The sequence below is a fragment of the Campylobacter concisus genome (assembly GCF_902460415.1).
Taxonomy (GTDB): Bacteria; Campylobacterota; Campylobacteria; order Campylobacterales; family Campylobacteraceae; genus Campylobacter_A; species Campylobacter_A concisus_Y.
Map to the genome: position 1 here is coordinate 688873 of NZ_CABPTY010000001.1, position 115343 is coordinate 804215.

116 protein-coding genes, 4 tRNA genes, 3 rRNA genes and 1 pseudogene (1 of these 124 running past the window's edge) are annotated in these 115343 nt (G+C 38.6%); 57 read left to right on the top strand and 67 right to left on the bottom strand.

The features are described from left to right. The 3 genes from FZ940_RS03320 to FZ940_RS03330 form a co-directional block, all read left to right on the top strand. On the top strand, positions 1 to 571 hold a 571-nt coding region (locus FZ940_RS03320; RefSeq protein WP_222861993.1), incomplete at its 5' end, for a hypothetical protein. Between the two features lie 11 nt (positions 572 to 582). Next, positions 583 to 1251, top strand: a complete 669-nt coding sequence (locus tag FZ940_RS03325) for an amino acid ABC transporter permease (protein WP_021089366.1) — start codon at positions 583 to 585, stop codon at positions 1249 to 1251. Further along, positions 1251 to 1988 (top strand): amino acid ABC transporter ATP-binding protein, encoded by a 738-nt coding sequence (locus FZ940_RS03330; protein WP_148821469.1) that lies wholly within the window; start codon positions 1251 to 1253, stop codon positions 1986 to 1988. Before FZ940_RS03325 ends, FZ940_RS03330 begins: the two co-directional genes overlap by 1 nt. A gap of 33 nt (positions 1989 to 2021) precedes the next feature. Here FZ940_RS03330 and fldA read toward each other — a convergent pair whose 3' ends face one another. The 4 genes from fldA to FZ940_RS03350 all read right to left on the bottom strand — a co-directional run bounded on the left by fldA (position 2022) and on the right by FZ940_RS03350 (position 4850). Further along, positions 2022 to 2513, bottom strand: a complete 492-nt coding sequence (fldA, locus tag FZ940_RS03335) for a flavodoxin FldA (RefSeq protein WP_103583123.1) — start codon at positions 2511 to 2513, stop codon at positions 2022 to 2024. Between the two features lie 11 nt (positions 2514 to 2524). Further along, on the bottom strand, positions 2525 to 3238 hold the full coding sequence (locus FZ940_RS03340; protein ID WP_148821470.1) for a UDP-N-acetylmuramate--alanine ligase: 714 nt from the start codon (positions 3236 to 3238) through the stop codon (positions 2525 to 2527). A gap of 3 nt (positions 3239 to 3241) precedes the next feature. Then, positions 3242 to 3553 (bottom strand): DUF2325 domain-containing protein, encoded by a 312-nt coding sequence (locus tag FZ940_RS03345; protein WP_002939277.1) that lies wholly within the window; start codon positions 3551 to 3553, stop codon positions 3242 to 3244. A gap of 133 nt (positions 3554 to 3686) precedes the next feature. Beyond that, positions 3687 to 4850, bottom strand: a complete 1164-nt coding sequence (locus FZ940_RS03350; RefSeq protein WP_148821471.1) for a sugar transporter — start codon at positions 4848 to 4850, stop codon at positions 3687 to 3689. Between the two features lie 169 nt (positions 4851 to 5019). Between FZ940_RS03350 and nifJ the strand changes: the two genes are divergently transcribed. Together nifJ and FZ940_RS03360 are read left to right on the top strand one after the other, a co-directional pair. After that, positions 5020 to 8622, top strand: coding sequence for a pyruvate:ferredoxin (flavodoxin) oxidoreductase (nifJ, locus tag FZ940_RS03355; RefSeq protein ID WP_148821472.1), 3603 nt, complete (start codon positions 5020 to 5022; stop codon positions 8620 to 8622). A gap of 133 nt (positions 8623 to 8755) precedes the next feature. Beyond that, positions 8756 to 9262, top strand: coding sequence for a DNA-deoxyinosine glycosylase (locus tag FZ940_RS03360; RefSeq protein WP_107793277.1), 507 nt, complete (start codon positions 8756 to 8758; stop codon positions 9260 to 9262). Positions 9263 to 9408: 146 nt separating this feature from the next. Here the strand turns inward: FZ940_RS03360 and FZ940_RS03365 are convergent, their stop codons facing one another. Genes FZ940_RS03365 through FZ940_RS03375 form a run of 3 tightly spaced genes read right to left on the bottom strand, consistent with a single transcriptional unit; the run spans position 9409 to position 11830 of the window. Beyond that, positions 9409 to 9879, bottom strand: coding sequence for a hypothetical protein (locus tag FZ940_RS03365; RefSeq protein WP_107793276.1), 471 nt, complete (start codon positions 9877 to 9879; stop codon positions 9409 to 9411). Continuing rightward, positions 9861 to 11678 carry a pentapeptide repeat-containing protein gene (locus FZ940_RS03370; protein WP_148821473.1) on the bottom strand — a complete coding sequence of 606 codons (1818 nt, stop codon included), beginning with the start codon at positions 11676 to 11678 and terminating at the stop codon, positions 9861 to 9863. Before FZ940_RS03370 ends, FZ940_RS03365 begins: the two co-directional genes overlap by 19 nt. Then, positions 11630 to 11830, bottom strand: coding sequence for a hypothetical protein (locus tag FZ940_RS03375; RefSeq protein WP_107793273.1), 201 nt, complete (start codon positions 11828 to 11830; stop codon positions 11630 to 11632). The genes FZ940_RS03370 and FZ940_RS03375 overlap by 49 nt, the downstream gene beginning before the upstream one ends. Before the next feature lie 178 nt (positions 11831 to 12008). On the opposite strand from FZ940_RS03375, the gene FZ940_RS03380 reads away from it, so the two are divergent. From FZ940_RS03380 to FZ940_RS03390, 3 genes and pseudogenes are all read left to right on the top strand, one after another. Continuing rightward, a complete protein-coding gene (locus FZ940_RS03380; RefSeq protein WP_148821474.1) occupies positions 12009 to 13154 on the top strand; it encodes a toxin-antitoxin system YwqK family antitoxin in 1146 nt (381 codons plus the stop codon). A gap of 242 nt (positions 13155 to 13396) precedes the next feature. Further along, entirely contained in the window at positions 13397 to 13678 is a 282-nt protein-coding gene (locus tag FZ940_RS03385; protein WP_148821475.1) for a hypothetical protein, read from the top strand. A 358-nt stretch (positions 13679 to 14036) separates the two neighbouring features. Beyond that, positions 14037 to 14722 (top strand): annotated as a pseudogene (locus FZ940_RS03390) (aspartate/glutamate racemase family protein). A gap of 58 nt (positions 14723 to 14780) precedes the next feature. Here the strand turns inward: FZ940_RS03390 and FZ940_RS03395 are convergent. Beyond that, entirely contained in the window at positions 14781 to 15206 is a 426-nt protein-coding gene (locus FZ940_RS03395) for an HAD family hydrolase (protein ID WP_148821476.1), read from the bottom strand. Positions 15207 to 15513: 307 nt separating this feature from the next. Here FZ940_RS03395 and FZ940_RS03400 point away from each other — a divergent pair, with 307 nt between their 5' ends. Then, complete coding sequence (locus tag FZ940_RS03400; protein ID WP_148821477.1) at positions 15514 to 16281, top strand: M3 family metallopeptidase; 768 nt, start codon at positions 15514 to 15516, stop codon at positions 16279 to 16281. A 9-nt stretch (positions 16282 to 16290) separates the two neighbouring features. Here FZ940_RS03400 and FZ940_RS03405 read toward each other — a convergent pair whose 3' ends face one another. From FZ940_RS03405 to FZ940_RS03445, 9 genes are all read right to left on the bottom strand, one after another. Next, complete coding sequence (locus tag FZ940_RS03405; RefSeq protein ID WP_087584192.1) at positions 16291 to 16713, bottom strand: Sua5 YciO YrdC YwlC family protein; 423 nt, start codon at positions 16711 to 16713, stop codon at positions 16291 to 16293. After that, positions 16710 to 17597 carry a DMT family transporter gene (locus tag FZ940_RS03410; RefSeq protein WP_148821478.1) on the bottom strand — a complete coding sequence of 296 codons (888 nt, stop codon included), beginning with the start codon at positions 17595 to 17597 and terminating at the stop codon, positions 16710 to 16712. Before FZ940_RS03410 ends, FZ940_RS03405 begins: the two co-directional genes overlap by 4 nt. 5 nt (positions 17598 to 17602) lie before the next feature. Beyond that, on the bottom strand, positions 17603 to 18280 hold the full coding sequence (locus tag FZ940_RS03415; protein WP_148821479.1) for a DUF799 domain-containing protein: 678 nt from the start codon (positions 18278 to 18280) through the stop codon (positions 17603 to 17605). Continuing rightward, positions 18270 to 18674 carry a DUF4810 domain-containing protein gene (locus FZ940_RS03420; protein ID WP_148821480.1) on the bottom strand — a complete coding sequence of 135 codons (405 nt, stop codon included), beginning with the start codon at positions 18672 to 18674 and terminating at the stop codon, positions 18270 to 18272. The genes FZ940_RS03415 and FZ940_RS03420 overlap by 11 nt, the downstream gene beginning before the upstream one ends. Beyond that, positions 18659 to 19327: a CsgG/HfaB family protein gene (locus FZ940_RS03425; RefSeq protein ID WP_103629290.1), complete on the bottom strand. Its 669-nt coding sequence runs from the start codon at positions 19325 to 19327 to the stop codon at positions 18659 to 18661. The genes FZ940_RS03420 and FZ940_RS03425 overlap by 16 nt, the downstream gene beginning before the upstream one ends. Before the next feature lie 47 nt (positions 19328 to 19374). Then, on the bottom strand, positions 19375 to 20733 hold the full coding sequence (locus tag FZ940_RS03430) for an MATE family efflux transporter (protein WP_148821481.1): 1359 nt from the start codon (positions 20731 to 20733) through the stop codon (positions 19375 to 19377). A gap of 78 nt (positions 20734 to 20811) precedes the next feature. Beyond that, positions 20812 to 22143, bottom strand: coding sequence for an acetyl-CoA carboxylase biotin carboxylase subunit (locus FZ940_RS03435; protein WP_148821482.1), 1332 nt, complete (start codon positions 22141 to 22143; stop codon positions 20812 to 20814). Next, the gene (accB, locus tag FZ940_RS03440; protein ID WP_148821483.1) at positions 22143 to 22589 is read right to left on the bottom strand and encodes an acetyl-CoA carboxylase biotin carboxyl carrier protein; all 447 of its coding nucleotides are present in this window, start codon (positions 22587 to 22589) and stop codon (positions 22143 to 22145) included. The genes FZ940_RS03435 and accB overlap by 1 nt, the downstream gene beginning before the upstream one ends. Positions 22590 to 22698: 109 nt before the next feature. After that, complete coding sequence (locus FZ940_RS03445) at positions 22699 to 23541, bottom strand: DUF3737 family protein (protein WP_148821484.1); 843 nt, start codon at positions 23539 to 23541, stop codon at positions 22699 to 22701. Positions 23542 to 23664: 123 nt separating this feature from the next. Here FZ940_RS03445 and dcd point away from each other — a divergent pair, with 123 nt between their 5' ends. From dcd to FZ940_RS03505, 12 genes are all read left to right on the top strand, one after another. Continuing rightward, a complete protein-coding gene (gene dcd, locus FZ940_RS03450; RefSeq protein WP_021091674.1) occupies positions 23665 to 24225 on the top strand; it encodes a dCTP deaminase in 561 nt (186 codons plus the stop codon). Positions 24226 to 24416: 191 nt separating this feature from the next. Continuing rightward, entirely contained in the window at positions 24417 to 26387 is a 1971-nt protein-coding gene (locus FZ940_RS03455; RefSeq protein WP_148821485.1) for a motility associated factor glycosyltransferase family protein, read from the top strand. A 3-nt stretch (positions 26388 to 26390) separates the two neighbouring features. After that, positions 26391 to 27578 carry a UDP-N-acetylglucosamine 4,6-dehydratase gene (locus FZ940_RS03460; protein WP_148821486.1) on the top strand — a complete coding sequence of 396 codons (1188 nt, stop codon included), beginning with the start codon at positions 26391 to 26393 and terminating at the stop codon, positions 27576 to 27578. Beyond that, complete coding sequence (locus FZ940_RS03465) at positions 27565 to 28716, top strand: LegC family aminotransferase (RefSeq protein ID WP_148821487.1); 1152 nt, start codon at positions 27565 to 27567, stop codon at positions 28714 to 28716. The genes FZ940_RS03460 and FZ940_RS03465 overlap by 14 nt, the downstream gene beginning before the upstream one ends. Beyond that, positions 28713 to 29390 carry an acetyltransferase gene (locus FZ940_RS03470; protein WP_222861994.1) on the top strand — a complete coding sequence of 226 codons (678 nt, stop codon included), beginning with the start codon at positions 28713 to 28715 and terminating at the stop codon, positions 29388 to 29390. The genes FZ940_RS03465 and FZ940_RS03470 overlap by 4 nt, the downstream gene beginning before the upstream one ends. Further along, the gene (locus tag FZ940_RS03475; RefSeq protein WP_222861995.1) at positions 29391 to 29825 is read left to right on the top strand and encodes a MaoC family dehydratase; all 435 of its coding nucleotides are present in this window, start codon (positions 29391 to 29393) and stop codon (positions 29823 to 29825) included. Next, on the top strand, positions 29826 to 30824 hold the full coding sequence (gene neuB, locus FZ940_RS03480) for an N-acetylneuraminate synthase (RefSeq protein WP_148821488.1): 999 nt from the start codon (positions 29826 to 29828) through the stop codon (positions 30822 to 30824). Continuing rightward, positions 30821 to 31981, top strand: coding sequence for a UDP-N-acetylglucosamine 2-epimerase (gene neuC / locus FZ940_RS03485; RefSeq protein WP_148821489.1), 1161 nt, complete (start codon positions 30821 to 30823; stop codon positions 31979 to 31981). The genes neuB and neuC overlap by 4 nt, the downstream gene beginning before the upstream one ends. Beyond that, the gene (locus tag FZ940_RS03490) at positions 31978 to 33024 is read left to right on the top strand and encodes a nucleotidyltransferase family protein (RefSeq protein ID WP_148821490.1); all 1047 of its coding nucleotides are present in this window, start codon (positions 31978 to 31980) and stop codon (positions 33022 to 33024) included. The genes neuC and FZ940_RS03490 overlap by 4 nt, the downstream gene beginning before the upstream one ends. A 13-nt stretch (positions 33025 to 33037) precedes the next feature. Next, positions 33038 to 33940 carry a Gfo/Idh/MocA family protein gene (locus tag FZ940_RS03495; protein ID WP_148821491.1) on the top strand — a complete coding sequence of 301 codons (903 nt, stop codon included), beginning with the start codon at positions 33038 to 33040 and terminating at the stop codon, positions 33938 to 33940. Then, a complete protein-coding gene (locus tag FZ940_RS03500) occupies positions 33933 to 34640 on the top strand; it encodes an acylneuraminate cytidylyltransferase family protein (RefSeq protein WP_107793255.1) in 708 nt (235 codons plus the stop codon). Before FZ940_RS03495 ends, FZ940_RS03500 begins: the two co-directional genes overlap by 8 nt. Next, positions 34627 to 35397, top strand: a complete 771-nt coding sequence (locus FZ940_RS03505; protein ID WP_107793254.1) for an oxidoreductase — start codon at positions 34627 to 34629, stop codon at positions 35395 to 35397. The genes FZ940_RS03500 and FZ940_RS03505 overlap by 14 nt, the downstream gene beginning before the upstream one ends. 213 nt (positions 35398 to 35610) lie before the next feature. On the opposite strand, the gene FZ940_RS03510 is transcribed toward FZ940_RS03505, so the two are convergent. After that, entirely contained in the window at positions 35611 to 37119 is a 1509-nt protein-coding gene (locus tag FZ940_RS03510) for a flagellin B (protein WP_107793253.1), read from the bottom strand. A 185-nt stretch (positions 37120 to 37304) separates the two neighbouring features. On the opposite strand from FZ940_RS03510, the gene topA reads away from it, so the two are divergent. The 3 genes from topA to crcB all read left to right on the top strand — a co-directional run bounded on the left by topA (position 37305) and on the right by crcB (position 41291). After that, a complete protein-coding gene (gene topA / locus FZ940_RS03515; protein ID WP_262367596.1) occupies positions 37305 to 39422 on the top strand; it encodes a type I DNA topoisomerase in 2118 nt (705 codons plus the stop codon). Between the two features lie 676 nt (positions 39423 to 40098). Next, a complete protein-coding gene (locus FZ940_RS03520) occupies positions 40099 to 40938 on the top strand; it encodes a biotin synthase (protein WP_148821493.1) in 840 nt (279 codons plus the stop codon). Continuing rightward, entirely contained in the window at positions 40938 to 41291 is a 354-nt protein-coding gene (crcB, locus tag FZ940_RS03525; RefSeq protein WP_148821494.1) for a fluoride efflux transporter CrcB, read from the top strand. Before FZ940_RS03520 ends, crcB begins: the two co-directional genes overlap by 1 nt. Positions 41292 to 41672: 381 nt before the next feature. On the opposite strand, the gene FZ940_RS03530 is transcribed toward crcB, so the two are convergent. Beyond that, entirely contained in the window at positions 41673 to 42155 is a 483-nt protein-coding gene (locus tag FZ940_RS03530) for a hypothetical protein (RefSeq protein WP_148821495.1), read from the bottom strand. A 117-nt stretch (positions 42156 to 42272) separates the two neighbouring features. Between FZ940_RS03530 and FZ940_RS03535 the strand changes: the two genes are divergently transcribed. Genes FZ940_RS03535 through FZ940_RS03545 form a run of 3 tightly spaced genes read left to right on the top strand, consistent with a single transcriptional unit; the run spans position 42273 to position 45519 of the window. Beyond that, a complete protein-coding gene (locus tag FZ940_RS03535) occupies positions 42273 to 43436 on the top strand; it encodes a cation:proton antiporter (RefSeq protein ID WP_107770581.1) in 1164 nt (387 codons plus the stop codon). Positions 43437 to 43438: 2 nt separating this feature from the next. Beyond that, positions 43439 to 44716: a citrate synthase gene (locus FZ940_RS03540; RefSeq protein WP_148821496.1), complete on the top strand. Its 1278-nt coding sequence runs from the start codon at positions 43439 to 43441 to the stop codon at positions 44714 to 44716. Beyond that, positions 44713 to 45519, top strand: coding sequence for a 3'(2'),5'-bisphosphate nucleotidase CysQ family protein (locus tag FZ940_RS03545; protein ID WP_148821497.1), 807 nt, complete (start codon positions 44713 to 44715; stop codon positions 45517 to 45519). Before FZ940_RS03540 ends, FZ940_RS03545 begins: the two co-directional genes overlap by 4 nt. 3 nt (positions 45520 to 45522) lie before the next feature. On the opposite strand, the gene FZ940_RS03550 is transcribed toward FZ940_RS03545, so the two are convergent. The 7 genes from FZ940_RS03550 to FZ940_RS03580 are packed head-to-tail and all read right to left on the bottom strand — an operon-like array spanning position 45523 to position 51092. Then, a complete protein-coding gene (locus FZ940_RS03550) occupies positions 45523 to 47079 on the bottom strand; it encodes a class I SAM-dependent methyltransferase (protein ID WP_148821498.1) in 1557 nt (518 codons plus the stop codon). Positions 47080 to 47087: 8 nt separating this feature from the next. Continuing rightward, a complete protein-coding gene (locus tag FZ940_RS03555; protein WP_148821499.1) occupies positions 47088 to 47585 on the bottom strand; it encodes a redoxin family protein in 498 nt (165 codons plus the stop codon). 48 nt (positions 47586 to 47633) lie between these two features. Further along, positions 47634 to 48311, bottom strand: coding sequence for a molybdate ABC transporter permease subunit (modB, locus tag FZ940_RS03560; RefSeq protein ID WP_084109623.1), 678 nt, complete (start codon positions 48309 to 48311; stop codon positions 47634 to 47636). Further along, complete coding sequence (locus FZ940_RS03565; protein WP_087579253.1) at positions 48308 to 49165, bottom strand: sulfate/molybdate ABC transporter ATP-binding protein; 858 nt, start codon at positions 49163 to 49165, stop codon at positions 48308 to 48310. The genes modB and FZ940_RS03565 overlap by 4 nt, the downstream gene beginning before the upstream one ends. Continuing rightward, on the bottom strand, positions 49162 to 49557 hold the full coding sequence (locus FZ940_RS03570; protein ID WP_148821500.1) for a TOBE domain-containing protein: 396 nt from the start codon (positions 49555 to 49557) through the stop codon (positions 49162 to 49164). Before FZ940_RS03570 ends, FZ940_RS03565 begins: the two co-directional genes overlap by 4 nt. Then, a complete protein-coding gene (modA, locus tag FZ940_RS03575) occupies positions 49554 to 50309 on the bottom strand; it encodes a molybdate ABC transporter substrate-binding protein (protein ID WP_148821501.1) in 756 nt (251 codons plus the stop codon). The genes FZ940_RS03570 and modA (FZ940_RS03575) overlap by 4 nt, the downstream gene beginning before the upstream one ends. Further along, positions 50310 to 51092 (bottom strand): TOBE domain-containing protein, encoded by a 783-nt coding sequence (locus FZ940_RS03580; protein ID WP_021091753.1) that lies wholly within the window; start codon positions 51090 to 51092, stop codon positions 50310 to 50312. A gap of 165 nt (positions 51093 to 51257) precedes the next feature. On the opposite strand from FZ940_RS03580, the gene FZ940_RS03585 reads away from it, so the two are divergent. From FZ940_RS03585 to FZ940_RS03595, 3 genes are read left to right on the top strand one after another with little or no spacing between them, the layout of a single operon-like run. Further along, on the top strand, positions 51258 to 51968 hold the full coding sequence (locus FZ940_RS03585) for an MlaA family lipoprotein (protein WP_148821502.1): 711 nt from the start codon (positions 51258 to 51260) through the stop codon (positions 51966 to 51968). Positions 51969 to 51970: 2 nt separating this feature from the next. After that, entirely contained in the window at positions 51971 to 52573 is a 603-nt protein-coding gene (locus FZ940_RS03590; protein ID WP_103559843.1) for a Tgt2/MlaC family protein, read from the top strand. Continuing rightward, positions 52573 to 55023, top strand: coding sequence for an efflux RND transporter permease subunit (locus FZ940_RS03595; protein ID WP_148821503.1), 2451 nt, complete (start codon positions 52573 to 52575; stop codon positions 55021 to 55023). Before FZ940_RS03590 ends, FZ940_RS03595 begins: the two co-directional genes overlap by 1 nt. Positions 55024 to 55025: 2 nt before the next feature. Here FZ940_RS03595 and FZ940_RS03600 read toward each other — a convergent pair whose 3' ends face one another. Continuing rightward, on the bottom strand, positions 55026 to 55601 hold the full coding sequence (locus FZ940_RS03600; RefSeq protein WP_087580773.1) for a BON domain-containing protein: 576 nt from the start codon (positions 55599 to 55601) through the stop codon (positions 55026 to 55028). A gap of 75 nt (positions 55602 to 55676) precedes the next feature. Between FZ940_RS03600 and FZ940_RS03605 the strand changes: the two genes are divergently transcribed. Then, positions 55677 to 55774, top strand: a tRNA-Sec gene (locus FZ940_RS03605). Between the two features lie 8 nt (positions 55775 to 55782). Here FZ940_RS03605 and FZ940_RS03610 read toward each other — a convergent pair. Continuing rightward, entirely contained in the window at positions 55783 to 56442 is a 660-nt protein-coding gene (locus FZ940_RS03610; RefSeq protein ID WP_148821504.1) for a molybdate ABC transporter permease subunit, read from the bottom strand. Between the two features lie 8 nt (positions 56443 to 56450). Next, positions 56451 to 57149 carry a molybdate ABC transporter substrate-binding protein gene (modA, locus tag FZ940_RS03615; protein ID WP_148821505.1) on the bottom strand — a complete coding sequence of 233 codons (699 nt, stop codon included), beginning with the start codon at positions 57147 to 57149 and terminating at the stop codon, positions 56451 to 56453. Positions 57150 to 57273: 124 nt separating this feature from the next. On the opposite strand from modA (FZ940_RS03615), the gene FZ940_RS03620 reads away from it, so the two are divergent. The 11 genes from FZ940_RS03620 (at position 57274) to FZ940_RS03670 (ending at position 66048) form a co-directional block, all read left to right on the top strand. Beyond that, positions 57274 to 58362, top strand: a complete 1089-nt coding sequence (locus FZ940_RS03620) for a nicotinate phosphoribosyltransferase (protein ID WP_148821506.1) — start codon at positions 57274 to 57276, stop codon at positions 58360 to 58362. 8 nt (positions 58363 to 58370) lie between these two features. Beyond that, positions 58371 to 58868, top strand: a complete 498-nt coding sequence (locus tag FZ940_RS03625) for a chemotaxis protein (RefSeq protein ID WP_148821507.1) — start codon at positions 58371 to 58373, stop codon at positions 58866 to 58868. Positions 58869 to 58980: 112 nt separating this feature from the next. Next, on the top strand, positions 58981 to 59796 hold the full coding sequence (locus FZ940_RS03630) for a menaquinone biosynthesis family protein (protein ID WP_410368983.1): 816 nt from the start codon (positions 58981 to 58983) through the stop codon (positions 59794 to 59796). Next, a complete protein-coding gene (fliQ, locus tag FZ940_RS03635; protein WP_223154231.1) occupies positions 59793 to 60062 on the top strand; it encodes a flagellar biosynthesis protein FliQ in 270 nt (89 codons plus the stop codon). Before FZ940_RS03630 ends, fliQ begins: the two co-directional genes overlap by 4 nt. Further along, a complete protein-coding gene (locus FZ940_RS03640; protein ID WP_148821509.1) occupies positions 60059 to 60856 on the top strand; it encodes a UDP-N-acetylmuramate dehydrogenase in 798 nt (265 codons plus the stop codon). Before fliQ ends, FZ940_RS03640 begins: the two co-directional genes overlap by 4 nt. Before the next feature lie 8 nt (positions 60857 to 60864). Continuing rightward, positions 60865 to 61353 (top strand): addiction module antitoxin, encoded by a 489-nt coding sequence (locus tag FZ940_RS03645; RefSeq protein ID WP_148821510.1) that lies wholly within the window; start codon positions 60865 to 60867, stop codon positions 61351 to 61353. 62 nt (positions 61354 to 61415) lie between these two features. Beyond that, on the top strand, positions 61416 to 62513 hold the full coding sequence (recA, locus tag FZ940_RS03650; RefSeq protein WP_002940852.1) for a recombinase RecA: 1098 nt from the start codon (positions 61416 to 61418) through the stop codon (positions 62511 to 62513). Beyond that, positions 62513 to 63763 carry a phosphopyruvate hydratase gene (gene eno, locus FZ940_RS03655; protein WP_103565812.1) on the top strand — a complete coding sequence of 417 codons (1251 nt, stop codon included), beginning with the start codon at positions 62513 to 62515 and terminating at the stop codon, positions 63761 to 63763. Before recA ends, eno begins: the two co-directional genes overlap by 1 nt. A 104-nt stretch (positions 63764 to 63867) precedes the next feature. Further along, entirely contained in the window at positions 63868 to 64050 is a 183-nt protein-coding gene (locus FZ940_RS09730; RefSeq protein ID WP_180378667.1) for a hypothetical protein, read from the top strand. A gap of 5 nt (positions 64051 to 64055) precedes the next feature. Further along, positions 64056 to 64916 (top strand): AMIN domain-containing protein, encoded by an 861-nt coding sequence (locus FZ940_RS03665; RefSeq protein WP_148821511.1) that lies wholly within the window; start codon positions 64056 to 64058, stop codon positions 64914 to 64916. A gap of 76 nt (positions 64917 to 64992) precedes the next feature. Further along, positions 64993 to 66048, top strand: a complete 1056-nt coding sequence (locus FZ940_RS03670; protein WP_148821512.1) for a tyrosine-type recombinase/integrase — start codon at positions 64993 to 64995, stop codon at positions 66046 to 66048. 325 nt (positions 66049 to 66373) lie between these two features. Here FZ940_RS03670 and FZ940_RS03675 read toward each other — a convergent pair whose 3' ends face one another. The 5 genes from FZ940_RS03675 to FZ940_RS03695 all read right to left on the bottom strand — a co-directional run bounded on the left by FZ940_RS03675 (position 66374) and on the right by FZ940_RS03695 (position 71191). Continuing rightward, positions 66374 to 67507 carry a glycerate kinase family protein gene (locus FZ940_RS03675; RefSeq protein ID WP_148821513.1) on the bottom strand — a complete coding sequence of 378 codons (1134 nt, stop codon included), beginning with the start codon at positions 67505 to 67507 and terminating at the stop codon, positions 66374 to 66376. After that, positions 67504 to 68898 carry a GntP family permease gene (locus FZ940_RS03680; RefSeq protein ID WP_148821514.1) on the bottom strand — a complete coding sequence of 465 codons (1395 nt, stop codon included), beginning with the start codon at positions 68896 to 68898 and terminating at the stop codon, positions 67504 to 67506. The genes FZ940_RS03675 and FZ940_RS03680 overlap by 4 nt, the downstream gene beginning before the upstream one ends. Positions 68899 to 69064: 166 nt before the next feature. Next, positions 69065 to 70033, bottom strand: coding sequence for a phospholipase A (locus FZ940_RS03685; RefSeq protein WP_262367588.1), 969 nt, complete (start codon positions 70031 to 70033; stop codon positions 69065 to 69067). Next, positions 70023 to 70598 (bottom strand): molybdenum cofactor guanylyltransferase, encoded by a 576-nt coding sequence (locus tag FZ940_RS03690; protein WP_148821515.1) that lies wholly within the window; start codon positions 70596 to 70598, stop codon positions 70023 to 70025. Before FZ940_RS03690 ends, FZ940_RS03685 begins: the two co-directional genes overlap by 11 nt. 104 nt (positions 70599 to 70702) lie before the next feature. After that, on the bottom strand, positions 70703 to 71191 hold the full coding sequence (locus FZ940_RS03695) for a DUF7832 domain-containing protein (RefSeq protein WP_087586026.1): 489 nt from the start codon (positions 71189 to 71191) through the stop codon (positions 70703 to 70705). Positions 71192 to 71318: 127 nt separating this feature from the next. Between FZ940_RS03695 and FZ940_RS03700 the strand changes: the two genes are divergently transcribed. Next, positions 71319 to 71576, top strand: a complete 258-nt coding sequence (locus tag FZ940_RS03700; RefSeq protein WP_021091682.1) for a SemiSWEET family transporter — start codon at positions 71319 to 71321, stop codon at positions 71574 to 71576. 307 nt (positions 71577 to 71883) lie between these two features. Here the strand turns inward: FZ940_RS03700 and leuC are convergent, their stop codons facing one another. Next, positions 71884 to 73149 (bottom strand): 3-isopropylmalate dehydratase large subunit, encoded by a 1266-nt coding sequence (gene leuC, locus FZ940_RS03705; RefSeq protein WP_148821516.1) that lies wholly within the window; start codon positions 73147 to 73149, stop codon positions 71884 to 71886. Positions 73150 to 73233: 84 nt separating this feature from the next. Further along, on the bottom strand, positions 73234 to 75345 hold the full coding sequence (locus FZ940_RS03710; protein ID WP_148821517.1) for a TonB-dependent siderophore receptor: 2112 nt from the start codon (positions 75343 to 75345) through the stop codon (positions 73234 to 73236). A 234-nt stretch (positions 75346 to 75579) separates the two neighbouring features. Between FZ940_RS03710 and FZ940_RS03715 the strand changes: the two genes are divergently transcribed. The 3 genes from FZ940_RS03715 to FZ940_RS03725 are packed head-to-tail and all read left to right on the top strand — an operon-like array spanning position 75580 to position 77516. Further along, positions 75580 to 76902 carry an NFACT RNA binding domain-containing protein gene (locus tag FZ940_RS03715; RefSeq protein WP_148821518.1) on the top strand — a complete coding sequence of 441 codons (1323 nt, stop codon included), beginning with the start codon at positions 75580 to 75582 and terminating at the stop codon, positions 76900 to 76902. Positions 76903 to 76905: 3 nt separating this feature from the next. Then, positions 76906 to 77250: a hypothetical protein gene (locus tag FZ940_RS03720; RefSeq protein ID WP_148821519.1), complete on the top strand. Its 345-nt coding sequence runs from the start codon at positions 76906 to 76908 to the stop codon at positions 77248 to 77250. After that, on the top strand, positions 77250 to 77516 hold the full coding sequence (locus tag FZ940_RS03725) for an Rrf2 family transcriptional regulator (RefSeq protein WP_222861996.1): 267 nt from the start codon (positions 77250 to 77252) through the stop codon (positions 77514 to 77516). Before FZ940_RS03720 ends, FZ940_RS03725 begins: the two co-directional genes overlap by 1 nt. A 145-nt stretch (positions 77517 to 77661) precedes the next feature. On the opposite strand, the gene FZ940_RS09795 is transcribed toward FZ940_RS03725, so the two are convergent. The 7 genes from FZ940_RS09795 to FZ940_RS03760 all read right to left on the bottom strand — a co-directional run bounded on the left by FZ940_RS09795 (position 77662) and on the right by FZ940_RS03760 (position 84391). Next, positions 77662 to 78096 carry a ComEA family DNA-binding protein gene (locus FZ940_RS09795; RefSeq protein ID WP_148821520.1) on the bottom strand — a complete coding sequence of 145 codons (435 nt, stop codon included), beginning with the start codon at positions 78094 to 78096 and terminating at the stop codon, positions 77662 to 77664. Between the two features lie 222 nt (positions 78097 to 78318). After that, positions 78319 to 78437: ribosomal RNA gene (gene rrf / locus FZ940_RS03735) — 5S ribosomal RNA — on the bottom strand. Between the two features lie 133 nt (positions 78438 to 78570). Next, positions 78571 to 81474, bottom strand: a 23S ribosomal RNA gene (locus tag FZ940_RS03740). 326 nt (positions 81475 to 81800) lie between these two features. Next, positions 81801 to 81876, bottom strand: a tRNA-Ala gene (locus FZ940_RS03745). Between the two features lie 12 nt (positions 81877 to 81888). Next, positions 81889 to 81965: transfer RNA gene (locus tag FZ940_RS03750), tRNA-Ile, on the bottom strand. Positions 81966 to 82059: 94 nt separating this feature from the next. After that, positions 82060 to 83570 (bottom strand): 16S ribosomal RNA (locus FZ940_RS03755). Together the 16S, 23S and 5S rRNA genes with 2 tRNA genes alongside form the textbook arrangement of a ribosomal RNA operon. Positions 83571 to 84016: 446 nt before the next feature. Next, entirely contained in the window at positions 84017 to 84391 is a 375-nt protein-coding gene (locus FZ940_RS03760; protein ID WP_148821521.1) for a RidA family protein, read from the bottom strand. A gap of 96 nt (positions 84392 to 84487) precedes the next feature. On the opposite strand from FZ940_RS03760, the gene cheQ reads away from it, so the two are divergent. Further along, positions 84488 to 84961: a cheVAW transcriptional regulator CheQ gene (cheQ, locus tag FZ940_RS03765; RefSeq protein WP_148821522.1), complete on the top strand. Its 474-nt coding sequence runs from the start codon at positions 84488 to 84490 to the stop codon at positions 84959 to 84961. 32 nt (positions 84962 to 84993) lie between these two features. Here cheQ and FZ940_RS03770 read toward each other — a convergent pair whose 3' ends face one another. The 3 genes from FZ940_RS03770 to FZ940_RS03780 all read right to left on the bottom strand — a co-directional run bounded on the left by FZ940_RS03770 (position 84994) and on the right by FZ940_RS03780 (position 87961). Beyond that, positions 84994 to 85554: a Fe-S-containing hydro-lyase gene (locus FZ940_RS03770; RefSeq protein ID WP_054197241.1), complete on the bottom strand. Its 561-nt coding sequence runs from the start codon at positions 85552 to 85554 to the stop codon at positions 84994 to 84996. A gap of 9 nt (positions 85555 to 85563) precedes the next feature. Next, positions 85564 to 86409: a fumarate hydratase gene (locus FZ940_RS03775; RefSeq protein ID WP_054197242.1), complete on the bottom strand. Its 846-nt coding sequence runs from the start codon at positions 86407 to 86409 to the stop codon at positions 85564 to 85566. Positions 86410 to 86650: 241 nt separating this feature from the next. Continuing rightward, positions 86651 to 87961: a hemolysin family protein gene (locus FZ940_RS03780; protein ID WP_230854001.1), complete on the bottom strand. Its 1311-nt coding sequence runs from the start codon at positions 87959 to 87961 to the stop codon at positions 86651 to 86653. Between the two features lie 201 nt (positions 87962 to 88162). Between FZ940_RS03780 and FZ940_RS03785 the strand changes: the two genes are divergently transcribed. Then, positions 88163 to 89476, top strand: a complete 1314-nt coding sequence (locus FZ940_RS03785) for a sodium-dependent transporter (protein WP_148821523.1) — start codon at positions 88163 to 88165, stop codon at positions 89474 to 89476. 44 nt (positions 89477 to 89520) lie between these two features. Here FZ940_RS03785 and FZ940_RS03790 read toward each other — a convergent pair whose 3' ends face one another. Further along, a complete protein-coding gene (locus FZ940_RS03790; protein WP_054197245.1) occupies positions 89521 to 89967 on the bottom strand; it encodes a DUF411 domain-containing protein in 447 nt (148 codons plus the stop codon). A gap of 108 nt (positions 89968 to 90075) precedes the next feature. Here FZ940_RS03790 and FZ940_RS03795 point away from each other — a divergent pair, with 108 nt between their 5' ends. From FZ940_RS03795 to FZ940_RS03810, 4 genes are all read left to right on the top strand, one after another. Continuing rightward, a complete protein-coding gene (locus FZ940_RS03795; RefSeq protein ID WP_148821524.1) occupies positions 90076 to 91044 on the top strand; it encodes a putative transporter in 969 nt (322 codons plus the stop codon). A 320-nt stretch (positions 91045 to 91364) separates the two neighbouring features. Then, a complete protein-coding gene (locus FZ940_RS03800; protein ID WP_148821525.1) occupies positions 91365 to 92168 on the top strand; it encodes a M48 family metallopeptidase in 804 nt (267 codons plus the stop codon). A gap of 132 nt (positions 92169 to 92300) precedes the next feature. Next, complete coding sequence (locus FZ940_RS03805; RefSeq protein WP_485353756.1) at positions 92301 to 92633, top strand: GNAT family N-acetyltransferase; 333 nt, start codon at positions 92301 to 92303, stop codon at positions 92631 to 92633. Positions 92634 to 92676: 43 nt separating this feature from the next. Continuing rightward, positions 92677 to 92764, top strand: a tRNA-Ser gene (locus tag FZ940_RS03810). 177 nt (positions 92765 to 92941) lie between these two features. Here the strand turns inward: FZ940_RS03810 and FZ940_RS03815 are convergent. Next, positions 92942 to 93118 carry a hypothetical protein gene (locus FZ940_RS03815; protein ID WP_234411981.1) on the bottom strand — a complete coding sequence of 59 codons (177 nt, stop codon included), beginning with the start codon at positions 93116 to 93118 and terminating at the stop codon, positions 92942 to 92944. On the opposite strand from FZ940_RS03815, the gene FZ940_RS03820 reads away from it, so the two are divergent. After that, complete coding sequence (locus FZ940_RS03820) at positions 93093 to 93386, top strand: hypothetical protein (protein WP_148821526.1); 294 nt, start codon at positions 93093 to 93095, stop codon at positions 93384 to 93386. The genes FZ940_RS03815 and FZ940_RS03820 overlap by 26 nt on opposite strands. Continuing rightward, positions 93386 to 93598: a molybdopterin biosynthesis protein MoeB gene (locus FZ940_RS03825; RefSeq protein WP_187422129.1), complete on the top strand. Its 213-nt coding sequence runs from the start codon at positions 93386 to 93388 to the stop codon at positions 93596 to 93598. Before FZ940_RS03820 ends, FZ940_RS03825 begins: the two co-directional genes overlap by 1 nt. 7 nt (positions 93599 to 93605) lie before the next feature. On the opposite strand, the gene FZ940_RS03830 is transcribed toward FZ940_RS03825, so the two are convergent. From FZ940_RS03830 to FZ940_RS03895, 14 genes are all read right to left on the bottom strand, one after another. Beyond that, the gene (locus FZ940_RS03830; protein ID WP_148821528.1) at positions 93606 to 94139 is read right to left on the bottom strand and encodes a chemotaxis protein; all 534 of its coding nucleotides are present in this window, start codon (positions 94137 to 94139) and stop codon (positions 93606 to 93608) included. A 95-nt stretch (positions 94140 to 94234) separates the two neighbouring features. After that, complete coding sequence (locus FZ940_RS03835) at positions 94235 to 96349, bottom strand: TonB-dependent siderophore receptor (protein WP_148821529.1); 2115 nt, start codon at positions 96347 to 96349, stop codon at positions 94235 to 94237. After that, positions 96330 to 97298, bottom strand: a complete 969-nt coding sequence (locus FZ940_RS03840; protein ID WP_262367589.1) for a PepSY-associated TM helix domain-containing protein — start codon at positions 97296 to 97298, stop codon at positions 96330 to 96332. Before FZ940_RS03840 ends, FZ940_RS03835 begins: the two co-directional genes overlap by 20 nt. A gap of 286 nt (positions 97299 to 97584) precedes the next feature. Then, a complete protein-coding gene (locus tag FZ940_RS03845) occupies positions 97585 to 97992 on the bottom strand; it encodes a tetratricopeptide repeat protein (protein WP_148821531.1) in 408 nt (135 codons plus the stop codon). A gap of 135 nt (positions 97993 to 98127) precedes the next feature. Then, complete coding sequence (locus tag FZ940_RS03850; RefSeq protein ID WP_148821532.1) at positions 98128 to 98955, bottom strand: ABC transporter permease; 828 nt, start codon at positions 98953 to 98955, stop codon at positions 98128 to 98130. Continuing rightward, positions 98948 to 99601: an ABC transporter ATP-binding protein gene (locus tag FZ940_RS03855; RefSeq protein WP_148821533.1), complete on the bottom strand. Its 654-nt coding sequence runs from the start codon at positions 99599 to 99601 to the stop codon at positions 98948 to 98950. Before FZ940_RS03855 ends, FZ940_RS03850 begins: the two co-directional genes overlap by 8 nt. Before the next feature lie 9 nt (positions 99602 to 99610). Beyond that, positions 99611 to 100510 (bottom strand): NapH/MauN family ferredoxin-type protein, encoded by a 900-nt coding sequence (locus tag FZ940_RS03860; protein WP_084109870.1) that lies wholly within the window; start codon positions 100508 to 100510, stop codon positions 99611 to 99613. A gap of 2 nt (positions 100511 to 100512) precedes the next feature. Further along, positions 100513 to 100974 (bottom strand): c-type cytochrome, encoded by a 462-nt coding sequence (locus tag FZ940_RS03865; protein WP_148821534.1) that lies wholly within the window; start codon positions 100972 to 100974, stop codon positions 100513 to 100515. Then, positions 100974 to 101522 carry a c-type cytochrome gene (locus FZ940_RS03870; RefSeq protein WP_054197254.1) on the bottom strand — a complete coding sequence of 183 codons (549 nt, stop codon included), beginning with the start codon at positions 101520 to 101522 and terminating at the stop codon, positions 100974 to 100976. Before FZ940_RS03870 ends, FZ940_RS03865 begins: the two co-directional genes overlap by 1 nt. Beyond that, on the bottom strand, positions 101519 to 102196 hold the full coding sequence (locus FZ940_RS03875) for a 4Fe-4S dicluster domain-containing protein (RefSeq protein ID WP_054197255.1): 678 nt from the start codon (positions 102194 to 102196) through the stop codon (positions 101519 to 101521). The genes FZ940_RS03870 and FZ940_RS03875 overlap by 4 nt, the downstream gene beginning before the upstream one ends. Continuing rightward, positions 102189 to 103445 (bottom strand): nitrous oxide reductase family maturation protein NosD, encoded by a 1257-nt coding sequence (locus FZ940_RS03880; RefSeq protein WP_148821535.1) that lies wholly within the window; start codon positions 103443 to 103445, stop codon positions 102189 to 102191. Before FZ940_RS03880 ends, FZ940_RS03875 begins: the two co-directional genes overlap by 8 nt. Further along, on the bottom strand, positions 103438 to 104193 hold the full coding sequence (locus tag FZ940_RS03885) for a cytochrome C (RefSeq protein ID WP_072595072.1): 756 nt from the start codon (positions 104191 to 104193) through the stop codon (positions 103438 to 103440). The genes FZ940_RS03880 and FZ940_RS03885 overlap by 8 nt, the downstream gene beginning before the upstream one ends. 85 nt (positions 104194 to 104278) lie before the next feature. Further along, complete coding sequence (gene nosZ, locus FZ940_RS03890; protein ID WP_148821536.1) at positions 104279 to 106867, bottom strand: Sec-dependent nitrous-oxide reductase; 2589 nt, start codon at positions 106865 to 106867, stop codon at positions 104279 to 104281. Positions 106868 to 106879: 12 nt separating this feature from the next. Continuing rightward, positions 106880 to 107698 (bottom strand): ATP-dependent protease, encoded by an 819-nt coding sequence (locus FZ940_RS03895; RefSeq protein WP_148821537.1) that lies wholly within the window; start codon positions 107696 to 107698, stop codon positions 106880 to 106882. Between the two features lie 416 nt (positions 107699 to 108114). On the opposite strand from FZ940_RS03895, the gene moaC reads away from it, so the two are divergent. From moaC to FZ940_RS03910, 3 genes are read left to right on the top strand one after another with little or no spacing between them, the layout of a single operon-like run. Continuing rightward, a complete protein-coding gene (gene moaC, locus FZ940_RS03900) occupies positions 108115 to 108591 on the top strand; it encodes a cyclic pyranopterin monophosphate synthase MoaC (RefSeq protein ID WP_180382178.1) in 477 nt (158 codons plus the stop codon). Further along, positions 108566 to 108832: an HP0495 family protein gene (locus FZ940_RS03905; protein WP_021091143.1), complete on the top strand. Its 267-nt coding sequence runs from the start codon at positions 108566 to 108568 to the stop codon at positions 108830 to 108832. The genes moaC and FZ940_RS03905 overlap by 26 nt, the downstream gene beginning before the upstream one ends. Positions 108833 to 108842: 10 nt before the next feature. Beyond that, the gene (locus FZ940_RS03910) at positions 108843 to 110081 is read left to right on the top strand and encodes a hypothetical protein (protein WP_148821538.1); all 1239 of its coding nucleotides are present in this window, start codon (positions 108843 to 108845) and stop codon (positions 110079 to 110081) included. A gap of 109 nt (positions 110082 to 110190) precedes the next feature. Here FZ940_RS03910 and FZ940_RS03915 read toward each other — a convergent pair whose 3' ends face one another. From FZ940_RS03915 to FZ940_RS03935, 5 genes are all read right to left on the bottom strand, one after another. Beyond that, positions 110191 to 110985 carry an undecaprenyl-diphosphate phosphatase gene (locus FZ940_RS03915; RefSeq protein WP_148821539.1) on the bottom strand — a complete coding sequence of 265 codons (795 nt, stop codon included), beginning with the start codon at positions 110983 to 110985 and terminating at the stop codon, positions 110191 to 110193. A 57-nt stretch (positions 110986 to 111042) separates the two neighbouring features. Further along, on the bottom strand, positions 111043 to 112953 hold the full coding sequence (gene tkt, locus FZ940_RS03920; protein ID WP_148821540.1) for a transketolase: 1911 nt from the start codon (positions 112951 to 112953) through the stop codon (positions 111043 to 111045). Between the two features lie 134 nt (positions 112954 to 113087). Continuing rightward, complete coding sequence (locus tag FZ940_RS03925) at positions 113088 to 113987, bottom strand: polyprenyl synthetase family protein (protein ID WP_148821541.1); 900 nt, start codon at positions 113985 to 113987, stop codon at positions 113088 to 113090. Further along, entirely contained in the window at positions 113984 to 115093 is a 1110-nt protein-coding gene (locus FZ940_RS03930) for a DUF7488 domain-containing protein (RefSeq protein WP_148821542.1), read from the bottom strand. Before FZ940_RS03930 ends, FZ940_RS03925 begins: the two co-directional genes overlap by 4 nt. Next, a protein-coding gene (locus FZ940_RS03935) for a YbaB/EbfC family nucleoid-associated protein (protein ID WP_002941513.1) crosses the window boundary here: on the bottom strand, positions 115090 to 115343 show its 3' portion. 61 nt of this gene lie beyond the right edge of the window; 254 of the gene's 315 nt are visible here — the last part of the coding sequence; the start codon falls outside the window, past its right edge; its stop codon occupies positions 115090 to 115092. Before FZ940_RS03935 ends, FZ940_RS03930 begins: the two co-directional genes overlap by 4 nt.

Consider the following 115343-nt stretch of genomic DNA (forward strand, 5'->3'; position numbering starts at 1 on the left):
TATCCCTATACAGTTTCAAATGCAATACCTTTGGTTTTATTTATCTAAACAAATAAATTTAATACTCGAGTTTTACAATGATAATATCTTAAAGGATAGCTCGATATCAAAAATATCAGAATATAGCGATAAAATTGATGCAATAATAAATAAAATCGAAAATCTAAATATCTTCAACCACAAATTTAAACTTTCTATTGAAGCTGATAGTAAAATTTATCATGCGATAGAAGAAAAATGGAATATAGAAAATATGATCAAAACTTCAAACGAGTATGTAGTCTATTTTAAAGATTATCTAGCAAGAATTTATACTAAAAAAAGCTCTAAAATGGAGCAAAGACAAAATAAAATACTTTTATTTATAACTTTATTTCAGTTCATTGCACTTCTAAGTGTCTGGAATGACTATCTAAACTTATTAAGTGTTGAGTTTTTACAAAAAGCGAAAGGCATATTACCACTATTTGGTTCAGAGAGCAATTTAGAAACTTTCAACATATATCTACCAATTATATTTTTCATAATAATTTTATGTATGTTTTTTTATATATTTAAAAATAAGGAATAGTTAAGGCAAAAATGGAAAATTTAGATAGAGTGATCGAGCTTGTTTCAAGCTCGACGCTACCGATGATCATCGCACTTTTAAAAGTGACGATCCCGCTTACATTGCTCTCGTTTTCGCTAGGGCTTGTCATCGCCATTATCACAGCAGTGGCAAGGCTTTCAAATATAAAAATTTTAAAATTTATATTTGCCACCTACGTTTGGATATTTCGCGGTACGCCGCTTCTTGTGCAGCTTTTTATCGTATTTTACGGACTTCCTAGCATCGGCGTCACGCTTGATACTTGGAGTGCGGCGACTATCGCATTTAGTCTAAATGTGGGCGCTTATGCCTCTGAATCCGTAAGAGCTGCCATTCTTTCTGTGCCAAAAGGTCAGTGGGAGGCTGCAACATCGCTTGGCATGACGCACTATCAAATTTTAAAACGTATCATCGCACCTCAAGCAGTGAGGATCTCACTCCCTCCGCTTTCTAACACATTTATAGGCCTTGTTAAAGACACTTCACTAGCAGCTTCTATAACGATGGTTGATATGTTTATGGTCGCTCAAAGGATCGCAGCAAGAACCTTTGAGCCACTCATCCTCTACATCCTAGCAGCACTTATCTACCTAGTGGTTTGCACACTCCTAACCTATCTTCAATCAAGGCTTGAAAAAGCTGTCTCAAGGTATGTCTAATGGCTATAAATTTTAAAAATATAAGCAAATCTTACGGCGATCATTTGGTGCTAGATAACATAAACACAAGCTTCAAAGAAGGACAAACGACCGTGATCGTTGGCTCATCTGGTTGTGGCAAATCAACGCTTCTTAGATGCATAAATTTACTTGAGATCCCACAAAGTGGCATTTTAGAGGTAGATGATAGAGCCGTAAATTTTAAAGAGAAGCTTAGCTCAAAAGAGCTTTTAGAAATTCGCAAAAAAACAGGCATGGTCTTTCAAAACTTTAACCTCTTCCCGCACCTAACAGCACTTCAAAATGTCACCGAAGCTCCAATCTACGTTCAAAAAAAAGATAAAAACGAAGCGGTAAAAGAAGCAAAAGAGCTTTTAGCTAAAGTGGGGCTTAGCCACAAAGAAGATACCTATCCAAACAGGCTATCTGGCGGTCAAGCACAGCGTGTAGCCATCGCTAGAGCCCTGGCTGTAAATCCATACTTTTTACTGCTTGATGAGCCTACAAGCGCGCTTGATCCAGAGCTTGAAGCCGAAGTTTTAAAGGTCATCTTATCTCTTGCAAAAGAGAAAAAGTCTATGATCATCGTCACTCATAATATGAATTTTGCTAGAAAGATAGCTGATAGAATTTTGTTTTTAGATAAAGGCATGATCGCATTTGATGGCTTGGTAGATGAGTTTTTTAATAGCCAAAACGAAAGAATAAAAAGCTTCATCTCGGCTATGGATATATGAAAATTTTAGCTAGAAAATCTAGCTAAAATTACATTAAGCAAAATGAGGCTTTATCTGCTCTATCCAAGCTGAAATTCTACCCTCAGTTTTATCACTTTGGTTATCAGCATCAAGCGCTAGGCCTACAAATTTTCCATTTCTTACAGCATCAGAGCCATCAAATGTATAGCCATCAGTGCTAACCTCACCAACTACCTTTGCGCCAGCTTTTACGACCTCATCATAAAGCTTTGCCATGCCGTTACAGTATTCATCAGAGTAGCTCTCGCTATCACCCATGCCAAAAACAGCGACTGTTTTTCCGCTTAGATTTAACGCTTTAAAGTCAAACGCGTCCCAGTCATCTTGAAGATCACCACTACCCCAGGTTGATGTACCAAGGATGAGCTTATCAAAGCTATTTATCTTCGCTGCGTCTACATCAGCAACGTTTAAAAGCTCATTTTCAAGGCCCAAACCCTCACTTATAAGCTTTGCTGCATCTTCGGTATTTCCCATGCTGCTTCCATAAACTATACCTATCATTTTTATCCTTTTTAAAAAATTTTACTAATAATCGTATAAGGCACAAGCTTAATCAAACCTCTCGCATAACAGTGCCTAACCTCAACGTGTCGCCTAAATTCCTCATTTCTAGGAAAAACAATATAAACCATCTCGCACTCGTGACCAAGCACACCGACAGCTCTATCTATATCGTCGTTTAAATTTCTCATATCATCAAAGCTCACTTTTTTAAAGCTTGGCATGACGCTGAGCAAATTTTTACCATCTTTTTTAACCGAAATGACACCACCATTTAGCACGACCTCTTTATCTTGATGGCGGAGGCGTATTTTATCATAAACAAATTGACAAAACATCTGTGCCGCATCGATACAAAACTCAAATTTCCCACTTACATAAAGCATTTTTATCATCTTTGCAGCTGCCATTTTTGGCTCTTTTGCTATAAATTTGATCTTTGAAAAGTCGCCTTTTAAATAAGCATTTATGATGATATTTGATGAAATACAAAAGCGATCTGCTGGCTTAAAATTTAGACATTTTTCATAAAGTAGGAAATTTACCCTAGCCTCAAAAATTTCTTTGAAATTTAGAAATTTAGCGTAAGAAAGTGGTATTTTTAGCTCACTTTCTACGCCAGAATTATAAAGTGCAATAAAAATTTTTGCATGTGAAAGCCTATCAAGCTTTGCAAAAATATTTGGAGTTATTTCGCCAATATCTGATAAAAGCCCGAATCTCATTGATTATTCTTTGCATCCAAATTCCTTATCTAGCCCAAAGACCTTGCAGTACTCGCAAAATACGCAACTAACGCTTCTTTTTGCACAAACAATTGGAATATTTCTCTTTTTTGCTTGAGTTTTAATAGTCTTCATAGTGTTGTGGTTTAAAAAGCTAGTTAGCATCACCACACACTCGGTATCTTGAGGGATTGGCTTGCGATTTACACGGTTTTCATTTCTAGCATCCCAGTGTTCTATCTTCTCAGCTCCCAAATCATGTAAAACTGCCTTGATAGGCGTTATCTCATCTGCACCGATAACTAAAACTGACATAATAAGCTCCTAAAATTTATTCATTTTCTGATTAATGATTATAAGGAAGCTTAACTAAAATTTTTCTTAGTTATGATACTTATTATCACTTATATGTAGAAATTTGTAACGTTTTACTTAGACATTTAAACATCTAAACTCTTTTAATCTTAGATACCGCAAACAAAAATATGATAAGTCCGCTTGCGGCAAAAAAACTACCGACATTACCGATATTTTGTTCGCCTAAATAAACTATCGTTTGATGCCCTATTAGCGTCCCTGCTCCGATGCCTATGTTATAAATAGCCGAAAATATCGCCATTGCAGCATCAGTTGCGTTTGAGGCTAAATTTAGCACTTTTATTTGAAAACTCATATTTACACCAGCTATGCCAAGCCCCCAAATAAAGGCCAAGACTAGCATTAAAACTTCATTTTTAGCAATAAAATTTAACAAAAGCAAGCAACATAAAATAAGCATGATAGAAATTGCTGAAAATGCATTTGGAATGAGCTTATAAAATTTAGAGAAAAGCAGGCTTGCAACTACACCAGCAACGCCAAATATAAGCAAGAATATTGTGATAAATTTTCCATCAAAGCCACTGATATCTTTTGCAAATGGCTCAATGTAACTATAGGTGCTAAAATGCGCGCTTATGATAATTGCAGTTAGTAAAAATACGACCATTAAAAGGCCATTTCTTGCAAGCTCTGGTAAGCTTTTAAGCGAGCCTGAATTCTTACTCGGCAAAAGTGGCAAAATTTTATATAGCCAAGCTCCAACACCAACAGCAAAAATTCCGATCAATCCAAAGGTCACACGCCAACCAAGTGCATCACCTAAAATTCTTCCAAGTGGCAGACCAAGTATCATCGCTAGCGATGTACCAAGAGCTAGCAATCCAAGAGCTTGCGAGCTTTTATTTATCGGTGCTAGCCTAACAGCAAGTGAAGCAGTGATAGCCCAAAAAATGGCATGGGCAATAGCTATCATCAACCGAGCAACAATTAAAATTTTAAAATTCCAAGCAAAGGCACAAAGAGTATGAGCTACAACAAATACGATAAAAACCTTTAAAAGAAGAGATCTTCGCTCTAAATTTGCAGTCAAAAGCATAAGTGGCAAAGAGAGTATAGTGACGCTCCACGCATAAATCGTAATGATAAGGCCAGTATCAGCCGTGCTCATATCAAAGTCTTTTGCAATATCACTTAAAAGTGGTACTGGAACAAACTCAGTAGTGTTAAATATAAAAGCACAAAAAGCAAGAGCTATAACCCTTAAATAGGCCACCCTATGAACACTTATCAAATTTTATCCTTAATTTTTTTCATTACGGTAATGGAATTTTGCTTAAAGTTAGTAATTTAAAAGGCAAAATTCTCAGAATTTATTAATGACATAGATTAATAGTATATTTTGGAAACTAGCTCTATAATAAAAGATTTTTAAAAATCGTAAGAAAATTTAAGGCGGAAAAATGGCTAAAATAATGAAAACTATGGACGGAAACGAGGCTGCGGCGCACGCGGCTTATGCATTTACGGAGGTTGCGGGCATCTACCCGATCACTCCTAGCTCGCCGATGGCTGATTACACCGATATGTGGGCGGCTCAGGGCAAGAAAAATTTATTCGGCATGCCGGTTAAAGTCGTCGAAATGCAAAGCGAGGGCGGAGCTGCGGGCACCGTACACGGCTCGCTGCAGGTAGGCGCTCTAACTACGACATACACGGCTTCGCAAGGGCTACTTCTAAAAATCCCAAATATGTACAAGATCGCCGGCCAGCTACTACCGGGCGTCATCCACGTGAGCGCGCGCTCTATCGCAGCTCAGGCGCTTTCTATCTTTGGCGATCATCAGGACATCTATGCCTGTCGGCAAACGGGATTTGCCATGCTAGCAAGCGGCTCAGTGCAAGAGGTCATGGATATCGCGGGCGTCGCGCATCTAGCGGCGATCAAGGGTCGCGTGCCGTTTTTGCACTTTTTCGACGGATTTCGCACGAGCCACGAGATACAAAAGATCGAGGTGCTTGACTACGCGCACTTTGATAGGCTTCTTGACCGCGAGGCGCTACAAAAATTTAGAGACGAGGCGCTAAGCCCCGAAAGTCCGAAGACTCGCGGCACGGCTCAAAACGACGACATTTATTTCCAGACGCGCGAGCTAGCCAACCGCTACTACGACGCGGTGCCTGATATCGTGGCCGAGTATCTAAAAGAAATTTCAAAAATCACTGGACGCGATTATAAACCGTTTAATTATTACGGCGATCCGCATGCTACGCGCGTCGTGGTCGCGATGGGCTCTGTCACACAAACTCTAGAAGAAGTCGTCGATCACCTGCGCGCAAAGGGCGAAAAAGCAGGCGTGCTAAAAGTGCATCTATACCGCCCGTTTAGTCTAAAATACCTCTTTGACGTGATGCCTGAGACGGTAAAAAAGATCGCCGTGCTAGACCGCACGAAAGAGCCCGGAAGCCTCGGCGAGCCGCTATATCTGGACGTCAAGGCTGCGTTTTACGGACGCAAAAATCAGCCCGTGATCGTGGGCGGCCGCTACGGCCTAAGCTCAAAGGACGTCGATCCTGCGCAAATGCTAGCCGTCTTTGAAAATCTAAATTTAGAGGGGCCCAAAAACGGCTTTACCGTCGGTATCGAGGACGATGTTACCTTCACCTCGCTAAAAGTCGGCGAGAAAATTTCGCTAAGCGACGCAAGCGTTAAAGAGTGCCTATTTTACGGCCTTGGCGCGGACGGTACCGTGGGAGCCAATAAAAACTCCATCAAAATCATCGGCGATAAAACCGAGCTTTACGCGCAGGCGTATTTTGCCTACGACAGCAAAAAATCCGGCGGCTACACGCGCTCGCATCTGCGTTTCGGTAAAAACCCGATCCGCTCGACCTATCTCGTCTCAAATCCGCACTTCGTAGCCTGCTCGGTCGCGGCGTATCTTGAAATTTACGATGTGATAGACGGTATCCGCGAGGGCGGGACGTTCCTGCTAAACTCGATCTGGGACGCCGAGCAGACGGTCGCTAAGCTGCCCAATAAAGTAAAGAAAATTTTGGCCGATAAAAGAGTAAATTTCTACATCATCAACGCCACCAAGCTAGCTCGCGAGATCGGGCTAAAAAACCGCACGAACACCATCATGCAGTCGGCGTTTTTCAAACTTGCAGACATCATCCCGTTTGCCGATGCACAAAAATACATGAAAGAGTACGCGCACAAAGCCTATGCCAAAAAGGGCGAAGCGATCGTGGAGATGAACTACAAGGCTATCGATATGGGCGCGGACGGGCTGGTTAAGGTCGCTGTCGACCCTAGCTGGGCAAATTTGACGGGTGACGCGAGCGCGGAGGAAAAATACGTCGGCGACGAATTTATAGAAAAAATCGTCAAGCCTATCAACGCCGCCAGGGGCGATAGCTTGCCCGTTTCGGCCTTTGTTGGCTTTGAAGACGGACACTTTAAATCAGGAACGACGCAATACGAAAAACGCGGCATCGGAGTAATGGTGCCAAAGTGGATCGAGGGCAACTGCATCCAGTGCAACCAGTGCGCCTTCGTCTGCCCGCACGCGGTGATCAGGCCGTTTCTCATCGACGAAAACGAGCTCGCCGCCGCGCCGCAAACGGTGCAAGATCATGTCCTAGACGCCAAAGGCAAAGAGGCAAAAGGGCTAAAATACAAAATCCAAGTTAGCCCGCTTGACTGCACGGGCTGCGAGCTGTGCGCTCAAATTTGCCCGAGCAAGGAAAAATCGCTCGTCATGGTGCCGTTAGCCGAGGAGATGGAGCGACACGAGCAGGAAAACGCCGATTATTTATTTAAAAAAGTAACCTACAAAGACGACCTGATGAGCAAAGATAGCGTCAAGGGCGTTGGCTTTGCTCAGCCGCTATTTGAGTTTCACGGCGCATGCCCCGGATGCGGCGAGACGCCTTATATCGGGCTTGTCACAAGACTATTCGGCGACCGTATGATCGTGGCAAACGCTACCGGTTGTAGCTCGATCTACGGCGGTAGCGCGCCTTCAACGCCTTATACGACGAACAAAGAGGGCAAGGGCGTAGCGTGGGCGAACTCGCTGTTTGAGGATAACGCGGAGTTTGGCATGGGTATGAACGTCGCGGTAGAGACGCTGCGCCACCGCATAGAAGACGTAATGCTACGTACCAAAGACGCCGCACCAAATGCCCTAGCCGCGCTATACTCCGACTGGATAACGCACAAAAACGACGGCGAGAAAACGACTCAAATCGCTAAAATTTTAACGCCGATTTTGGAGCAAAATTTAGACGTAGAGGGCGTGAAAGAAATTTTAGAGCTAAAAAGATATCTCGTCAAAAAATCTCAGTGGATCATCGGCGGAGACGGCTGGGCCTACGACATCGGCTTTGGCGGACTTGATCACGTGCTAGCTAGCGGAGAGAACGTAAACGTGCTGGTGCTTGACACCGAGGTCTACTCAAACACCGGCGGCCAAAGCTCAAAATCAAGTCGCGCGGGCTCTATAGCGCAGTTTACGGCCTCTGGCAAACCGATGCAGAAAAAAGATATTGGCTACATAGCGATGACCTACGGAAATATCTTCGTAGCTCAAATCAACTCAAACGCGAGCCAGGCAAACACGATAAAAGCCATCGCCGCAGCCGAAGCCTACGACGGACCTAGCCTCGTGATCGCGTATTCGCCGTGTATCGCGCACGGTATAAAAGGCGGCATGGCCTACTCCGGCGGTCAAGGCGAGCTAGCGACTAAATGCGGCTACTGGCCGACCTATGTCTACGATCCGCGCCTAATCAAAGAGGGCAAAAACCCGCTCAAAATGACCTCAAAAGAGCCTGACTGGTCGCTTTACGAGGAGTTTTTGCTAAACGAGGTTCGCTACAACTCGCTTAAGAAAACTAACCCGCAGCACGCAGACGAGCTGCTAGCTAAAAACAAGGCCGACGCGCAAAGACGCTACCGCCAGCTAAAACGCCTAAGCTTGGCTGATTTTAGCGACGAGATCGAGTCTGACGCGCCTGGGAGCGCCGAGGATGTCTCTGCCGGCAGCGTAGCCGAGTAAGGAGCAAATTTCTCTCGCCTAAATTTGACGGGCGAGAGAAAATATCTGTAAATTTGGCTGCTCGTTTGGGCGGTTAAATTTGCTTTCAAATTTGAAATTTTAAATTTAACGCGGCAAATTTAAAAGGCGCAAAATGAGCCAAACCCATCCTTTTAAACCGATTTTTGATAAAAACTCTAAAATTTTAATCCTCGGATCCTTCCCTTCCGTAGTTTCTCGTAAATTTGGCTTTTACTACGCAAATCCGCAAAATCGCTTTTGGCGGGTGCTGGCCGGGATTTTAAACGCTCCGCTGCCTACAAGCACGGATGAAAAGATAAATTTCCTGCTCGCCCGCCGCATCGCTATCTACGACGCTGCGATCTCGTGCGAGATAAAGGGCTCGAGCGATGCTAAAATGACCGCCGTCTCGCCCGCAAATTTAGAACCGATTTTTAGCGGAGCGCGCATAGTGCAGGTATTCGCAAACGGCGGCAAAGCTCACGAAATCTGCGAAAAATACCTAAAAGCTAAAATTTTAAACGCAACGGGCAAACCGCCCCTCAAACTACCCTCGACTAGCTCGGCAAACGCAAATTTTAGCTTTGAAAGGCTCGTGCGCGAGTGGACGGTCGTCGTCGAAGCGTTAAAAGACGGTTAAATTTTATCTATTTAAATTTAGCTATTTTACTTATCTGTTATCGCAAATGGCAAAATCTAAAATAAATGTACCGCCAAAATTTTAAGAAGCAAACAAAATTTTAAAAGGCTTGTTCACCTTATTGCCACTAATAGCGACATAAACCTCTAGCTAGGCACTACAGAATTTCTACGTGCAGTTTTTGTAAGAGAGTAGATGACGAGTAGCATAATAAAAACATAAAGTAAATTTGCACTTTTTTGTATTGATTGCATTGCTTCATCGTATTTTAGAGCATTTAGAACCTTTTCATACGATTTTTTAGTAGTTTCATTTAAATTTTTGTAGCTGACATTATTATCCATGGGTTCCTTTGAATATTTTATGTATTTTTTCACAAAATCAATTAAAGGAGTGCTTGTTCTACTATTATCCAATCTTTCTAAAATTATTTTTCTATTTTTAACTATAAAATTGATCTTATGTTCTGCTTTTGTATTGGTAAAATTTGCATCCAAAAGCATATCGTCCAAGCCATTATTATTGTATTTTATTATGTATTCTTCAAATTTGCTTTCAGCTATTTTTTCTGATGTAAAAATACCAATAAACGGAGTTATTAATACAGGTTTATCCAAAAAATAGCCATAAAAATTAAATATGTCATAAAACGCACAAAACTAAATCTAAATAAATAAAATGACAAAGCATATAATATCACATATAAAAGTATAAAAATAACAACATAAACAGAATAGTCAAAAGCATTAACTAAGTCTGGTGTAATGAAAATGATATATGCAAAAATTCCTATCGATACAGTTACCCACAGTATTTTATACTTCACTACAAAATACAATAAACATGCTAGTAGTCCAATTAGAAAAATAGACAGTAGCAATAACATCAATATTTTAGGACTATCAATCATTGCTTTCAACAAAAAATCATCTAAAACCCAAAAAGACAATCCATACACAGCAATACTTAGAATAGTAAAGTTTATTATCTTAAATAAATTTGTGTGATGATCACTGGTATTTCTATATAATTTTAGCGTTATCAAATCTAAAAAAAGCTCAATACGACTTTTGCTTTTGGGCTTAGCTTCTACTTCATCGACAGATTTTACTTCTTTACTATTTTCGCTATTTTTAGCCTTTGCATTTTCAAGAGTAAATTCTAATTCTAGCTCTTTGCAGTATAGTTCCAGGCGGTGAAACAAGCTTGCGTCTAGCGCATTACCTTTGTTATTTAAAGCGTGTTTCATGAGTCTAAACCCATCCCTAAAATCATTGGTTGTACTTATGCATTTTTCTATATCGTTGGCGCTTTTATCCTCAATAAACTTTTTAAGCTCATCATATGTAAAATCTGTTTTTGCATTTACAAAATTTAAAGCACCGTTAAAAATAATTGATGAGAAATTAACCGGTTTTTCGAAATTTGCGCTATAAAAGTTAGCATTATTTTCAAAATTTGTCTCACCAAAATCAACAAAATCTTTAAATAATGTATTTTTGAAATATGCATTATTTTTAAACAATATATTATTTAATTTTACGTCTTTTGTAAAAATAGCATTTCTGAAATGTGCTTTTTCTTTGAATATTGCATTTGAAAAATCAACTTTATTTTCAAAATTTGTTTCACTTATTATCGCTTTATTAAATTTAGTTCCATGGAAATGTACCTCTTTTTTAAAAACTACTTTACTTAAATTTACCACATCATTAAATTTAGCTTTTGTAAAAATCAAATTATCCTCAAAACAAGCTTCTTTGAAAAGCATTCTGCAGTTAACTATACTCCCATTAAAACTTACCTTTTGTTTAAACGTAGCCTTGGTAAAATCTATCTTTGTCCCGTTAAACTCCCTTGCGTCCAAAGCAAGTTCGCAATCAAATTCGGCACATGAAAAATATAAAACACTAAATTTTCGTATGTCCATAGTAAATTTTTGCTTGAAATGAGTGGCTTCAAATTTTACCTCTCCCAACTCATTTTTTGTATCTAATTTAAAAGATTTATTAAAGATACTACTTGCAAAGGATATATCTTGTCCAGAGTTTTGAGATATAAAATCACCGTTAAATGTACATGAATGAAAATGTGCACGACCTTCTACGTAAACTTCTTTTGCAAATTCGCATCCGCTAAACATGTTGTCTTTAGTGATATTATATAAAAATACTTCATTTTCAAATTTACAAGAGCTGATGTTAGGAAACCTGGAATTTACAATTATTACCTTCCGTTTAATCCCATTTAAATCTTCTATGGGTTTTGGATTATTTACGATATCACAAAATAAAAGAACAATATTAAATTCGTCACTTTGCAGATATTTTTCTAAATTTACATGGTTGATGGAGTCTGAATTTTGGTCTAAGTAAAAACCTTTAAAAAAGAAAAAACTTGTCCATATTGCGTGCATTTTTCAATAAGACAATCTTCACTATTTTGCCCTGACGCATACAAAGCATCTATATTACCATTGAGAATCCCAATCTCCTGAAACCTCTCAAATTCTTTTTGCTCGATTTCTTCTCTTGGCTCTTGCAAAATTTTATCTATATCTAAACCCATTTTTAAACCTCGCTATCATGCGCATGCTAAAAATTTACGTTATGCGAAATACTATCAAAAACCAACTTGTAAATTAATTATAAATAAATAAAAACAAACAACGGATTTTAGCCTCATCTTCACCTTAAATTTAATTTCAAATTTTAAAATTACCTAAATCAAACAAAGCAGGAGAACCATGAAAATCCTAAAATTTCTATTTCTTCTTCCGCTTCTAGCCATCGGTGCGCAGGCGTTGGAGCCAAAAGTCGTAATGAAGCCAGAAGCGAGCCTCAAAAACGGCCTTTACTACGTAAAAGGCAAGCTCTACGACGGCACGCTAAAGATACTTCGATACAGCGTCGAGGACCTATATGACGTAAATGCGATGGGCATGGTCTATCCGAGGCTAAAGCCGCTGCCGCCCACGCTCATACGCGAGATAGACGTGCAGGGCGGCACGGCGGTGCGATATAGAGACTATTTTGACGGCAGAGACAAACCCTCAAACGAATACCCCCTAAAAAACGGCGTCCGCGAGGGCACGGCTAAGCACTACCATGCAGATAGCGGCGCTCTGATGGGCGAGAGCGAATACAAAAATGACGTTCGCGATGGGCGCTACCGCCGCTACTACTTTGACGAGGGCGGCGCGTTAAAGCAGGAGGGCTTTTTCAAGGCGGACAAGCGAGAGGGCGTATTTATCGACTATTACGTTAGCGGAGAGGTTAGCGCGCGTAGCCCGTACGCGGGCGGGCTTCGAAACGGCGAGGACGTCGACTACTACAAAAGTGGCAAAATCCGCGGCGTGCGAACCTACAAAAATGACAAGCGAGAAGGCGCGGAGACGTGGTACTACGAAAGCGGCGCCGTGGAGGAGACGGGCGAATATAAAAATGACCGCAAAAACGGCGTTTGGAAGCGATTTTACGAAAACGGCAAAACGCGCGTAGTAGAAAATTACAAAGACGGCGAGAAGGACGGCGTCGCGCGCAAATACTACGGGGGCGGCAAGCTCAGAGGCGAATACGAGTACAAGGACGGCCGCCAAACGGGCACGGGGCTGGACTACTACGAGAGCGGGGCGCTGGCGGCGAAAGTGATGTTTAAAAACGGGCGCTATCACGGGCTATACGAGGAGTATCACGAAAACGGCAAGCTAAAAGCCAGGGTGATGTTTGAGGACGGGCTAGAGGTCGGCGAGGCGCGCCACTACTACGCAAACGGCAAACTAGAGGCCCAGGGCGAGTTTGAGCGCGGTAGGCTCATCCGCGCCAAAAAATACGACGAAGCGGGTAGGCTAATCAGCGATAAGTCTGATAAAAACGGACTGCCGAGGGAGTAAATTTGGCTAAATTCGCGGTGCTAATTCGAGCCGTTTAAATTTAGCTTTAAAGTTATGATTTTTGGCGTTTGTGCCGCTTTGGCGGGAAATCTGGCGCGCAAAGCTTAAAAAGCGGCGAAGCGATGACAAAAGGCCAAGTAAAATCTGCGAAATTTTATAAATTTTACCGCGCGAAACGGCTACGCGCAAACGGCGCTTAAATTTCACGGCGCGAGATTAAAGCGCTAAAACGTAAAGCGGCGATGTCTGCGCGGCAAGGGGCGGGGTCTAGGCGAAATTTGACGCCAAAATCGCGGATTTTTAGCGTTTGCGGGCGTAAAATAGAGGCGGTTTGGGGTGCCAAGCTAGCATTAAAAGGCGCCGAAGCGACTCTGGCAAAGCGCGCCAAAAACGTAGGCGCGAGACTTGCGGACGCGAACGGACAAAATCCGCAGGCGGTTTTTCTTGCAAAAAATAAAACTTTACCAAACCGAAAAGCCGTAAATTTAATCCGCCCGCGCGAAGTAATCAAAATGCCGCTTTAAGTCGGTAAAATTTACGCGCCAAAAAGAAATTTTACTCGTAAATTCGGATCGCAAGCGCCGAATTTAAGCTCTCTTCATTTAAGTTATCTTCAGAGCTGAGCGTTTAAATTTCCTTTGTAAATTCGGCCTCATCGGTTCGTTAAATTTAGCGCGTTTATTTCGTTAAATTTACCCTTTTACGGCACAGGCTAAAATTAGCGCTTAAATTTACGCGCTTAATTTTAGCTCGTTATTTTAGGCGATTACTGCCAAATTTAACGCGGCGAGCCAAATTTAAATTTAGAGCAAATTTAATTTAAAACCGTAAAATCGTCGAAATTTAAGGAGAAAAAATGAAAAAATCGGCCTAATCGGCGGGATGAGTTTTGAGTCTACGATAACGTACTACGAGCAAATAAATCGCAAAATAAACACGAGCGTCTAGGCGGGCTTAGCAGCGCGGAGATACTGCTAAGCAGCGTAAATTTCGAGGAGATCGAGGCCTGCCAGCGCGAAAACAGATGGGAGGACGCGGGCGAAATTTTGGCGCGGCATGCTAGGATTTTACAAGGCGGCGGGGCGGATTTTATCTTCATCTGCACAAACACGATGCACAGGTGCTTTGACGCCGTGCAAAGCGCCGTTAGCGTGCCCGTAGCGCACATCGCGGACGCCACGCTAAAAGCGCTAAAAAACGCAGGCGTCGCCAAGGTAGGGCTGCTCGGCACCGTTTATACGATGACGCAGGATTTTTACAAAAGTCGGTTGATAGAGGGCGGCGCGGAGGTGCTTTTGCCAAACGCGGGGGATATGACGGAAGTAAATCGCGTCATCTTTGAGGAGCTTTGCTACGGCAAAATCGCGCCTAGCTCAAAGGCGAATTTCTTGCGCATCATCGAGGATTTTAGGTCGCGTGGCGCGCAAGGAGCGATACTTGGCTGCACCGAGATAGGCATGCTGGTATCGCAGGCGGATACGGATATGCGGCTTTTTGATACGACGCAGATACACATTGACGCGGCGGTTGAGGCGGCGTTGTCTATACTTAATCAAAACGGTCGCTAGACGAAGGAAATGACTTAGCCGAACGGTAAGCAAGGTTGTTTAATAAAATCCACTAATTTTAGTTGCTTGCTAAAAATTTTACCGCTTCATAAGCGTTTTGAAAGATTAAATCCAAATGCTCTTTTAGACTTTGCGCATCCGCGTATCCGCAAGTTAGGCCGACACCTTTGATACCGGCGTTCTTTGCCGCCATTAGATCCATCTGCGTATCGCCTATCATAAATGCGTTTCGCTTATCTTTTCCAAGTTTTGCGAGAGCTAAATTTACGGGCTCCGCGTTAGGTTTTGGATTTAGCACGTCGTAGCGGCCTACCACCACTTTTATAAAATTTAAGACCCCTAAATTTTCAAGCAAAATCTCCGAAAATTTCGACGTTTTCATAGTAGCTACGCCGACGTCGGCAATGCTAGACGCCAAACCTACGGCGTCTTTTGCAAACGGCAAACTAGAGGCCCAGGGCGAGTTTGAGCGCGGCAGGCTCATCCGCGCCAAAAAAACGACGAAGCGGGTAAGCTAATCAGCGATAAGTCTGATAAAAACGGACTCCCGAGGGAGTAAATACTAAAATAAGTTGCTACTGGCATCATTTGAATTTTTACCAAACCAAATATTTACGTCCTTTTGTATTTTACATATTTTAATTGGCTTTAAATAACACTACAATAGTCGTACTTAATATTAAAATTTTTATATTTATCTTTTGCATCTTAGCCATAAAAGTAGCAATCTCATTTATAAAATCATCAAAAAAGCATTAAAACCACTGGGCGAAGATAGTTTTATAAAGCTTATGATAGACAAACACTGGATAGAAAGCGATGTACGAGAAAATAAAGCTGGCGGAGCATTTTTTGTGAGTTTGCCAAAATTTAAGCAACCAAGAATTTTTACCACCTACATGAATACTCTTTCGCACTTAATCCAGCAAGCTCATGAGCTAGGGCATGCTTGGCACTACTACTTGATGCGTAATATTCCGGTTTTAAGCACAAATTTTCCAATGAGCTTAGCTGAGAGTGCAAGCACATTTAATGAGACTCTTTTACGAAATGAGCTAAAAAAAGATGACTCACTTAGGGTAGAAATTTTATGGCAGGAGCTAAAAAGTGCTGTAAATTTTTTACTACACATAAGCGTTAGATACGAGTTTGAAGCTAGCTTTTTAAAGCTGCGACAAAAAGGTCAAGTCAGCAAAAAAGATGCAAACGATCTTTTAAAGCAAGCTTGGGATAAATTTTATAAAGACAGCACGAGCGATGTTGAAGAATTTTTGCCATATTTTAAGCCACATTTTTATAAAACAGATAATTATATATACAACTATCCTTATAGTGTCGGCTATCTGCTATCACAATTCTTTCTAAGTGAGTTTAAAAAAGATGAAGCAAAATTTTGCAAAATTTATAAACAATTTTTAATAGAGTGTGGCACAAAAAGCGTGGAAGAGTTAATGAAAAAACACTTTAAAAAAGATACAACAAAGTGCGAATTTTGGCTGATTGGCATAGATGAAGCGCTAAAAAATTTAAATGAGTTTAAAAAGGTAGTGACTGTATAAATTTACTAGTTATCTTAAACGTTTTATTTTTTTTCGAGAAATTTTATAAATTTTTGATGGAGTATCTTCAAAAAAATGATCATCTACTATTTCATCAGCCACGCTCATAGCCCAAGCTTCATTAAAATTTTGTCCATTTTTGTTTGCACTGCTTGAATAAAGCCAGTCAAATTTAGCTAAAAATTTTTCGTGCTCGCACTCTTTTACGACTCTAATAGCCTTTAAATTTGGATACAAAAATGTAGCTTTTCTTGAACGGCGTATAAAATTTTTATACTTTTTTGGCACTCTAACAAGCTCATTTAAAACGCTAAATTTTGCTGTCGTGATAAGGCAAGGTTTATTCTCATCACGCATTTTGGCCTTATTTATCTCTTTATAATCTTTACTCAAAAAGCCAGCTGTCGTATCGGTTTGTGCTAGAAATATCATAATTTTTCTCTTTTTGATAGTAAAAATATACAAGAGATTATTAGAGCAAATCCTAAAAAATCCCAAAATACGAATTTTGTCCCAAGCCAAAAGTAGCCAAAAAATGCTGCGCTTAGCGGTTCTATGCAAGCTAATAAACTAGCTTTTGCTGCGCCTATTAGCTTAACACCTATCATATAAAAGCTAAATGCAAAAATGGTGCCAAGCGCAATAACAGCAATAAATGCCAGCCATTGATTTATACCATTAAGCCCAGCAAAATCCCAAACTCTCATATAGCAAGCAAGCACTATTCCGCCCATAACCATGCCCCAGCCAAGCGTGAGAGTGACTGAATATTTAGCATTTAGCCTTGCTGGAGCAAGATTATAAACACAAACGCAAATGGCACTCACCAAGCACCAAAATAGCGCTTTTGGCGAAATGACAAGAGATGAAATTTGAGCATGTGTGCTTAGGAAAAATACGCCAAGCATCGCGCAAAGCAGAGCTAAAATTTCAAGTGGTCTTGGTGCTCGCTTCTCTTTTAGGCAGATGACGGCTAGGATGAGAACTGGCGCAGTGTATTGAATAACAGTCGCAACTGCGGCATTTGAAAGCTCAATGGAGTAAAAATAAGCGTACTGCGTCATCATAAGCCCAAGCAGGGCATAGACTAAAAACTCGCCAAGTAGCTTTATATCTTTAATCGGAGCAAAAACGGTACTTGGTTCTTTAAAAGCATAAAAAATCACAATAACAATGCCAGCTAGCATCAGTCTATATGGCACCAAAAGATCAGAATTTATACCAAGTGAAAATAGATACTGCCCACAAACCCCACTAAATCCCCAAAGGATACCGCCAACTAAAGTAAGGAGTATCCCAAGACGATGAGTATTCATTAAATTTATCTATCTTTATGAAGCTGTGCATCTTTGCCATAATACGGCGAATATGGTCCATAAAGTATGCAGTTATGGCAATCTCTTGAAAATAAATAAGCATCTGCCATTACTGCTAGATCGTATGATCTATCTGAGATGGTATTTGCCACCTGTGAGATGACGGCTGAGACTAACATACCAAGTAGGCTACTTTGGCCACTACTGCTATCTTCTGCTGCTATGGCACTGCCTTGCCAAAGGGTAGCGCCACTTTTTATATCGATAAGCTTTGCTTCAAGGACAACCTTTGTTGAGCTTGAGATGACTGCATAGCTCGTACCATAATCTTTTATGTTTATATAAAGCACACTATCAGCGTGGAAAATTTTATCAAGCTTATTTAGTGGCACGGCTGCGATCTCGCTTGGCTCGGTTATGCCATTTAGCTTAAAGGTATCATTTACAAGAGCCACTGGAAATACGTAGTATCCCGCCTCACTTAATGGTGCGACTGCATTTGCTAAAACAGCAGCTGGACCTGAAATTTCTGTACTATCGTTTGTTGGCATAAGCACTAAGATAGAGTGAGGTCTTTTTTGTAAAAATTCTGAGTAGTCGTATGGCTCAGGCTCTTTTATAGAGCAACCCGTAAAAAATACTACTAAAAATGCAAAGACTATAAATTTCAGGCTATTTTTCATTATTTGCCCCCTCTTTTTGCTCTACTTTTTTTGGAGTCAAATTTTTAGAGCCTTTGATGAAATTTATATACTCCCTTGACTCTGGGAAATTCTCTACTTCTTTGTCAAAATTTGCATTTGCAGCGCCTAAATTTCCATTATTTAAGTATAAAAGTCCAAGGTGTGCGTATACGCCAGGAGCGATCTTGTAGCCCTTTTGTGTTGAGATCTGCACCAGATTTTCTAAGCGTGAAATTTGCTCGTTTGTATCGCCCTCTTCATTTAGATAACTATATAGTGAGCTATTATATGATCCGTCCCAATAATAAAGTAATCTTGGACCGTTTGAATGACCGCAACCCGCTAAAAATAGCGCAAAAAGCGCGAGGCCGGCAAGCCTTATTTTACTTGCCATGCTCCACTTTCTATGCCATTTACTAGATTATTTACTGCTTCAATAATAGCTAGACTTAAAACCTTGCCATTTAGCGTAGAGTCGTATCCTGCTGTGCCACCAAAACCGATGATCTCTCTGTTTGAAAGGGTGTATTCTCCAGCACCGCTAACTGAATAGACAACCTCGGCTGTTTTGGTATCAACGATATTTAAATTTACCTTTGAATAGGCAGTTTGTTGCTTGCCTTTGCCAAGTATGCCAAATAGCTGATGATCACCCGTAGTTTTTCGTCCAAACTCGGTCACATCACCAGTTATAACGTATCTTGCGCCTTTTAGATTTTGAGCGGTTTTACTTAGCTCGCTCTCTTGTTTGATCACTTTCATATTTGATCTATCAAGCACCAAAAATCTACCACTTTGCTGTAAATTTGTGATCAAAATGCTTTGAGCTTGGTTGCCAAGCCTATCCTCGCCATCAGCAAATACACCATTTTGGTAAGCTGATTGATTATTAAATCGACCTATCGAAACCGAAATTTTTTGACCATTGTAAACTGTGCCGTAGCTTGCTACTTTTGGAGTCTCAACAACCCTTGAACTCTCACTCGCACATCCAGCAAAAAGAGCTGCCGTAAGCAAAACTGCACCAAATTTAAATATATTTTTCATTTTTTATCCTTTGCGACAAAATCACTTGTATATTACTAAATTTCTTTTTAAATAGCTTTAAATTTCATCCATGTACCTTTTAAGTATCTAATCGTAAAAAGCACCGCCTTTACGGCCCAGTCAGCAAACATTGCAAACCAAGTACCTATCATGCCAAGATCAAATGTAAGTGCAAAGACATAGGCCAAGATGACTCTACAAGCAAACATACAAACTAAATTTACAATCATCGGATATTTAGCATCCCCTGCTGCTCGAAAAACGGTTGGATATGTGTAGGCAAGTGGCCAGATAAGACACATAGCGATACCGTGATACCAGACGATCTGTCTTGTTAAATTTATAGCTTCGCTTGAGAGATTATAAACCCTAAGCAGTGGCTCAAGAAGTAGTAAAACCACAGCTGTGCTAAAAAGCTGCACGATGTAGATGCTTATCATTGATTTTCTTACGTAAAATTTAGCCTGATTAAAGTCGTTTGCGCCAACACACCTTGAGATAACCACACTAAGCCCTGTTCCTATCGCCATACCAGGAAGTACTTGAAACATCACGATCGTCCCTCCCACGGCATTTGCAGCGATACTTGCCGTACCAAAGAGAGAAACTAAACTTAAAACAATAATGCGCCCTACGTAAAACATCGAATTTTCAAAACCATAAGGCACTCCAATATTTAAAATTTTCTTGATGATCTCGTAGTCAAATTTATAGATAAGACTCTTTCTTATGTGAAGTTTTAGCCTTATATCAAGGAGTAGATAGACTATGACAAAGCAAGCAAGTATCTTGGCTATAAGCGTGCTAATAGCAATACCTAAAACACCAGTATGAAATGTATAAATACTAATGGCAGTTAGAAGTATGTTTAATAAATTTGCAGCCGCCATAATATACATAGGTAGCTTTGCGTTTGACATCGTGCGAAAGATCGCCGCAGCTGCTGCATAGACTGCTAAAAATGGCGCGGAAATGGCCGAGAAAACAAGATAGTGGCTAGCATCATGCCTTACTTGCTCTCCAATATCGCCAAAGACATAATCTAGAATAATATCTTTTAAAACTATGATGACTGCTGCGATAAAAAGGGCAAAGATAAAACTAAACCAGACGAGCTGATTTGCTGTGATTTTGGCGTTGTCACTTTGTTTATTACCAAGATACTGGCTAGCAACCACTGAGCCGCCAGTAGCGATAGCTGTAAAAATACTGATAAAAAGCGCCATGACAAATTCCACAAGACTAATTGCACTTACAGCGCTTTCACTAACACTTGCTGCCATTAGCGAGTTTGCAAGCCCTAGACTATACTCTAAAAACTGCTCAACCGCAATAGGGAAAAATAGCTTTGCAAGGTCGGCATTTGAGAAAAATTTTGTATTTTGATCTTTGATTTTGTTTACCATGCTTCCCCTAAGATAAACTTAAAAATTTTAATATATTTAAGCCAAGATCTGCTTTTTGCAAATCCTGACTTAAAAATTTTAGTGTCTTGAAAGATAATTTGTATCGTAGTTATTGCTTAAAAAGTCTTTATTTTCCATCATAGCGATGTGAAAATCTTTTGTTGTTTTGATGCCATTTATTATGAGCTGATCAAGAGCTACTTTCATCTTATGGATCGCCCTATTTCTATCAGTATCCCAAACCACGAGTTTGCCGATCATACTATCGTAATACGGCGGTATCGAGTAGTCTTGATAGATATGGCTATCCATTCTTACATTGCGGCCACCTGGGCAGACATATTTTGTGATCTTTCCAGGACACGGCGTAAATGTATTTGGATCTTCAGCTGTTATCCTGCACTCGATCGCATGACCTTTTAGCTCGATGCTCTCTTGTGATGGTAGTGCCTCGCCTTCAGCCACTTTTATCATAAGCTCGATGATATCAAGTCCGCTTACCATTTCACTCACTGTGTGCTCAACTTGAAGTCTTGTATTCATCTCGATGAAGTAAAAGTCCAAATTTTTATCAACCAAAAACTCAAACGTACCAGCTCCCTCGTAGCCGATCGCTTTTGCCGCTTTTATGGCTGTTTCGTGAAGTCTTTCTCTTGTCTTTTCGTCAAGCAGAACAGCTGGACTCTCTTCGATTAGTTTTTGGTGGCGACGCTGCATAGAGCAGTCACGCTCGCCGATATGAAGCACATTACCATGGCTATCGCCAATTACTTGAACTTCGATGTGGCGTGGGTTTAGGATATATTTTTCCATATACATTGTGCCATCACCAAATGCGCTCATAGCTTCGCTTTCAGCTGACCAAAATGCCTTTTCTAAATCCTCTTCACGCTCAACCACGCGCATACCACGTCCGCCACCACCTGCAGCAGCCTTTAATATGACTGGATAGCCTATCTTTTTAGCTAGCTCTTTTGCTGCTTTTGTGTCAGCCACGGCGCCGTCTGAGCCAGGGATGACTGGTACGCCAGCTCTTTGCATGACTTGCTTTGCCTTACTTTTATCGCTCATCAAAGCCATCGCAGCGACACTTGGTCCTATAAATTTGATCTTGTGATGTGAGCAAATTTCAACAAAATTTTGATTTTCACTTAAAAAGCCATAACCTGGGAAAATAGCGTCTGCTTCGCTGATCTCAGCTGCACTTATGATAGCTGGGATATTTAGGTAGCTGTCGCTTGAGCGCTCTTTACCGATGCAAATGGCTACGTCGGCATATTTTACGTAAAGTGCGTCTTTATCAGCGGTTGAATAGACTACAACGGCTTCTTTACCCATCTCCTTTATCGTTCGCAAAGCACGAAGAGCGATCTCACCGCGGTTTGCGATTAAAATTCTTTTTAATTCCATTAATTTTTCTCCACGCCAAATAACGGCAATCCAAACTCAACTGGCTGTCCGTCAGAGACTAGCATCTCAGTGATCTGGCAGTCAAACTCAGCCTCGATCTCGTTCATGATCTTCATAGCTTCGATGATGCCCACTACATCGCCTTTTCTCACTCTTTGACCTACTTTTACAAATGGAGCAGCGCCTGGGCTTGGAGCAGCGTAGAAAGTACCTACCATAGGAGATTTTATGCTATCTTTTGGCGAATTTGCAGCTGGTTTTACCTCTGAGCTAACGACTACATTTACAGGTGCTGGAGCTGGTGCTTGTGCTGCTGGTTTAGCAGGCGCGCAATAATCTGAAAATTTTTCAAGCTCTACCTCAAAATCACCACTTTTTATTTTGATATGATTCATCTCCATATCATTAAAAAATTCGATAAGCTCTTTTATATCTTCTTTTTTCATAGAAATTTCTCCTAAATTTTTATATAAGCGTCTAATTGTAGCGAAAATTAGATAAAAAATTTTTTTATGAAGCAAAAACGAGAACTCAAAGCCACTCTTTTTTGCTAAGTTATTTTTCAGTAATAATTATCTTAATGCCTTTAGTATCAACTAAATTTTCATCGATGATGATCTCATCTATCTTTGTTGCCCTTATCACGCCACTTTTTGGATTTTTTATGCTTTTTATCGCTCCGCTTGTGCTTACATCGACACTTGAATATTCAAACGCAAGACTCGTATCCATAAAAATGCAGTCTTTTACAACTAAATTTTCCACGTAACAAAGGGCTTGTAAGCTCTTTATAGTGCAGTTTATAAGCGTCACATTTTTTGAGTTCCAGGCTAGATATTCACCTGAAATTAGGCAATTTTGTGCAACCACATTTTCGCAGTTCCAAAATGCGTCTTTTGAGATGAGTTTTGAGTTTGTGATGCAGACATTTTTACAACCATCAAAGCAGTAGTTGCCATCAAGGTTTAGACCTTCTATCTCCAAATTTTCGCTATTTGCCCCAAAGTAATCCCCCTTTGCAAAGACATTTTTAAGCTTTACGTCCACACATCCCCAAAGTGTCTCGCTGGCATCTGAGAAATTTACATTTTCAAGTAAAATTTGCGAGCTTTTTCTAAAGCTTTTTGGAGCGTTGATGATCACGTCTTTGAAGCTTAAATTTGTGCTGTACCACATGCCAGCCCTTGCTAGAGGCTCTAGATAGCCGCCATTTAACGCTATGTCATTTGCATACCAAAGCGGATATTTGTAGGCAAAAACACAATCGTTTAGATTTAAATTTGAGCTATGTTTTAATGGCGATTCACCATTTTCAAAGATACAATTTGCAAAATTTACACCTTTTACACCAAACATCGCGCGCTCGCCGGTGAAAATTTCTTCTTTTCGCTCTTGCATTTTTGCCCCTTTATTAATTTTTGCTGTTAAATTTATACTAATTTCCTTAAATTTTATTGCAAAATGCCATTAAATTTACTTTAAAGACGCAAAGCGTTATAATCGCCCAAAAAAGGAGCAAAAATGGGTTTAAAGTCAGACTCTTGGATAAGAAAAATGTCGGTTGAGAAAAATATGATAGTGCCGTTTGCTGAGGAACAAGTCGGACGCGGCGTGGTTAGCTACGGCGTTTCTAGCTATGGCTACGATATCCGCGTTGGTGATGAGTTTAAAATTTTTACAAACATCGGTGGAACCGTGGTCGATCCTAAAAATTTTGATGAGAAAAACGTAGTCGATTTTAAGGGTGATGTCTGCATCGTGCCACCAAATTCTTTTGCTTTAGCGCGCACGATCGAGTACTTTAACATGCCCGATAATGTGCTAGCCATCTGCCTAGGCAAAAGCACATACGCAAGGTGCGGTATCATCGTAAACGTCACGCCTTTTGAGCCTGGATTTAAGGGGCATATCACGATAGAAATTTCAAACACGACGCCACTTCCTGCAAAAATTTATGCGAACGAAGGCATCGCGCAGGTGCTATTTATCGAGGGTGATGAGCCGTGTGAGGTAACTTATGCTGATAAAAACGGCAAATACCAAGCCCAAGAAGGCATCACACTACCTAGAATTTTGAAGTAATTTTTATGTCTTTGAAAAGGTCAGATTTATTGTTCGCTTTTTGCAAAACTATAAACATTAATGAAATTTTGACGAAATATAAGCTATAAAGAGCAAAGTTTCTGATGGATTAAGTTACTAAAAATTTGGCACAGCTTTTGCTTTAAATTTGGCAATTTAATACAGTATACAAACACATTTTAAGGATATTTATGTCTGATAAAAAAACCAAACTAGAGACAAAAGAAAAAAAATTAAGTGGAATAACAAATCCTATTTTTGAAAAAAACCTTCAAGCACTATTTCAACAAGATGAGGTCTTGGCTGCTAGACTTTTTGGTATGAATATACAAACTAAATACGAAATCGTTCTAGATAAAAGTGATCCGATACGCATAAATATCATCAATAAAGAATCTAATGAAACAATATATAAAGATCCGGTTGAAGAAATTAGTAAAATGCTTGATAATATAGAAAAAAAATATAAAAGATATCCAGGGCTTTTCTTTTATGGCTTAGGAACTGGTATATTTTATAAAGCTTTGGCAAAAAATAAGACTCATAAAAAAATTGTTATCATAGAACCAGAACTTGAGATCATACATCTTGTTTTAAATATTATTGATATATCAGATGAGCTTAAAGATGAACAAATTGTTCTTTTTTATTCTGAATTTGCTACATATGCTCAGTTTTACTATCTCGTGTCGCATAGCGATTTAGATATATATGCTAAAACTTATAGCTTATTAATCCACTCTAACTATTATGATAATTTTGCAGATGACTATATCAAAATAAATAAAGATATAACAAGAGCCTTTTCTCAAAATGTCGTTTCCCATGGAAATAGCATAGATGATCTTCTAATAGGCACAAAACAGCATATCGAGAATCTACCTCATATGCTTACTAACTACTGCTATACAAATTTAGTTAAAAAAAGACACGGTATTATGGATACAGCGATCATTGTTTCAACAGGGCCAAGCCTAGATAAACAGCTAGAAACACTTAAGAAATTTGCACCTTATGTAAGCATTATAAGTGTCGATGCATCCTATCCAATACTCGCAAGAAATGGCATAAAGCCAGATTATGTAACATCAATTGAACGAATGATACCTACTTCTACATTTTTTGAAAAAAAGCACCCTGGATTTGATGATGATATAAATTTTATTGTAGCTTCAGTGACACACAACCAAACTGTAAAAAATATACTACCTAGACGTTTAGTGCTTACGATGAGGCCTCAACAAGAAGAAAAAATGTTTAGACTCAACAAATATGGATATCTTGGTGTCGGACACAGTTGTGCAAATATGGCCTACCAGCTAGCGTATGTCTTAGGGCATAAAAATATTATCTTTATAGGCCAAGATCTTGCTTTTGGTAAAGACGGTGCAAGTCATGCCAAAGGTCACACTATCGCTCAGCCGGACGAAAACTTATACACTACTGCATATGGTGGCGAAGGCGAAGTAAGAACGACATATGTGTGGACACTATTTAAAAACCAATTTGAAAACGATATCGAGCAAGCTAAATTAGAAGATATAAAATCATATAACTGCACTGAAGGTGGAGCTAGAATAAATGGCGCCATAGAGAAACCTTTTTTAGAAGTTATAAATGAGCTTTGCAAAGGTAAAAAAGTTAAAAATTTACCAAATATCAAAAAAGATAGCGATAAAGTAGCTAACAAAAATTTGTTAAAAGCCTATGAAGTAATACAAAACAAAATAAGAGTTCAAACACAAGCTAAAGAAAAAATAGAAAAAGTATTTTTAGAACTAACACCAAAAATTGATAATTTTATGATTTTAAGAGATAAGGGCGAAATAAACACAAAACATTTTAAAGAGCTTGTAGGAATATCAAATAAGATAGATAAGCTTAAAAACTGCATCTCTCATAAAAAATATATGAGATATATAGAAAACATCTTTGTTATCTCGACTTATCACCAAGAGTTAGAGCTTGCTAAAGTATCAGTAGCACCAAGTGATACAGACGAAGAAAAAACTAATAAATTAGTTGAGTGGATAGAATTTCATAAATACTGGCTATTTTCAGCAGCTGGTGGTATAAATGCGGATATAGAAACAACAAAAGAAGCCTCAAAACCTCTTATAAAAGAGCTTAAAAAACGTGGCATCTTTCCAAAAAAAGACTAAAGCATGGATATATTAAGCTTAATAGGACGCACGAAAAATCTCTTTGAAGATGACATAAAGGTACTTAGTAAAAATTTAAAAGAGATAGTCTCAAGCTCAAGCTTTCTAGTTATTGGTGGTGCTGGTTCTATCGGCTCAGCCGTGACAAAAGAAATTTTTATAAGAGATCCAAAAAAGCTATATGTCGTCGATATCTCTGAAAATAACCTTGTCGAGCTAGTGCGTGACATAAGAAGCGAGTTTGGATATATAAATGGCGACTTTAAAACTTTTGCCATAGATGTCGCAAGTGCCGAGTTTGATGCACTCTTGGCACAAAGTGGTGGATTTGACTACGTGTTAAATTTATCAGCACTAAAGCATGTTAGAAGCGAAAAAGACCCATTTACACTCATGAGAATGCTTGAAACAAATATCTTTAACACCGATAAAACGCTGACTCAAGCTTTTGATATGAAGTCGAAAAAATATTTCTGCGTTAGCACCGACAAGGCTGCAAATCCTGTAAATTTAATGGGAGCTAGCAAGCGCATCATGGAGATGTTTGCGTTTAGACACTCTTTAGAGATCGACGTCTCGATGGCTAGGTTTGCAAACGTGGCATTTAGCGACGGCTCGCTTCTTTTTGGTTTTCAAAAACGCATAGAAAAGTCTCAGCCCATAGTCGCTCCAAACGACGTCAGACGCTACTTTTTAACGCCAAAAGAGAGCGGCGAGCTCTGCCTTTTAAGCACCATTTTTGGCGAAAATAGAGATATATTTTTCCCAAAACTAGATGAAAATTTAGACCTCATAACATTTAGCGAGATAGCCAAGCGGTACTTAGCAAATTTAGGTTACGAGCCATTTTTGTGTGAAAATGAGGAGGAGGCTAGAAAGCTTGCGAAAGTGCTTCCAAAAGATGGCTTTTACCCTTGCCTTTTTGCGCCTAGCGACACGACTGGAGAGAAGGACTACGAGGAGTTTTTTGTTGATGGCGAGAGGCTTGATATGCAAAGACTTCAAAACATCGGCATAGTCAAAAATGATGCAAATTTTGACAGTAAAAAGCTAGAAATTTTTAAAAACAACATCTTAAATTTAAAATCAAGCTTGACATGGTGCAAAGAAGACGTTTTACGCGAAGTTTTCAAGCTCATACCAAATTTCATGCATAAAGAAACAGGAAAATATCTTGATGAAAAAATGTGATTTTAACGAGGTTTTGAAATTTATAAAAAGCACTTTTGGCAAAGAGAAAGTCCCGCTTCACGAGCCTAAATTTATAGGCAATGAGAAAAAATATCTACTTGAGTGCATCGACTCTAGCTTTGTCTCAAGTGTCGGCAAATTTGTCGATGAGTTTGAGAGCAAGCTAGCTCAAATAGTCGGTGCTAAATTTGCGGTTGCCACGACAAATGGCACCTCTGCGCTTCACATATGCCTAAAGCTAGCTGGCGTAGAGCAAAATGACGAAGTGATTACCCAGCCAGTTACTTTTATAGCTACTTGCAACGCCATTAGCTATCTTTTTGCAAAGCCGGTTTTTGTGGACGTTGATCTTGACACACTTGGTATGTCACCAACCTCACTTAGTGCATTTTTAGAAAAAAACTGCGATCTAAAAGACGGCAAATGTGTAAATAAAACTAGCGGCAGGATAGTGCGTGCCTGCGTGCCTATGCACACCTTTGGTCTGCCTTGCAAGATAGTTGAGATAGCTGAAATTTGCAAGCGTTGGAACATTGTTTTAGTAGAAGATAGTGCCGAGAGCCTTGGCAGCTACTACAAATGCACTCATACAGGGAATTTTGGCAAGCTTGCAGCGATGAGCTTTAATGGCAATAAGATCGTCACAAGCGGAGGTGGTGGAGCTATCATCACAAACGACGAGGAGATAGCAAAGTGCGCTAAATTTATCACCACAACAGCCAAGGTGCCACATCCTTTTGAGTATCGTCACAGTGAGGTCGGCTACAACTACCGCTTGCCAAATTTAAACGCGGCCCTGCTTGTAGCTCAGCTTGAAAATTTGGAGCTATTTTTAAAGAGCAAACGTGAGCTTGCGATGATCTATAAAGAGTATTTTTCTAAATTTGACGATGTAAAATTTATAGATGAGCCAGCGGATGCTAGGTCAAATTTTTGGCTAAATGCGGTGCTTTTTGAAAGCCGTGAAAAACGAGATGAATTTTTGAAATTTAGTAATGAAAATGGCGTTTTTACCCGTCCTATCTGGCAGCTCATGAATGAGCTTGATATGTTTAAAGAATGTCAAAGAGATGAGCTAAAAAATGCTAAATTTCTAAGCGACAGGATAGTAAATATCCCAAGTTCAGCAATACTATGAAAAGTAAAGATATGGCATCAGGGATTTATATAGTAGGGACAGGCGGATTTGCAAGTGAGGTTGCTGAGTATATTCTAGATAATGGCGAATATAAAATTAATGGATATTTTGATATTAAAGAAGATGATTATAAAAAATATAAATATGTAGCACCATTTTTGGGAGATGAACAAAACTACAATTTTTCTAAGGGAGATAATGTAGCTATTGCTATTTCCGACCATAAGCTAAGGAATAAAATATATATGTTTTTAAAAAACAAAGGAGTTAATTTTCCAAACATTGTTCACAGAAGTTCATTTATATCAAAGTCTTCTTTTGTGGATGAGGGCTCCTTAATATGTCCATTTGTATCTATAACATCAAACGCCAGTATAGGCAAAAATTTTCAAGCAAATATTTATAGCTATGTGGCACACGACTGCATAATAGGAAATAATGTTACATTTGCTCCATCCGTTAAATGTAATGGAAATGTAATAATCGAAGATGATGTATATATTGGAACCGGAGCGATTATTCATCAGGGTAAACACAATAGACCATTAAGGATTGGAAGAGGCGTTGTGATTGCGGCCGGCTCAGTGGTAACAAAAAGTATCGAAGCCGGAAAGACTGTATTTGGAAATCCAGCTATTGAATTTACGAAAGAAAATATAAAAAGGAGAAGCTAGGTGGCTAATTTTTTAAATTCAATCCCAATTGAAGAGATTAAAATAGGCATGAAAGCTAGCTATTCTCAAACTATTACAGATGCCGACATTAAAGCGTTCGCAGGTATTAGTGGGGATAGAAATCCAGTACACATAGATGAGGAATATGCTTCTAACTCAAGATATAAAAAAAGAATTGCTCATGGATTAATGACCGCATCTTACTTTTCTGCCCTTTTTGGTACTAAAATTCCAGGGGAAGGTTGTGTTTATGTCTCTCAAACTTTGAATTTTAAAAGACCGGTTTATGTTGGAGATACGGTAACTGCCACTGTTGAGGTCTTTAGAGTTGATTTAGAAAAATTTAGGATATTTTTTAGAACTACTTGCATGGTTAAACAAAGAATTGTTACTGATGGCGAAGCAGAAATATATATTCCCAAAATAAGGAATTAAATGAATAAAGTGTTTATCATAGCTGAGGCTGGAGTAAATCACAATGGTGATATAAATTTAGCAAAAAAGCTAATCGACATAGCAGCCAAGGCTGGCGCTGATGCAGTGAAATTTCAGACATTTAAAGCCGCTCTTAATATTTCAAAAAACGCACAAAAAGCTAGCTATCAAAAACAAACTACTGATAAAAACGAAAGCCAGTTTGAGATGATAAAAAAGCTTGAACTAGATGAGAACACGCATAAAGAGCTCATAGCCTACTGCAAGCAAAAAAATATCACTTTTCTCTCAACTCCTTTTGATAGCGACAGCATAAAGCTTCTTGACGAGCTGGGACTTAGTACATTCAAAATCCCAAGTGGTGAGATAACAAATTTACCATATCTTAGGCAGATAGGTGGCTTAAATAAAAAGATCATTCTCTCAACTGGCATGGCAAATTTAGGTGAGGTGGAATCCGCGATAGAAACACTTGTAAAAAGTGGTACAAAACGTGAAAACATAAGCCTTCTTCATGCAAATACGCAGTATCCAACGCCGATGGAGGATGTAAATTTAAAGGCGATGATAACTCTTAAAAATGCCTTTGGGCTTGAGGTCGGATATAGCGATCATACGCTTGGCATCGAGGTTGATATCGCAGCGGTTGCTATGGGTGCAAAGATCATAGAAAAGCACTTTACGCTTGATAAGAGCATGCCAGGACCTGATCATAAGGCTAGCCTTGAGCCAGATGAGCTAGCGGCTATGGTTAGGGCTATTAGAAATATCGAGCTAGCGCTTGGAGACGGAATAAAGCACTTTAGTAAAAGCGAGAGTGAAAATATAAAAATAGCTAGAAAGTCGATCGTGGCAAAGTGTGATATAAAAAAGGGTGAAATTTTTAGCGAACAAAATATCTGCGTAAAACGCCCAGGAGATGGTATAAATCCCATGAGGTGGGATGAGGTGATCGGACAAATTTCACAAAAAGATTACAAGCAAGATGATCTGATATGAGAAAAATTTGTGTAGTAACAAGCACTAGAGCAGAGTATGGTCTGCTTTACTGGCTTTTAAAAGAAATAAAAGCGGATAGCGAACTAGAGCTTCAAATAATTGTCACCGGCATGCATCTAAGTCCTGAGTTTGGACTCACATACAAAGAGATCGAAAAAGAATTCAAGATAGATAAAAAGATAGAAATTTTAGGCTATTCGCACTCAAAGCTTGATATATGCACTGAGATGGCAAAGGTTTATGAGAAATTTGCCCCAGCTTTTAGCGAACTTAAGCCAGATATATTGGTACTTCTTGGAGATAGATACGAGATATTTGGCGTAGCAGGCGTGGCTAGCATCATGCAGATCCCAATAGCACACATACATGGCGGAGAAACTACCCAAGGGGCATTTGACGAGGCCTTTAGACATAGCATAACAAAGATGAGCCATATTCATTTTGCAGCTACAAGAGAGTATGCAAACCGCATAATCCAGCTAGGAGAAGAGCCTAGCAGAGTTTTTAATGTAGGTGGGCCTGGAATTGAAAATATAAAAAAGCTAAATTTACTAAATAAAGATGAGTTTGAAAAATCAATAAATTTCAAGCTTGCTAAAAAAAATATACTAATCACATTTCATCCGGTAACGCTTGAAAATAGCAGTGCAAAAAAGCAATTTAGCGAGCTTTTAAAAGCAATAGATGAGTTAAAAGATACAAATTTTATTTTTACAAAGGCAAATAGCGATACAGATGGCGATATTATAAATAAAATGATAGATGAGTATGTGAGTAAAAATTCACAAAAAGCTGTGGCGTTTGCTTCGCTTGGGCAGCTGAGATATCTAAGTGCGATAAAATTTGTTGATATTGTCCTAGGAAATAGCTCAAGTGGCCTTTCAGAAGCCCCAAGCTTTAAAAAGGCAACCATAAATATAGGTGACAGACAAAAAGGACGCACTAAGGCTAGTAGTGTAATAGATATAAGCCCTGTAAAAAAGGAAATTTTAGCCACTATAAAAAAAGTATATTCAAAAGAATTTGAGCAAGTTTTAAAAAATACTATCAATCCATATGATGGTGGTAATTCAAGCAAAAAAATGGTTAAAATTTTAAAAGAGCTAGAGCTTGATGATATTTTGAAAAAGAAATTTTATGATATAGGTTTAAAATGAGAATAGTAAACGATATAAAGCTAAGCATAAATTCAACCATAAAAGACGCCCTGCAAACAATCAATAATGGCGGGCTCCAAATAGCTATTGTCGTGGATGAAAACGATAACCTTGTAGGTACAGTAACAGATGGGGATATCAGGCGCGGACTGCTAAATGGTCTTGATGTAAATAGCAACATAAATCTCATAGTACACAAGAGTCCAAGTACTGCAAATGTTGGCGACACAAAAGAGTCAATACTAAAAATAGCCCTCGCTAAAAAGCTTCATAAAATCCCACTAATAGATGAACTTGGAAAGCTAGTTGGCATAGAAGATATCGAAGACATTATAAAACCAGCCAGTAAAACAAACAAAGTCATTTTAATGGTAGGAGGCCTTGGCACTAGGCTTAGACCACTTACGCAAGATACTCCAAAGCCAATGTTAAAGGTCGGAAACAAGCCGATACTTCAAACGATAGTTGAAAAATTTGCAGAGTATGGCTTTGTAAATATCACTATGTGTGTAAATTTTAATGCAGACATCATCGAGGACTATTTTGGTGATGGAAAAGAATTTGGAGTAAACATTGACTACATTTTAGAGCAAAAAAGAATGGGTACGGCAGGGGCGCTAAGCCTACTTAAAGAGCGACCAAACGAACCATTTTTTGTAATGAACGGTGATCTTCTTACAAATGTAAATTTCGAGCATATTTTTAACTACCACACGCTAAATAAAGCGACGGCTACAATGTGTGTAAGAGAGTATGACTACGAAGTGCCTTATGGCGTTGTAAAAATGAATGACAACAAAATAATAGAGATCGCAGAGAAGCCTGTGCAGAAATTTTTCGTAAGTGCTGGGATATATATGCTCTCGCCGGAAATTTTAGATCTAATACCACAAAATGAGTTTTACGATATGCCAACTCTTTTTGAGAAAGCAATAAGCAAAGGAAAAAATGTCATCTCGTTTCCTATACATGAGTACTGGATCGATATAGGTCGCTTAGAAGAGTATCAAAAAGCAAATGAAGAATATGCAAAAATATTTTGATTGGATATTTTAAATGAAAGCTCTTATCTTAGGCTATGGTTCGATTAGTAAAAGGCATTGCGAAGTATTGGAAGCTTTACCGCAGATAGATGAGATCTGCCTAGTTACTAGCCAAGATGTAGTTGGAAAAATTTGTTACAAAAGTTTAGAAGAAGTCTCAAATTTAGACAAGTTTGACTACTTTGTCATAGCAACTCCCACATTTTTACACCTACAAAATTTAAAATTTTTAGACGAGAAAGTAAAAGATAAAATAATACTTTGCGAAAAGCCTTTGTTTGAGAAATTTTACGATTTTACACCAAAAAACAACAAAATTTTTGTAGGCTACGTACTTAGATTTCATCCACTTTTACAAAAACTAAAAGAGCTTTTAGAGAGTGAAAAAATTTTGTACATAAATGTTAGTTGTGGACAATATTTACCAAACTGGAGAAATGAAGACTATAGAAAATGTTATAGTGCTAGCAAAGAAAAAGGCGGTGGGGTTTTGCTAGATCTTAGTCATGAGTTAGACTATACCATGTGGCTGTGTGGCAAATTCAAGAGCATAAAAAGCTTTCAAGATAAAATCTCAAATTTGCAGATAACAAGCGATGATTTATGTTTAATCTTTGGCAAAACAGATAATAATGTAGTAGCCAATATAAGCATTGATTATTTAAGCCATATGACGCATAGAAACGTGCGAGTAGAGTGTGAAGCCTCCACCTATGAGCTTAATTTCATAAAAGGTACTCTCATAAAACAAGATATCAATAGGCAAATTTTTAACATGCCAAATTTGGAAAGAAATGAGATGTTTTTAGCTATGCATAAAGATGTCCTAGGTGAACAAAAATATGTTTGTGGCTTTAGCGAAGGACAAGATACTATGGGTGTAATAGATAAAATTCAAAGGCAAAATAATGAGTAATGTTTTATGTACAATATGTGCAAGAGGCGGTAGTAAGGGCGTAAAAGGGAAAAATGTACGTGAGCTTTGTGGAAAACCACTTATTGCTTACACCATAGAGCAGGCTAGAGAGTCAAATTTATTTGAGCATATAGTAATTAGTACTGATAGCGATTTAATCGCGGAAACAGCAGTAAAATATGGCGCAGAAGTTTTTTTTAAAAGAGATGCTGCTATGGCCAGCGATACAGCTGGAAAGCTTGATGTGATAAAAGATGCTTTTTTAAAAAGTGAACAACATTATGCACAAAGATTTGATTATGAGATTGATCTTGATGCAACAGCTCCACTTCGTGATGTAAGCGATATCATAAACGCTTACAATCAGTTTCTACACGATGAAAATGACAATCTAATAACCGCAATGCCAAGTAGAAGAAGCCCATACTTTAACTTGGTTGAAATTTATCCTGACGGGCATGTGGGACTTGCAAAAACTTTAGCAAAAGCCATTGTAAGACGACAAGATGCACCAAAGACTTATGATATGAACGCTTCTATCTATATCTGGAAACGTGAAGTCCTGCTAAATAACTATACATTGTTTTTACCAAAAACTGGGCTTTATGTGATGAGTGAAGACAGATCAATTGATATAGATTGTGAGCTGGATTTTAAATTTGTAGAGTTTTTAATGAAGGAAAAAAATGCTAACAGATAAAGTCATAGTGGTAACCGGAGGGGCTGGTAGGATAGGAAGTGCTTTTATAAGAGCTATCGTTAATCAAAATGGCATTGGTGTGATAGCAGAGGTAGATACAAAAAGAGCAAATTTACTAAAAGACGAGATATTGAGCTCAAATAAAGATGCAAGGATCGAAGTTTTACAAATTGATATCAGTGACGTAAATTCTGTTAATGAAGCCATAAATTTCTTACACTCAAAATATGGCCACGTAGATGCACTGGTAAATAACGCCTATCCAAAAAACAAAAATTACGGTAAGAAATTTTTTGAGATAGATATGAATGATTTCAATGTCTTCTTAAATTTACACCTTGGTGGATACTTTAATATCTCACAAAATTTTATAAAATTCTTTTTAGAGCAAGGTTACGGCAATATCATAAATATCTCATCTATACAAGGTATCGGAGCGCCTGCTTTTGAGACTTACGAGGGAACAAATATGCACTCTCCTGTCGAATATACAGTAGTAAAACATGGCCTTCTTGGCATGACAAAATACATGGCAAAGATGTTTAAAAAAGACAATATCCGCGTAAACGCTATAAGTCCTGGAGGAATTTTAGATGGGCAGCCTGAGCCATTTTTAAGCCAATATAAAAAAAGATGTGGCATGAAAGGAATGCTCAATGCAAATGATATTTGCGGTGCTTTAATCTATTTACTAAGCGATGTATCAAAATATGTAAATGGACAAAATATTGTAGTTGACGATGGATTTAGTTTATAATTTAAAGCCTTAGTTTATTGCTAAGGCTTTAAGCATCAAATTTAGCATGAGTATTTTAAAATCTTATATACAAAAAGTTTAAGATATTTTATTGATTGCAAAAGTATAAAACCCCAAAGCTAAGCTTTGGGGCGTGGGTTTGCGTATTGTAAAAGCATTAACACTCTTAAGGCTTTGTACTGCAACAAAGCCTCTATTTAAAACCTTAATTAACTACTGTAGTAGCTTCATTACGTTTTGTTGTACGCTGTTTGCTTGACTCATAGCATAAGCACCTGATTGAGCTAGGATGTTATGTTTTGAGAAGTTAGCAGACTCGCTAGCAAAATCAACATCTCTAATTTGAGATTCTGCTGATTTTACGTTAACTTGAGTTACAGTGATGTTATTAACTGTAGCTTGAAGTTGGTTTTGAACTGAACCAAGGTCTGAACGAACTTGATCAAGTGTTTTTTGAGCTGACTCAGCGATACTCATAACAGCCATCGCGCCGCGAAGTGTCATAACACCAGCAGATTGGGCTACTGATAAAGATGCACTCATTCTTTGGAATCCCATAGCTGTTGCTAGGTTTTTATCTATTTGTCCCCTGATATCTCTTAGAGATACTGATTGCTGAGCACCACCACCAGCAGAGAATGCTATTGATAATTTAGTATCACCGCCTCCTACTAGTTTAATATCTCTACCATCAAGACGAACTAGGTTTAATCTACCCACAAAGCCAGCTGTCAAAGATGTACCAGCGGCTGCTTTGCCTTTACCGCCAAGGCCTAATGAAATGTTTTTACCACCTGCAACTATAGCACGACCATCACGGCTTGTTAGTACCATTTTACCAGTTTCAGCATCAACAGAAGCTTCAACGCCGGTTTGGTCTTTTACAGAGTTGATAGCATTTACAAGTGCGCCGTTTGAGTCATTTGCTTTAACTTCCAAGTCGCCAATTTTAACGCCATTGATTGTTAAAGACTGAATTAAACCACCAGCAATAGCAGCACTAGCCTTCCAAGTAACATCAGCTGTAGCTCTAACACCAGTTTTATCAGCAACTTTGTTGATATTCTCAGCTAGAGCACCAAGACCTTTACCGATACCTGTTGAGATAGTAGCACCTGTAACGCCGACATCATTTACACCATCAACGTTTAAGAATTTAAGGTTTACTGCGCCCATACCTGTAAGTAGTTTTGAGCTCTCAAAACGTGTAAGGCCTATCTTATCAGACGTAGTCGCACCAATACTTGCTTTAACAGTTTGGTTTGAGTAAGCACCTATTTGGAATTCTTTATTAGAGAATGTTCCGTTTAGTAGTTGCTGACCGTTAAATGAAGTAGTGTTACCGATATTGTCAAGCTCTTCCATTAGACGAACGATATCAGCTTGCAATGCTTGGCGTGATTGAGTTGTTTGGCCGTCTTGAGCTGATTGAGTAGCTTTTGTCTTGATAGTATCAAGAATTTTTAGCTGCTCGTCCATAGCTTTATCGGCAACTTGAATGATACCAATAGCATCATTACCATTTGCAATAGCTTGACCTAGAGCTGAAGCTTGACTTCTTAAACTATCCGCAATAGATAGACCTGAAGCATCGTCTGCAGCTGTTTGAATTCTAAGACCTGAGCTAAGTTTGTTAAGTGACTTAGATAGATCAGTGTTGTTGCTAACTGCGTTAGCGTGTGTGTTAAGTGCGTTTACGTTTGTGTTAATACGAAAACTCATTGTAAATCCTTTTAATTTTTTAGTTACGACTTCTTGTCGCACAAAAACTATATCGTGAAATTTTCTAAAAACTTTATAGGCATGAATGAAAAAATTTTTAAAAAATTAACATGGATTTGATTTTTATGTCTTGATACTTTAAAAATTATTTTTGCTACAATTACGCCAAAAAAATTAAAGGCTATATAATGAAAAGCTTAATCATCGTGGAATCTCCCGCAAAAGCAAAGACTATCAAAAATTTCTTAGATAAAAGCTACAACGTCATCGCCTCAAAAGGTCACATCAGAGACTTACCAAAAACTAGCTTTGGCATCAAAATAGAGGATGATAAATTTACTCCAGAGTACCGCATCAGCAGTGATCACTCCGCCATCGTAAAAGAGATAAAAGAGCTCGCCAAGGGTGCTGATGAAATTTACCTCGCGACCGATGAGGATAGAGAGGGTGAGGCGATCGCATTTCACATCGCAAACGCTATCGGCAAGGAGCCAACTAGCCTGCCTCGTATCGTCTTTCACGAGATCACTAAAAGCGCCATACAAAATGCTCTAAAAAGCCCAAGGCGTGTCAATATGAATAGCGTCAATGCCCAGCAAACAAGGCGCTTACTGGACCGCATAGTTGGCTACAAGCTAAGCCCACTTTTAAATTTAAAGATACAAAAAGGCTTAAGCGCTGGCCGTGTACAAAGTGCAGCGCTAAAAATAATAGTCGACCGTGAGCGTGAGATACAGGCATTTAAGCCAGTTGAATACTACACGATCGATACATTTTTTAAAAAAGATCTAGACGCCGAGCTGATTAAATTTGAAAATCAAAAGATCGAAAAGCTCACTATCCAAAATCCAGACCGCGCAAAATACATTATAGAGAATTTACAAAATGAGAAATTTAGCGTCCGTGAGATCGAGAGCAAGGATAGAAAGATCCAGCCAAGCCCGCCATTTATGACTTCAACACTTCAGCAAAGCGCGAGTAACCGTCTTGGCTTTAGCCCTAAAAAGACCATGATGATCGCTCAAAGCCTCTATGAAGGTGTACAAACTCACGATGGTTTCATGGGTGCGATCACCTACATGAGAACGGACAGTTTAAATTTAGCCAAAGAGGCTGTCGCGGCAGCTAGAGAGCACATCTTAAAAAACTATGGCAAAGAGTATCTGCCAGCCAAAGCGATAAACTACACGACAAGCTCAAAGGCCGCACAGGAAGCTCACGAAGCGATCCGCCCTACAAATTTAAACTTCACACCGCAAATCGCAGCTAAATTTTTAGATAAAGACGCGCTCAAACTCTACACGCTCATCTACAATAGATTTTTAGCATGTCAAATGAGCGCATGTGTGAGCCAAACTCAAAACGTCTATGTTGCAAGCGAAAAAGGCGAGTTTAAGATAAGTGGTAGAAAGGTGCTATTTGACGGCTTTTACAAGGTTTATGGCGAGCTTGATAAGGATAAAATTTTGCCAAATTTAAAAAAGGGCAACGAGATGAGCTTGCAAAGCATAAAAAGCACGCAAAATTTCACCGAGCCGCCATCTCGCTACTCTGAAGCTGGCCTTGTTAAAAAACTAGAGAGTCTAGGCATCGGTCGCCCAAGTACATATGCACCAACTATCTCACTGCTAACATCAAGAGACTATGTGAGAATCGAGAAAAAGCAGCTCATACCAAACGATATAGCATTTAGTATGATAGGTGTTTTAGAGGAGCACTTTAGCAACATCGTTGATAGCGAATTTACGTCTCATCTCGAAGAAAAGCTCGATGAGATCGCACTTGATAAGGCTGACTGGCAAAAGGTGCTAAGTGACTTTTACTATCCATTTATGGAAAAAATAAGCGCTGGCAAAACTGGCATAAAAAGCCTAAAAACAGCCACTCCGATTGGAGAGAAGTGCCCAGATTGCGGAAGCGAGCTCTTGCTTAGAAAAGGCAGATACGGCGAATTTATCGCTTGTTCAAATTTTCCAAAATGCAAATACTCAAGAAATATTGCAAAAGATAGCGAAAAGAGTACCGAGCCAGGTATGACAACGGCAGCCAAGCCAAAACGTGAGCTTAAAAAGCTTGATGTGCCATGTCCAAAATGCGGTGGTGAGATCGTCGAGAGATTTAGCAGGCGTGGTAAATTTTATGGATGCGCCAACTATCCAAAATGCGACTTCGTCTCAAACTACGAGCCAGTTGAGCAAAAATGCGACGAATGTGGCGGCGACATGATCAAAAAAGAGCTTAAAAAAGGCACATTTATAGAGTGCACAAAGTGCAAGAAAAAGACGCTTATTTCTGAAAACTAAAAATTTCTAGCCAAATTTGAGCCCTTGCAGCCTAAATTTGGCTTTTATAAATTTGGGCTTTAAATGCCTGATACCACCGCTAAGCTTAGCCAGCATAAAGGGAAAAACTCGTCACCAACTACACATCTAAGGGGCAATCTTCACACTAAAGTACGCACTTTTTGGGCTTTTTGACGAGCTTAGCGCTTTGCCAAATTGGAATAAAAGAGGGAGCGGAAATTTATAAGAGAAGGTAATGTCACAAAATTTAAGCTTTTCGCATAGTTTTTAATAAGTTTATATTGTGGAGCAAATTTTAAAATTCTATTCACTTGCAAGAATTGACTACTATCTTAAAATCTTAGCTTCGCTTATGACTTGGCTCAAATTTTAGAGCCGAAATTACTCGTTCTTGAAATTTTAAAATTTATAGATATATGAACGCATGCTGTGCAAAGTGCTATCACATGCACTTCTAACGTGCGAAGGATTTAGAGGATTTAAATGAGGATAAAGGGACGGATCTTTGCTTCGCTAGCTCGCAGCTACAAGCAGACCGTAACTCAAGCCCATTTATCTCCCTTTGAATAAAAATAAATTTATACATTTCATCAAACTATTTTTGCAAATTCATAAATCACCCTACTTAAATTTTAAACCTATCAAAGCTATAATACGCCCCAAAAAAGGATGAAAAATGAAAACAATTATGCTCTGTGCGATATGCTCAGTCACTCAAGGAAACTGCGCCGAGGACTGCGCTTACTGCACACAAAGTGCCAAAGCTGGTGCCGATATCTCAAAATTTAAAGAAAAAAGCGTGCAGCAGGTGGTGGACGAGGCCAAAATGGCTTATAAAAACCACGCTCTTGGCTTTTGTTTGGTCACAAGCGGTGCTAGGCTTAATGACAAAAAGACCGACTATATCGCATCTTTAGCAAGAGCCGTGAGCAAAGAAGTGCCAAATTTGATGCTTATCGCATGTAACGGCATGGCGACTTACGAGCAGCTTAGCGAGCTTAAAAAAGCTGGCGTTTTTAGCTACAACCACAACCTTGAAACAAGCCGAGAATTTTTCCCAAAAATTTGTAAAACGCACACTTGGGATGAGAGATATCAGACAAATTTAGATGCAAAAAGAGCTGGGCTTATGCTTTGTACTGGTGGAATTTACGGCGTTGGCGAGAGTGAGGCCGATAGAGTAAGCTTTAGAGCTAGTTTAAAAGAGCTTGAGCCATTTTCGTCACCGATAAATTTTTTCATAAAAAATGAAGCTCTAAGCCTTGATCTGCCTCCTCTTAGTGCGGATGAAGCCCTAAAAATAGTGCGTGAGACCAAAAGAGATCTACCAGAAACTAGAGTCATGATAGCTGGCGGTAGGGAGAAAATTTTAGGCGATAGACAATACGAGATCTTTGAAAATGGCGCCGATGCGATCGTGATAGGCGACTACCTCACCGCAAAAGGCGAGAAAGCTAGCAAAGATATCGAGGAGCTTGCAAAGCGCGGTTTTAGCTTCGCTAGTATCTGCCATTAATGCTTGCAAATTTGCTTTTCGCAGGGCTTGGAGGCTTTATCGGAGCTGGATGCAGGTTTTTAGCCGGTGAGCTGCTAAAATTTAGCCACTTTCCGCTAGCCACGCTTGGCGTAAATACGCTTGGTAGCTTCATTATCGGCGTCTTGTTTTGTCTAAATTTAAGCCAAAGCGTGAGGGTGTTCTTGGTCATTGGCATACTTGGCGGATTTACGACATTCTCAAGCTTTAGCCTTGATAGTGTAAAATTTTTACTAGAAGGCGAACTGATAAAAGGCTTTTTAAATATCTTTTTAAACCTTGTCCTTTGCCTGCTTGCAAGCTATCTTGGCATTTTGCTTGGCAAGAGTTTATAAAAGTAAGTAGCAAAATAGCCTTATTTGCAAATTTAAAACTTCACCCACTCGCAAGAATTGACTACTGGTTTTGGGTCTTATAAAGCTTGCCACTAGAGCCGAAATTACTTGCTTATAAAATTTTAAAATTTGATAGAGTTTTACCCGCATGCAGTGCGCCAGCACTATTGCGTGCACTTTGAGCGCGTTAAGGGATTGGGGGATATAAAGGGGGATAAGGGGGCGACTTACGCAATTCAAGCCCCTTTGTCCCCCTTTAAGTAAATTTCATCAATCTATGTGCAAATTTTAAATTTCATTCACTCACAAGAATTGGCTAGTAAAATTTGATGAAATTTAACAAAACCGCATGCAGTGCAAAATACCACCACATCCACCTTTCTATCTAGCTTCTACCTTTGGCATCTGAAGCATAAAATTTCTAGCTTCACTTAAAAGTACAGGCTTAAGGCCATCTACCAGAGTTTTTGGATCATAAATTCTCTCATATGAAAGTATTAAGACTCCATCTTTTTCAAGTAAAAAGTGGATTATTTCTATATTTTTACTACTAGTTTCATCTTTTATAAGAGCTAAAATTTGATCATTCTCTTCACTATAAAGCACCTCTTTAGCCTCTTTTATCTTCTTTTTTAGCTCAGCAAGCATACTTTCACTTTTTATATTTTTGTCAAATTTTACTCTAAAGCCTACGAAATGCTCATCAAAATTTTCATTTTTTAAAAAGTAAAAACTCTCATCTTTGGCTGTATTTTTCTTATAAAAAATGCTTCCATCAAATTTAAAACTTTGAACCAAACTTAGCTCGTCTGCAAAGCTAAAAATTCCAAAAAATATCAAGACAAAAAATAGAAATTTACGCATAAATTTGCACTCCAAATTTTTAAAAATTTGTCGCCATTTTGCCCAAAAATCGCTTAGCTTAATCAAAAAATAACAAAGCTTTTTATACAATCAAACATTTTTAATTTAAGGATCTTTTTGCAGTTACATCAAGCTAGCGAGCTTAGTATTCTTGTCGTTTTGGCATTTATCGTCTTTGCTTCGCCTTATATTTCTAAAATTTTACGCATTCCTGTCGCTCCTGCTGAGATAATACTTGGAGCACTAGCTAGCTACATCGGGCTTGTTGGTGAAAATGAGATGTTTAAGCTAATTAGCGAAGTTGGCTTCTTCTTTTTGATGTTTCTTGCCGGCATGGAGATCGATCTTAGAATGCTTATAAACATCGACCGCAAAATTTTGCGCCTAGGACTTATCTATCTTGCGCTCATCTACTCGCTAGCAACTGCACTTACATTTAGTTTTGATCTTAGTTTGCTCTATATTATCATTATCCCTATAATGGCCGTTGGCATGATATTTACGCTATTTAAAGAGTATGGCAGAGATGTGAAATGGTTAAATTTAAGCATGCTTATTGCAACTATTGGTGAGCTTATAAGCATTACGCTTTTGACATTTATAGCAGCCTATTTGCAGTTTGGAGCTAGTATAAATTTATGGCTAACGATTGGCTATTTGATCTTATTTTTAGCTATCAGCGTACTTAGCTTTAAAATTTTAGATGTGCTTTTTTGGTGGTATCCAGGGCTTAAAGTGATCCTTATGCCACACTACGACAAGGACGAAAAAGATATTAGACTAAGCATTGCAGTGTTTTTTTCGATGATTGCACTTATGCTTTATTTGAATTTAGAAGTTGCCTTTGGCGCGTTTATCGCAGGTATGTTTATAACGACATTTTTTGATCATAAAAAAGACTTACCGCACAAGCTTTCAAGTTTTGGATTTGGATTTTTGGTACCGATATTTTTTATACACATAGGCTCAACCTTCAAGCTCTCAAGCCTAAGCTCAAATGAAGTGATAAAAGATGCTATTTTTATATTTTGTGCGATGCTTGCCACAAGGCTTTTTTCAAGTGTGTTATTTGTAGGAAAATTAGGATTTAAGGGGATATTTTTGTTTTCCCTCTCACAATCCATGCCACTAACGCTTCTAGTAGCAGTTGCTACTATCGCACACAGATCAGGTGAGATAAGTGATTATTCTTACTCATCTTTTATCCTAGCAAGCCTAGCTCAAGCTATAATAGGGACAATAATTATAAAATTTCTAATGCAATCAAGAAGTAAGGAGTAAAAATGTCATCAAATACAGCTACGCTAACTGATAACAGAACCGGTAGGAGTTACGAGTTTCCTATACTAAAAGGCACTATGGGACCTGATGTGATAGACATCTCGACATTTTTTAGTGATACTGGAATGTTTACTTTTGACAGAGGTTATACTTCAACTGCGATGTGTCGCTCGGCGATAACTTATATAGACGGCTTAAAAGGCGAACTAATGTATAGAGGTTACGATATCGCGTATTTGGCCGAAAATAAGACATTTTTAGACGTGGCATATTTACTCTTAAACAAAGAGCTCCCAACAAATGATCAGTATATAAATTTTAAAACCGAGCTTAAAAAAAGAAGTTTTATACATGAAGGTATGATGAAGCTATTTGACGCATTCCCAGATAAAGCTCACCCTATGGCGATCTTGCAAGCAGCGGTCTCAGCCCTAAGTGCCTTTTACTCAGATCACTTAAATATGGATAAACCTGAAGAGTATCACGAAATGGCTATGCGTATAATCGCTAAAATTCCAACGATCGCGGCCTTTAGCTACCGCTACTCACGCGGACTTCCTATCATCTATCCAAATTTAGATCGTGGCTTTACTGAAAATTTCCTCTACATGATGAGAGGCTATCCGTACGAGCACGTCGATCTTAAGCCAATCGAGATAAAAGCACTTGATACGGTCTTTATGCTGCACGCAGATCACGAGCAAAATGCTTCAACAACGACTGTTAGAACCGTTGGCTCAACGCACGCTCACCCATACGCATGTATAAGTGCAGGTATTGGAGCACTTTGGGGCTGGGCTCATGGTGGGGCAAACGAGGGTGTCATACGTCAGCTTGAAGAGATAGGCTCTGTAGCAAATGTCGATAGATACATCGCTAGAGCAAAGGATAAAAACGATCCATTTAGGCTAATGGGCTTTGGTCACAGGGTCTATAAAAATTTTGATCCTCGCGCAAAAGTGCTTAAGAAGATGAGAGATCAGCTTATGGATGAGATAGGCATCAACTCAGAGCTTATTAAAATCGCAAACCGCATCGAAGAGATCGCGCTAAATGATGACTACTTTGTGAGTAGAAATTTATACCCAAACGTTGATTTTCACTCAGGGCTTATCCTAAAAGCGCTTGGCATACCAAACAATATGTTTGCCGTCATCTTCGTCATCGGCAGGACTCCAGGCTGGATCAGTCAGTGGATCGAGCTAAAAGAGCAAGATACGATAAAGATCGTCCGCCCAAGACAGCTTTATGTTGGAGAGACAAACAGAACACCAAAATGAGCGAGCTTCTAAATTTAGCTAAAAAAGCAGCCGTTAATGCTGGAGTGCAAATAATGAAATTTTACTCTGCAGATAATACGGCTCTTAAAGTCTACCTAAAAGATGATAGCTCGCCACTAACTAGCGCTGATCTAGCTGCAAATGAAGCGATAATAAAAATTCTAAGCAAAAGTAGGATAAAAATTTGCTCTGAAGAGAGTATCTTGCAAGAAAGCGATAAAGACGAGTTTTGGCTCGTAGATCCTCTTGATGGCACGAAAGAATTTCTAGCTAGAAACGGCGAATTTTGCGTTTGCATAGCGCTTATAAAAAAAGCTAGGCCGGTGCTTGGCGTGATATTTATCCCAGTTAGTAAAGAGCTTTTTTATGCTGATGAAAATGGCGCTTTTAAAGAAATTTTAGATAACAATGGTGAAATCATAAAGAGAGTTGATCTAAATAAAAAAGATAAAAATTTAGACAATCTAATCTTTTCAAGTAGAAGAGGCGATGCCAAAGAGATAGAATTTATAGGACAGAGCTTAAATTTTGAGCAAAGGTGCATCGGCTCAGCCATAAAATTTTGCCGTTTGGTTGAATTTGGCGGAGCTTATTTGAGATTTGCCCCAAGCTACCTTTGGGACAATGCTGCAGGAGAAGCGCTCGTAAATTTTTGTGGCGGAAAAGTATTTGACGCTAATAGCAGCAAAGAGATGAGCTACGAGCTTACTAATTTAAAAAGTCCATTTTTCATAGCTCTCTCAAAAAACACACTAAATCTAAAAGATAAAATCACACAGCTATATAAGCAAAGTAAAATTTAAACCTTAAATTTCTTCTAGTAGATAAAGCATGCTAGCTATTTTTGCTGTGCCTAGCACGTAGCTCATTATGTTTGCTGCGACTTTATCTTTTTTAAGCACTTTGCCATTTATGTCAAATATATCTTCGTTATTCTCTTTGATAAATTTCAAAGCTTTTGCTGCGACATCTTCTAAGCTATTTTTACCATCAAGCAATAAAAGTATGTAATAATCGATATTGTTAAGCTTTCTTGAAATGCTAAATTTATTAGCAAAAACAACATCGGCATTATTTTTATGATTTAAGAAATATCTTACATAATTTATTAAATTTTGACTAAGCCTTGAATAGCCGGGCCTATACTCGATATTTTTTTGCTCATCTTTTAAGATCATTGCATCAGACGAGTTTGTTAAAATTCTTACAAAGGCGCTATAAACCATGAGCTTATCTTCTGGCAAAATTTCTAAAATCTGAGAAAGGTTTATACTAGCTGGATACATCTTATAAAAGACCTCGCAAAGCCATGATATATCTTGTGGCATAGCACCATAACTATCTTGCCACTGGTTATCTTTCTTTATAAAATCTGCCACAACGTGAATTTTATTGATATCGCTTGGGCCTATTTGTTTATTGGCTATGCTCTCATAAGTTTTGCTATGGACTATTAGGCTTTGTCTAAATACTTTGTTGCTAATCATATCCATGAATTGCTCTAGATCGATTCTGTCCTTAAACTTGTTATTTTTGTATTCATCTACTACGGCTGTGCCAACATCTGGGGTAAAAATATCATCAAGCGTATATTCACAAAGATAAGTAAGATCATTTTTGGCAAGCATGGCATTAAAATCTTTAAAATAAAATGGATCATTTGTGTATTCTAAAAACTCATGAGCTATGTAAAAGTCATCTTTTGAGAGCACATGTTCTGTTACAAAAAGAAGCATCTTAAGAGGTATTTTTCCCTCATAAATTTCTTCATCTCTTGTTAGCAAATATTCTTTATAGACTAAAAGTGCTTCTTTGGCTGCTTTTAACCTCTCTTGCATGCTCTCTTTATCTTTTGCGGCAAGTAGCATTATATCTCTTACGATATCTTTTACTTTCCAGCCAGGATAAACATTATAAGAGATAAATGCCACGCCATTTGCACTTAAATTCTCTCTTACAACTTTTAATATAGCTTCTTTTACAAAGTCAGGCACCCAGCTAAAAACGCCATGAGCAATGATATAGTCAAATTTCTCATCACTCTTAAACTCACAAATATCGCCATGTATAAGCTCTAAATTTGTAAGCCCCATCTCTTTAACGATCTCTTGCCCACGCCTTATCTGCTCTCCACTGAGGTCTATACCAACTACTTTTGCGTTTTTATTATTCGCTGCAAATGGGATCAAATTTCCGCCAAAGCTACATCCTATCTCTAAAACTCTTGCATTTTTGCACGGCGGCGGGTTTACGCCAAGAAGTGTAGCACAAGCTTCAAGCCTGTAAGGTGATGATTGTGCAAAAGCTATGGATTTGTAAGTTAGCTCGTCATAAGACTTTTCGATTTTGCTATTTTGACTCATTTTGGCCCCTAGTAGTCTTTTTCTTTGAGTTTTTCTAGCATATTTTTAGCATCATTTTCTGGATCATCTACTATATATGCGCGCCTTACCTTACCATATTTTATGATGAGCGTTTGGCGAAAGTAGAATTTATGTCCATTTGATGCAGAAAAAACCGGAAGTTCAAGTGCTCTCTCAAGCATAAACTCACTATCATTTAAAAACATGACTCCAGCAGAAGTCTCTTCTTGAAATTTCTTTTGAGCTGCGATATCTTGTGAGCTAATGGCCACTACCATGAAGCCAAGATCGTTAAAATCTTTTAAAAATTTCTTGTAGTTTATGGCTTGTTTGGTGCAGCCTTTCATGCCCGCAGTATTTTGCAGTTGCTCGCTTAAAAGACTAAAGTCCTCGCCTATTTTTGGATAGATGAAAATAACGCAGTCGTGCGTTCTTGCAAAGGCAGAGAAATCAAATTCCTTACCATCTAAGGTATTTAAATATATACTTGTAGGCACTTTTATCATACTTCATCCTTTAAAATTTTTTACTATTATATCTCTATAAGCTTTGTCTTAAGCTTTTTTAGAATTTAAAAGATAAACTACGAAAAGAACAAAAAAGCTAATTATTAACATCAAAAGTGCATAGATATGAGCCTTGGTGTAATCAAGCATTTCAACCGCTTCAAATATCGCAATACTCGCGACCTTGCTCTCTCCAGCTACGCTACCACCTATCATTAAAACAACACCAAACTCGCCCATAGTGTGAGCAAAGCTAACGACAGTAGCTGTTAATAAATTTGATCTTATGCTTGGCAAAATCACCCTAAAAATAGTCGTGAGCTTATTTTTGCCAAGGCTATAACTTGCTTCAAAAAGGCTCTTTTTTAGGCTATTTAGCCCAGCATAAATCGGCCCAAACATAAATGGCAATGAATAGATGCAACTTGCCACAACAAGACCTGTGAAGTTAAAAACAAGCCTAACTCCAAAAATTTCCTCGATAAATTTACCAAAGGCCGAATAAGGTGAAAGAAAAATGAGCAGATAAAAGCCAAGAACACTTGGTGGCAAGACCAGAGGTAGTGAGATTACCGACTCTAAAAACGACTTGCCAAAAAATTTCTTTTGAGACATAAAATAGGCAAGTGCGATGCAAACAAAAAATAAAATAAAAGTTGTTATGAAAGATAATTTTAGTGATAGCCAAAATGGCTCGTAATCGATACTTTTTAACTCGTCTATCATGCTTTTTCCAAATTTACGCTAAACGCTTTTGTGCTAACTACCACCATATCGCCTGCTTTTAGATTCATTGCTTCGCTGCTACTTAGCACCACTTCACAAATTTGGCGGTTTATTAATACATTTGCCACATAAATAGCATCACGTTTTTTTATCTCTAAAATTTTAGCGTTAAAGGCAAATTTCTGTGATCCTGCACTCTTTAAAAATATCTCACTTGCGCTACCTGATCTTGAAATTTTTCCATTTTCAAGGACAAAGACTTTATTGCAAAGCTTATAAATTTCAGCGATATCATGGCTTACTAAAATAATGCTCATCTTAAACTCATCATGAAGTGCTAGTAAATAGTCTTGAAGTTTCTCACGCATGGCGTTATCAAGCGCACTTAACGGCTCATCAAGTAGTAAAATTTCAGGCTTTCTCATAACTGCACGGGCCAAAGCAACGCGTTGCTTTTGACCACCAGAAAGAGTGCTAATCTTTGCATTTTTTAGACTTGTTAGACCGCAGATATCAAGAAGCTTGTTTGCTAGAGCTAGATCATTTTTTGCAAAGAGTAAATTTTTAAAGACATTCATATTTTCAAAAAGTGCATAGTCTTGAAATAAAAAGCCGATATTTCGCTTTTGTGGAGCCAAATTTGTCTTTTCATCAAAGAAAATTTTATCTCCAACCTTTATAAAGCCACTTTGTGGTGCTTCAAAGCCAGCGATTAATCGTAAAATAGTAGTCTTTCCGCCACCGCTTGCTCCATAAAGTGCGACAAAATCACCACTTTCAAAGCTAAGATCAGCCTCAAGTAAAAATTTTCCGCCACCGCCATTTAGCTCTTTTTTACAAGAAATTTCTATCATTTTTGTGTACTTATGTGAATGCTTGTAGATTTTATATAGGCAAAGACTTCATCGTTTTCACCTACGTTCATAGTTTTTAATGCGTGATTTGAGATAATAGCTTCGAAGTGGATTTGATCGCACTTTAGGCCAACAATGCTTAAAACTTCACCAAAATTTATAGCCTCTACCACGCATTTTAATTCATTCTCAAGTGAGCTGGCGTCAAGTTTGTTTTTTGCCAAGATAACATCGGAGCTTTTAAAACCTAAGTCAATCTCATCATCTAAGGCGAATTTGCTAGCCTCATTTAAGACTAGCATAAATAAATTTGCCTCTAAATTTATACCCTTTAACTCAAATAAGCTAACGTTATCTTTATTTAAAATTCCAACGATCTTTGCTCTTATCATTTAGCTGGAACGTTGTAACCAAATTTCTTGAAAATTTCTCTTGATTTATCACCTAAGATAAACTCATAAAATGCTTTTGCATCATAATTTTTTTCAGCATGTTTTAGAAGAACTATGCCTTGATCAATCGGAGTGTATAGCTCTTGAGGCACGAAGATGTAGTTAGTGCCCTCTTTGTATTTTGACATTTTCTCATCAAAAAGTGCGCTAGCAGCGATAAAACCTACATCAGAAGCACTTAATGCTTGAGATAGAGTTTCAGAAATTTTTTGAGCATAGACGATATTTTTTTCTACTTCGTCATAAAGTTTTGCGTTTTTAAGAGCCTCTATACTAGCTTTGCCGTATGGTGCAGTTTGTGGATTTGCAATAGAAATCGCTTTTAAGCCACGAACAACTTCGATACCTTTTTTGAAATCAACATTTCTAATAGAGAAGATAGCAACAGCGCCTTGTGCATAAACTTTTGGAGCAGCTACTGCAAATCCTGTGTCATAAGCTTTTTGAGTAAAGCCCATATCAGCGGCCATGAATATATCAGCTGGAGCTGAATTTTGTATCTGAGTAACAAGACCACCGCTTGCGCCAAGAGTTAGGTTGATTTTAGCATCTGGATGAAGCTTATTAAACTCTTTTATAAGCTCAGGAAATGCGTATGTTGTGTTTGCTGCTGCATATACATTTACTTCAGCACCAAATGCGTTTATGGCAAGCAAAGCTGCCACACATAAAAATTTAAAAACTTTTCTCATTTAAACTCCTATAATGATTTGAGATGATTTTACTATTGCTAAAAGTGTATCGCCGACGCCTATTTGCATCTGGATAGCACTATCTTTTGTGATGATGGCAGTTAAAGTCTGCTCATCGCTTAGTTTTAAAGTGATTTCAGCATTTACAGCACCTATCTTTGCTTCGATCACTTCGCCTTTTAATTGATTTTTTGTGCTTATTTTTATATCTAGATCCTTGGCCAAAATGACAGCTGGAGCTTTAAAAATATAAATAACTTTTTGTCCAACTTTTAGTCCTAAATTTTTCTCACTCTCGACTGTAATGTTTGACTCAAGCGTACAGCCATTACTTAGTTTTGCAACTATTTGAGAATTTACCGCACCGCGGTTTATGCCAATAATCTCGCATGAGAGCTGATTTCTAGCACTTAAGTTCATATTCATTCTTTGAAGATTTATAATATCTACATCCTCAAAATCTACTTTTTGACAAATTTTTTGCAAAAAGTCCTTTTGGGTCTCAAGAATGGCATCATAAATTTTTATCAGTTTATTAGCATACTCGCTTAGCTCAGAGCCACTATTTTTTTTATTTCCATCAGCTCTAATAATAAGCGGCTTGCTACTTTTGTTATTTATCGTATCAAGACAGTCCCAAGCATTTTTATATGATATGCCAACCAATTCCGCTGCTTTTGTGATACTTTTTGTCTCTTTTATGGCCTTTAATAATGTAATATGTTTAGCTAAAACCTGTGTATCTTCGCCTAAAAATAGTTCTAAATTTATATCTGCTTTCAAAATTTTTACCTTTACTATATTGGAGAATAATTTGTGAAGTATATCTAATTATATTAATCCTTAAGCTTAAAGATTTAAGTCGATTTATAAATTTCTCTTAATTTCTTGTAAAGTTTTTAAAAGATAAAATCAAGCTACATTTTATAAATAAAAATAAGGCTTAGTATGAAATTTTTGCTTTCTATCTTTTTTAGTTTGCTTTTAGCCTGTGCTAATACGGACATAAATACGAATAGCGAAAGCGATGAATTTGATGTTGAATTTGAAGCAAGAAAAGATGTTTTTGACCCGCTTAGTGGTTACAATAGAATGATGACACATGCAAATGACTTTATCTATGTAAATATGCTAACTCCGGTGGCAAAAGGCTATGCCTATGTTGTGCCAAAAACAGCTAGAACAATGGTTTCAAATTTCTTTGACAATCTGCTTTTCCCAGTTCGCTTTGTAAATAACTTACTTCAGTTTAAATTTCAAAATGCTGGCGAAGAGACATTAAGATTTTTAGCAAATACGATAATAGGCTTTGGCGGACTAACAGACGGAGCAAAATACTACAATCTCAAACCTCACGATGAAGATTTTGGACAAACGCTTGGATATTGGGGGCTTGGCAGCGGTTTTCATATAGTTTGGCCACTTATTGGACCATCAAATTTAAGAGATACTGGTGGTATGGTCGGAGATTATTTTGCTGATCCTATTAGCTACGTTGATCCTATACTTTTATCAACTGGTATCAAGTCATATAGAGCGTTTAATAGCTTTTCGCAAGATCCAACAGCTTATGAAAAACTAAGAAAAGATGCTATTGATCTTTATCCATTTTTACGCGATGCTTACGAGCAAAGACGCGATAAGCTTATCAAGGAGTAAATATGAAAATTTTAAAAATTCTAACTATGATTTTACTTTTTACAACTAGCCTTTTTGCTATTTCAAAAGAGCAGATCAAACCTGAAGTAGAGATGAAAACAACAAAGGTTATTGAAATTTTAAAAGATACAAATTTAGACAATAATGCAAAGACAAAAGAAATTTTTGCTCTTCTTGATCCATTTTTTGACTATAAACAAATGGCAAAGATAAGCCTTGGTAAACGTTACAACAGTCTAAGTAGCGATGAGCAAGCCAAATTTGACGCAGCATTTGAGCAAAAACTAAAAAGCTCATACATAGATAAACTTTTAGGGTATAAAGATCAAGAGATACATATAACTGGCGAGAGCGAACCTCAAAAAAATAGATACTGGCTCACATCAGAGCTTATAAATGATGGCAAGAGCTACGAATTTGTCTATAAATTTTATGACGCTAAAGAGCGTGGTTGGCTCATTTACGATCTTGATATCGTTGGTGTAAGTATCATTCAAACATACAGAAGCCAGTTTGGCGATGTGCTAAATAACGCTGATTTCAATACCCTTTTACAAAAGCTAAACGAAGCTGTTTTGCCTGATCAAAATAAAACCAACCCTTAATGCGACAAATTTTTAAATTTATCATTGCTAAAAACAAGCTTATTATTGCTCTAATTTTAGCTTTAAGCGTAGTTTTTGGCTATCTTAGCACTAAGCTTAGCGTTGATGCGTCAGCTGAAACGCTACTGCTTGAGCATGATCCTGACTTAAAAGCTTATAGAGAGATAGCCAAACGCTACGACTCACCCGGATTTTTAGTGGTTGCTTTTACCCCAAAAGACGATCTTTTTTCACCTAAAAATTTAGAACTTATCAAAAATTTAGGCGATGAACTAGCTAAAAATGATATGGTAAATAGCGTCATCTCTATAATAAATATTCCGCTTTTAAATAGTGTAAAAGGCGGGATTACTGGTATCTTAGATCATACTCCAACGCTGCAAGATAAAGATATAAATATTTCAAAAGCAAAGCTCGAGTTTGCCAAAAGTCCGATTTACAGCGGAAATTTGATAAGCAAAGATCTAAAAACCACAGCGATTGCTCTAAATTTAAAACAAGATGAGAAATTTAATGAGCTTGTAAATGAGAGAAATTTACTTAGCCAAAAAGAGTCAAACGGCACTATCACACAAGCCGAGCGACTTAAGCTAGAGGCTCTTGCCTATGAGTTTAAAGCCTACCGAGATGAGCTTAGAAAGAGCGATCACGAAAACCTTGAGGCCATAAAGGCAACCATAGCTAAATTTAACGCAAATGACGAGCTATTCTTAGGCGGTGCAAATATGATCGCTGATGATATGATAGGCTTTATAAAGAGCGATCTTTTAGTCTATGGCTTAAGTGTACTTGCTCTTCTTAGCTTTAGTTTATGGCTATTTTTCAGGCAGGTTAGATGGATAGTTTTGCCGATGTTTATATGTGCCGTAAGTGCTATTTTTACGACCGGAATTTTTGGTATATTTGACTGGGAAGTGACGGTCATTAGCTCAAACTACATCGCACTTCAGCTCATCATTACTATTTCAACTGTGATTCATCTTGTCGTTAGCTACCGAGAATTTTACGCAAAGCATCCAAAATATAGCCAAAATCAGCTAATTTATCTAACGCTTCGTGATAAATTCTCTCCATCTTTTTGGGCGATATTTACCACGGTTATTGGCTTTAGCTCTCTTATGAGTGCTGATATAAAGCCAGTTATCATGCTTGGCATTATGATGAGCACTGGCATTAGCGTTTCGCTTGTACTTGCGTTTTTGCTATTTGGCGCGATAAATGTAAATTTAGAAAAATTAGCTCCCATTAGAACCTTTGAAAATAGCTTTAAATTTACAAAATACTGCGCGAATTTAGCCCTAAACTCAAGAAAGATCATCTATGCAGTCTGCGTTCTAGTCGTTTGTTTTGGCATTTATGGCATAAGCAAGATAAAGGTTGAAAATAGCTTCATTGGCTACTTTAAAGAAAGCACAGAAATTCGTCAAGGAATGCAAGTTATTGATACCAAACTTGGCGGCACGATACCAGTTGATGTGATAGTGAAATTTAAAGAGCAAAAACAAGAAAAAAATGCCGAGCAAGATGAGTTTGAAAATGAGTTTGAAAGCAACGCTAAGGATGCAAAGTACTGGTTTAATAGCTATCACACAAGGGTTGCTGAGAAGATTCATGATTACTTAAAAGAGCAAAAATTTGTCGGACATGTAAGCTCGCTAGCAACTCTCATAAAAGCCATAAAAGAGCTAAATAACGGTGTAAGTGATGATTTTTTATTAGCTGCGATGTATGAGAAATTACCACAAAATTATAAAAATATCTTATTAAGTCCTTATGTAAGCGTTGAAGATGATGAACTTAGATTTAGTATAAGGATCGTCGATAGCGACTCTGAACTTAGACGAAATTTATTTCTAAAGGAGCTTAGAGAAGGGCTAGCACAGCTTACTAAAAACGACAATGTAAGCATAGAAGTTGCCGGCATGATGGTGCTTTATAACAATATGCTTCAAAATTTACTTAGCTCGCAAGTTGATACTTTTGGACTAACTGTCGCTATACTTTTTGTCATATTTTGCTTTATCTTTAGGAGCATAAAGCTAGCAACCATTGCGATAGTTTCAAATTTAATCCCGCTTTGCACACTCTTTGGCGTGATGGGATTTTTTGGCATTCCGCTTGATGTGATGAGTATAACGATCGCAGCCATTAGTATTGGTATCGGTGTTGATGATATCATTCACTACATACACCGCTTTAAAGAAGAAATGCTTACAAAAAGTGTTTTTGAGAGTATTAAAGCTGCTCATGCAAGCATCGGATATGCGATGTATTACACATCTTTCACCATTTTTCTTGGCTTTAGTGTGATGATAACTAGCAATTTTATTCCAACTATATATTTTGGCTTACTAACCGATCTTGTTATGGTTTTTATGCTTCTTGGCGCGCTAATCATCTTACCAAGCCTAATAGCAAGCTTTGTAAAAAAAGAGCGATATTTAAGCTAAATTTATTTGATAACTTTGATAAATGAGTAGACATCGGCCACGCCATCAATATGCTTAGCATACCAAATAGCATGTTTTTCTTGTTCAATGCTATCAACTACGCCGCTAAATACAACATCGCAGCCAACTATGCTAACACGCACATTTGTGCCCTCAACTATACTATCTTTAAAAAGATTTTGCTTTAAGTTTGCAAGAATTTTTAGACTATCGCACGGATATTCTGGCTTTTTTATACGAAGATAGGTATAAATTTTTCGCACACCATCTGTACTTTTGGCCAGTTCTACTAGCTTATCTTCAAGCTCTTTACTATCAACAAGTCCGATCAGATAGGCATCTCCGTAAAAGACCTCTATCTCGATGTCGATATTACTAAGCCCTTTTGAAAATAAAATTTTGCTTTGCAATTTGCTTTGTATAAATTTATCTCTTGTGATTGAGTAAATACCACGTTTATCACGCGAAATAGAGTACGCATCATATACATTTAGTGGTGCAGTTGCTGGAGAAAGAACCGAAGAGCAAGAGCAAAAAAATAGAGCCAAAAATGCAAAAACGCTAAATTTTAAAATCAGAAATCCTTTTGTAATTTCAAAAAGTTTATAGAAAATGGGCTAAAATTTATCTAAATCTGCTAGAATAACGCACACGGAGGATAAAGTAATCTGGTGATGCTCACGGGCTTCAAACCCGATGACTGGGCGGTTGACCGTCTGGTGGGGAGTTCGATTCTCTCATCCTCTCGCCACTCTCATTTTAAATTTTGCTTTTATCAAGCAAATTTATAATCCCAAATAAAATAAAGCTTAATACAACCAAAACAAGGCTTAAAACTAGTGCTTCATCGCTTTTACCATCGTATACGGCATTATAAATGGCAAGCGAAATAGTGTCTGTTTTGCCTATGATATTGCCACCCAAAATTAGTGTTATGCCAACCTCGCCAAGCCCACGCGAGATCGCTAAGATAAAAGCCGCTGCTACGCTTTTTGCAACACATGGGAAGAGCACGAAAATAGCTGTTTGAAATTTATCTTTTCCAAGGCTATATGCTGCTTCACTTAGGCTTTTTGAAAGTGAGCCAAGAGTAGAAGCGACAGGCTTTACAAAAAGTGGTAGCGAAGCTATAAAAGCAGCTAATACAAGAGCCTTAAAACTAAAAATAATTTCTAAATTTAAAGCCTTGCCGACGATACCATTTTTGCCAAGCAGATAAAGCAGTAAAAATCCAGTAGCAATGGGCGGAAAGATGAGCGGAAAAGTTACGATTATCTCTAAAATAGCTTTAAATTTAGCCTTACTAAAAGCTAAATAATAAGCCAAAGCCAGCCCAAAAATGATAAGCAAAGCCCCTTGACACAAAACGACCTTTATGCTTAAAAATAGCGGATCAAAAAGCCAAGAGAGCTCTTGCAAATTTCGCCTTATCTTATGCCAAATTTAGTGTAAATTTCTTTTGATCTCTCGCTTTTTAGCTCATTTAAAAATTTCTTACAATCAGCCTTTTTGTCGCATCCTTCAAGCTTTGCAGCTACGATGTTTGCTGGAGCGTAAAGCGATTTGTCTATCAAGATAAAACTACCAAATTCGTCTTTGTGTGCGTTTAGTTCGGTCTGATTGATAAATCCAGCATCAACTTCGCCATTTAATACATAAGTAACGACTTGTGGCACGCCAGCAACTGCTAAAATTTTATCTTTTAGCTCGCCACTTAAATTTGCTTTTTGCATAAATTCACTAGCCCTTTTGCCATAAACCGTCTTTACAGCATCTGGCATAGCGATCTTAGAAAGCGTTTTTAGCTCTTCAACTTTTTCTATTTTCACACCTTTTTTAGTAGCTAGCACCAAGGCGCCTGAGCCTAAATTTACATATTCAGCGATCTTTAAATCAGACTTTTTCAAAAAGCCTTCATCGCCTACGATCACGTCAGTTTTGCCCTCTTTTGCCTGCGCCATGATCGCTATGATGTTTGCAAAAGAAGTGTCGATATTTACGCCATCTTTTTTGAGATTTTGTGCGACTGCCTCAACTATCTTTTTATATCCACCGCCCGCACTTACTAGCAAATTTTCATTGCCAAATGCAAAAATTGCAACCATTAAAAGTAAGAACTTTTTCATATTTTTCCTTTAAAAGTAAAATTTCAAGATTTTATAAAATATACTCTTATACATTCTTAAAATATATTTTTATAATTTTTACTTTTCTACCAAAATGCTATAATCACGATAAAAAAGGACAGACATGAACGAACTTGAGCTAAAGATGCAAGGCAAGATAAAAAGGCTAACAGATAAGACTTTTAGGCTAGATCCAAGGATCGGCGAGGGCTACTTTACTGCGAAATATTTTCTAAAAGTAAATGAGATAATTAAGCAAAACCTGCCTGATCAGCACGTGACGATGCAGTTTTTCCAAAGGCGCGACGATATCTTGCTTTGTGGCATCGACGAAGTTTTAGCGATAATCAATAAATTTGCCAAAAACCCAAGCGAGCTTGAAATTTATGCGCTTGATGATGGCGATATCATAAACGCAAACGAGCCAGTTTTAAAGATAAGTGGCAAGTATGAGGATTTTGGCTTTTTAGAAAACGTCATCGACGCGACGCTTACTAGAAGAAGCTGCGTAGCGACAAACTCAAGAGACGTGATAAAAGCGGCAAATGGCAAGGACGTCTTTAGCATGGCTGATAGACAAGATGACATCTGCACGCAGTCAGGCGACGGCTACGCCTCATTTATCGGCGGTATAAAAAAGGTCGCCACAGACGCTCAGGGCGAGCTTACAGGGCTAAAAGGTGGAGGCACCATGCCTCACGCACTCATTCAAATGTGCGGCGGAGATATAGTAAAAGCCTCAGAAATTTATGCTAAAACCTTTGAAAATGAGAAGATCACGGCCTTAGTGGACTACAACAACGACGTAATCACGGACGCACTAAACGCTGCAAATGCCCTAAAAGAGAGGCTTGGCGCAGTTAGAGTTGATACTAGTAAAAATTTGATAGATAAGTATTTTGAGGACAAAGATACAAGTAAATTTGACCCACATGGCGTTTGCAAGGAGCTTATATTTGCCCTAAGAGAGGCGCTTGATAAAGCTGGCTTTAGTCACGTTAAAATCGTCGTTAGCTCAGGCTTTAACCCACAAAAAATGAGTGAATTTGAGAAATTTAACACCCCAGTTGATATTTACGGCGTGGGAAGTTATCTTGTTAAAAATGACATTTGTGGCTTTACTGGCGATCTAGTCGAGCTAAACGGCAAAGATGAGGCAAAATTTGGCAGAAAAAATTTTGCTTCAGATAGGCTAAAGAGAGTAAAATTTTAAGAGAAAAGATGAAATTTATAAAAATTTTAATGTTTCTGTCACTTTTGCTGACTACTTGCAATGCCGCAAACTACGCTAATGCCTTTGAAAAAGTGGGCATCCTTGAAGACGGAGTTTATCGTTTGAGCAAAAATGGACTTGGGGTGAACAAAGATCTGCTTGTAAAGGTGATCTCGGTGCAAAACGCAGAAATTCCTCACAAAAAGATCATCTCGATGCTAAATATCCCTAAAAAATCTAAAATCAATGACTTTAAAACAAGCGATGCTGGCGTAATAGTGTGGCCATTTTACGAGTTTGAGGGCAAATTTATAACGACAATAATCGTTGAAAATATAAAAAAAGAAGATAGCGATAAAAAACTTATTAAGATGCTTGAGTTTAAGCATCCGTTTTACTCGACGCTCCAAGCTCGAAGAAAAGATGCTAAAGACGCCATAGACGTGAAATACGTGCTAAATTTCAAAGAGGCGAAGCTGGTAAAATCGTTTCAAAACCGCCCTTAAAACTTTATTTTAAATAAATTTCATTAAAATGGCATAATCAAAAAAAGGATCGTCTTTGCAAAATTTCAAGAATATAAACGTCGCTCACTCGCCTGATGCTGACGATATTTTCATGTATGCCGCGGTCAAATTTGGCTGGGTTAGCAGTAAAAATTTAGCCTTCACATCAAAGGCGCTTGATATCGAAACGCTAAACGAAGAGGCGCTAAAAGGCACTTATGAGGCAACAGCGATCAGCTTTGCTCTCTATCCAAAAATTTGCGATGAATTTGCACTTTTACGCTGCGCGGTGAGCTTTGGCAAAGGCTATGGCCCAAAGCTTATCAAGCTAAAAGGCAAGCAGCTAAAGCGAAATTTCAAGGTCGCTCTCTCTGGCAAAAACACGACAAATGCCCTACTCTTTCGCATAGCCTATCCAGAGGCAAGGATAGTTTATAAAAATTTTCTTGAGATCGAAAATGCTGTGCTTAGTGGCGAGGTCGATGCTGGCGTGCTAATACATGAAAGTATCTTAAATTTCTCAGACCAGCTCTGCGTAGAGCGTGAAATTTGGGATATCTGGAGCGAGCTAAACGGCGAAAATTTGCCGCTTCCACTTGGTGGCATGGCGCTTAGACGAAGCCTACCGATAACTGACGCGATCGAGTGCGAAAGAGTGCTTAGCGAAGCTGTCAGGATCGCCACTTCGCACAAGCCATTTTTATCTCACATGCTAATGGAGCGAAATCTCATCAGAGTTGGCAAAGAGGATCTTAAAACGTATCTAAATTTATACGCAAATGACGAGTCTATAAGCATGAACGAAACGCAGCTAAAAGCGCTAAACAAGCTCTATCAAATAGGCTATGACAAAGGTTTTTTTGAAAAGCCAATCGACATAAACGACTATCTCATTCCAACTGAATACAACGAAGTAAGGTTTAGTTGATGCAAAGTACGCTTGTCTCGCTTGGAGTTGAAACCTTTAAAATCGCCCTTTACATCAGCCTTCCGATGCTACTAAGCGGACTAATCGCTGGTCTTATCATCTCCATTTTTCAAGCGACCACGCAGATAAACGAAACCACACTAAGCTTCGTGCCAAAAATTTTGCTAGTCGTCGTTGTCATCATATTTTTGATGCCTTGGATGATCTCGATGATGGTTGAATTTACCACTCGTATGCTTGATTTTATACCGGAATTTATCCAGTGACGAGGCTTGTTGATTTTTCTAAATTTACCTCGGTTAGGATAGGTGGCGTGCATGAAATTTTCGAGGTTGATAGCCTTGAAGATCTAAGCTCACCTTACTTTTTAGGCTCTGTGATGATAGGCGGGGGCAACAACCTTCTTATCTCGCCAAATCCCCCAAAAATGGCGATGCTTGGCAAGAGTTTTGACTATATAAATTTAGAAATTTGTGATGAGAAAATTTACCTTGAGATAGGTGCTGCGACAAAATCAGCCAAAATTTATAGCTTCTGCAAACAAAATAACATCGCGAACCTTGAGTTTTTAAAAAATATCCCAGGCACTCTTGGCGGACTTATCAAAATGAACGCTGGGCTGCTTAAATTTAGCATAAGCGACAACCTCACGCATGTGCGTCTGGCTCGTGGCTGGGTGCGCAAAGAGGAGATAAGCTTTAGCTACCGCCACAGCGGCATAGATGAGGCCATTTTGGGAGCTAAATTTGAGCTTTCTAGTGGCTTTGATGCGAGCATATCTGATGCTATAAGCGCAAAAAGAGCAAATCAACCAAAAGGCGCTAGCTTTGGCAGCTGCTTTGTAAATCCTGAAGGGCACTTTGCGGGGGTAATGCTTGAGGCAGTTGGACTAAAGGGATACGCGATCGGCGGAGCGAAATTTAGCGAAGTGCACGCAAATTTTTTGATAAATTTTAACCACGCAAGCTTTGAGGACGCCACTAGCCTTATAAATTTGGCTAGAGCTAGAGTTTTAGAGAAATTTGGCGTAGAGCTTAAGACTGAAGTTTGCATTTTATAAGGATGATGATGAGTGAGTTTTTGAGCGAAGTTTTTACCCTTTCACTTTTGTTTATAGCTATCGGTCTTTACGCCATTTATAGGGCTAAAAAGGCGCAAAGTGAGCATGAGAAAAATGTGGCTGATTATGATAAAAACTTACTAAATTTTGCCAAAATTTTAGGCGTTCAAAATCACATAGACCTAGTTAAATTTGATGAAATTTTAGCCCAGGCCTTAAAAGAAAAACTAATTTTTAAATTTAATAAATCTACCACTCAAGAGGAATTTCTCTCTTTTTTAAAAGATGATAATTTCAAAACAAAACCCCAAATTTCACAAAACAGTATCGATGAAGCTTTTTTAAACCTTTGCGCAAGCGCGCTTGTAGAGCCATTTAAGCTAGCGATACTAAAAAATGAAGATCAAATTTATGGATTTTTGTTTGAAAAAGAGCATCTTTTTGCTCTTATTGATAGTGCTGCGCTGCTTGGCGAAAATATTATAATTTGCGAGTAAATCAAGTAAAATTCATCTCTTTTTAGATAAAATCAAGCCAAATTTCAACTATAAGGTAAAAAATGGCAAAAGAAAAAGATAGTGACAAAAAGATAGCTATCCCAGAGAGCGAAGCGGACAAGAAAAAGGCGCTTGAGCTTGCTCTAAAGCAGATCGATAAAGCTTTTGGCAAAGGCACGCTTTTAAGACTTGGCGACAAAGAGGTTGAGGCTATCGAGTCGATACCGACTGGCTCGCTAGGGCTTGATCTGGCTCTTGGCATAGGCGGCGTTCCAAAAGGCAGAATCATCGAGATCTACGGACCAGAGAGCTCTGGTAAGACTACGCTCACACTTCACATCATAGCTGAAGCGCAAAAAGCTGGTGGAATTTGTGCATTTGTCGATGCCGAGCACGCACTAGACGTAAAATACGCCTCAAATTTAGGTGTAAATACCGACAACCTTTACGTCTCTCAGCCAGACTTTGGCGAGCAGGCACTTGAGATCGTTGAGACACTTGCAAGAAGCGGAGCGATCGATCTTATCGTAGTTGATAGCGTCGCAGCTCTTACTCCAAAGAGCGAGATAGATGGTGATATGGGCGATCAGCACGTGGGCCTTCAGGCAAGGCTTATGAGCCAAGCACTTAGAAAGCTAACTGGAATTTTAAGCAAGATGAAGACAACTGTCATCTTCATCAACCAAATTCGTATGAAGATCGGTATGATGGGATATGGCACGCCAGAGACCACAACTGGCGGTAATGCGCTTAAATTTTACTCATCAGTAAGGATCGATGTAAGAAAGATAGCCACGCTTAAACAAAACGACGAGCCTATCGGCAACCGCACAAAAGCAAAAGTCGTTAAAAACAAGGTCGCGCCTCCATTTAAAGTGGCTGAATTTGACATCATGTTTGGCGAAGGTGTGAGCAAAGAGGGCGAGATCATCGACTATGGCGTAAAGCTCGACATCATCGACAAATCAGGCGCGTGGTTTAGCTACAAGGCCGAAAAACTGGGTCAAGGTAGAGAAAACGCCAAAGCTTACCTAAAAGAGCATCCAGAAATTTCTGATGAGATAGTAGCGGCGATAAAAGGCTCAATGGGGATCGATCACCTAATAAGCAGCGGCGCAAAAGACGAAGACGACGACACAAACGAAGCAGGAGATGAATAATGGTATTTATTGAAGATGTAGAAGCTCACGAGGTTTTAGACAGCAGAGGCAACCCAACAGTTCGTGCGACAGTTAGACTAAGCGACGGAACTGAGGCAAGCGCGATCGTACCAAGCGGCGCAAGCACTGGCAAGCGCGAGGCGCTCGAGCTTCGTGACAAAGACGAGAGATACGCTGGCAAAGGCGTTTTAAAGGCTGTTTCAAATGTAAATGAAAAGATCGCAGAAGCAGTGATAGGACTTGATGCTTACAACCAAAAGGCAGTCGATGCGGAGATGCTTGAGCTTGACGGCACGCACAACTACTCAAATTTAGGCGCAAACGCAGTTCTTGGCGTATCTATGGCAGTAGCTCGCGCAGCTGCAAAGAGCCTAAATATCCCGCTCTACCGCTACCTTGGCGGTGCAAACGCTAGTATCTTGCCTGTGCCGATGTTTAACATCATAAATGGCGGCGCACACGCAAATAATAGCGTTGATTTTCAAGAATTTATGATCATGCCATTTGGCTTTAGCACATTTAGCGAGGCGCTAAGAGCTGCAACTGAAATTTATCACAAGCTAAAATCTATCCTAAACGCAGCTGGCCACAGCACGGCTGTCGGCGACGAGGGCGGTTTTGCTCCAAATTTAAAAGACAACGAAGAGCCACTAAAGCTTATCTCTCAGGCTGTAAAAGAGGCTGGATATGAGCTAGGCAGCCAGATAAAACTAGCGCTTGACGTCGCTTCAAGCGAGCTTTACAAAGACGGCAAATACGAGCTTGAGGGCAAGAAATTTAGCAGTGACGAGCTCATTAGCTACTACGAAAAACTTTGCGAAAAATATCCGATATTCTCTATCGAAGATGGTCTTAGCGAGGACGACTGGAGCGGTTGGGCTGAGCTTACAAAAAGGCTTGGCAGCAAGGTGCAGCTAGTTGGCGACGATCTTTTTGTTACAAATGAGAAAATTTTACGCGAAGGCATCGAGAAAAAGATCGCAAATGCAATCTTAATTAAGCCAAATCAAATAGGCTCAGTCACACAAACCATGCAAACTGTCCGCCTTGCTCAAAGAAACGGATATCGCTGCATAATGAGCCATAGAAGCGGCGAGAGCGAAGATGCATTCATCGCTGACTTTGCAGTCGCACTAAACACTGGCGAGATAAAGACAGGTGCTACTTCAAGAAGCGAGCGCAACGCAAAATACAACCGTTTGCTTGAGATCGAGCTTGAGGCGGGCGAGTTTTTGGGGGATAATATTTGAGCGAAATTTTAGACGAATATGGCAACACCGATGGCATATTTCATAAAATTTTAAAATACATTAGACCGACATTACGCTACGTCATAGCCACCATTTGTGTGGCTATGTTTGCTTTTTATGTAGGCAATATGATGTTTGGCAAACGCTCACTTGATGTTATGTTAAGCCTTCAGAGCAAAAAAGAGAGGCTTAGCGAAGACGTGGAAATTTTAAAAAAAATGAACGCGCGTCTGCAAAAAGATTATTTTGAATTACAAGGCCTTGAGCCAGACTTTAATAAAAAGTAGGAATGATGAAAAAATTTTGGTTAGTTTTATCTATATTTGCAGCAAGCGTCTTTGCTAGAGAGAACCCATTTATGCCTATTAGCGAGCTAAATACAAGCGTTATGACAACAAATATCATAGAAAAATTTGATAGCTTTGATTCTCTTTCGTTTAAATTTCCAAGCGATGCGGCACTTTTACTAGATGTCACCATAAGATATAGAGCAAATGACGGTACTATAAAGGAAAAAAGGCTAGCTGATATAAATAAAACTATCGATTACAGCGATGAATTTGCTTTAAATAAGGTAAAAAATCCAGAACCAATCGTGGCAAAAAAGCTAGATGTTTCGGTCACAATGGCAAATATGCCTAGCCAAAAAGTAAGCACTCCTGTGATAATAGAAAAAAATGAAACTAAAATTTCAAATAAAGATAGAAATAAAACCTCAGATATGCCAACTCCAAGTGTTGTAGTGATCGATCTTAGCACAGACAAAACAAAAGAAACTACCACAAAGCCTGAACAAAAGGTGGTCGAGATAAAGATTGAGCCTAGTACAAAACCAGTTGATAATGTAAAAAACGGAAAGGATGTTAAATTTCTAGGTTTTATAAGCTTTCTAGCCAATAACAAAGAGCTAAAAATCGCTACAAAAGCTAAAAATTTAAAGCATTTTGCTTATGAGAAAAATAAGATCGTTCTTGACTTTGCAAGACCGCCAAGAAGCTTTAAAACTAAGAGCTTAAAACTTGAAAATGAATATTTTAAAAATGTGATCATAGGTTGGCATGATAGATATTTTAGAGTGGTTTTAGAGCTTGATAAGATGCATAAATATAAGCTTGAAGCCGTTGAAAATGGATATTTGCTTAAGCTTTTATAGTTTAATTTTAAAAAGAGTAGATTTTATAAAATTTCAAATATAATACTTTTCAAAATAAAAATTTAAGGTTATTGATTTGAAATACCCGCTTGATTGTAAAGATAATTTTGAAAACTCATTTATATTTTGGCTTACTCGCTACGTCAAATTTAAACTTAGCTCACTTTCAAATAAAGAGCTGCGAGATCCAAAGGCGCTTGCAAGTGTGAATTACGCTCTAAGCCGCGAAGTAAAGAACATTGACCAGCTTGATGGCTTGGTAAAAAGCGCGAGAAATGCAGGGCTTACTGGCATAAATACCTACTTTAATCCACTTAAAAAAATATATGAAACGATGAAATTTTACGAGCTTAGCAGCCTAAAGCAGATCGATGAAGAGCTGTTAAGCGAAATACTAGCTAGCACGACTGGCGGACTAAGCGATGCTAGTAAGAAAAATTACCGCATCTCAGTGATAAATTTCTTTGCATTTTTAGACAAACAAAATGAAGAGGATGGCAAGGCTCATGTTTTTGATATAAATTTAAAAAACTGGGGCGGAGTGAGTGGCAACAAAGGGCAAAAGTTACCTGAGTTTATGGGCGAAGATGAGGTCAAAAAATTTCTTGATGCGATCGAGGAGAGTGATTTTAAGCAAAACTCAAATCGCAATAAGCTCATAATAAAAACGATAATTTTTACTGGCATTCGTGTGAGCGAGGCTCTAAATTTAAAGCGAAAAGACATCACTGAAGATGGCGATCTTTTTATCATTAGGATCCGGGGCAAAGGCAACAAATACCGCATCGTTATGATAAAACGACACTTAATAGAAGCTCATCTAAACGCGATTGCAATAAACTACATCAACAAAGAGGGCTATCTTTTCATCAATAAAAAAGGCACCAGACTGACGCAAGCCTATGTAAGTCGCATAGTGGAGCAGATCCTTTTTAAAGCCGGTATCAGAAAAGAGAAAAATGGTGCTCACATGCTACGCCACACCTTTGCAACGATGCTTTACAAGAAGCAAAAAGACCTTGTTTTGGTGCAAGAAGCTCTTGGGCATGCAAGCTTAAATACCTCAAGAATTTACACTCACTTTGATAGCGACAAGCTAAAACTTGCCGCAAAGGTAGCTGAAGATTTTTAGCGGGAGAGTAGATTTCACTTCTTGTGCCAAAAGCCATAATAAATAAAAAGCTTTATGAGAAAACTTATACGTGATTTATAAATTAGATAAGTCCACCTAGTAGTAAGATTTATTGGGATTTAAAAACGTCTTTCATATAAATACAATGAAAAAATGATGGCAAAATTTAAGAATAAATAGTAACTAAGAAATAAAAATTTAAAGCTCTAGTTGATATTTGAGATTAATAAAACTCTTTAAATTTATATCCCAAACCAACAATAGCCATTTTTATAAATTAATCATCAGATTTAAGGGCTAGTAAAAGTTTACCAGCCGATAACCATCAAAGTTTATTTGCTACTTTAAAGAGTCTTACAGCTTGCTCCGCTGTCATCTTTAAATTTCTAATCGCGACATCTTTTCTCATCGCTTCTTCAAGACTCACTGGCTCATTTAATATACAAAAATAGGCATCAATCCCATTTTTGTGGCAATCTTTGGCACATTTTTGCACGCTTCCAGCAAATGCGATCACTGGCTTATGATATTTTTTGGCTAGTTTTGCAACCCCAGTTGGTGTCTTGCCCATTGAGCTTTGAAAGTCCATACGGCCTTCACCAGTGATGACTAGATCAGCCTTTTTGATCTCATCTTCAAGTGCAATAGTCTGCGTAATGATCTCAATACCTGGGCGAAGTTTCGCTCCTAAAAATGCCACGAATGCAAAGCCAAGTCCGCCAGCGGCACCAGCACCTTTTTGTGTGTGAAATTTGCTATTAGTCTTTTCCTTTACAAGAGTTGCAAAGTGTTTTAGCCCATCATCAAGCTCTTTTACCATGCGGCCATTTGCACCCTTTTGAGGAGCATAAACATGGGCTGCTCCATTCATGCCATAAAGAGGATTGTCTACATCGCAGGCGATTAAAAACTCGCAATCCTTTAGCTCTTTTAGTGCCTCTTCATCTGTAAACTCATAAATTTTGGCTAAATTTTCGCCTTTTCCTTCAAGTAAAGCACCATCTTTATCATAAAATTTAAAGCCAAGTGCGCTAAGCATGCCTGTACCAGCGTCATTTGTCGCACTTCCACCGATGCCAATGATAAATTTTCTGGCACCTTTAGCAATGGCATCTTTTATCATCTGACCAAAGCCAAATGTGCTAGTTTTTAGTGGATTTCTCTCATCTGGATTTATGAGTGTAAGGCCAGAAGCACTTGACATTTCAAGTATAGCAAGGTCATCTTTTAGTGCATATCTAGCTAAAATTTCAATTCCAAGTGGATTTTTAACTATCGTATCTATAAATTTCGCACCGAGTGCATCAGCCATCGCCTCTACACTACCCTCGCCACCATCTGCGATAGGCTTGACAACGACCTCACAGCCAATCTCTTCTAGTCCTTCTTTTACAGCAAGGCCCGCTTCAAGCGAGCTAAGCGAGCCTTTTAATGAATCAATCGCAACTAAAATTCTCATAAAAGCACCAAAGATAAGATATAAACGCTAATTATACCAACGATGCCCATTATAAATGTCATAGCTGTTTGTGTGCGATATCCTTGTTCTGCGCTCATCTTGCTAAAATTTGTCACAACCCAGAAGTAGCTGTCATTTGCGTGAGATACACACATCGCACCAGATGCTATCGCCATGACACAAAGTGTAGCCGAAAGCTCAGTCGTAAAGCCAAGTGTGTGTATGAGCGAGTTGTCGGCACTAAATGCGCCCATGATAGACGCTGTCGTGATGATAGCCACGGTCGAGCTTCCTTGAGCGGTTTTTAGTACGGCTGAGATGATGAATGGGAAGAAAATTCCTATCGCTTTTATGGCGGTTGCGTTTTCTTTTATGAAATTTACAAAGCCAGCCTCAGTGATGACATTACCCAAAACACCGCCAGCTGCTGTGATAAAGAGTATCGGTCCAGCGATCTTTAAAGATTCGTTCGTGATGTGGTCAAATTCTCTTATCTTTCTGGCTTCTACTAATAAAAACACGCAAAAGATTACGCCGATTGCAAGAGCAATGATAGGGTTTCCTAAAAATAAAAGTATCTTTGGCAAGAGAGCCGTTTTATCAAACATGCCTTGTTTTGCTAAAACATCGACAATAGAGCCGATCGCCATAAAAATGATAGGCATGATGATAGGAGCAAGGCTCAAAAATCCACTAGGTAGCGTGCCAAATTTCTTTAAAAGCTCTTCGTAGGTAGCTGTGATGGTAGCGTCAGCATCTTTGTCGCTGATAGTCACACTTTTGCCAACACTCTTTGAAAAGAAATAAACAGCTATCAACACAGGCACTGAAACGACTGTTCCCATGATGATAACAAGGAGTAAATTTCCGCCAAGACCAAGTGTTCCTGCAGCTGCTATTGGGCCAGGAGTTGGCGGGATGAAGACGTGAGATGCGTATAGGCCGCCACTAAGTGCTACTGACATCGCGACTGGGCTTGCTGAAATTTTCTTATAAAGCGCCTCGCGAATAGAGTTTAAAACGACAAATCCACTATCGCAAAATACCGGAATGCCGACAACCCAGCCCATGATGAGCATAGCAAGCTCTGGACGCTTTTGTCCGACTAGCTTAACAACCATATCAGCTAGCTTTAAAGCAGCTCCCGTTTTTTCAAGCACGGTACCGATGATCGTTCCAAAGATAATAACGATACCGATACTCTTAAATGTGCCACTAAATCCAACGCCTATCATAGCTGGGATCTTGGATAGATCGATACCCGCGACGATCGCAAGAACCAAAGATATACTCATAAGTGCCAAAAATGGATGCACTTTTAGCTTAGAGATCATAACGATCATAAGTATGATGGCTACAATAAAACAGACAATTAGTGAGATTCCGCTCATAAAAACTCCTTTGATCTGAGATTTTGCTTAAGATTTTAGCAAAATTTGCTTGTATTTTTTCTAATATTTTTAAGTTTTTTGATTAATTAAAATTTTTTGATATATTTGAGTAAATTTATGACTATTTGCCTAAATTTAGCCATTTTATAAGCTTAAAATTTTTAGCTTATTTTAAAATAACAAAACCAAGACCAAATTTATCAGTATGCCTATTATAATCAATCAAACTCTCACCATATCCCGTAAAATACTGCAAATAGCCATAAACGCCAGTTGAAAATATCGGAAACATATATGAAATTTCAGCGGCACCTTTATTTGTCTTATCAAAATGTAAGTTATTTCTTAGCATCAGGCTAAAAATGTGATCATTAAGGTTGTAACTAAGCCTTACATCGCCATGCCCGATGTATTTTAATATATCTTTATTATCGCCCTTATTGCCCACTACCATCCAAGCTCTTGGCGAAATACTAAGCTTGCCAAAAACAAAATCACTTTGCACATAAGCTCTATTCCAGCTTCTTGAATTGCTACCATCTCGTCCGTTTGACTCATGCAAAAGTCCAAATTTTAGGTTTTTTACACCTATTTGCTCCAAATATTTTGGAGAGGCAAAATTTAGAAAAATTTCTGGCTGATAGTTCGTCTCACGAAATGGCGCAGATGTCCTTGCTATCTGCCACCAAGATGTCTGCGTGTAGGCTGCCACAAGGCTCTCTCTAAATCCAAACAGGTCATAAAATAACGGCTTTGCAAGGCTTATTTGAAACTTAGTTTCAACGCTTTTTCGCTCATCGTTTGGCACATTTTTGGCATAAGTTACTGGTAAAAGGTAGTTAAATTTATAAAGCTCAATACCAAGTGCATTTTGTAAATTTTTACTACTTTTATCTTCTCTTAAAAGATCAGCTTGCTTTAGCTTTGCCTCTCTTGGTGCTGGCTCGCTCTCTTGCACATTTTGTATCACGTTTTGCTCGTTTAAAGAGCTTTTGGCTAGCTCTTTATAAATTTGCATCGCAGCCTTTATGTCGCCACTTTGCTCCAGCTCTTGTGCTCTTTTAAAATCATCTAACCCACTTGCCATCAAAAAACTAAGGCCAAGGCTTAAAAATAATAAAATTTTACTCATCATTTATCTTCTTTTCTTGGATTTTCTTTGCCATTTCGTATTCGTCAGGGAAATTTACGTTAAAAAACTGCTCACTATCTTTAAAATTTACGACTTTGCTTTTACAGCTTTTCCTCAAAAGTCCGATTTTATGCTCATTTTTTAAATAAAACTCATGAGCTAAAGTGGCAAGCCTTGGGCTAAAAAAACCACAAAGCGAGTGAATGTGCTCATTATCACTAGCCACAACCATGTCAAATTCATCTTTAAATTTAGCAAGCTCCTCTAAGCTTTTAAGATCAAAAAATGGCATATCGGCTGGTATCACAAAAACACTATGATCAAAATTTTTAAGAATGGAGTAAAGTGCGAGCATTGGCGAATAGTTATTGCTATTTTCATCTTTTATAAGCTTTAGTGGCGGGCTAAATTTCTCAAATTTTGAGCTCACATAAACTTCGTCAAAAACTTTGCTAAATTTCGCAACCTCATAATGAGTAAGCGTCTTAAAACCACCAAATGGCAAAAGTGTCTTATCTTGCCCCATACGCGAGCTTTTGCCACCTGCTAAAATCACGCAAGTTTGCATCTTTTCCCTTAAGAAAGTTATGAGGCTAAATTTAGCTAAAAGCGGCTTTGATCTACCAAAAATATGTGATAAAACTTATTTTTGTTTATGCTACTTGTGAAATTTTAAGCCTGCTTTGCCCTTTTCATTGTTAAAAATTCTTCGTAGCGACGATCAATGATAGCTTTGATCAAGGCATAGTTTTCTTGTGAGTTTTCTATATAAAAATAGGCGTTATCAAAGTATTTTTCACCAAATTTTTTCGAAACAAAATCCGTATAATCCTGCAAATACCAACCATACATTTTGGCAAATTTTGTTCGATCAGTCGTATAGTAAGCTTTTGCAAAGGCTTTACCAGCAGTATTTAACTCCGCACTTCCAAGTACGCCGTCCATAGCGTCAAAAAGATACTGACGATAGTTAAAATTTTCATCCATCTGTGCTATATCGTCCGCAAAATCTGCCGCAAATTCCTTTGAATAAAATTTGTGTTCCATGCACCAGCGAAAGAAAAATGCAATGTGTGTCGCACCGTTTTCATGCGGTATATCAGTCGGCGCATCTTTTGCACCCCAATGCCATTTTGCTTTGTCATATACTATATCTGGCATTTTTATCCTTTTAAAATGCTCAATTTTACTAAAGCCATCTTAATCGCAGTATAAAATCATGGCTATTTTATCCATTTGCTTGCTATGATTAAAAAGATATAATGGCGCCTTTATTTAAGGAGAAGCAATGAGCGAAAAAAATCTACAAATTTTAGGCTGGATCGGCACATGCCTATCAGTTGTTATGTACTTTTCATACATCCCACAAATAATGGGCAACCTTGACGGCAACAAGACGCCTTTTATACAGCCACTAGCGGCTGCACTAAACTGCACAATCTGGACAAGTTACGGCCTATTAAAAGCTAAAAAAGACTATCCACTTTCTGCCGCAAACTTCCCAGGTATAATCTTTGGTCTTTTGGCTACGATAACAGCGTTTTAATGCGCTAAAAATAACCGGTAAATTTGTAAAAACAGTCAAATTTACCGGTTAAATTAATCCATACAAATACTTTAAATTTTTTGATATTTCACAAAGAATTAACTCAATTTTGTCAATTAGAAGAATAAAAGCTTTTTTTAGAAGAGATACTTTTAAATTTTATTTGATTATGTAAAAACAAGCCTAGACCGGCAAGATTTTAAGATAGATTTGGATGTTGTGACGAAATTTTCACACAGGATAAAACATCTAGTTTATCGAAGTGTGAAAATTTCTAACTCATTCAAAGATACTTAAAAGCTAACGCCTATAAGTCCCTTGGATCGGCGATTTTACCTGCTATGGCTGAGGCCGCTACAACTGCTGAGTTGGCTAGATAAATTTCACTCGTTCTATCGCCCATACGTCCTACGAAATTTCTATTCGTCGTCGAGATGCAGCGTTCATTTGCACCTAAAATTCCCATATATCCGCCAAGACAAGCTCCACATGTTGGGTTACTCACAACTGCTCCTGCTTCGATGAAAATATCGATTAAGCCCTCTTTCTCGGCAGCTCTTGCGATCTTTTGCGTCGCTGGAGTAATGATGAGCCTTGTCTTGCGAGCTACTTTTTTGCCTTTTAGGATCTGCGCTGCTATGCGAAGGTCACTTAGACGGCCATTTGTGCATGAACCGATAAATGCTTGATCGATAGCTAAATCGTCACGAACCGCTTGTCTTACGCTCTTGCCGTTACTTGGCAAAAATGGATATGCTATGACTGGATCAAGGTTTGTAACATCGATCTCTAAAATTTTGTCATATTTTGCGCCCTCGTCTGAGTAGAAGAATTTTGGTTTATCGCGTAAATTTTTATCTTTTAAAAACTCTTTTGTGATCTCATCAACCGAGATGATACCGCTCTTTGCACCAGCCTCGATCGCCATATTACACATTGAAAATCTATCATCCATGCTAAGGCCCTCTATCACCTCGCCGCTAAACTCAAGCGCCTTGTAAAGTGCACCATCAACACCTATTCGATGGATGATCTCAAGGATGAGGTCCTTGCCGTAGACGTGCTTATCAAGCTTGCCTTTAAAGACGACTTTGATGCTCTCAGGCACTTTAAACCAGTTTTTACCAGTGATCATAGCGTAAGCTAGGTCGGTGCTACCCATACCAGTGCTAAACGCCCCAAGAGCGCCGTGCGTACAGGTGTGGCTGTCTGCGCCGATGATGACGTCGCCTGGGATGACTAGCCCTTTTTCAGGCAAAAGCGCATGCTCGATACCCATATCTTTTTCATCAAAATAGTTTTTAAGATCGTGTTTGTAGGCAAATTCGCGTGAAATTTTAGCTTGATTGGCGCTTAGGATATCTTTTGTTGGGATGTAGTGATCCATAACGATGGCAAAGCCGTCTGGGTTGGCTAGCTTTTTAGCGCCGCTTCGCTCAAACTGCTTGATCGAAATAGGTGTCGTGATGTCGTTGCCTATGATCATATCGATCTTACTTTCGATGATCTCTCCAGCACTTACCTCTTTGCCAACATGATCTGAAAATATTTTTTCGGTGATAGTTTGTTTCATAAATTTCCTTTAAATTTTTGAGGCGATTTTAACGAAAATTGCTAAATTTAAAGAAAATTTACTAAGCCAAAAGGCCTAGTAAATTTAGAATTTAACGCTAGCGGTCAGCATAAACTGGCGAGCATAGCCTGGTTGTATCGGTATGATATTAGCATCCGTACCAGTCGATGATGAGGTGTAGTATAGTTTATCGGTTAAGTTTTTGATGTTAAAGGCAAAATTCGTCTCGTAGCCCGCGATCTTGGTATCGTAGCTGATGAAAGCATCGTAGACAACCGCACTATCCATCTTGAATGCCGTTCCTGCTGGTACTGCAGATAAATTTGTCCTCATATAGTATGTATACCACGAGCCAAAATATCTAGCTCCACCGCCGATCCTTAGACCTTTTACGCCTAGGTGGCTAAAGTCGTAGTTGGCAAAGAGGCTGGCTTGGTGCTTTGGCGTAGCTTCTAGCGGTTTGCCCACTAGCACGGCAAACGCTCCGCTATCCTTTCGCACCTCGGTTTTAGTGTACGCGTAGCTAGCGCCTACGCTTAGCCCTTGTATCACGCGGCCGTTAAAGTCAAACTCAAATCCTCTAGAGCGCGCCTCGCCCACTGGCGTACTCACGCTATTTACGGTGCGCATGATGTTTTTCTTATTGATATTAAAAACCGCCGCACTAGCCGTTATGCTATCGTTTTGAAATTTAGTTCCCAGCTCGACACTTTTGCCCTCTTCAGGCTTTATATCGCCGATATCGCCTTTCATAGCCATTTGCGGATTGAAACTTTGTGCGTAGTTGGTATAGACCGACCACTGAGGCGTTAGTAGATATAAAAGCCCAGTTTGCCACGTAAATTTGCCATCTTGTTGATCTGTGCTATTTGGTCCACTAGTTGTGCCGCGAGCTACTTGGTCGTAGTATTCATACCTAGTTCCTAAAGAATAGATCAAATTTTCAGTTAAATTTATGCTATCTTGTGCGTAAAATCCGATAGTTTTTAGCTTTTGGTACTGGATGCTTGACTCCCTGGCAGTTGGTAGTCCTACTCTTCCATAGATAGGATGATATATGTTGATGCTTAAGTGGTTACCCGTATCTTTTAGGCCACCTGGTCTATAGCGATAGTATTCCTTTGCGTCGATGCCAAAGAGCAAGTTGTGTTCTATCTCACCAGTTTTAACGTAGCCGTTTAAATTTAATGATCCAGCATGCGTGCGGTGGATAAATCCGTCGTAATATTCGTTTCTCCTAGTTACTGTGCCATTATTTAATACATTCATTAGCCTGATGTGGCCATACTCGTGCTTTGAACGAGAAAATGCATAAGCACCCTTTAGCAGCCAGTTTTCGCCGAGATTTTTCTCAAAATTTATATCTAGCGTGTCAAGCTTTGTTTTTAGCTTATTAAATGGCTCGTCAAGGCGTCTTTTCTTATCTATGGGTAGTAGTTTGCCGGTGCTTGGAACGAGATACATGCCTCGGTCAATCGGATCGGTCGAGCGTGTGTGCGCATAAGCCAAATTTATGCGGTAGTCATCGCCTTTATACGAAAGTGAGGGTGCAAAGAGAACATTTTTATATTCGCCAAACTCTCTCCAGTAGTCCTTTTGCATCGTATCAAATATAAATCTATACGCAAATCCACTCTCTGCAATGGGTCCTGTGGCATCAAAGCCTGTATTCCAGTAGTTGCGATTGCCGATACCGGCCCAAATTTCATTTGAGAAGTCGTATTTTGGCTTTTTAGTGACCATATTTATGATGCCGCCGGGCTCTTGCGCACCGTAGAGCAAGCTAGCGGGGCCTTTTAGCACCTCGACGCTTTCTACGGTTTTATTAAAGCTATGCATGACGCTAGCCGGTACGCCGTTACGCATGATCGAGCCGTCGCGTCCGCCGCCAAAGCCTCGCTTAATGATCGAGTCAAAGATACCGCCCGTGGTGTTTCCGTAGCTAACTCCGCTCACGTTTTGAAGGCTTTCGGCTAGAGTTTCTGGCTTTTTATCTTTTAGTTGCTGCTGGGTTACGACGTTTACTGTCTGTGGTATCTCAAGAATTGGCGTATTTGTCTTGCCCACCTCACTCGTTGTGGCTCTATAACCATCGTCTGCGCTATCTTCAATGCTAATTCCATCCAAGCTTACATCAGTAGCATTTAAAGCAGAAATAGCAAAACAAAGCACCGCACTAATGCGAAATTTATTCATTTATCATCCCTTAAAAAATTTTTAATATTATAAAAATAGTTATCATTATATAAAAATATATTTTAAATTTTTATGAAAAAAATTTACGAAAAATTTATATTTTAATAACATTACAAATAAAACATTTCAAAAAATTAAACATAGATCAGAAAACAGATTTTTACTATTTTTATCATAGCTAGTGATAAAGCTTTTATTAAAACATTTTTGCAACATTTCTGATATAATCCTCACATGAAGTACGCACATTTAGTTCAAATAGCAAGTTATTTATCAAATTTTACAAAGATAAACCAAGCAAAACGCATTAATGATATGGCTATTTTGATCGAATTTAATGGCGAGAAGATCATCTTTGATCTAAACAAATCAAACTCCGCTATCTACAAAGATGACGAGTTAAAAGAAGCAAAAATTTATCAAGCACCTTTTGATAATGTGCTAAAAAAGCGCTTTAATGCCTCGCATATAAAAAGCGTTGAATGCTTAAAAGATAATAGAATTTTAAAATTTATCTGCACGCAAAGTGGCGCATATAAAAGTGAAAATTTTATTCTCTATCTTGAATTTACAGGTCGCTTTACAAATGCTGTGATAACTGATGAAAACAACGTAATAATCGAGGCGTTAAGACACATTGATAATAGCTACCGAAAGATAGAAACTGGCGAAGTTTTAAGGGAGCTTCCAGCTATCACTATCAAGGAAAAAACGTGCGAGCCCATAACTGACTTTGAGGCGTTTTTTAAGAGCGAAGCGGCCAGAGTAAATGAGTCAAGGATAGCTAGCTTAAAAGAGGCGAAGCTTGCAAGCGTACAAAAAAAGATAGATAGCATGAGCGAAATTTTAAACTCACTTGAAGACAAAGATGAGCTGATGAGAAAGAGTGAAGAAGCTGCGAATTTAGGATCACTTTTGCTTGCAAATCTGGGGAATTTTAAGGGCTATGAGAGAGAAATTTGCCTGAAAGATTTTGATGGCAACGAGATAAAACTAACTCTTAGCGATACTCCAAAAAGCAGCGCAAATGAGTTTTACGCAAGATCAAAAAAGCTTCGCGCAAAAGCCCTTGGCGTGGAGATAGAAAAGAGAAATTTAAAAGAAAAAATCGAGTTTTTTGAGGGATTAAAGTCTCTCTTAAAAGAAGCGAGCAGTCTTTATGAGCTTGAAATTTTAAGCCCAAAAAACAAGGCAAAACAAAGAGAACGCCACACAAAAGACGTGAGTGAAAATACCGAAATTTTTTACGTTAGAGAGTTTAAAATTTTAGTTGGCAGAAACGAAAAAGGCAATATGAATTTACTTGATCTTGCTAAAAAAGATGACATCTGGCTTCATCTAAAAGACGCTCCAAGCGCTCACGTTATCATCAAGACAAACAAGAGCAAGGTACCCGAAGATATGCTAAAAATGGCAGCTAAATTCTGCGTGGAATTTAGCGTAAAGGGAGCTGGCAGATACGAGGTAGACTATACTAAGCGTGAAAATTTAAAACGTGAAAACGGTGCAAATGTCACTTATACTAACTATAAAACTATCATAATAAATAAAGGCTAAAAAATGGCTGTAACACCTTTAGGAAATAGTAACTTCATAAACCAAAATGCCCCAGTAGTATCGCAAGTGCATGCAAATCAACAAGCCAGATTTGATATGCAATCTTTGATGGCAGCTGAGCTTGCCTCGCAACAAAGTGAAGAGATCAAAGAGGTGCGTCCTATGGAAGAGTCTTATAAAATAGACCCTGAAAAGGAACATGAACGCCAAAAAAGCGAAGAAGAGGCAAGTGAGTTTGAGAGCGAAAAACAAAATTCAAGAGATAGTGACGAAGAAAATTTGGACGATATAGCAGATAATGAGGAAATAGAATCTAGCGAACATCACATGCTTGACATAACTATTTGATGCTTAAAAAACTCACCAGTCCCACAAACACCACATCTCAAGTCAGTGATACTCCCCAACACCTAACCCTCCTTCAAATTTTTAACGCAGTAAATAATAAAGAAAAACTTTTTAAGATCCACTCTGACTCACCTAAAGCTTGCCCGCTTGGTGGCAAGATCGAGGGACTCTTAACTGGTCACTTCCTAAAAGCACAAGAAGCTTTAGAGAATAGTTTAAGAAGTATTACTTTACAAGATCTATTAGATGAGCTTATTAATTTATAAAATTTAAAAAACAGGCAAACTAGGTTATAGAATTTAAAAAGTAGGCAGATATATAAAAACCAATCTATTTTTTATTAGGAACGCTATGCGCTCCTAACTATTTTTATATACTTTATGTAAGAATTTTTACAAATTTCTAGATTTATTACTCCTTACTCTTCTCTTTTTTAGCTTTACTCTTTTGTGCTTTATCTTTTAGCTTTTCTTTCTTATCTTTTATACTATCATCTTTAGCGCTATCTTTTTTCTCTTTTACTTCATCACTCTTTTTACTTACTTTTTCTTTTATCTCATCTTTTTTAGATTTTATTTTTGATTTTGTGGTGTCTATCTTTGTAGTGCCTGATACTGATATATCTGATTTCAAATTTTCAAATGTCTTATCGCCTATACCATTTACATTTTTTATATCTTCTATTGAGTTAAATTTATTTGCTTTTCTATACTCTATTATTGCATCTGCCTTTGAAGAACCTATACCATCTAAACTCATTAACTCTTCTTTTGTGGCGGTGTTTAAATTTATGGCTGCTAGTAATGTAGAAGCTGCTGCTAATAGTGAGAATATAATCTTTTTCATTTTTGTCCTTTTTGGGTAAATTTGGGTTTGGAGTCTATCATATTTGGTGTTTTTAGTCAACACTCGTATAAAAGCATAAACTAAAAGATATTTATAAACATAGAGATAAAAAGTCTAATTATTTAAAAATATAAATAAATGTAAGACTTGATATTTTATTATAAATTAAGAAATAAATATTAAAAGATGATTGTTTAGATAAAGAAGATTAAAAATTAACAAAGCCCGCAACGACCTACTTTTCCAACATCCCAGTAAGGGAGAGTATCATCAGCCAGGACGAGCTTAGCTTCTTGGTTCGAGATGGAGCAAGGCGTTTCCTCGTCTGTATAGTCACGGGCAGTGTTAAATAAAAAATATATCAGATAAATCTCTTATTTAACACTACTTGATAAAGTTAAAAGTCATAAACAAAGTCTTATAAAAACATATCTTATTAAGTTTTTATCCTTAACAAGGAAGTGATGCTTATTAAAAGATAAGCAGACGAGCTATTAGTACTGGTCAGCTAAAGGACTTTCATCCATTACACACCCAGCCTATCAAACACATAGTCTATATGAGCTCTTAAAAGAAGATTCATCTTGGAGTTGGCTTCCTGCTTAGATGCTTTCAGCAGTTATCACATCCCAACATAGCTACCGAGCGGTGCCCTTGGCAGAACAACTCGTACACCAGTGGTTGGTTCGACCCGGTCCTCTCGTACTAGGGTCAACTCTCCTCAATCTTCTTGCGCCCACGGCAGATAGGGACCGAACTGTCTCACGACGTTCTGAACCCAGCTCGCGTACCGCTTTAAATGGCGAACAGCCATACCCTTGGGACCTGCTCCAGCCCCAGGATGCGATGAGCCGACATCGAGGTGCCAAACCTCCCCGTCGATGTGAGCTCTTGGGGGAGATCAGCCTGTTATCCCCGGGGTACCTTTTATCCTTTGAGCGATGGCCCTTCCACACAGAACCACCGGATCACTAAGACCGACTTTCGTCTCTGCTTGACGTGTATGTCTCGCAGTTAAGCTGGCTTATGCCTTTATACTCTACGAACGATTTCCAACCGTTCTGAGCCAACCTTTGTAAGCCTCCGTTACATTTTGGGAGGCGACCGCCCCAGTCAAACTACCCACCAGACATTGTCCTACTTGAGGATAACTCAAGCTAGTTAGCTATCAGAATAAAAAAGAGTGGTATCTCAACAATGGCTCACCATAAACTGGCGTCTATGGATCAAAGCCTCCCACCTATCCTGCACATTTTTATCCCAATAGCAGTGTCAAGCTGTAGTAAAGGTCCACGGGGTCTTTCCGTCTTGCCGCGGGTAGGAGGAATTTTCACCTCCACTACAATTTCACTGGATCCCTCTTCGAGACAGCTCCCATCTCGTTACGCCATTCATGCAGGTCGATATTTAATCGACAAGGAATTTCGCTACCTTAGGACCGTTATAGTTACGGCCGCCGTTTACTCGGGCTTCGATCAAACGCTTCGCAGAGCTAACGTCATCAATTAACCTTCGAGCACCGGGCAGGCGTCACACCCTATACATCCTCTTACGAGTTAGCAGAGTGCTGTGTTTTTGGTAAACAGTCGGGAGGGACTCTTTGTTGTAACCTTCAATGCTTACGGAGTAAATCCTTCACAAAGTTAGGCACACCTTATACCGAAGATACGGTGCTATTTTGCAGAGTTCCTTGAAGAGAGTTCTTCCACGCGCCTTAGAATACTCATCCCACCCACCTGTGTCGGTTTACGGTACGGGCAACTATAACTAAACTTAGAAACTTTTCTTGGCTCGACAGTATCGGCAATTCGCTATCCATTCCGAAGAATTTCAAACGCCTGTGGGGTCTCGGCTTAAAAAGATCCGGATTTGCCTGGATCTTAACCTATACCTTTCGACTAGCACTACCATCCGCTAGCTTGCTTAACTCTAAGCGTCCTTCCATCGCACATTATAGTTGGCATTGGAATATTAACCAATTTTCCATCGCATACCCCTTTCGGACTTTGCTTAGGACCCGGCTAACCCTACGATGACGAGCATCGCGTAGGAAACCTTGGGTTTACGGCGTTGGGGATTCTCACCCCAATTATCGCTACTCATGCCTGCATGCTCACTTGTATTCGCTCCAGCACTCCTTACCGGTATACCTTCAACGCAAATACAACGCTCTCCTACCACTTAGTAAAACTAAGTCTAAAGCTTCGGTACTCATTTTAGCCCCGTTATATTTTCCGCGCAGAATCACTAGACCAGTGAGCTATTACGCTTTCTTTAAAGGATGGCTGCTTCTAAGCCAACCTCCTGGTTGTTTAAGTAACTCCACATCGTTTTCCACTTAAATGAGATTTAGGGACCTTAGCTGTTAGTCTGGGTTGTTCCCCTCTCGACGACGGATTTTATCACTCGCCGCCTGACTGCCATGATTACACACTAGGTATTCGGAGTTTGATAGGGTTTGGTACATTGGTGTATGCCCTAGCCCATTCAGTGCTCTACCCCCTAGTGTTACTACATGACGCTATACCTAAATATATTTCGGAGAGAACCAGCTATCACGATGTTTGATTGGCCTTTCACCCCTATCCACAAGTCATCCCATAGCTTTTCAACGCTAGCGGGTTCGGTCCTCCACCGGCTCTTACACCGGTTTCAACCTGCTCATGGATAGATCACATCGTTTCGGGTCTGCAACGTCTGACTAAACGCCCTATTAAGACTCGCTTTCGCTACGGCTCCGGGTTTCCTTAACCTTGCCAGACATCACAACTCGCAGGCTCATTATGCAAAAGGCAGTCCATCACCCTGATAAATCATAGGGCTCTGAATGATTGTAAGCAAATGGTTTCAGGTTCTATTTCACTCTGATCACCTCAGTTCTTTTCACCTTTCCCTCACGGTACTTGTGCACTATCGGTCTAGTAGTAGTATTTAGGGTTGGATAGTGGTCTACCCAGCTTCAGACAGAATATCACGTGTTCCGCCCTACTCAGGATACTGCTAAGTAAAACAAAGCTTTCATATACGGGAGTATCACCCTCTATGCTTAATCTTTCCAGATTATTCTATTAGCTAAGTTTAGTCTATATTGCAGTCCTACAACCCCGTTAGTAAACTAACGGTTTGCCCTCTTACGCGTTCGCTCGCCGCTACTAGCGTAATCTCTTTTGATTTCTTTTCCTGAGGGTACTAAGATGTTTCAATTCCCCTCGTTCGCTCCATATTAGGTAGTTAAGCTCGCGCTTAACTGGGTCGCCCCATTCAGAAATTCCCGGATCAAAGCCCCTTGACGGCTCCCCGAGACTTATCGCAGCCTGGCACGTCTTTCATCGCCTCTACTAGCCAAGGCATCCACCACTTGCTCTTTGTAGCTTACCTTTTCTATATTAGATTATTCTAATTCGCATCACTTCCTTGTTAAAGATAACTTTATGTTACTATATTTAAATTCTAGCTCTCAAGACGGAAAGCATTGACAACTATTTAGATAAGTTTTAAATCCTAAATAGATTGTGATGTCAAACTTTTGCATTAAATGCAAAGAGAATAGAAATTTAAATCTTTAACAAGTCCTGTAAAATTGTTTTTAAAACTTGCTTGTGACTATTAACAATATTAATTAAAAGAACATTTAGACAAAAGTCTAATTAGAAAGTTTAATTTTTAAGCTCTCTAATTAGACTTAATATAGTTAAACTATTTTATGGTGGAGAATAGCGGGATCGAACCGCTGACCTCCTGCGTGCAAAGCAGGCGCTCTCCCAGCTGAGCTAATTCCCCAATTAAATTCTCTGGTGGGCCTAACAAGACTTGAACTTGTGACCTCACCCTTATCAGGGGTGCACTCTAACCAGCTGAGCTATAGGCCCCTATAGGTCTATCAATCTTTCAAAACTAAACAAGGATGATTGAGAATATCTTTCTTATAGATATCTTGTGAGAGAATATCTATACGTACTCTAGAAAGGAGGTGATCCAACCGCAGGTTCTCCTACGGTTACCTTGTTACGACTTCACCCCAGTCGCTGATTCCACTGTGGACGGTAACTAATTTAGTATTCCGGCTTCGAGTGAAATCAACTCCCATGGTGTGACGGGCGGTGAGTACAAGACCCGGGAACGTATTCACCGTAGCATGGCTGATCTACGATTACTAGCGATTCCGGCTTCATGGAGTCGAGTTGCAGACTCCAATCCGAACTGGGACATATTTTATAGATTTGCTCCATCTCGCGATATTGCTTCTCATTGTATATGCCATTGTAGCACGTGTGTCGCCCCGGACATAAGGGCCATGATGACTTGACGTCGTCCACACCTTCCTCCTCCTTACGAAGGCAGTCTCATTAGAGTGCTCAGCCGAACTGTTAGCAACTAATGACGTGGGTTGCGCTCGTTGCGGGACTTAACCCAACATCTCACGACACGAGCTGACGACAGCCGTGCAGCACCTGTCTTAACATTTCTGCAAGCAGACACTCTTCTATCTCTAGATGATTTGTTAGATATCAAGTCCGGGTAAGGTTCTTCGCGTATCTTCGAATTAAACCACATGCTCCACCGCTTGTGCGGGTCCCCGTCTATTCCTTTGAGTTTTAATCTTGCGACCGTACTCCCCAGGCGGTATACTTAATCCGTTAGGTGCATTACTGCCAAGACTAGCTTAGCAACAACTAGTATACATCGTTTAGGGCGTGGACTACCAGGGTATCTAATCCTGTTTGCTCCCCACGCTTTCACGCATTAGCGTCAGTTGAGTTCCAGCAGATCGCCTTCGCAATGGGTATTCCTGGTGATCTCTACGGATTTTACCCCTACACCACCAATTCCATCTGCCTCTCCCTCACTCTAGATTACCAGTTTCCCAAGCAGTTCTATGGTTAAGCCATAGGATTTCACAAGAGACTTGATAATCCGCCTACGCGTCCTTTACGCCCAGTGATTCCGAGTAACGCTTGCACCCTCCGTATTACCGCGGCTGCTGGCACGGAGTTAGCCGGTGCTTATTCGTTAGGTACCGTCATTATTCTTCCCTAACAAAAGGAGTTTACGCTCCGAAAAGTGTCATCCTCCACGCGGCGTTGCTGCTTCAGGGTTTCCCCCATTGAGCAATATTCCCTACTGCTGCCTCCCGTAGGAGTCTGGACCGTGTCTCAGTTCCAGTGTGACTGATCATCCTCTCAGACCAGTTATGCGTCATAGCCTTGGTGAGCCATTACCTCACCAACTAGCTGATACAATATAGCCTCATCCTACACCGAAAAACTTTCCCTATCTAACTTATGTAAGACAGGAGTATAGAGTATTAGCAGCCGTTTCCAACTGTTGTCCTCTAGTGTAGGGCAGATTAGCTATACATTACTCACCCGTGCGCCACTAACTCATAAGAGCAAGCTCTTACTTGTCCGTTCGACTTGCATGTATTAGGCACGCCGCCAGCGTTCACTCTGAGCCAGGATCAAACTCTCCATATTAATTACCTAGCAAAATTTATTTGATAGGATTTTATTATGAAGTTTTTAATCAAAAAACTTTTAGTTTTATTTATTAGTTTGTCTAATCTATTATAAATTATAAAATAATAGACTGGCTCAATCGATCACTTGTTTAGATTTCAAAGATTGACTAATAGTTTAACAATTGTAAGTTAAAAGAACAACGATAAAAAGAAAAGGCTTTATTAACCAATGAAGTTAAAGGTGGTTTCTCGTTTCGTGAGCTGGAATTATATATGAGCAATACTTAAAGATAGTTGAAATAATTAGGGAATTTGAGAAAAATTGTTAGGCGCTTAAAAATTTTAAAGTATGTATTTTTATTAGTAGGCTTAAGGGTTTAGTTTTTGAAGTATAAATTTGGAGAGTTTTTGCTCTCCATTATAATTAAGCATTAAATTATGTAAACTTTTACACAATATCTATTAATAAGCCGCGATAAGCTCTATTTCCACAAGCGCATCTTTTGGCAAGGTTTTAACGGCTACTGTGCTTCTGGCAGGATAAGGCTCTTTAAAAAATTTAGCATACACAGTATTTACTTTAACAAAATCTGCCATATCTGCTAGAAATATTGTAGTCTTTACAGCATTATCAAAAGTAAGTCCTGCTTCAGCCAAGATATTTTTTAAATTTTCAAGTGATTGCTCAGCTTGAGCTTCTACGCTACTACCTGCAAACTCACCAGCTGGTGTGACACCAAGCTGACCTGAGATAAATAAAAATCCATTAACGCTTATCGCCTGAGAATATGGCCCAATCGCTTGTGGAGCTTTTTTTGTTGAGATTTGTTTTTTCATATTTTCTCCTTTTGAAATTTTTTAAAATCCTACTATAAATTTTCTAAATTTTTAGTCTCCAAAAGCTATAATGGGCAAAATTTCAAAAGGATGAAGATGCAAAATATACTCGCACCAAATGAGTTTTTAGATGATTATGTACTCAGTGCTGAGTTGGCTAAAAATGCCGGCATCTCATCAAATGCTTATCTTTTTTGGAAAAACGTCATAAGTGCTAAATTTGAAAACTCAAGAATAGTTTTTCTTAGAAAAAATAGCATTCCAGCCAAATTTCGAAACATTATAAAAACCTGCACACCTTTGAATGGACTTATTCCAACAGGCGTATTTTGCTCTTTTACCTCGCTTGCTCCTTCTCATCTTGTAGCAAAAAATGGCTCTAAGATCTACGAGCTCTTTAAATTTTATGAGATTTGCGGCATCAAATTTATAGACTTGAAGAAATTTTATGATGATTTTAATCTTAGCTATTCTTATAGAATTTACATTGAAAAGTGTAAATTTTTTTCACCTGCTCCATTTGAAAAACGCATAAAATTAACTGAAACGATGTGTCTTGGATATTACTAAAGTCCGCTAGCTAGCTTGCTAGCGGGATAAATTTATATCTTTTTGTAAGGTGCTTGCCCGACTTCATAGAAGTTATTACCTTCGCAGTCAATGGCAACTATTGCTGGGAAATCCTCAACTGTAAGCCTAGCAACTGCCTCTGGTCCTAGTTCTGGATAAGCCAGCACTTCATATTTTTTGATACTTTGACTAATGAGAGCTCCGATGCCGCCGATAGCAACCATATAAACACAGCATGATTTTTTCATAGCCTCGACTACTGCGTCACTCCTGTAGCCTTTACCGATCATACCATTTATACCAACTTCATTTATCATAGTTGGGGTGTATTTATCCATTCTGCCGCTTGTTGTTGGGCCTGCTGCGCCGATAGCTTGATTTGGCTTGGCTGGAGTTGGTCCAACATAGTAGATAGTCTCACCCTTTAGTTCAACTGGTAGTTTTTCGCCACGTGCCAATGTTTCAGTAAGTGCCTTATGTGCAGCGTCACGAGCTGCTATGATAGTGCCTGATATTAGGACATTGTCGCCTGCTTTTAGGCTCTTTACCACCTCTTTATTAAATGGTGCTGTTATTCTTTTTACTTCTGACATTTTTTCTCCTTAAAGCTCAGCGTCTGCGTGGCGTGCAGCGTGGCAGTTGATGTTTATAGCAACAGGAAGACCTGCTATGTGGGTTGGATACCACTCGACATTTACTTTAACAGCAGTGGTGTCACCACCAAGTCCTTGAGGACCAACACCAGTTTTGCAAGCAAGCTCTAGTAGCTCGTCTTCTAATTTGGCATATCTTGGATCAGAATTTTTACTATCGACTGAACGAACTGCTGCTTCTTTTGCCAAAAGTGCTGCCTTATCCATCGTACCACCTATGCCAACACCTATTGTTAGTGGAGGACAGGCGTTTGGTCCAGCGTATTTTACAGCCTCTAAAAAGACTTTTTTTACACCCTCTATACCATCAGCTGGTACAAGCATTTTTAAAACCGATTTATTCTCACTACCAAAACCTTTTGGAGCTACTTTTATCTTTAGCTTATCTCCTGGTACGATCCTAGTGTGAATGACGGCTGGAGTGTTGTTTGTGGTATTTTTTCTCTCAAAAAGTGGCTCAGCAACGACTGACTTTCTTAGGTAGCCCCCAATGTAGCCTTCCGCAATGCCCTCATTTATCGCATCTTCAATATATCCACCCTCAATATGCACATCTTGGCCGATCTGCACAAAAACAACCGTCATGCCTGTATCTTGGCATATAGGCGCAACGCCCTCTTCTGCTAGCTTAGCATTTTGTAAAATTTTGCCCAAAATATCTTTACCTAGAGACGAGCTTTCGCTACTTTGAGCCTTTGTAAAAGCAGCCTTTAAATCTGGCGTCACAACATAACAGGCCTGTTTGCAAAGCTTGGCAACGACTTCTCTTATATCTTTTACATTTATTATTCTCATCTTTACTCCTCGTAAAAAACAATTTTTAATTATATTAACTATATTTAAAATTTAAGATTAAATTTTACTGCTAGATATCTACTCGAAAAATTTATATGAGTTTATTTTGCTTGACTACAACTAGAAGACTTGTCTAAAACAAATTTAATAAAATAAGCGATAGCGAAAATTGAGTCTAGAACATCACAATATTGATAGAAATTTACATAACATGGCTTATTTAAGCCATAAATATATAAATTTAAGACTGAATGCTCTCCTCTTCATTTTTTATCTTTTTTCTAACTTTAACTCGTGAGATACTGGCTCCATCCATCTTTCTTACTTCGTAGTAGCAGTTTTCATCCTCGATCTTGTCCCCAACTACTGGCAAACGACCGATTAAGTTGAAGACATATCCACCGATTGTAACTTGATCTGTCTCTTCATCAAAGCTTATACCAAGAACCTCTTCTACGCTCTCTAGATCGTATCTGCCTTGAAATTCGTAAATATTGTCATTTATCTTTTTGTAGTGTTGATCGACTTCATCGTGCTCGTCATTAAAATCACCAAGCACCTCTTCCATTATATCTTCCATCGTAAGAAGTCCGGCTGTACCGCCATACTCATCAACTACGAGTGCAGCTGAAATTTGCTCTTTATTCATCATTACAAGCACCTTTGATATAGAGAGGCTCTCAGGCACGATGACAAATTTACGAACAATTGAGTCAAAACTCTTCTCTTTATCTTTGCTAAAGTGAAGTTGCAAAATATCTCTAATGTGTATCATGCCCAAAATAATATCTTTTGAGCCGTCTATATAAGGAAAGCGAGTGTATTTTGACTCAAATACAACTTGTAAATTCTCCTCAAAACTCTTTTGTTTATTTATGCAGATCATATCGCGCCTTGGCGTCATGATCTCTTTTGCGACTGTGTCACTAAAATCAACTGCATTTTTAATGATCTCAGTCTCAAAACTATCAAGTACGCCACCCTTTAAGCTCTCGCCAACGATGATTTTTATCTCTTCTTCAGAGTGCGCTAGCTCATTCTCTTTAGCTGGCTGGATACCTAAAATTTTAAGTCCAATGGTCGCTAAAATATCAAAAAGCTTAATTACAGGAGAAAATAGCACCCAAAAAAAGTGAAGTGGACGAGCAATTTTTAACACTGAAGTCTCGGCCTTTGCTATAGCAACTGACTTTGGCACAAGCTCACCCATTACAACGTGAAGTAGCGTAATAAGCGTAAATGCGATCGCAAAACCAACCGTATGAACTAAGATATCACTAAAGTTGAAGAAATTTTTAAGTGGGGCTTCTATAAGTCTTGCGACTGCTGGCTCACCGATCCAACCAAGAGCAAGTGAGCTTAGTGTGATACCAAGCTGAGTGGCACTAAGATAAGTATCAAGCTTGTTCGACATCTCGAAAGCAAGCTGAGCGTTTGGCTTTTTCTCTTTGATAAGCTCTTCAAGTCTAGACTTACGAACTTTAACAAGAGAAAATTCTGATAAAACAAAAAAGGCATTTAGTAAAATGAATACAACGGCAAGTATTACCATTAAAAGCGAATTATCGCTACTGGGGTTCAATTATGATCCTTAAGAGTTAAAAATTTTTGCCTGATTATAGCAAATTTATATTTAGCGGTCAAATTAGCCGCGCCCAAAAGTAACAACATTTCTTAAATTTAAGATTTATAAAAAGTTCTTAAATCATATTTTGATAACATTATTTTCATCACTAAATATATGGATTTTACAATGAGCAAAAAGAATTTTTCATCGCGTTGGGCATTTATATTGGCTTGTGTTGGATCAGCAGTTGGCATGGCAAATGTCTGGGGCTTTCCTTATAAACTTGGCACAAATGGCGGTGCAGCGTTTTTACTCATCTATGTTTTTTTCATAGCTCTTTTTTCATATGTTGGTCTGAGTGCGGAGTATGCGATCGGTAGACGTGCAAAAACTGGTACGCTTGGATCATATAAATATGCTTGGCAAAGTAGAAATTTAGGCGTATTTGGCAGTATTATTGGCTGGCTTCCGCTTGCTGGCTCACTTTGTATAGCCATCGGTTACGCAGTCATCATCGCCTACGTACTAAAAGCCCTTACCCAGGCGCTTACTGGCTCATTTATGAGCGTTGATACGAATGTTTGGTTTAACTCATTTGCACTTCAAGATTACTCAGTCTTGCCTTATCATTTTATCATCGTTGTTGGCACGCTTCTTACACTATTTTTTGGGGCAAAAAGTATCGAAAAAACAAATCAAATAATGATGCCACTGTTTTTCGTATTGTTTAGCATTTTGGCTATAAATGTCGCAATGCTACCAAATGCATTTGATGGATATAAATTCCTTTTTATCCCTGACTTTAGTAAGCTTGCAGACCCAATGGTATGGGTTTCTGCGATGGGTCAAGCCTTTTTCTCGCTCTCTATCACAGGATCTGGCATGATAGTTTATGGGGCTTACCTTTCAAAAGATGAAGATATCGTTGAGAGTGCTAAAACTACGGCTTTTTTTGATACTATCGCAGCTCTTGTGGCCGCTCTTGTTATGATCCCAGCAGTCTTTGCCTATGCTATGGATCCAGCCGAAGGTCCAAAGCTACTTTTTGTAACGCTTCCAAAAATTTTACAAAATATGATCGGCGGTCAAATTTTTGCGATCATACTATTTACAGCAGTCATCTTTGGCGGTATCACCTCGCTTCAAAATATGTTTGAGGTCGTGGCTGAGTCGCTTATGCATAAATTTCCGTTTCTTAACAGATTTTGGACACTCACGCTACTTTGTGCAGTTTGCTTTGGCATAGGAGCATTTATGGAGCCTATTAGCAGTTGGGGACCTTGGATGGACTTTGTGTCGATCTATATCATCCCAATCGGTGCGGTAATCGGTGCTATTTCTTGGTTTTGGATCATAAAAAAAGAAGAAATTTTAGACGAGGTAAATTCAGGAGCAAATAAATCTTATGGTAATTTCTGGTATTTTGTAGGTAAATTTATCTACGTTCCGCTAACATTTTTACTTTGTATCATAGCTGTAAGTAAGGGAATTTCTTTTTAAATTTAGCTCGCCAAAAAATGAGCTAAATTTAAAAATTTTTGAAGTTATCTTAGTTTTTTTGTGCCGATGTAAGTGGCAAAAATTTCTTGTGAGCCATCTTTTTTAAATAAAATAACATCGTATTGCTCAGCTTTACTGCCTTGCTCCATACCTTGGCTCTCCATCGGCATGCCAGGCACTGCGATACCAACTACATCTTTTGGCTTAAGCTCTAGTAGGCGCTTTACCTCATCAGCTGGAACGTGACCTTCTATGATATATCCATCGATGATTGCTGTATGGCAGCTTGAAAGCTCTAGCGGCACATTAAATTCTTTCTTAACTTTAGCTATATCATCTACTTTTATGACCTCTTCGCTAAATCCAGCCTTCTGCATCGCCTCACCCCAGCTAGTACAACATCCACAAGTTGGGCTTTTATAGACTTTCATATCAGCCGCGAACGCAAGTGTTGCAAAAAAGCCAAGAGCCAAAAATGCTAATTTCTTCATCATTTTCCTTTACCTAAAATTTGCAAAATGATATAGCTCACATTTAAATTTTATATAAATGCTTAATATTGCTTGCTATAATTCGCCAAAATTTACAAAAGGCACTTTATGTTTTCATCATTTTTTAAAGATAAAAAATGGGCACTCTGGGCTTATGGCGGAGCGATATTTATCATCTTGCTTCTTGTCTATCAAACACACCTAAATGTCCGTATAAACGAGTGGTATAAAAATTTCTACGACATCGTGCAAAACTCAAAAGATCATGATGTAAGTGAGTTTTGGCGAGAAATTTTTAACTTTATAAAAATCGCTATGCCTTATGTCGTGACTTACACTGTGATCTCGTTTTTTGCTAGCCACTGGGTCTTTCGCTGGAGAGAGGCGATGACGTTTAGATATCTAAAATTTTGGCAAAACTGCAAAAGTGACATCGAAGGCAGTTCGCAGCGTATCCAAGAAGATGTCTACCGCTTTGCTAAAATAATGGAAAGCCTTGGCGTGCAGGTTTTAAGGGCGATCATGACGCTAATAGCCTTTATACCAGTGCTTTGGGAGCTAAGTAAGAGCGTGAGTTTGCCTTACATCAAAGATATCGAAGGCTCGCTTGTTTATATCGCTTTAATAATTAGCATCGGTGGCTTAATTATTTCGTGGTTTGTGGGCATTAAACTCCCACATATCGAGTATAACAACCAAAAAGCAGAAGCGGCATTTAGAAAAGAGCTGGTTTACGGCGAAGATGATAAGTCTAAATTCTGTCAGCCAAACATCATGCTAGAGCTTTTTACGGGCGTAAAGTTAAATTATTACAAACTATTTTTGCACTATGGCTACTTTAACCTTTGGCTCATCTCTTTTTCACAAATTCTTGTAATCGTACCTTATGTCATCATGGGAAATGGCCTATTTAGCGGCCTTATAACGCTTGGTGTGCTTATACAAGCTAGCAATGCTTTTTCTCAAGTTAGAGAGAGTTTTAGCGTCTTTATCGATAACTGGACGACAATAACGGAGCTAAGATCTGTAAATAAACGTTTGAGAGAATTTGAGAGAAATATAGACTATAAGGCGTAAGGGTTAAATTTAAGATATAGCGTCTAAATTTTGATTTATGCGGTCATAAACCAAGCAGCACACTGAATACACTTTGTCATCAGGTAAGTATCAGGCAAATTTTAAAATTAGAGCTGGCATATCACGGCTCTAAATTTAGTGGCAAGTAGCTACGAGACCTAAATTTAGCAGTCTGCTAAGGCGAGTGAATGAGATTTTAAAATTTGCAAAAAATAAATTTCTATTTTTGAAATCACAAAATTTAAATTTATCCATTCGTTTAACAATGCATATCCAACACAAGTTATAATACGCGAAATTTTAATCCAAAAAAGGAAAAAATGAAAAAAATTTTACTTATGTTATTAACAGCTAGCATGTTTATCACCGGCTGCACGAGCGTCACGAAATCAGGCGTTGTTGGTGCCGATCGTAAGCAATTTATGCTGGTCTCATCAGAAGCTATGGAGCAAAGCTCAGCCCAAGCCTACGTCAAGACGCTAACAGCTGCTAGAAGTAAAGGCGAGCTAAATGTCGATCCAATCCTTACAAAAAGAGTTCAAGATATCGCTAAAAGGCTCATCGCCCAAACTGGTGTTTTTAGGGATGATGCTCTAAAATGGAAGTGGCAAGTAAATGTTATTAACGAAGATACGCTAAATGCTTGGTGTATGCCAGGGGGAAGGATAGTCGTTTATAGTGGCATCATAAAAAGGCTAAATTTAACAGATGCACAGCTAGCAGCGGTCATGGGTCACGAGATTGCCCACGCGCTTAGAGAGCACAGCAGGGAGCAAGCAAGTGCTGATCAGATGAAAAGCATAGGTATCTTTGCAATAGCTACAGCTACTGGCCTTGGCGATCTTGGAGCTAATGCTCTAAATTTAGCTAGCGAATACACCATATCTCTACCATTTTCTCGCTCGCATGAGACCGAGGCTGATCACATCGGTACTGAGCTAATGGCAAGAGCTGGATACGATCCAAAAGAAGCGGTCGAAGTCTGGGTAAAAATGAGCAAGATGAGTGGCGGAAAGGTGCCTGAAATTTTAAGCACTCACCCATCAAACGAGAGCAGGATAAAAGATCTAAAAGATATCGCAGCAAAACTTGAGCCAGTCTATCAAGCTGCCAAAAGAAGCTAGGCTTCAAAAAATTTGAGCGATCTTGAAATGGTTGCTCAAATTTATAACTAGTACATTTTAAAAAACTACGACTGCTGATATTCGGCTAGTTAGCGAGAGCCTTGGTTTAACGCCAACAGCAGCTCGCACCCTATCTTTATCTACAAAGAAAATGATAAAATTTTAGGCTACTGCTCACTGAGTGACTTTAATCCAAAAGTCGCTTACGATATAAGCGTAGAGATAAGCATCTATGTCGCTAAAAAGGCTCTTAAATGGGGCATCGGCAAACAGCTTTTAGCCCACAGCCTAAATGAAGCTAGAGAGCTAAATTTAAAAAACATCATCGCACTAATCTTTAGCAAAAACAAAGCAAGTCTTGGGCTCTTTTTGAAATTTGGCTTTGAAAAATGGGGTGAACTGCCTGGCGTTTGCCTGATGGACGGCGAGTATAAAGATGTCGTTATCTTGGGGCTAAAGCTCTAAAAGCCAAGCATTAAGCAAATAAAGATATAATCACCTTCATCTTGGGTAGATGTCCGAGCGGTTTAAGGAGCACGCCTGGAACGCGTGTGTGGGGCAACTCACCGAGAGTTCGAATCTCTCTCTACCCGCCATAAAACTATCTATAACTTAAAGTCTACTGACCTTTATTTTTATTGCTTAAAACATTGGCACTAAGCAAAAGACTACTTTTTTAAAACTTACTAAAATCTTGCCAATTATCTTTTACTTTTGTCATAGTTAGGCATATAACTAGCATCAAATTTGCTCCATTCTAGAAGAAATTTTAACTATAAAATTCTATTTGCCTTATCGACAGCTACGAACGCCCAGTGCATAAATTCTTGCTTTGGTTTGTATTTGCCGCTGTTAAAATACTCCGCTAGCCGCGCCTCCTCCGTTTCGCTTAGCTCGCCGCCAAGCCCCCAGCGCGTCTTTTGTATGAGCTCCTGCGCGCTTGCTGGCATAAGGCTTAGGCTTAGCGGAAGCGACGGAAAAATCAGAGGCAAATTTGAACTAAAAGAGTCAAAGCTAAGCGTTGCTAAGCTTACAGAGCTTCCATTTATCGAGGCGGTTTTGAACGAGAATTTTAAAGAGCTAGCAAAAGATGAGATGATAAATTTAGGTGGCACTTTAAAGCCTATATTTTGGCATCACAAGGCAACTTTACTTGTGCGAAAATACAAAAATGGTAAGTTTAGAAATTTAAACATAAAAGAGCTTCGGGAATTTTGATGATGCAAAATTTCAATGAGAAAAATGAGTTTAAATACGGCAAATTTAACTACGAAAAAGCGCAAGAAACCGCCGAAGGCTGCACTAAATTTAAGCTAGATGGCGATGAAGAGGAGACGAGCTGTGGGGACGAGAGAAGCTGCTATGACTGCGCATTTAGGCGCTGGAGTAAAGATAGCTTCATCTACGTGGCACAAGCTAGCAAAGACTGAGCTAGCTCTACGCGACCATTTTTTTATCTTTAAGTTTTTCGCCACGTTTGTACTTTAGCTCACCACAAAATCTCTTGCCAAATTTCGCCTCGATTATAAGAACTAGCACAAAAAATATCTTTTCGTCATTCATTCGTGCGATCTGGCGTAAAGTCTGGCTAGCGTCATTAAATTTAACGTCGTTTTCGCGCAAACTCTTGCAAAACTCGCCCTCATCAAAGCCAAGCATGCGTGAAATTTCACTGATGCTGTAAGGCTCAAGCGAGGCGATAATGCGGTCCATGTTGCAGATCGTTGGATTTTTGCGGTGCGTGGTGACATCGATCATCTCATTTATGAGCTTTACTAGCTTTCTTCTGCGGTTAAAGACGTGTAAGATCGCTGCGCAAAATATCAAAATCCCTGCAAATTTGTGCGCGCTCATCATCCACTCATTATACTCGTCCATGGCGAAATTTAGCCCAGTAAATGCAAGCAGGCATATCCCACAAGCAAGAGCGCAAACAAGGCAAAATTTATATATCACTTCTACCTTAAGCAATGCAAATTCCTTAGTTTTTTGAAATTATACACCTACTATGCAAAAAATGAAGGTCGCCAACTAGAAATTTAGCTGGCGCGTTAGAGTAAATTTAGCTAAAACTTATAGTTAAAGCTTAGATTAAATGTGCGTGGATCGCCATAAACCATCATGTTTTTGTTGATACCCTCATAGTATTTTTTATTAAAGAGATTGTCGATATTTAGCTGCACGTCAAAGTTTTTAGCAAATTTATATCCAAACATCAAATTAGCTAAAGTGTAGCCTTTTTGTGTGATTTCATCTGCACCTTTGCCAGTATAAATTTTGCTCTTATACATAGCTCCAGCCCCTACTCTAAAGTCTCTGATCTCATACTTTGCAAATAAATTTGCCGTGCTTCTTGATGAGTCAGTGGCGTATTTCTCGCCATTAGCATCTTTTGCGTTAAAGTGCGTTGCGCCAAAGCTTAGGCTTAAGTTTTTAGTGATCTCGCCGTTTAGATCTAGCTCGACACCCTTGCTTGTCACACCCTTGCCAGATTCATATATGTCGGCATTTGTCGCTGGATTTTTCCTGCCAGTATTTATGCCAAGCTTATCTTGCACGATCTTAAAGACGCCAAGACTTGCTTGAAGCGCCCCGTCAAGATACTCGCCTTTGATGCCCACTTCATAGTCCTTGCCTTGGATCGGATCAAGGTATTTGTCATTTGCGTCCTTTACACTTTGAGGTTTAAATATGCTCGTATAGCTAGCATATAGAGTGTGGTTTGCTCCGATGTCGTAAGTGATGCCAAGATATGGCGTGATCTCATTTGTGAAATTTCTATTATCTTTGCCGCCCTCGATCTCGTATTTGTAGTAGCTAACCCTGGCACCTAGCAAAAATTTAAGCTCATCGGTGATTGATAGTTTATTTGCCGCGTAAAATGCCTTTTGTATCGTTTTGTCTTTATTGTTTTGATCTTCGTAAGGGAGTTTTGGATCATCAAGATGTAAGTTTTTAAAGTCTATCCTACTTCTAGCAGTATAAGCAAGCCCTGCTGGCGTAGTCCTTTGCAGCCAGTAGCTACTTACCTTATCGCTACTTTTTTTATAGTTGTTATACATCGCGCCAAAGACAAACTCATGAGATAAATTTGCTAGCTCGTAAGGGATATTTGCGTATGCATCTACGTTGTGGATATTCTCCTCTCTTTTGTTTGCATAGACGCTAAGACCACTCATATTGCCAGTACCGTCTAAATTTACCGCTCCGCCGTAGTAGAGTAGATTTGAGTCAGTGTTTGCCCGTCTAAATGAGTAGCTTAAATTTAAACTTGCTTCATTTTCAAAGTAGTGCTTAAAATCAGCGTAAAAATCAAGTGTTTTTATATCCCACCTTGTCCAAGGCTGAGAGAAAATTTCATTTTTACTAAAATTTGTCCTAGAGCCATCTGAGTAAAATGCTGGCATGCCGCCCCATCTAATGCCGTGACGTTTTAGCTCTTGATAAAACGCACCAAGACTAAGCCATGAGCTGTCGCCTATGTCGCTATCTACGACGCCATAAATCGCGCTATTTTTGCGGTTGTAATAATCCATATAAGAGTGCGACTTCTCATGCATAAAAGATAGCCTCGCTCTGACGCTTCCACTCTCATTTACAGGCGTTTGCACATCCCCATTTACGCCATATCTATCGTATGAGCCAGCACTTACACCAAAATTTCCTTTTAGCTCTTTTGCGTCTGCTCTTTTTCTTATGAAATTTAAGCTTGCAGCTGGGGTGCCAGCGCCTGCAAGCAGACCATTTGCCCCTTTTACTACCTCAACTCTCTCATAAGGCAGCAAGCTCATATCATTTGCGTCAAGGCTAAAGCCACCAAAGCTAGGCATCGAATCAAGCAAGTAATAATCTATCTGAAATCCACGAACCGTCGGACGTATGCGCTCGTCCCATTTGTTTAGCGTAACGCCAGGGACATTTCTAAGAAGCACCTGATAGTCTTTGATGCCTTGATCTTTTAGTCTAGCCTCTGTTAGCACTGTTAGTGATTGGGGTGTTTGACGAGAGGTTAAATTTAGCCTTGTCGTGCTCTTTACAAGCTCTTTTGCAAAGTAGTTTGCGTCGTCTCTTCGCTCGCTTTCTACGACATCAATTGCTTCTAAAATTTTATCGCTTTGGCTAGCAAAAATTTGAGGTTGCATCAAATTTAATGCAACCAAACTAATTAAAAATTTTTTCATTTTTTCTCCTTTTAAAATTTCTTTTTATCCACAAATAAAGCCCTGAAATGCTTAAAATAAGCGGTGAAATGCCGACTAAAAACCAGATAAATTTTGTGATTTGATTGTAGTTGCCAAAGTGCGATTTTCTAAATGCTGAGAGAATTTCTTCGCTTAGATTTGCATTTTTTATGTCCAAAATGCTTACTAATTCGCCGTTATTTTTATCGTAAGTTAATATGCTTGAATATTCGTTATGCAAGAAATTTTGATCTTTTACATAGCCAAAAAGGCGTATGTTTGCTCCTTGCATAAAAGGCAGTGAGATGAAGTGTGGCTCAAAGCCAGCAAGATCATTTTTTGAGCGGGTCACCAGCTCGTCAAGAGACAAGCTTTTGTTGTAAATTTTTGTATCTATAACGAAGTCATTTTTAAACTCTGGCATGCGTGCCATTTGAAATTCCCACCAAATACCACTTATGCAAATGAGCAGTAAAATAGGTGTAGAAAAAATTCCTATCATTTTATGAATGTCACTCATAAAAACATTTAGCCTATTTACACGAAGCCTAAGTAGTGTCAGCCAAAATTTTCTATAAATCACAAAACCGCTTATGCATATAAAAAACGTAAAAATAGCGGTTAAAGTAAGGATAACGTGACCAATTTTCCCAAGAAATAGCGACTCATGAAGCTCGGTTAAAACTCCAAAAAATCCCTCATCATGTGCAAGTGGCTCGCTCTTTATCTTACCGCTAAAAGCGTCAAAATAGATAAATTTCCACTCTTTTTGGCTGTCATTGTGCTCGATCAACCAAATTTTGTCGCATCTTTTAGGGTCTGTATCAATATTTATGCCAACCATTTCATAATTATTTAGCTCTTTAGCGACAATCTCTTTTATCTTATTAAGGCTTATTCTTTGAGCTTTTAGATTCGCATTTACAAGCTTTTGATTTAGAAATTCCAAAAATAAAATTTTTTATAGAATGTAAAAAATAGATTTGATTTTTAAAAGAATAAACAACTCCTCTTTGTGTATACGAAAAGCCAGAAAAGGGGGAAGCAAAGACTTATCAGTTACAAAAAGGAGGGTCCATTTAGGACGATGGAATAGTATTATTTAAGCATAAATTTTAATAAAATTTTTAGTTAATAAAAAAGAAATTCTAAGTAATACTAGAGTAAATTTAACTTTTATAAAAGCTATATTTAAGAAATTTCTTTTAATTAATGCAAGTACAAAATTAAAATAGCTAATTTTTAGGCACAAGCTCTAATACATTGCAAGCTCGCTTGCTACCCATCTTGCAAGCTTTATCAAGAGCCTTTGCTGAAAGATCGAAGCTTTGCTCAGTGCCATTTCCTTGAAGATACTTTGTCGCTAGCTCGTAGCAAGCTTCACTGCTGCCATCATCACAGAGCGATCTAAATATCTCAAAAGATTTTTGCGTATCTTTTTCTACGCCAAGGCCGCGTCCTAGCATATCTGCATAGATAAAGCAAGAAATTTTATCTTTATTCTCACACTCGCTTGAAAGCTTTTTAGCAAAACTCTCGCAAGCTTTAGCGTTGCTTTTATTAATACACTCTTGCATATTTATATCCCAGTTTGCATTCAAAGACATAAGAGCAAATGCTAAAAATAAAATGGATTTTTTCATAAATTTGTTTGGAAGAAGTTAGCTCCCTTTGGGGGAAAGGGAGCTATTACAAAAAGGAGGTTTCTTGTTGGACAAGTGAAATAATACAAGTTTCGTCTAAATTTAAAACCAACTTTTCTTTAACAAAAAACAATCTCAAACCAAATCTTTTTTGCTAAAGGCAAAATAGCCACAAACTAGCAAAATAATGCCTAGTACGAGCGGATAGATAATCGCATAAGCTACAAATGTTGCCTTTGAAAAGGTGCTTAAAATAAAATAAGATGCAGTACCGATAACTGCTAAATTTGGATCAAAAAGACTAAGCGCTGCTATCCTGAAAAGCTCTATCGGATTTAGTATAGCAATAGCGTAAATGACATACTCATCAACCGAGCTTCGCATAAGGAGTCCAATTAATGCTAGATCAATAAATGCAAGCATTATAAGCCAAAGTAAAAACGCCACGCCTTGGCCTGTCTCTTGATTTTTAATCACGCTTGAGATAAAAAATCCAAGAGATAAAAAAATGATACTTAAGCTAAAAAGTAGTCCAAAGTAAAGCACCAGCACGCCCCAAGGTATCGCAACACCTTTTATAAAACCAACAACAACACAAAGCAAAAGAGCAAACAAAAGTGGGACAAAAACAACAAATGTACGGCCCAGTGCCTTGCCAAAGTAATACTCTTTAAGGCTTAGCGGGAAGCTAAGTATGTATTCAAGCAAATTTGTATCTCTATCTTGATTTATGCTTCTTACGGTTGAGATGAGAATAAAAATAGGCACAATGATGACACAAATTTGAATAAACAAAAGCAGTGCTCTAGTAAGCCCAGAAAAGCCGAGCACACGTGAGTCGGTCACGCCACTAAATAAAAATCCTATCATCAAAGCAGAAAAAAGCGCAGCATATATCACAAACCATCTTGAGCGAAAAGACTCTTTAACATCAAGCTTTGCTATTAAAAAAAGATTATTCACTCTTGCTCCTTAAATTTTCTTCTTTGATTATCTTGCCAAGATCCATATAGACGCATCTATCTAATAAATTTGCTATCTCATCGATACGGTGTGAAATAAAAACAAGTGTTTTGCTTTGCGTGAAGTTATCAAGTAAATTTTTAAAAGAAAGCCTTGCTTTCACATCAAGATTTGCCGTTGGCTCATCAAACATCAAAATTTCACTATCCTTAGCAAATGCGATGGCTATTAGCATCTTTTGTTTCATGCCACCAGAGAGCTTATAAAATGGCTTATTTAAATTTGCATGCAGATCAAGCTCTAAAAGCTTGCTAAATTTCTCAATCTCTTCAAATTTTACATTTGAGCTTTTGCAAACAAACTCACAAAGCTCACGTAGATTAAATTTAAGCGGTGGTGGAGTTTGTGGCACAAATGAGATAAATTTCAAAGCCCCTTTTCTATCTTTTAGGGTATTTACGCCATTTATCGCGATGCTTCCGCTATTTGGGATAAACTCGCCTAAAATGATACGCATGAGCGAGCTTTTGCCAGCTCCATTTTGTCCAAGTATTGCTATTTTTTCACCAGATTTTACATTTAGGCTAACATTATCAAGTATCCTTTGCGAGCCAAAAATTTTAGTTACTTCTTTTATATCTATCAAAAATTTTCCTTATATGAGTTTCTTAAAGCCATTGTCAAATTTTAGTGCGTCTTGATGACACACATCAATACACCTGCCACAAAGCGTGCAATCTGCACCAGCTATCCTAAAGATATTTTTATTCTCGTCAAGCTTCGCTCCCTTTTTTGTCATAAAAAGCACGTGAGGCACTAGACAAACATCGGTGCAAACTAAGCAGTGATCGCATTTTTCTTTATCCCAGCTAACTTTTATGGCATTTGGTTTAGCTAGCACCGAGTAAGTAGCTCCGATAGGACAGACATACCTACACCAAGCTCTACGTGAGAAGAAAATTTCAACCATAAGCATAGCCACAACGAACCAAATAGCATGAAAATAGCCATAGATAATAAATCTTGAAAAAATCCCAACAACATTAAAAATTTCAAATGTAAGGCTTGCACTAGCAAAGCTAAGAGTTAAAAATAAAATGGTAAAAACATATCGCCACTTTGTGTCAAAAACTCGTGGTTTTACTATCTTTTTAGCGCGTAAATTTTCATGGATCTTCTCAGCTATTTCACTTATTAACGAATAAGGACAGATCCAAGAGCAAAAGCCTCTACCACCAAAAATGATATAAAATGCCAAGATACTAAGTGAACCAATTATTAAATTTACATGGATTTCATGCGTCGCCAGAAAAACTTGCAAGCTCATAAAAGCATCTGCCAAGTGAAAACCAAATATCCTTGACGCACTGATGTCGCCTTCTAAAATTTGTATATCAACTCTATATGAAAGCACAAATAAAAGATGAACTAGAATAATGCTAAATATACGCCAAAATCGTATGCTAGGACGCTTCTTGCCATCTTTTGTAGTTGTGATTAACGTGCTTAGAAAGCTTACATTTCTAATCGTCGCACGAGTGTTATATTTGTCCATTTTTACTTTTTAAATTTAGAAATTTCATCTGCAAGGCTTTCAAGCTCGCTATCACTAACATTTGTAAGTAGCCCCTTCATAAGTGAGTTTTGCACCTTACCAGCCTTATAATCAGCCAGCTTTTTAAGCAATTCATCCTTACTTAGATGCGTTATATCAGGAGCTACGACGCCTTTTGCATTTACACCATGACACGGAGCACAAGTTGTTAGATACTGCTTACTAACGCCTTCATTGTGCACTTTAGCCACACTTAGACTTAGCTCTTTTACCTTTTTTAGCTCATCTTCGCTGGCAAATTCTTCGCTAGACTTTAGCTGCTCTTTTGTAAAATTTTGCTCTACTTTTGGCTGAGCATTAGTTGTTACCTTTTCCTTTTTAGGCGGAGTCTGGCTTAACATAAACACCATGATACCGCAAATTGCTACTGCTAAAATAATGGTTATAATCTTTCCTACTTTCATTATTTGCTCCTAAATTGTGTATTAAAATCACTGATTTCTTTAGCTAAATTTCTGATTTCACTATCATCCATTTTTTTAACAAGATCTCGCATCAAGACATTGACTTTTTCTTTATTTTTATAAGCATTTATCATTGTATAAATTTCATTTTCGCTTTTTGTTAAAAGTGATGGCCCGATGATGCCATTTGCATAATCATCATGACAAGCTGAGCACTTTGTGATGAAATTTTTGCTAAGTCTACCCTTTATAAGTCTTAAATTTATAGTTTGAAGAGGGGTTCTTACCATTGCTAAAGCCCCGATTTGACGGCTTACGTTATTATCTTCAAGTCCAAATTTTACGCTCTTTTCGCCGTGCATATCGTATTTTATGAAGTCATTTTGTTTATTTGTGCTTTGGTTATTTTCTTTTTTTTCAACCTTTATGCTAGCACTCGTGGCCACATTTATTGGTTGCTCGCTGGCTGCTTTTTGCGCTTTGTCATCACTCTTTTCACAGCCGACAAATAGCAAAGCAACAGCCACTAAAGACATTATTAATCTCATTCTTTCTCCTTATAAATTTCATCATAACTCATTTTTGGGGCAATATTTATAATTTTTACAGGGCAAACCTCAGCACACACCCCACACCCAACGCAGCCATGCTTTATGAGTGGTAAATTTGCTTCACTCATTACTATTGCACTATCGCCAACTGGGCAAATGCTGACACAAAGGTCACAAATTTGACCGATTTTGCCTTTTATCTTATCTTTTTCTGCCTCTTCCCTATCGTTATAAACTTTGCGAACAAGCAAATCTTCAACGCTATCTTTGCTTAGCTTTTCTCTTTTTAGGCACATACAGGCATTTGCATTACTTAAGACAGCAACACCCATTTTCACATCATCAACAACTTTTGTAGCATGATCTAACGCACCACTTGGACAGGCGAGCACACATGGGAAAAGATCACATAAATAGCAACCTCTCTTTTTAGGATCGATGTATGCTGTACCATTTGAATATCCATCTTTTATATCAAGCAAGCTTATACTGTGATAAGGGCATACCTGCACACACTGACCGCATTTGACACAAAGATCATCGAAGTCATCAACCGCGCCTGGTGGTCTAAGATAGAGTTTATCGCCGCTACTTTTTGGCAAAATTTTACCTATGCCATATCCTGTGGCAGCTGCGACTGAGCCTAAGATTATAAATTTTCTTCTATCCACGTTTTGCCTTTAACGCGTTAAAATTTGAAGCATCAAGTGGTTTTATCCTTGGCGTGCTATCTTCAAGTAGCTTTACTGGCTCAGAAAATGGCGCGAGTTTGGCTAAAAAATTTAAGATACTAAAGACACTTGAGCCATAGAAAAACTGCAAATTCGGATAATACTGCCAAAGCTGATCGGCATACGATAGATGCATAAAAGGCGTATCGCCATAGCCATCTTTATCTCTATCAAAGCTCTCATACTCATCATAATAATTTTTACTCCACCGATTTAATGCCATTTTATCGCCTGGAGTGTCGTTCGCAACGATATCCATATTGCCTATAAAATCATTATTTTCAAATATGCTTGTCCCCTGAGTAGCGTGAAAATATACGCCAACTACGTTGTGTAAAATTTTATTGCCTAAGAAATTTATCGTTGAGCCTGGCTGAAACGGCGAGTTATCAAGCAAAATTCCTCTCGCATTATAGATAAGCGTATTGTTTTCGATAGTAAAATTTGAAACATCTTTTAGACCGATACCGATACCAAAAGCGCCGTCACTATCCATAACAAGATTATTTTTTATATTTGAGCCAGCTGAATACATAAAAAACATACCGACTGCATTGCCGATAAAATCATTGTTTTCGACTAAATTTTGATTCGCATACATAAAGTGAAGCGAGTATCTACCGCGGATCGCTTTATTTTTTAAAAATTTATTGTGACTCGCATACCATGCAACCATATCGCGGCTATCATAAATATAATTACCCTCGATTAAATTTTCATGGCTATACCAAAGTCTAACCGCATCACCTCTAAAGCCAAGACTGGCCCCTTTTTTAGAAGTGATGTTATTTTCAGTGATCTTTGAGCTGCTGCACTCTTTAAAATCAACACCAAAAAGTACATCACTCAAGTCATTTTGCGTAACCAAGACATTATTTGCTTTATCACAGCCAATGCCAGCATCTAGCTCACCAAGGTCATTTCCGCTACCACTTATCTTTAAATTTCTAAGCGTAACATTTGAGGCAATAATCTTTACAACTGTGCCTTTACCATTTCCTTTTATGTGAGCGTTTTTGCCCTCACCAACTATACTAAGCGGCTTATTTATAGTTATGCTTCCTTCATAGATACCGTCTCCTAGCTTTATAACATCACCAGGGCTAGCGTTATTTATTGCATCTTGAAGTATATTTGCAGAGCTAAAAATAGGCAAAAAAGCAAGGGCAAAATTGAAAATTTTACGCATTTAGCTCTTTTTTCTTTGAAAATACTGCAAGTATGCAAAATACACTCATAGCGATCATAACCCAAAATCCGATACTTGGATAAGAGTGAGTTGTAAATTGTGCAACGCTACCATCGCCTAGGACTGTTGGCATAAATGGTTTAATCTTAAATGCACCCCACTCTTGCATATTGTGTCCATACCAGTAAAGCCATCCTGCAAATGCACTCATAAATAGCACAGGCGCGATAATGGTTGGAACCATAAGAAGCGAGTTAAATTTACCGTTGTAATACAAAAATGCAAGCATACAAAGCGTTGAAATAAGCAAATAATAAGGCGCTATCGCTCGCTCTAAATTTCCGCCATGCTCCATAGGATACATACCGATGTAGTGATTTATCGTATTCATCTCATGCACGTCACCGCTATATCCATCTACGTGAAAATATACAGGAATTCCATCAGGAAAGGCTGATTTTGGATAATTTGGAGCTTCAAGAGAGACGTACCAGATAGGAAAAGATGGCGTGCCTATCTCTGCTTTTTGTTCGATCATCTTATGAAGATCGCTTGCTACATCTTTTGATAAAAGGTGATTTTTATACTGAAATGAGCTATAAAGATTATAGATACCGTAAGTATAAGATGGTAGTTCATCACCATCAGCTATACGCTCTTTTGCTCCGTGCCAACCAAGAACAGGCAAAGTAAAACAAACAGTCATTAAGACAAGTGCAACAATGGTATAAATTTTATATTTACTCATGATCTCTCCTTTAAATTTTAAAATTTCATCTGCCTAAAAATAAAATTTTAAAATTTAAAAAAGGGGCAAAATGCCCCTTTAAAAACTACATACCAGCGTTTTCATCTACCCATTTTAGGTATTCGATGATATTTTTGATCTCTTCATCACTCATATGCTGATTTGGCATTCTAAGGTTAAAGTAATCAATCATTGATTTAATGTAGTCGTCATTATAGAACTTAGCAGGATCTTTGATAAATTCTGCTACCCATTTTTCGCCGTTTTCATGTCTTAGTAAAACGCCTGTTAGGTCTGGACCTGAGCTTACTTGACCGATAACGTGACAACCATTACAACCGCCTTTTAGATAAGCCTCTTCGCCTTTTGCAGCAGCTGGACTCATCGGAGTTGCGATCTCTTTAGCTAGGTTATTTTTAGCTCTTAAGCCAACGTCAGCTGTTTTTACCATGTATTGCCATACTTGGTACTCCCAAAGGATAGCGCCGTTTACGTCGCCTTTTTTGTAAGCTTCGTCAGCTTTAGCTTTTACCTCTTTGATGTGGCCGTATTGATCAAGTGCGTCATCAACCAAAGCTTTTACTTTTGGATATTTCTCATAATGTTTCTCTTTTAGGTATTTAACAACCTCTTGGATAACATCGTCAGTTGCCTTATTAGTTGCGATTACTTTGTCGTATTCAGCTTTTAAAGCTTCTGGGCTTAGAGTTTTTAGCTTGTTATTTTTAGCAGATTCATATTTTTTATTAGGATCTTTAACAAGTAAATAACCCATCATCTCTAGGTGAAGTGCTGAGCAAAACTCGGTGCAGTAGTATGGGAAGACACCTTCCATATCAGCTACAAAATTTACTGAAGCAGTTTTGCCAGGCTCTAGTGAAGCGTGAATGTTGTAAAGGTCGATGCCAAAGCCGTGAGTCTCATCTTGAGCGCGCTCTAGGTTTGTTAGGTGAATTGTTACGTTATCACCTTTATTTACCTCGATGTGCTCTGGGTTGATGTGGCTTCTGATCATTGTCGCATAGACGGTTACATTTTTTCCGTTTCTTTCAACTCTTTCTTGACCAGCTAGAGTTGCATATGGGCTAGCCTCGCCTGTTCTTGAGTTTGTGCCCATATTGTAAGTAAGCGCTGGGCTTAGTTTGCTAGCAGCTATTGACACAACATCGTGTGGCTCGCCAAGTGGTATTGGCATATCATAGATTAGATCCATTTTTGCACCAGTGATGTCTATTAGCTGGTGATTTTGTGGATGAAGTGGGCCAACTGGGCTAAAGCGATCGATTGAAAGTTTATCAAGAGCGATTGCATATTTGCCAACTGGTTTTGCTGATTTGCCTTCCATTGTATCAAGGTGGCCGATATTGTAGTGAACATTTATCTTATCAAGCACTTTTAAATTTTTATAGTCCCATTTTACGATTTGACTATCAACGTAAAGTGAAGTATAAAGTACGCCATCTTGTGAGTCAAATGATGTATGCAGTGGTCCAAGACCAAGTTCGACTTGTCCGTGCATTGACTTTTCTCTATCTAATATAGGAATTCCGTATGGGTCAGTGCCAGCATACTCTTTTTTATCAATTAGCTCTTTGATCTTTCTAAAGTCATAAACTGATGCGTGAGTATCAAGCTTACCGCCAATAATGATATATCTACCATCTGGACTTACGTCACAACCATGTGGGCTCTTTGACTCTGGGATCAAAAATAACGCACCTGCTTTTACAGCAGCGTCTATTGTAACTACCTTGTGTCCATTTATAACTTTGTAGTTTTTCTTGTCTTGAACAAGTTTTTCTAAAATTTTCCAGTTATAAACGTGTAAGAAGTCAGTGTCATTTCTACTTGCACCTGCTTCAAATGGAGGGAGACCTTTTTCGATACCGCCAGTATACATCTCAGTATTTATTGAGTTTGTAAAGCCCCAGCCGTAGCTCTCGCCTTTACCAGCATCACTTAGATCTTGCCAGTATGGTGGGAGCTCAAGAGAAAATGACTCTTTCTCGTCGATCTTACCTTTTGGATAGTCAAATTTCCAAAATGTTACAGCACCTCTATAGACTGCTTCATAGTCGTCTATTGAGTGATAGTTGTTATCAAGTGGAGCTGCATATTGGCTAGCTTCGATAACATACTCGCTATTTGGAGTGATGAAGCTGCCGCCATGCTCACTCTTCATGATAGGGTTTACAACGATTTGAGTTGTCTCAAAGTCATGCAAATTTATAACTGCGATTCTTGGGTTAGCTTTATCGTTGATAAATAGATAATCACCAACATACTCACCATTTTTCTCAGTGAAATTTGGGTGGTGTGTATCGCCCCATGTTATCTCTTTACCCCTGATGTTGCCTTGTTTCAAAACAGCTTTTGACTCATTGTCATAGCCATATCCTTGCCAAGGCTCTGGTGTGAAAACGCCGATGTATTTATAAATTCTCATCGACGGAACGCCATAAACTAGTACTTGACCGCTTTGCCCGCCAGATGAAAAGACGATGAAATCATCTTTTTTACCGCTAGGCTGATAAGTTTTAGCAGCTGCAAGGACATCTTTTTCGCTTAGCCCACGCTCTTTCATGACTTTTTCAAGGTCACTACTAGCAGCACAAGCAGTCGTTAAAGATAGCCCAAGCAACGCAGCACTTGCGACACAAAATAACTTTTGCATTTACTCTCCTTTTTAAAATGAATTTATCTCTAAACTCTTTATCTCATTGTCTAAATTTACGCCATTTAAGACGCCTTTATCTATAAAAATTCTTTTTATCTCATTGCTAAAAAGAGCCTTTTGTCCTTTTAGCTTAAGATCTTTGTCAAATTTATAGACTACTCCATCCCCATCACCTATAAAAATTTCATCCTCCATACACGCAAGAGCTGAAATTTTAGATTTTAAAACTTGCTTTTTGATTCCACTTTTAAAATCTAAAATTTCTCCATCTCTAAAGCCAAGTAAAATATCATTCCCTTTAAATTTACAGGCGCTAAGCGGAGCAAAGCCAACACGCTTTTTCTCTTTTAAATTAAGCTCTTTATCAAGCAAAAATGCTTTGCCATTAAAGCTCGTAAAAAATAGCTCATCATCAATTGGCAAAAGGCTTGAAATTTTATAAACATCTTTATAATTTTTAGTTAAAAGTTTATTTAGATTTTTATCAAAAACGCCTATGCTTACTTCATTAGCCATATCGCAAGCTACGTAAATTTTATTTTTAATTGCCATAATTTGTGAGATTTTACAGCCAACATTTGGCATAGCAAATAAGAAATTTTTCTCATTTGTTACCTCAATAATCTCATTATTTAAATTTGCGATATAAAAGGATTCTCCATCATTTCCACACTCTTGATTTTTATAAATCGCCTCTTTTAGATCCAAATTTTTAATCTGTCCATCTTTTATAAAAACGATGCTTTGGTTGTTTTCATTAATAAAGCAGCCTAATTGCTGGGCAAAAGCTGTTATCAAAAACAAACTTATACAAAGCAGAAATCTCATAACCCAAGGCACTTTCATCATAAATTTAATAAACAAAAAAACTATACATACTTAACTCTTAAAAGCAAATTAGCGATTAATTTATTTTTTTAAGCTTTTAAAGAAAAATATCAATAAATTTTTTTAAATTTTATTATTTACATTATATAGACATTATGATTTAATCAATACTAATATGGCTTTAATAAAATTTATTATTTATTAAATCACTTATTTTTAGTGCTAATTTGAATAAAAATCTAAATTTGAATTATTTCTTAAGAAAATTATTTAAATTAAATAATTATATTAAGTAATGAGAAATCTTTAGCATTTAAGTAAAAGCCAAAATTTTATGCATTTGGTATATTTTTAGCTTAAAACCATTGGTAATTTAAATTTGTTTAAATAGGCTATAATCCGCCAAAAAAGGAGAGATAATGCTAACGCATTTAGATGAGAAAGATCGTCCAAAAATGGTCGATGTAAGCCCAAAAGATCCTACAAAAAGAGTGGCAACTGCTAGCGGGATCATCAAGATGAGCAAAGAGGCCTTTAGAGCGATAAAAGAAAATACTGGCAAAAAAGGCCCAGTTATTCAAACAGCTGTCGTTGCTGCGATAATGGGAGCAAAAAAGACAAGTGAACTAATCCCGATGTGCCATCCACTAGCTATTTTAGGTGTGGATTGTGATATCGAAGAGCTACCTGAAATTTGTGCTTTTAAACTTTATGTGAGTGTAAAAATAGAGGGCAAAACAGGTGTTGAGATGGAAGCATTAACTGGCGTTAGCGTGGGGCTTTTGACCATTTATGATATGGTAAAAGCTATAGATAAAAGCATGGAAATAAGTAATATCGTGTTAGAGAGTAAAACAGGAGGAAAAAGTGGCGAGTATATGCGATCTAAATAACAAAAAAGCAAAAATTGATTACCCAACGCATTGGGAATATAAAATAATATTTGACGCAGACGTCAATGTAGAAGAAAAGGTAAAAGAGATAGTAAAAGATAGAGAATTTAAGCTAGTCTTTTCAAAATTTAGCAAAGATAAAAAGTACGCGAGCTATGACTTAGCCGTGCTAGTTTTGAGCGAAGAAGAGAGGCTAGAGATATTTTCTGCACTAAAACACGAAGCAAAATACGTTTTATAAGGTAAAAGATATGAACAATTTAGAAAAAAATTTACATGATTATAAAAATAGTGATGGCTTATTAATAAGCATAAAAGCTCTTTGCAATAACTTCTTTCAAGATGCTGCAAACAAAGATATAAATGCTTTGCCAGAAATTTTAAAGGCTAAAATGAACGAGCTTTATGACAAGATGAACAAAGAAGATCTCATAAACGCAAAAAATCTAAAAAGTGCCATGGAGGGAATAAATCAAGCCATTGTCGGTACTGAAGAAAAAGCACTTTACGAGCTACTTGATAAAAAAGATGAGCTAAATCGTGCAATAGAAGCAAAACGTGAAGAGATAAAAAATAGGCTCAAAATTTCATTTGAAGCAGCTGAAGAGGTCGTAAAAGATAGAAATTTTAGTGAAAAAGAGGAAATTTTAGAGCTTTTAAATAATGCGATCATTAGAGAAACAAGGCTTCTTGGTATCTTAAAAGAGAGCGCTCAAATCGCATTTTTGACAACTCTTGAAGGCGCAAAAGATGTCGAGGAAACAGCTGGTGCGATAGCTAAAAATATGACCTATGTTGCGATAATTGGAGGAGAGTTTAGCAAAGAGCGAATACTTGAAATTTCAAAAAATATCATCATAGCAGCAGCAAATTTAGCAGACGAGGGTCATATCTTTGCAAAAGAGTTGATAAGTGGAGCGATAAGTGGCACAAGAGATGGCATTTTAAGGGCCATAGAAAAGCTTAAAGATGAGGCAAAATTTGCTCCAGATGAGCTTAAGCTAAACTCGCAACTACTAAATTTAAAAAATATTGATGAAGAATTTATAGCCTTGCTTAGGGAACTTGAAAAAGAATTTGAAGGTGTAGCAAGAAATGAGATCGAAAATGTGATAAATAGCGAGCTAGATACAAACCTAGCAAAATTTAAACGCATTAGCGATCAAGCAAGAGAGCAGATCATTTCAAGGATAGAAGAGTTAAAGTCAAACGGCATGGCAAAGCTTATGAGTGAGGCAAATAATAAATTTGAAGCCTTAAAGCAAGAGCTAAACGACAAGAGTAAAAAGCTAAAACTAAATTTTGATACAAACGACAAAATCGAAGAGATCAAACAAGAGATCGCTAATCTTGAGAAAAAAGCCAATGAAAAATTTGAAGACATCAAACAAATTGACATCAAATCAGAAGCCAAGAAATTTGGAGATAGGGCTTATCAAGCTGCAAAAGATCTGTTAAATGTTATTAAAAAAGATAAAAAAGAGGATTAAATTATCAAGCTTATCTTGAAATTTTTCCTGAAAGATACTCGCACTACATATTCTTGCCAAGTGTGAAAAATTTCTCCACACTTGGCTTTTACTTTTTTAAAGCTTTAAATCATAAAAATAGATAAAGTAAAAATGTCCCCAAAATCAAGCGGTAGATGACAAAAGGAAGCATCCTAATCCTTGAGATAATCCCCATAAATAGCTTAACGCAGAGATAAGCACTAACAGCACTTATAATGACACCAAGGGCGATATCGCTCCAAGGAAGTGCATTTGGGTCTTTTATGAGCTTGATGCTCTCAAGTCCACCGGCTAGGATAATGACTGGGATCGACATCAAAAATGAGAAATTCGCACTTCCCTTGTGGCTAAAACCTAAAAATAAGGCTGCCGTCATCGTTATACCTGATCTTGAGACGCCAGGGATAAGTGCGACAGCTTGAGCAAGGCCGATAATAAGCGCAAATTTTATGGTCATTTCATATTCGCTTTTATTTGTCGAGCGAAGATCAGCAAAGTAAAGTGCTATGCCAAAGACGATCGTAGTAATAGCGATCACAACGCCACTTCTTGCGTATTCTTCGATAATGTTGTTAAATAAAAGTCCAAAGATCCCAACTGGAATGGTGGCAAATCCCACGCACCAGACAAGCAAGCTATCGCCTACCATCTTTCGTTGTGCGATCGAGGCAAAAAAGTCGCGGAGTAGCTTAAAAATCGTATCTTTAAAATAAAAAATTATCGCACTTAGCGTACCAACGTGCACTGCCACGTCAAAGGCAAGCCCTTGATCTGGCCAGCCAAGTAGCTTTGGCACCAAGATAAGATGAGCCGAGCTAGATATCGGCAAAAATTCGCTTATACCTTGCACCAAGGCCAAAACGATAACGTGAGAAATTTCCATAAAATGCCTTTTTTGATTTTAGATTGCAGTTGGGGATTTTACTCCCCAAGATTAAATTTATATAAGTTCGCTAGCAAAATTTGCAAGTTTTTGTGGCGTAAATCCAAAGTGATCAAATAGCTCGTTGGCCTTTCCGCTAGCGCCAAAGCTATTCATGCCATAAACTGCATCGGCAAATTTATACCACTCAAAGCCAGTTGCAGCTTCAACTGCGACGATCGTCGTGTTTTTATCTAAAATTTTAGCCACGTATTCATCTGGCTGCTCGCAAAGTAGGTCAAAACAAGGTGCTGATACGATATTTGCGCCAATGCCTTGTTCGCCAAGAATTTCAGCTGCTTTTACACAGAGTGATACCTCGCTACCGCTTGCTATAAATGTGATCTTTGCTTCTTTTACCGAGCTTAAAAGATATGCGCCGTTGCTAACACCACCAAATTCTCCTTTAGTGAGAGGATCAAGCCCTTGGCGGCTAAGCACAAATGCGCTTGGAGCGTTTAAATTTAGAGCCACTTTCCAGCTGGCTGCATTTTCGTTGCCATCAGCTGGGCGGAAAGTGTAGAAATTTGGCATCGATCTAAATGTGCTAAGCTGCTCGATCGGCTGGTGTGTAGGACCATCTTCGCCAACGCCGATGCTGTCGTGTGTGAAGACAAAAAAGTGCTTGATGCCCATGAGTGCTGCTATCCTCGCACTTGGCTTTAGATAGTCGCTAAAGATGAAAAATGTCGCTGAAAATGGCAAGAAAAGGCCGTATCTAGCGATACCGTTGTTGATAGCCGCCATAGCGTGCTCTCTGATGCCGTAGTGGATATTTTTGCCATTTGGGAAGTCGCCCATGCCCTTTAGCTCAGTCTTATTTGAAGGAGCTAAGTCAGCGCTACCGCCGATAAAGCCAGGTAGTTTTTTAGCTATCTCATTTAAAATTATATGGTTTGTATCTCTTGTGGCTAGCTTTTTATCGCTAAAGTCAGGGAATTCGATCTTACTAAAGTCTGGATTAAGAAGCGAGTTTAATAAATTTTTGCCTTCAATGCTTAGTGCCTCAACCTTTTTGTTCCACATCGCCTCTTCCAAATCGCCCTTTTCAACTGCACCTCTAAATCTTAAAAGCACGTCCTCATCAATGGCAAATTTCTTCTCAGGGTCAAAGCCAGCTGCAGCCTTTGCCTTTTTGATGATCTCTTCGCCAAGTGGTGCGCCGTGGCTGTGGTGACTTCCTTCAAGCTCCATTGCACCACGTGCTATGCGTGTATTTGCGATGATAAGATATGGCGACTCTTTCTCGTTTGCCTGCTCTAGTGCAAATTCGATCTGATCGTAGTCGTGTCCATCGATGCGTGCGACCTCCCAGCCCTGTGCCTCAAACCTCGCTTTTACATCCTCGCTAAAAGCTATCGCTGTGTCGCCCTCGATCGTAATGTTGTTTGAGTCGTAGATGAGCACAAGGTTGTCCAGTCTTAAATTTCCGGCTACCGAACATGCCTCATAGCTTATACCCTCTTCTAGGTCACCGTCGCCGCAAAGGCAGTAAATTTTATGATCGATTATTTTATTGTCTGGTTCATTTAGAACGTTTGCAGCGTATTTTTCTGCCATGGCTAGGCCGACTGCATTTGCTACGCCTTGACCAAGCGGGCCAGTAGCAACCTCAACGCCTGGAGTATGAATTTCTGGGTGACCTGGAGTATTTGAGCCAAGTTGGCGAAAATTTTTAAGCTCATCAAGACTTAAATCGTAGCCACTTAAGTGCAAGAAGCTATAAACCAAACTTGAAGCGTGGCCACCGCTAAAAACGAGCCTATCTCTGTTTAACCATTTTGGATTTTTTGGATTGTGTTTTAAAAAGTTGCTTAAAACCACCATGATATCAGCTAGGCCCATAGGAGCACCTGGGTGTCCGCTGTTAGCATTTTGCACCATGTCAGCGCACAAAAATCTTATAGTATCGGCTTGTTTTTTTAGCATATGATCTCCTTTTATTGCGTCAGATTATACAAAAAAGTGATTAAAACTTGCCTTGCATTTTTGTCCAAAATGTCTAAATAGTGATATAAATTTTTTAAATTTTTAGTAGTAAAAAAGCTAGAAATTTCTAGCTTTTATCTAAGGTGTTTATCCGTAAGCTCTAAGATCATCTTTGCTATGCCAGCATCTATCTGTTTTAACGCCTCTTCTATCTCGCAAATAAGCTCGTCTTTTTTCTTTTTTGCGCCAGATAGACCAAGTAAATTTGTAAATGAGTTTTTAGCTAGGTCGTTATGCACAGGCTTTCCAGCAGCTGCCTCGTCGCTTGTAAGATCAATGATGTCGTCTTGTATCTGAAAAGCAAGACCAAGTTTTAGGCCGATATCATAAATTTTCTCACACTCACTATCGCTTAAATTTATTATTACAGCGCCCATTTTTAGGCTTGCAGCGATCAGCTTTGCAGTTTTGTGGATGTGTAAAAATACTAGCTCATCAAGGTTTAGCATCTTGCCAGAGAGACCAAATTTAGCCTTTGCTCTTTTGATGTCCTCTTTGTTCGTATTTTCAAAAAAACAATCCAGCGCCTGACCTAGCACCATGCCGCTAACGCCAGCATTCTCGCTTAAAATTTCCACGCATTTTATACGTGTTTCAGCTGGCAAATTGGCACGTGAAATTTCATAAAAAGCATGCGTATTTAGCGCATCCCCTGCAAGTATCGCAGTTGTCTCGTCGTAGGTTACGTGAAGCGTTGGTGTGCCGCGCCTAAGGCTTGCGTTATCCATAGACGGCAGATCATCATGGATAAGCGAATAAGTATGCATCATCTCAAGCCCTAAAGCCACTCTCATAGCCTTTTGCGTGAGGCTTTTATCCACACTTTCCACCATACCAAGAAGCAAAAGCGCCCTAAAGTGCTTGCCTCCAGCCTTTAGCATAACGCCAAGTGCCTCCTCATAATAAGGATGAAAGCTAGGCGCCTTTGGTAAATTTACGTTTAGAAATTTTACAAAGTCCTCAAGTAGGCTCATTTTGGCACTCTTGCAAAAAACTGAAAGTCATTTCTAGTAAATAGAAGCGTAAAGTTTTTTAATTCACCAAGCTTCTCTAAAAGCTCTTCACGACTACTCACGCTCTGTTTATCAAAACCTAAAATTTTATCACCAATCTTGATGCCAAAAATTTCTGCATTTGACTTTGGCTCGACCTTTGTAACGACTAAATTTTTATCCACCGTAATGCCATAATCAACCAAAATCTTATCATCAAGCATTGTTTGTGGCTCTTTTGGCATGATATTAAAATTTGGTATATCAAGGCTTGAAGGGGCGTCTACATCGAGACTTTGGTTAAATTTCACCTCCCCGCTTACTGGCACTTGAAAGAGTAGCTGCTCTCTATCACGCTTCACGACGACGTCTAGTTTTGCGCCCTTTGGAGCAAAAAGCACCATCTCATTTAGCTCTCTTAAGCTCTTTGGTTTGATGCCATTTATCGTAACAAGCTCATCATCAACCATCATCATCTTGCCGCGGCCCAGTAGATCAACAAGCCCTACAAAAAATTTATCCTCTTTTTGCAAGAATTTCACGCCGATATCGCCGTAATAGACGTCATCGTAAGATACAAAGTGCTTTAAATAGCGGTTTGGTATAAATTTATCAGCTCCAACAGCTATACCTATCATCTTGCAACAAGGCGTGTTTATCTCGCCAGTCGCGTTATACTCGAAGCTTAGCGTGTCAAAGTCGCCTAAATTTTGCCCTAAAGACTTGATGTGACCCATGATAGTGTTGTTTGCGTCATTTAAGATGCCAACCCAAGTGCTCTTTTTTATGCGCTCCTCGTTGGTCTCATCAGCCATCACGACAGGGCTTAGCTCCTTGCTAGAGCGCACTAAGAAAAGCTGCAAATATGGGTCAAATTTGACATATTCACCAAGTGGCGCTCCCTCGCTTTTTGGCACTGCGATCAAATTTTTAGTGATAGCCACGCCAAAGTGTTTATTTACCGAGACGATTGAGTTTTTGTTCTTTTCAAAGCAGGCGTTAAAATCCTCTTGCGTAGGCCTAGGATCGGCGTTTAAGTAAAGCGCTGATAGCAAAAAAGCAAGGGCAAATTTATATTTTAGTCTCATTTTATCCCCATCGAAGCAAGACCGCCAAGCATCCTTGAAGCGGTATTTTTCTTATCGGCCTCAACCGACTTTAGCACGTCATTTACGGCGCTTATTAGCAAAATTTGCATGCTCTCTTTATCTTCAAGCAAGCTATCATCTATGCTGATATCAAGTATCTCGCCGCTGCCGTTTGCTCTCACGCTTACTAGTCCGCCGCCGCTTTTTGCGCCAAATTCTTTATTTTTGCTCTCTTCTTCCATCTGCTTGG

Coding starts and splice junctions, on each gene's coding strand:
- FZ940_RS03325 (WP_021089366.1), top strand. CDS start 583: ATGGAAAATTTAGATAGAGTGATCGAGCTTGTTTCAAGCTCGACGCTA.
- FZ940_RS03330 (WP_148821469.1), top strand. CDS start 1,251: ATGGCTATAAATTTTAAAAATATAAGCAAATCTTACGGCGATCATTTG.
- fldA (WP_103583123.1), bottom strand. CDS start 2,513: ATGATAGGTATAGTTTATGGAAGCAGCATGGGAAATACCGAAGATGCA.
- FZ940_RS03340 (WP_148821470.1), bottom strand. CDS start 3,238: ATGAGATTCGGGCTTTTATCAGATATTGGCGAAATAACTCCAAATATT.
- FZ940_RS03345 (WP_002939277.1), bottom strand. CDS start 3,553: ATGTCAGTTTTAGTTATCGGTGCAGATGAGATAACGCCTATCAAGGCA.
- nifJ (WP_148821472.1), top strand. CDS start 5,020: ATGGCTAAAATAATGAAAACTATGGACGGAAACGAGGCTGCGGCGCAC.
- FZ940_RS03360 (WP_107793277.1), top strand. CDS start 8,756: ATGAGCCAAACCCATCCTTTTAAACCGATTTTTGATAAAAACTCTAAA.
- FZ940_RS03370 (WP_148821473.1), bottom strand. CDS start 11,678: ATGCACGCAATATGGACAAGTTTTTTCTTTTTTAAAGGTTTTTACTTA.
- FZ940_RS03375 (WP_107793273.1), bottom strand. CDS start 11,830: ATGGGTTTAGATATAGATAAAATTTTGCAAGAGCCAAGAGAAGAAATC.
- FZ940_RS03380 (WP_148821474.1), top strand. CDS start 12,009: ATGAAAATCCTAAAATTTCTATTTCTTCTTCCGCTTCTAGCCATCGGT.
- FZ940_RS03385 (WP_148821475.1), top strand. CDS start 13,397: ATGTCTGCGCGGCAAGGGGCGGGGTCTAGGCGAAATTTGACGCCAAAA.
- FZ940_RS03395 (WP_148821476.1), bottom strand. CDS start 15,206: ATGAGCCTGCCGCGCTCAAACTCGCCCTGGGCCTCTAGTTTGCCGTTT.
- FZ940_RS03400 (WP_148821477.1), top strand. CDS start 15,514: ATGATAGACAAACACTGGATAGAAAGCGATGTACGAGAAAATAAAGCT.
- FZ940_RS03405 (WP_087584192.1), bottom strand. CDS start 16,713: ATGATATTTCTAGCACAAACCGATACGACAGCTGGCTTTTTGAGTAAA.
- FZ940_RS03410 (WP_148821478.1), bottom strand. CDS start 17,597: ATGAATACTCATCGTCTTGGGATACTCCTTACTTTAGTTGGCGGTATC.
- FZ940_RS03415 (WP_148821479.1), bottom strand. CDS start 18,280: ATGAAAAATAGCCTGAAATTTATAGTCTTTGCATTTTTAGTAGTATTT.
- FZ940_RS03420 (WP_148821480.1), bottom strand. CDS start 18,674: ATGGCAAGTAAAATAAGGCTTGCCGGCCTCGCGCTTTTTGCGCTATTT.
- FZ940_RS03425 (WP_103629290.1), bottom strand. CDS start 19,327: ATGAAAAATATATTTAAATTTGGTGCAGTTTTGCTTACGGCAGCTCTT.
- FZ940_RS03430 (WP_148821481.1), bottom strand. CDS start 20,733: ATGGTAAACAAAATCAAAGATCAAAATACAAAATTTTTCTCAAATGCC.
- FZ940_RS03435 (WP_148821482.1), bottom strand. CDS start 22,143: ATGGAATTAAAAAGAATTTTAATCGCAAACCGCGGTGAGATCGCTCTT.
- accB (WP_148821483.1), bottom strand. CDS start 22,589: ATGAAAAAAGAAGATATAAAAGAGCTTATCGAATTTTTTAATGATATG.
- FZ940_RS03445 (WP_148821484.1), bottom strand. CDS start 23,541: ATGCAAGAGCGAAAAGAAGAAATTTTCACCGGCGAGCGCGCGATGTTT.
- dcd (WP_021091674.1), top strand. CDS start 23,665: ATGGGTTTAAAGTCAGACTCTTGGATAAGAAAAATGTCGGTTGAGAAA.
- FZ940_RS03455 (WP_148821485.1), top strand. CDS start 24,417: ATGTCTGATAAAAAAACCAAACTAGAGACAAAAGAAAAAAAATTAAGT.
- FZ940_RS03460 (WP_148821486.1), top strand. CDS start 26,391: ATGGATATATTAAGCTTAATAGGACGCACGAAAAATCTCTTTGAAGAT.
- FZ940_RS03465 (WP_148821487.1), top strand. CDS start 27,565: ATGAAAAAATGTGATTTTAACGAGGTTTTGAAATTTATAAAAAGCACT.
- FZ940_RS03470 (WP_222861994.1), top strand. CDS start 28,713: ATGAAAAGTAAAGATATGGCATCAGGGATTTATATAGTAGGGACAGGC.
- neuB (WP_148821488.1), top strand. CDS start 29,826: ATGAATAAAGTGTTTATCATAGCTGAGGCTGGAGTAAATCACAATGGT.
- neuC (WP_148821489.1), top strand. CDS start 30,821: ATGAGAAAAATTTGTGTAGTAACAAGCACTAGAGCAGAGTATGGTCTG.
- FZ940_RS03490 (WP_148821490.1), top strand. CDS start 31,978: ATGAGAATAGTAAACGATATAAAGCTAAGCATAAATTCAACCATAAAA.
- FZ940_RS03495 (WP_148821491.1), top strand. CDS start 33,038: ATGAAAGCTCTTATCTTAGGCTATGGTTCGATTAGTAAAAGGCATTGC.
- FZ940_RS03500 (WP_107793255.1), top strand. CDS start 33,933: ATGAGTAATGTTTTATGTACAATATGTGCAAGAGGCGGTAGTAAGGGC.
- FZ940_RS03505 (WP_107793254.1), top strand. CDS start 34,627: ATGCTAACAGATAAAGTCATAGTGGTAACCGGAGGGGCTGGTAGGATA.
- FZ940_RS03510 (WP_107793253.1), bottom strand. CDS start 37,119: ATGAGTTTTCGTATTAACACAAACGTAAACGCACTTAACACACACGCT.
- FZ940_RS03520 (WP_148821493.1), top strand. CDS start 40,099: ATGAAAACAATTATGCTCTGTGCGATATGCTCAGTCACTCAAGGAAAC.
- crcB (WP_148821494.1), top strand. CDS start 40,938: ATGCTTGCAAATTTGCTTTTCGCAGGGCTTGGAGGCTTTATCGGAGCT.
- FZ940_RS03530 (WP_148821495.1), bottom strand. CDS start 42,155: ATGCGTAAATTTCTATTTTTTGTCTTGATATTTTTTGGAATTTTTAGC.
- FZ940_RS03540 (WP_148821496.1), top strand. CDS start 43,439: ATGTCATCAAATACAGCTACGCTAACTGATAACAGAACCGGTAGGAGT.
- FZ940_RS03545 (WP_148821497.1), top strand. CDS start 44,713: ATGAGCGAGCTTCTAAATTTAGCTAAAAAAGCAGCCGTTAATGCTGGA.
- FZ940_RS03550 (WP_148821498.1), bottom strand. CDS start 47,079: ATGAGTCAAAATAGCAAAATCGAAAAGTCTTATGACGAGCTAACTTAC.
- FZ940_RS03555 (WP_148821499.1), bottom strand. CDS start 47,585: ATGATAAAAGTGCCTACAAGTATATATTTAAATACCTTAGATGGTAAG.
- modB (WP_084109623.1), bottom strand. CDS start 48,311: ATGATAGACGAGTTAAAAAGTATCGATTACGAGCCATTTTGGCTATCA.
- FZ940_RS03565 (WP_087579253.1), bottom strand. CDS start 49,165: ATGATAGAAATTTCTTGTAAAAAAGAGCTAAATGGCGGTGGCGGAAAA.
- FZ940_RS03570 (WP_148821500.1), bottom strand. CDS start 49,557: ATGATAAGAGCAAAGATCGTTGGAATTTTAAATAAAGATAACGTTAGC.
- modA (WP_148821501.1), bottom strand. CDS start 50,309: ATGAGAAAAGTTTTTAAATTTTTATGTGTGGCAGCTTTGCTTGCCATA.
- FZ940_RS03585 (WP_148821502.1), top strand. CDS start 51,258: ATGAAATTTTTGCTTTCTATCTTTTTTAGTTTGCTTTTAGCCTGTGCT.
- FZ940_RS03590 (WP_103559843.1), top strand. CDS start 51,971: ATGAAAATTTTAAAAATTCTAACTATGATTTTACTTTTTACAACTAGC.
- FZ940_RS03595 (WP_148821503.1), top strand. CDS start 52,573: ATGCGACAAATTTTTAAATTTATCATTGCTAAAAACAAGCTTATTATT.
- modA (WP_148821505.1), bottom strand. CDS start 57,149: ATGAAAAAGTTCTTACTTTTAATGGTTGCAATTTTTGCATTTGGCAAT.
- FZ940_RS03620 (WP_148821506.1), top strand. CDS start 57,274: ATGAACGAACTTGAGCTAAAGATGCAAGGCAAGATAAAAAGGCTAACA.
- FZ940_RS03625 (WP_148821507.1), top strand. CDS start 58,371: ATGAAATTTATAAAAATTTTAATGTTTCTGTCACTTTTGCTGACTACT.
- FZ940_RS03630 (WP_410368983.1), top strand. CDS start 58,981: ATGTATGCCGCGGTCAAATTTGGCTGGGTTAGCAGTAAAAATTTAGCC.
- FZ940_RS03645 (WP_148821510.1), top strand. CDS start 60,865: ATGAGTGAGTTTTTGAGCGAAGTTTTTACCCTTTCACTTTTGTTTATA.
- recA (WP_002940852.1), top strand. CDS start 61,416: ATGGCAAAAGAAAAAGATAGTGACAAAAAGATAGCTATCCCAGAGAGC.
- eno (WP_103565812.1), top strand. CDS start 62,513: ATGGTATTTATTGAAGATGTAGAAGCTCACGAGGTTTTAGACAGCAGA.
- FZ940_RS09730 (WP_180378667.1), top strand. CDS start 63,868: ATGTTTGCTTTTTATGTAGGCAATATGATGTTTGGCAAACGCTCACTT.
- FZ940_RS03665 (WP_148821511.1), top strand. CDS start 64,056: ATGAAAAAATTTTGGTTAGTTTTATCTATATTTGCAGCAAGCGTCTTT.
- FZ940_RS03675 (WP_148821513.1), bottom strand. CDS start 67,507: ATGAGAATTTTAGTTGCGATTGATTCATTAAAAGGCTCGCTTAGCTCG.
- FZ940_RS03680 (WP_148821514.1), bottom strand. CDS start 68,898: ATGAGCGGAATCTCACTAATTGTCTGTTTTATTGTAGCCATCATACTT.
- FZ940_RS03685 (WP_262367588.1), bottom strand. CDS start 70,033: ATGATGAGTAAAATTTTATTATTTTTAAGCCTTGGCCTTAGTTTTTTG.
- FZ940_RS03690 (WP_148821515.1), bottom strand. CDS start 70,598: ATGCAAACTTGCGTGATTTTAGCAGGTGGCAAAAGCTCGCGTATGGGG.
- FZ940_RS03695 (WP_087586026.1), bottom strand. CDS start 71,191: ATGCCAGATATAGTATATGACAAAGCAAAATGGCATTGGGGTGCAAAA.
- FZ940_RS03700 (WP_021091682.1), top strand. CDS start 71,319: ATGAGCGAAAAAAATCTACAAATTTTAGGCTGGATCGGCACATGCCTA.
- leuC (WP_148821516.1), bottom strand. CDS start 73,149: ATGAAACAAACTATCACCGAAAAAATATTTTCAGATCATGTTGGCAAA.
- FZ940_RS03710 (WP_148821517.1), bottom strand. CDS start 75,345: ATGAATAAATTTCGCATTAGTGCGGTGCTTTGTTTTGCTATTTCTGCT.
- FZ940_RS03715 (WP_148821518.1), top strand. CDS start 75,580: ATGAAGTACGCACATTTAGTTCAAATAGCAAGTTATTTATCAAATTTT.
- FZ940_RS03720 (WP_148821519.1), top strand. CDS start 76,906: ATGGCTGTAACACCTTTAGGAAATAGTAACTTCATAAACCAAAATGCC.
- FZ940_RS03725 (WP_222861996.1), top strand. CDS start 77,250: ATGCTTAAAAAACTCACCAGTCCCACAAACACCACATCTCAAGTCAGT.
- FZ940_RS09795 (WP_148821520.1), bottom strand. CDS start 78,096: ATGAAAAAGATTATATTCTCACTATTAGCAGCAGCTTCTACATTACTA.
- FZ940_RS03760 (WP_148821521.1), bottom strand. CDS start 84,391: ATGAAAAAACAAATCTCAACAAAAAAAGCTCCACAAGCGATTGGGCCA.
- cheQ (WP_148821522.1), top strand. CDS start 84,488: ATGCAAAATATACTCGCACCAAATGAGTTTTTAGATGATTATGTACTC.
- FZ940_RS03770 (WP_054197241.1), bottom strand. CDS start 85,554: ATGTCAGAAGTAAAAAGAATAACAGCACCATTTAATAAAGAGGTGGTA.
- FZ940_RS03775 (WP_054197242.1), bottom strand. CDS start 86,409: ATGAGAATAATAAATGTAAAAGATATAAGAGAAGTCGTTGCCAAGCTT.
- FZ940_RS03780 (WP_230854001.1), bottom strand. CDS start 87,961: ATGGTAATACTTGCCGTTGTATTCATTTTACTAAATGCCTTTTTTGTT.
- FZ940_RS03785 (WP_148821523.1), top strand. CDS start 88,163: ATGAGCAAAAAGAATTTTTCATCGCGTTGGGCATTTATATTGGCTTGT.
- FZ940_RS03790 (WP_054197245.1), bottom strand. CDS start 89,967: ATGAAGAAATTAGCATTTTTGGCTCTTGGCTTTTTTGCAACACTTGCG.
- FZ940_RS03795 (WP_148821524.1), top strand. CDS start 90,076: ATGTTTTCATCATTTTTTAAAGATAAAAAATGGGCACTCTGGGCTTAT.
- FZ940_RS03800 (WP_148821525.1), top strand. CDS start 91,365: ATGAAAAAAATTTTACTTATGTTATTAACAGCTAGCATGTTTATCACC.
- FZ940_RS03820 (WP_148821526.1), top strand. CDS start 93,093: ATGAGCTCCTGCGCGCTTGCTGGCATAAGGCTTAGGCTTAGCGGAAGC.
- FZ940_RS03815 (WP_234411981.1), bottom strand. CDS start 93,118: ATGCCAGCAAGCGCGCAGGAGCTCATACAAAAGACGCGCTGGGGGCTT.
- FZ940_RS03825 (WP_187422129.1), top strand. CDS start 93,386: ATGATGCAAAATTTCAATGAGAAAAATGAGTTTAAATACGGCAAATTT.
- FZ940_RS03835 (WP_148821529.1), bottom strand. CDS start 96,349: ATGAAAAAATTTTTAATTAGTTTGGTTGCATTAAATTTGATGCAACCT.
- FZ940_RS03845 (WP_148821531.1), bottom strand. CDS start 97,992: ATGAAAAAATCCATTTTATTTTTAGCATTTGCTCTTATGTCTTTGAAT.
- FZ940_RS03860 (WP_084109870.1), bottom strand. CDS start 100,510: ATGGACAAATATAACACTCGTGCGACGATTAGAAATGTAAGCTTTCTA.
- FZ940_RS03865 (WP_148821534.1), bottom strand. CDS start 100,974: ATGAAAGTAGGAAAGATTATAACCATTATTTTAGCAGTAGCAATTTGC.
- FZ940_RS03870 (WP_054197254.1), bottom strand. CDS start 101,522: ATGAGATTAATAATGTCTTTAGTGGCTGTTGCTTTGCTATTTGTCGGC.
- FZ940_RS03880 (WP_148821535.1), bottom strand. CDS start 103,445: ATGCGTAAAATTTTCAATTTTGCCCTTGCTTTTTTGCCTATTTTTAGC.
- FZ940_RS03885 (WP_072595072.1), bottom strand. CDS start 104,193: ATGAGTAAATATAAAATTTATACCATTGTTGCACTTGTCTTAATGACT.
- nosZ (WP_148821536.1), bottom strand. CDS start 106,867: ATGCAAAAGTTATTTTGTGTCGCAAGTGCTGCGTTGCTTGGGCTATCT.
- FZ940_RS03895 (WP_148821537.1), bottom strand. CDS start 107,698: ATGAGATTTCTGCTTTGTATAAGTTTGTTTTTGATAACAGCTTTTGCC.
- FZ940_RS03910 (WP_148821538.1), top strand. CDS start 108,843: ATGAACAATTTAGAAAAAAATTTACATGATTATAAAAATAGTGATGGC.
- FZ940_RS03915 (WP_148821539.1), bottom strand. CDS start 110,985: ATGGAAATTTCTCACGTTATCGTTTTGGCCTTGGTGCAAGGTATAAGC.
- tkt (WP_148821540.1), bottom strand. CDS start 112,953: ATGCTAAAAAAACAAGCCGATACTATAAGATTTTTGTGCGCTGACATG.
- FZ940_RS03925 (WP_148821541.1), bottom strand. CDS start 113,987: ATGAGCCTACTTGAGGACTTTGTAAAATTTCTAAACGTAAATTTACCA.
- FZ940_RS03930 (WP_148821542.1), bottom strand. CDS start 115,093: ATGAGACTAAAATATAAATTTGCCCTTGCTTTTTTGCTATCAGCGCTT.